The following is a 113,702-nucleotide window of genomic DNA, read 5'->3' as shown; positions in this document are numbered from 1 at the left end:
GCGCGGTTCTCCATGCTACGACGCCTGGCGCAGCGGCCAGTCAATAATGAAGGCAGCTCCGCCCAGCTCCTTAGACGTTTCGACCCGTGCGTAGCCGCGGTGCCAGTAGGCAATGCGGCGAACAATGGATAACCCCAGGCCATAACCACCACTGGCACGGGTACGGCTGTCGTCCAGCCGAAGGAAGGGAGTAAAGATGCGCTCGCGGTAGGCCTCCGGAATCCCGGGACCGTCATCTTCCACAGTCAGCCTGCAGCGGCCGTTGGCAACGCGTGTAGTCACCTTGACCCGCGAGGCCGCATGACGCAGGGCATTGCTGACCAGGTTGGTCAGTGCCCGATGCAGGTAACGCTCCTCGGCGTCCACCACATTGGCTCGGCCATGGGACAGATCCTCATGCTCCAGCTGCACGCTGGCAGCCAACGGCAACAACTCGGTCACAACCTGCTCCACCGTCGCCAGCACATCCACCGGCTGCAGTACCAGAGCCGGCGCGCCCTGTTCAAGACGGGCGTAGGTGAGAATCTCGTCGACCAGTTTGTCCAGTTCGGTCAAATCACCGTCCATGCTGTCGAGATAGCGTTTCAGATCAGCTTCACTGCTGGCTGTCTCCACCATCTCCAGACCGAAACGCAAGCGCGCCACCGGCGTGCGCAGCTCGTGCGAGACGGCTCGAATCATCTCCTGTTGAATACGCATCATGCGTTGCAGGTGGCCGGCCATATCATTGAACGCCCGTGCCAGACTGCCAACCGAGTCGCTGCCGATAGCCTCCGCCCGGGCATCCAGATTACCGCGCGCCAGATGGGTCGCTGCCGACTCCAGATTCATCAGCCGCTGCTCCAGCTGACGCACCAGCAGGTAGATCAGCAGACCACTGAGCGACAGCGCCAGCAAGCCGGTCATCAGCAGCATCTCAGGCGGATACTCCTGCATCTGATAGATCGGTCCGAGGCTGACTACCCAGTTGGTATCCGGGATTTTCATATACATCATCACCGCGTTGCCGTCCGGCCCCAGGCTCAGCACGGTATCGAACTCATCCAGACGCCGGCGTTGGTCGGCATCCAGATCGGTTTCATTAAGGCGGGTGAGATTGAGCGGAAAGCCGAAACCCTTGTCTCGCCGCAGTCGCTGCAGCCAGGTTGGCATGTCACTTTCAGGGTGCCGCACCAGCTCGTCGGCAATCAGAAACAGGGTAGCGCGACCCAGTTGCTCGGAGATCTTCTCGATATCGGCGGTCAGCACCTGCTGCTGGCTGAGGTCCACCAGACTGTATACCCGGACCTCGGATGGCGCGCTGCTGAGCACCAGCACACGCCCCTGAATCAGCCGCGACCAACTGCTCGACTCCAGCCCCAGGTCGTCCAGCTGGCGCAACTCCAGGGGCACACCGATCAGCCGCATCCACACGGCCAGCGCTTTCTGCCGCTCGGCTTCGTCCATCGGCTCCAGGTTATCTGCCATCAGGCGGAAAGTGCCTGTCGCCATGCGCTCGCGGTAATCCTCTGCGCGCACATCGTTGATCATGCGGATGCTGACCAGCGCCAGCAGGGAGACGGCGACCAGTACCAGCAACATGCCGCCGTAGATGCGCAGAAAGATCGAGTTCACGGCTGATCCGGGCCGGGGCTGACGAACAGATAGCCCTTGCTGCGTACGGTCTTGATCAGCCGCGGCAGATCGGGATCATCGCCGATCTTGGGGCGGATACGCGAAATACGCACATCGATGGAGCGGTCCTGACCGTCATACTCGATACCACGCAGAGCGATAAAGATCTCCTCACGGCTGAGAATGCGGCCAGCGTTGCTGGCCAGCAACCAGAGCAGATCAAACTCGGCACCGGTCAGCTCGATCAACTCGCCGCGCAGCCACGCCTCACGACGGTCGTTGTCAATGATCAGCTCACCAAACTCCAGACGCGTCGGCGCCTCGCTGGTTTCCGGCTCGCTGGTTCTGCGCAACAGCGCACGGATGCGCGCCAGCAGCACCTGCGGGCGGACCGGTTTGCTTACATAATCGTCAGCACCCAGCTCCAGGCCACGAATCTGGGCCTCGTCCTCGCTGCGTGCCGTCAGCATCAGGATCGGCCGCAGAAAACCTGCCGCACGGACCCGCTCGCAAATCGAGTGCCCGTCCTCGCCCGGCAGCATCAGGTCAAGCACGACCAGCGCCGGCTGGGTGTCGAGAATTCGCTGCACGGCAGCGCCGCCATTCGCCTCAACCGCAACCTGAAGCCCCTGAGCCTGCAAAAACTCGGCAATCAGACCCGCCAGCTTCTGGTCGTCCTCAACAATCAGGATGTAACCGCTGTCTGCCTCCACCCATGCCTCCCGCTCGCTGAACTACTCAAATCAGCCGGCGATTGTAGCACTCGCTTGCCTTCAGGCCACAGCCCCTGACCCAGAGCACTGGAAACAGCTTCTTCCGGCGCTGACATCAATCTGAAAACAAGAAAAAGGTAAACACTAGATATAGTATTTTTTTCTTCAAGCCTGCAAACCCGCACCAGCTCTGATCTGCGCCGAGGTCAATGCGGTTATGCGATGAAATCGACAAATAATCGCCTTGCCACACTCGAGAACACACACTATCTTGTGCCAAACGAAAGGCAGACATCTACATATTGATCAAATAGTCACCAGCAGCCGTAAGCCGCAGCTGACTGTCTGCCGCTTGAACAGCACGTCCCGAGCTGGCTGCGCCAGCTTGCGCAAATATCTACATATTGTGTTAACGACCAAAAAGGAGCATGTCATGCAGGTCACCCCTTCCGCCGCTGACACCACATCATCCGCGCGGCACGCAGACGGCGAACAAAATTCGGACCTGCAGCTGAGCGCCCCAGGACAGCTTCGCGTCATCAAACGCAACGGCACACTGGTGCCCTATACCGACGACAAGATCCGTATCGCCATGACCAAGGCGTTTCTGGCAGTAGAAGGCAGCCAGGCCGCGGCCTCTTCGCGGATTCGCGAGACCGTCAATGAACTGACCGATGTGATCAGCGCGATCTTCAAGCGTCGCCTGCCCTCCGGCGGCACCCTGCATATCGAAGAGATTCAGGATCAGGTCGAACTGGCGCTGATGCGCTCCGGCGAACAGAAGATCGCCCGTGCCTATGTACTCTATCGTGAAGAGCACGCCCGCCAGCGCCAGGCGCGCCAGAGCGTCGCAGAAGCCCACCCCAGCATCCGCATCACCCTGCCCGACGGCAGCCGCGAGCCGCTGGATCTGGGCCGTCTGCGCACCGTCATCGCCGAAGCCTGCGAAGGCCTGCCGGAAGTCGACGCCAACCACATCGAACAGGAAACCCTGAAGAACCTGTACGACGGCGTGACCCAGGTCGACGTGAACACCGCGCTGGTAATGACCTCCCGCACCCTGGTCGAGCGCGAACCGAGCTACAGTCAGGTCACCGCCCGTCTGCTGCTCGACAACCTGCGTGCCGAAGCCCTCAGTCACCTCGAGATTGCGCCCAGCGCGACCCACGGCGAGATGGCCGAGCTGTACGCCAGGACGCTGCCCGCCTACGTCAAGGCCGGTATCGACTACGAACTGCTGGACGCCAAGCTGGCCGACTACGACCTGGAGCAACTGGGCGCCGCGATTGACCACAACCGCGACCAGCTGTTCGGCTACCTCGGCCTGCAGACCCTGTACGATCGCTACTTCCTGCACCGCGACGGCACCCGTATCGAACTGCCGCAGATCTTCTTCATGCGCGTCGCCATGGGCCTGGCCATTGAAGAGCCACAGAAGAACGAACGCGCCATCGAGTTCTACAACCTGCTGTCCAGCTTCGACTACATGGCCTCCACGCCGACCCTGTTCAACGCCGGCACCCTGCGTCCGCAGCTGTCGTCGTGCTACCTCACCACCGTGCCGGACGAGCTGTCCGGCATTTACAAGGCCATCCACGACAACGCCATGCTGTCCAAGTTTGCCGGCGGCCTGGGTAACGACTGGACGCCGGTCCGCGCCATGGGCGCCTATATCAAGGGCACCAACGGCAAGAGCCAGGGCGTTGTGCCCTTCCTCAAAGTCGTCAACGATACCGCCGTTGCGGTCAACCAGGGCGGCAAACGCAAGGGCGCGGTCTGCGGCTACCTGGAAACCTGGCATCTGGATATCGAGGAATTCCTCGAACTGCGCAAGAACACCGGTGACGACCGCCGCCGCACCCACGACATGAACACCGCGAACTGGATTCCAGACCTGTTCATGAAGCGCGTGTTCGAAGACGGCCAGTGGACCCTGTTCTCGCCCTCCGACGTGCCGGACCTTCACGACCTGACCGGCAAGGCCTTCGAAGAGCGCTACGAGTACTACGAAGCGCTGACCGAGTACGGCAAGCTGAAACTGCACAAGAAAGTGCGTGCCGCCGACCTGTGGCGCAAGATGCTCAGCATGCTGTTCGAAACCGGCCACCCGTGGCTGACCTTCAAGGACGCCTGCAACCTGCGCAGCCCGCAGCAGCACGCCGGTGTAGTCCACAGCTCCAACCTGTGCACCGAGATCACCCTGAACACCAGCGCGGACGAAATCGCTGTCTGTAACCTGGGCTCGGTCAACCTGGTCAACCACATTGTTGACGGCAAGCTCGACACCGCCAAGCTGGAGCGCACCGTGCGCACTGCGGTACGCATGCTCGATAACGTCATCGATATCAACTACTACTCGGTACCGCAGGCGCGTAATTCCAACCTCAAACACCGCCCGGTTGGTCTGGGTCTGATGGGCTTCCAGGATGCCCTGTACCTGCAGCACATCGCCTACGGCTCAAACGAAGCCGTCGCCTTTGCCGACCAGTCGATGGAAGCCATCAGCTACTTCGCCATCCAGGCCTCCTGTGATCTGGCCGACGAACGCGGCAGCTACTCCAGCTTCGACGGCTCGCTGTGGTCGCAAGGCATCCTGCCCTATGACTCGCTCGACATTCTGACCGAGCAGCGCGGCGCCAAGTACATCGAAGTGGACCGCAGCGTCACCCTGGACTGGGAAGCGGTGCGCGAGCGCGTCAAGAAAGGCATCCGCAACTCCAACATCATGGCCATCGCGCCGACCGCGACCATCGCCAACATCACCGGCGTTTCGCAGTCGATCGAGCCGACGTACCAGAACCTGTACGTCAAATCGAACCTGTCCGGCGAGTTCACCGTGATCAATCCCTATCTGGTACGCGACCTCAAGGCACGCGGCATGTGGGACGCGGTCATGGTCAACGACCTCAAATACTACGACGGCTCCGTACAGCAGATCGACCGCATCCCGGACGACCTCAAGGCGCTGTACGCCACCGCGTTTGAAGTCGAAACCAAGTGGATCGTCGAAGCCGCCAGCCGCCGCCAGAAATGGATCGACCAGGCCCAGTCGCTGAACCTGTACATCTCTGGCGCCAGCGGCAAGAAGCTGGACGTGACCTACCGCATGGCCTGGTTCCGTGGCTTGAAAACCACCTACTACCTGCGTGCCCTGGCTGCCACCAGCACCGAGAAATCGACCGTCAACACCGGCAAGCTGAATGCCGTCGCCAGCGGCGCAGAGCCGGCGCTGAGCGCAGCACCTGCTGGCCCGGCGCCGGTGCCGAAGGCGTGTTCTATCGATGACCCGGACTGCGAGGCCTGCCAATAAGGCAGGCCCAGCGGCAAGCCTCAAGCTGCAAGCGACAAGCAGTCCGAGTAAGCGCCACCGTCATTGCCAGACACAGCTCCGAGCCCAAGAGCAGTCCCGCTCGGAGCGCTTAAAACACAGCGTGATTTCCATCCCTCGCGTCATTCTCGCGAAGGCGGGAATCCAGAAAGCCCCAAGCCCGACGCCTAGCGCTCACTCGCTCAGCTACGCGCTTAGGCCGCAGAGAATAGAGAACTCCCCCCCTCTCGCGTCATTCCCGCGAAGGCGGGAATCCAGAAAAACCCGATAGCCGCGCCGAGCCAGTATCAACCACCACTCGCCGCCGCCACACCAAACAACTTGCCGCTTGCAGCTTAAAGCTTGCGGCTGTCGACCAAAGGGAGACACACCATGCTCAGCTGGGACGATTTCGACAGCGAAGACACCACCACCGCACCCGCCGCCAAGGCAGCCGCCCAACCGAGCGCGCCGCTCACCGACAGCCCGGTAATGGAAAACATTGCCGAAGGTTCGGTGGAGGACGCGCGTCAGATCAGCGCGGACGACTCCGACGCCATCGCCCGCGCCAAGGCCGCGCTGGATGAGCTGGACATCCAGGAAGGTCTGGACGATCTGGAAGGCTCCGCCGCCCGCGTGCAGGTTGGCGATAAGCAGATGATCAACGCCCGCGCCGACCTCAACCAGCTGGTCCCGTTCAAGTACGAATGGGCCTGGCAGAAGTACCTCGACGGTTGTGCCAACCACTGGATGCCGCAAGAGGTCAACATGACCGCCGACATCGCCCTGTGGAAGAGCGCAGACGGCCTGACCGAAGACGAGCGCCGCATCGTCAAGCGCAACCTCGGCTTCTTCTCCACCGCCGACAGTCTGGTCGCCAACAACCTGGTGCTGGCCGTGTACCGCCTGATCACCAACCCCGAGTGCCGCCAGTACATCCTGCGTCAGGCCTTCGAAGAGGCGATCCACACCCACGCCTATCAGTACTGCATCGAGTCGCTGGGCATGGATGAAGGCGAGATCTTCAACATGTACCACGAGATCCCGAGCGTCGCGAAAAAGGCCAGTTGGGGGCTGAAATACACCCGTTCGATCTCCGACCCGACCTTCACTACCGGCACCGTCGAGACCGACAAGGAACTGCTGCGCAACCTGATCGCCTACTACTGCGTTCTGGAAGGCATCTTCTTCTACTGCGGCTTCACCCAGATCCTGTCCATGGGCCGCCGCAACAAGATGACCGGCACCGCCGAGCAGTTCCAGTACATCCTGCGCGACGAATCCATGCACCTGAACTTCGGCATCGACGTGATCAACCAGATCAAGATCGAAAACCCGCACCTGTGGGACGATGCCATGAAGGACGAAGCAACCCAGATGATCCTGCAAGGCGCGCAGCTGGAAATCGAATACGCCCGCGACACCATGCCCCGCGGCGTACTCGGCATGAACGCCGCGATGATGGAGGACTACCTCAAGTTCATCGCCAACCGCCGCCTGACCCAGATCGGTCTGAAGGAACAGTACCCCGGCACCACCAACCCCTTCCCGTGGATGAGCGAGATCATGGATCTGAAGAAGGAGAAAAACTTCTTCGAAACCCGCGTGATCGAGTATCAGACTGGCGGCGCGTTGAGCTGGGATTGATTGCCAAATTCAGACCGCTTGATCGTTCCCACGCTCCGCGTGGGAACGCTTCTCCGGATGATGCGGGCTCACCCCGTCACCTGACCCGCTTTGCGCGCCAGATGACTCCGATACTCCCCCGGCGTCATCCCTGTCCAGCTGCGAAAGGCGCGGATAAAGGAACTTTGCTCCGAATAGCCCAGCAGCAGTGCCACGTCGGTTTGCGCCAGCGCCGGGTCGGCCAGATATTGTCGTGCCAAGGTGTGGCGGGTATGCGCCAGCAGGCCTCGATAGCTGTAGCCGGCACTGCGCAGCTCCCGGTAAAAGGTACGCAGGGAGTAATTCAGTGCCGAGGCGACCGCCGCCGCGCTGACATCACCGTTTTTCATCGATTCGACTATCTGATCCTGCACCCGCTGAAACGAGGCCCCTGCCGCACTGGTGTCCAGCTGTGGCAGTTGATTCAGCAGCGCCTGGGCCTGCTTTTCTAGCAGGCCCAGCAGGTACGGGTCCTTGCCGGAAATCGGCAGGGCCAGCAGATACTCGGGAATCGCCAGCTCAATCGCCGGCCGGTCAAACTCCACCGGACAACCCAGCAGCGCCTGATAGACATCGGCATTCGCTGGCCTGGCAAAGGGCAAGCCGGCGCGCACCGGGGTAATGGCGCGCCCAATCAGTGCCTGGCACAAACTGACAAAGACCGCGATGCTGAACTCGGTAGCCAGCGGCGTCTTCGCCACGGCCTGCGTCCAGCGCATATACAGCACGCCGTCTTTCAGCTCACCACGTGAGTCCAGACCCTGCTGCAACAGGCGCTGATACCGGTAATAACGCGCCAGCGCCTGCCCCAGGGTGCCGCAATAGGACACCAGATAGCCAACCACACCAAACTGGCCGGGATGGGTAGCCAGGCCAAGGCGGATACCCAGCGCACTGACCGGCGCAGCATGCCAGACCGCATCCAGCAGCTCGCAGAACCGCTCGGACGGGACGTTCGGTGATTCCAGGCAGGCATCCAACTCGTGCAGCAAGTCCTGCGCCGGCAACGCGCGCTGACGCAGATAATCCTGCAGCGGTTGCAGAAAGCCGGATGGCAGGTAATCGGATTTGATCATGGCCGCACTATCGGCAGGCTGGCACAAAATGTCAATCAATCGCCGAATGCCAATACGCGGGGTAAAGACCCGACCTACGATAGGCCTTTTGTCGACTCTGTGCGGAGTAGAGAATGGCCTACGTAGTCACCCAAAACTGTATCGGCAACAAGCACACCAGCTGCGTTGATGTCTGCCCCGTGGAAGCCTTTCGGGAAGCGCCGCAGATGCTGTTTATCGACCCGGACGTCTGTATCGACTGCAACGCCTGTGTATCGGCCTGCCCCGAAGGGGCCATTTTCCCGAGCAGCATGGTGCCGGATGATCAGCAAAGCTTTATTACGCTGAACGCCGAGGGTGCCAAAACCCACCCGGTCATCCGCGAAAGCATCCAGTCCGGTCGTCAGGCCGGCAGCCCGCTCGCCAACCTGCCCAGCCGTTTCGCCATCGTCGGCTCCGGCCCCAGCGGCTTCTATGCCGCCGAAGCACTGATGAAGCAATTGCCCGGCGCTCAGGTGGACATGTTCGAGCGCTTGCCCACGCCCTTTGGCCTGGTGCGCTACGGCGTCGCGCCGGACCACCCACGCATCAAGTCCGTGACCAGCAGTTTTGAGCGCATTGCCGAAAACGAGCGTTTCCGGTTCTTCGGCAATGTACAGATCGGCCGCGACCTGAGCAGCGCCGAATTGCGCGAGCATTACTATGGCGTGATCTATGCTACCGGCGGCTCGCAGAGCCGCCCGCTGACGCTGCCCGGCGCGGATAGCGCCAACATCTTCGGCTCTTCCAACTTTGTTGGCTGGTACAACGGTCATCCCGATCAGGCCGCCCTCAATCCCGACCTGTCGAGTAACACCGCCGTGATCATCGGCATCGGCAACGTGGCACTGGATATCGCCCGGCTGCTGGTGCTGCCCACAGAGCAGCTGGCCAAGACCGATATTGCCGATCACGCCCTCAAGGCGCTGGCCGCCAGCGGCATCGACGAAGTCTGCCTGCTCGCCCGCCGCGGCCCGGCCCAGGCCGCCTTCACGCCCAAGGAGCTGGAACAGCTGATGGCGATCCCCGGCCTGCAGCTGCGGGTCGATGCGGCAGACCTGGAGCTGGACAACGCCACAGCGCGCCAGCTGGAGCAGCCGGAGAATGCCGAAGCGCGCCAGAATCTCAGCCTGCTGCGCGAGATCGCAGCGCGCCCCCCGGGCGAAGGCAAGCGCATTCGCTTCATGTTCTATACCAGTCCCGCCGAGTTCGAAGCTGCCGATGCCCGCGTGAGCGCGGTGCAGGTTCAGCGCAACCAACTGGTGCGCGACCAACAGGGTGCGCTGGTCGCCCGCCCCGCCGACCAGCGGGATCGTCTGCCAGCCGGCCTTGTGGTGCACGCCATTGGCTATCAGGGCTCGGCGATTGACGAGCTGCCCTTCGATAGCGGCCGCGGCGTCATGCAGCATGAGCAGGGGCGTATTCAGGGCGACGCCGAGCACCGCGATTACGTTGCCGGCTGGATCAAGCGCGGCGCCAGCGGCGTGATTGGCAGTAACCGCCAGTGCGCGACCGAAAGCGTGCAGCGCCTGATCGACGACCTGGGCAGCAGCCTGCCAACCCGCAGCGGCGATATCAGCGACCTGCTGGCCAAGCGCGAGGTCCAGAGCGTCAGCATGGCCGACTGGCTGCTGCTCGATCAGCACGAGCAGGCACGCGGCCGTATCGAGGGGCGCGTCAGAAGCAAGGTGGTGAACGTTGCCGAGATGCTCTCGGTGATCCGCGATGCCCGCGCCCGCGAAGAAGAGCAGGCACGCCTGCCGGTGAAAACCCACCACCGCGCCTGCACCCTGTGCGAAGCCATGTGCGGTGTGGTGATCGAAACCCGGGGCGAGCATATTCTGTCGATCAAGGGCGATAACAACGACCCGCACAGCGAAGGGCACATCTGCCCGAAAGGCTACGCCCTGCAGGATCTGCACAACGACCCGGACCGCCTGCGCACCCCGCTGGAGAAGGTCAACGGCGAATGGCTGCCGATTGACTGGGACAGCGCACTGGACAAGGTCGCGGCCCGGCTGGTGGATATCCAGCGTCGTCATGGCAACGATTCGATTGCCGGCTACTGGGGCAACCCCGCCTCTCACAACCTCGGTTTGATGATGGCCTCCGGCTCGCTGCGCAAGGCCATCGGCACACGCAATATCTCCTCCGCAGCCTCGCTGGATCAAATGCCGCATCAGTTGGTGTCCTACCTGATGTTCGGGCACAGCCAGCTGTTTACCATTCCGGATATCGACCGTACCCAATACATGCTGATGCTGGGCGCCAACCCGGCCGCCTCCAACGGCAGCCTGATGACCGCCGGCGATATCCTCAAGCGCCTGGAGCGCATTCGCGAGCGCGGCGGCAAGGTGGTACTGATCGATCCGCGCCGTACCGAGTCGGCACGCTACGTAGACCAGCATCTGTTCATTCGCCCCGGCACCGACGCCTTCTTCCTGCTGGGCCTTATTCGTCACGTGCTCGATCAGAATCTGGTCAAGCCCGGCCGTCTGCTTGAACTGGCCGACAACTGGAGCGCACTGGCGCCGCTGTTTGACGGCATTTCACTGGAGCAGGTCAGCGTGCGCTGCGGCATTGCCGTAGCTGACATCAAGCGTATCGCCGAAGACTTCGCCAACGCCGAGTGCGCGGTGTGCTATGGCCGCATGGGCGTCTCCACCCAGCGCTACGGAGCACTCAATCACTGGCTGATGCTGGTGCTCAACATCCTCACCGGCAACCTCGACCGTCCCGGCGGCATGATGTTCACCACGCCGGCGTTCAACAAGGCGCAAAGCCGCCCGATGGGCAGCTTCAATACCTACCAGAGCCGGGTGCGCGGCCTGCCGGAGTTCGACAGCTACTTCCCGGCGGTTACCCTTGCCGAAGAGATGCTCACCCCCGGCGAAGGTCAGGTACGCGGTTTTGTCTGCGTAGCTGGCAATCCGGTTCTGTCCACGCCCAATGGCCGGCAGATGGACGAGGCGCTGGAGCAGCTGGAATTCATGGTCTCGATCGACTTCTATCTGAACGAAACCTCACGCCACGCCGACATCATCCTGCCGCCGACAGGGCCGCTGGAGCATGAGCAGTACGACATCGTGTTCAACATGCTGGCAGTGCGCAACCTGGCGCGTTTCAGCGACCCGGTGTTTGAAGCACCGGAAGGCACCCGCTGCGACTGGGATATTGTCCAGGGCCTGACCGCGCGGATCATGGCGCTGAAGAACCTCGACGCCCCGCCAACCCGCAAGATGCCCTCCCCCGAGCAGATTCTGGATCACGGCCTGCAAACCGGCCCCTACGCCGAGGGGTTCTACGAGTACAACAGCGGCGAGCCGGTGAAGTACGACGAACCGCTGAGCCTCCAGGTACTCAAGCGTTATCCCCACGGCCTGGACCTTGGCCCGATGCGCGAATCCTTCCCGGGCTACCTGTTTACCGCCGACAGGAAGCTGCACCTCACGCCACCGGAGCTGGTGGACGATCTGGGCCGCGCGCTGGCTGAACTGCGCGGCAGCGATGACACCGGGCTGATGCTGATCGGCCGCCGTGATCTGCGCACCAACAACTCGTGGATGCACAACAGCAAACGGCTGGTCAAAGGCAGGGATCGCTGCGGCCTGCTGGTTCACCCTGCAGATGCCGAGCGGCTTGGGCTGAGCGACGGCAAGCAGGCGCGGATCACCTCCCGTGCCGGCGAGCTGCTGGTGCGGGTCGAGGTAAGCGAGGATGTGATGCCCGGTGTGGTCTGCCTGCCCCACGGCTGGGGGCACGACCGCGAGGGCGTAAGCCTGCGCGTGGCGCAGACCAACCCCGGCATCAACGTCAATGACATTACCGATGATCAGGTGGTCGACGCACTGTCCGGCAACGCCGTGCTCAACGGCATCCCGGTCTCGGTCGTCGCTGCGTAATCAGAGCCAGGATGGGCGGGCACGCCAACACCGTGCCCTGCCTTTGCTTGTCAGCCTGCCTCGCTAGCGCTTTACGCAGACAAACAGAGCATTTCCCGACGCCTGATCCCAGGGCAGAATCCGCTCGTAGTCGTGCTCCAGCACCTGCACCTCAAACCCGGTCTGCAGCAGCTCCTGCAATTCGGCGAAACAGACCGCAACCATCGGGTGCTCGTCGCTCCAAACCTGCCGACCATCGCTCCCCATGCGCTCAACCCGCAGTTTCAGCAGTTGGCTCGCCCCTTCCCCGGAGTAATACCAGCCGGAGCTGAAGCTCAGCAATTCATCGACATGCCCGGCGTTATGCGATACCCAGGCACGATTGTCGATCCGTCGCTTGTCCACCGCGTTGAAGCAGAACACTCCGCCATCGGCCAGTGCCGCATGCACGCTGTCGAGACACGCACGCAGCCGCTCGATGCTGCCGCTGTAGTGAATGGAGTACAGAAAACAGGTCACCAGATCCAGCGGCTGATCAACCTGAAAACCGCACATGTCCTGCAGCGAGAGCGTGGCCTCCGGGCAACGCTGCTGCGCGAGGTCGAGCATCGGCTGATTGATGTCCAACCCGCTGCTCTGAAAGCCCGCATCGAGAAAGTGGCGCACATGTGGGCCGGTGCCGCAGGCCAGATCCAGATGGCGTTTACCGCCATTGCCGAACAACTGATGAATACGCTGAACACACTGGCCTTGCGCCTGGTAGTCAATGTCCGCACACATCAGATCGTAGTAACCGGAAAGATCGGTATAAATGGCGTTATGGGACATGGTGACCTGAGGCGTCAGTTGCGGTGGCGCATCATATATCGAAGCGGAAAAAAAACATCTGAAAATCGACCAACGTCACTGCCGGGTGGAGCGTCATCAGGCCGCACAGATGTCTTGATGCAGCGCACTGCGTCACTGGTTACACTACGCTCCTGCCTTAATACCCGCTCAAACTGCAAGGACACCCACACCATGACCCAAGACTCGCGCTTTGCTGCAATGCCTGATGCCAACGGCTATTTCGGCCCCTACGGCGGCCAGCTGGTTCCGCCGGAGCTGAAGCAGGCGATGGACGATATCAACAAGGCATACGAAGAGATCCGTCAGCGCGACGACTTTCAGCAGGAGCTGGCCAGTCTGTTTGCCGATTACGTCGGCCGCCCCAGCCCGATCTTTCACGCCAAACGCCTGTCGGACAAACTGGGTGGCGCGCAGATTCATCTCAAGCGTGAAGACCTGAACCACACCGGCGCGCACAAGATCAATCACTGCCTGGGTGAAGCGCTGCTGGCCAAGTTCATGGGCAAGAAGAAGGTGATCGCCGAGACCGGCGCCGGTCAGCACGGCGTGGCACTGGCCACTGCATGCGCGCTGGTGGGTATTCCCTGCGAGATTCACATGGGCCAGGTGGATATCGAAAAGGAACACCCCAACGTCACCAAGATGCGCATTCTGGGATGCAAGCTGGTGCCGGTTACCCGCGGCGCAGCGACCCTGAAAGAAGCGGTCGACAGCGCCTTTGAGGAGTACCTGAACAACCCGACGGACTATATCTACGCCATTGGTTCAGTGGTTGGCCCACACCCGTTCCCGAAAATGGTGCGCGACTTCCAGTCGATCATCGGTAACGAGTCACGCGAGCAATTCCTCGCCAGGTACAACCGTCTGCCTGATCACGTTGCTGCCTGCGTTGGTGGCGGCTCCAACGCCATGGGCATGTTTACCGCCTTCCTGAACGACGAGGCCGTGCATCTGGTCGGCGTGGAGCCGGCTGGCGAAGGTCTGGACAAGGTCGGCCGCCACGCCGCCACCATGTCGGTCGGCAAGCCAGGCGAACTGCACGGCATGGCCTGCTACGTGCTTGAAGACGAACAGGGCAATCCGTCTGCCGTGCACTCGATTGCTTCCGGTCTGGACTATCCGGGCGTTGGCCCGCAGCACAGCTACCTGAAGGACATCGGTCGCGTCGACTACCAATCCGCTACCGATCAGGAATGTCTGGATGCCTTTATGACCCTGTCACGTACCGAAGGCATCATTCCGGCGCTGGAAAGCGCTCACGCAGTGGCCTGGGCCATGCGCGAAGCACCAAACCTGCCGAAAGACAGCCACATCCTGGTCAACCTGTCCGGACGCGGTGACAAGGATGCCGACTACGTCGCGCAGAAGCTGGGGCTGTAAGCGCTACCCGGTGGACACGCCTGCGGCTTTGTCCACCCTACAGCACCACACCAACCCGTAGCGCGGACTAAGCAAAGCGTGTCCGCCATCAGGCTCGCGATTCCCTCCGTGCCACATCATGCACTTTCGGAGGAAACGCCTGCGGCTTTGTCCACCCTACCCGCGACCCAATCGTAGGGCGGACTAAGCGCAGCGTGTCCGCCGTCGATCGCGCAGCCAAACGCAGCCCGATTTCAAAGCGTGCAGACCCCGCCCGGTACCGCCATGACCCAATCCCTCACCGCCTGAATGATTGGGTCATGCTTGCGGCTTTCCGGGTAGACCAGATAAAACGCCTTACCCTTGATCTCGGGCCCGAAGGGCTGCACCAGCCGGCCAGCAGCCAGTTCGTCCTCGATCAATTCACGGCTCATCAAGGCCACACCCTGTGCGCCGACCGCCGCCGACACCGCGTGGGTCTCATCCGAAAACACCAGTCCGGCACTCACATCCAGGCCCGGTACCCTCGCCAGTTTCTGCCAGCCCGCCCAATCCACCGGCCCGGAGCCAGCCGAGGAACTGCGAAAGTGGATCAGCGGATGCCTTGGCAGCTCACTCGCATCGTGCAATGCCAAAAGTGGGCTGCAAGCCGGGATGAAGGTGTTGTCGAGCAACTTCTCGGCCACCAACCCGGGCCAGCGGCCATCGCCATAACGGATGGCGATATCGGCCGTCACACCATCCAGCGCCACTGCCTCATGGGATGCGTGAATACGCAGATCAATATCGGGATGGGTTTCACGCAGCATGCAAACCCAGGACAACAGCCAGCGCGAAGCGATCACCGGCGTCGTGGTGAGGGTAATGGCCTGCCGTACCGGCGTATCCCTGAGCCGCGCCACTGCCGCGCTGATGCTGTCGAAGGCGCTGCTGAGCACGTCCTGCAGCTCACGCCCCTGGGTGGTCAACTGCAGCTGACGCGGCTTGCGCACGAACAGCGACACGCCCAGCGCCTGCTCCAGCCCGCGCACCTGATGACTGATTGCCGTGGCGGTAACCGACAGCTCCTGAGCGGCCTGTTTCGCACTCTCGTGACGGGCCGCCGCCTCAAAGGCACGCAGGGCCGAAAGGGACGGCAGTTTGCGCTGAACCATAGATGAATTCCTTTCACCTGTATCTGAAAATATTGATCGTTTTTCGCCGCTTCAGGGCGAATTTAGGCTGAGTCTGCTGCGATTTTCAGATGAATTCAACTACACGGAGACTCACCATGCCGCACATTCTGCACCTCGACGCCAGCGCCCGCCCCGGCCTTGCAGGCAAGGATCTGCACGGCTCGCACAGCCGCAATCTCAGCCAGCGTTTTGTCAGCCAGTGGCTGGCCCTGCGACCGGACGACACGGTCACCTACCGCGACATCGGCCAGAATCCGCCCGCCTTTATCAGCCACGACTGGATCGCGGCCAGCTTCACGCCTGAGGCACAACGTGAACCCTGGATGCATGACACGCTGGCTGAAAGTAATCAGCTTGCCGATGAACTGATCGCCGCCGACATCCTGGTCATCGGCGTTCCGCTTTACAACTTCGGCATGCCCGCAGCGCTGAAGGCCTGGATCGACCAGATTGTGCGTCCGGGCAAAACAGTCAATATCGATACCGGCAATCCGGAAACCCCCTATACAGCGCTACTGGCAGACCGCCCGCGCCATGCGGTGATCCTCACTGCCCGCGGCGGTATCGGCTTCGGCCGCGGCGGCGAGCTGGAAGCGCTCAATCACCTCGAGCCAGCCCTGATTACCGCCCTCAACTTTATCGGTATCAATCAGGTGCATCAGATTGCGATTGAGGGCCAGGAAATCGGCGGTGAGGTGCTGGCCAACTCGGTGGCGCTTGCGCACCGCCAGATCGACGCGCTCGTGCAGGGCCTGAGCCAAGCACCAGAACCGGAACTGATCGCTGAACCGGCCTGACAGGCAGACAGCGGTGCGTCGTTTCAGTACAGCGCAATAGCCGCGCGGGCAATCCTGTCGTACCGTGAAATTTGTCCGCTCAGCCCCCTTTTCGCACCCGGGGCTGGTGCTGTTAGACTGCCAAAATCGGCCATTGAATATCGAGCAACGGATGCAGCAAATTCCAGCCAGCCAGCGTAAACCCAAGATGGCTCAACGCAGCTTGTGGTTTGGCCTGTTGCTGTTGCTCAGCGCACCGGCGATGGCCGATCCCCCCTGCGAGAAAACCCTGCGCTGGAATGACGACCCACCGCTGAGCATGGAGCTGCCAGACGGCAGTGTCGGTGGTATTTACGTTGAACTGAACGATGCTGCAATGGAGCGGCTCGGCTGCAAAACAAGATTACGCAAGCTGCCCTGGGCGCGGGCATTGAAAGAACTCGAACTTGGCCGCCTCGATATCCTGCCCGGCGCCTTCAGACTTCCAGAGCGCGAAGCGTATGCGCACTTTTCCGGCGCCGTACTGCCACCCTCTCGTAACATCCTGTTCGCTCGCCAGGACGCCATTGAGCGCTGGCCAATAACGCGATTACCCGAGCTGTCCGACCTGCCCTTTCGCCTTGGCGCACAAATCGACGTTCAATACGGCCCGGATTATGCGCTATTGATGAGCGATCCGAGCTACGCCGATAGCGTGCTCATGGTCAACAACCGCTCAAACCTCTGGAACATGATCAGTAAGGGCCGCATCGACGGAGTTATCGCCGACGAACACACAGGCACCTGGGAAATCAGACAACTGGGGCTTAGCCGCCTGATCACGGCCACCGACGTGGTCGTCTCCACCGACGCCGCCGAAGTGGCTTTCAGCAAGCGCAGCAATGATCAGAATTTCGTCTACGCCTACGCTGCAACCATACGTGAGTTGGTCAGTGATGGCAGTTACCAGCGCATTGTCGCCCGCTACCTCACGCCCTGAAGCCAGCGCCAACGGGCCACAGAATCGGCCCCGGCAAACCCCGAACGCATCACACTCCGCACTGCACTGATTGGCCGCTGAGCGCCGCTGGCCCATGGTGCAGCGTCGCCATCAGGGAACCGTCAGCCCATGCCCCGCTACCGCCGCGCACGTGCCCCGGGCGCCAGCTACTTCTTCACCGTCACCCTGCACGACCGCAAGAGCGATCTGCTGGTGCGTGAGGTCGCCCTGTTGCGAGAGTGCGTGCGCCGCACCAAGGCCCGCCTGCCCTTTGATATCGATGCTTGAGTGGTGCTGCCCGAACACATGCATTGCGTGTGGACGCTACCACCCGGTGACGCAAACTATGCCCTGCGCTGGCAGTTGATAAAGCATGGGTTTTCCAGTCGCCTACCGAAGAATGAGCCCATAAGCAGCAGGCGGCAGCGCCGACGGGAGCGAGGCATTTGGCAGCGACGTTATTGGGAGCACCTGATTCGTGATGAGCGAGATTATGCGCGGCACATCGATTACATCCATTACAACCCGATAAAACACGGGCATGTAACCCATCTCGCAGATTGGCCCTATTCCAGCTTTCACCGCGCCGTCGCCGCCGGTATCTATCCGGCGGATTGGGGCGATGCACCAAACGAGCAAAGCACCCAATTCGGCGAGTGAAGCACCCCAGCCGTAGGGTGGTCAGCGCGCAGCGTTGGCCACCGAAGTGGCCCAGACATCGCTATCTCAGCGCAGCATTCGCTGCAGAGTGGTAGCGTGGCGCCTTGCGCGCGGACACGCCTGCGGCTTTGTCCGCCCTACGTTTTTTTACGCCAGGCGGCGGAGCGTGTGCGGGAGGGTTGCAGGAGGGGTTTGGCTGTGGCGTCGTCATTGCGGGCGACGCTGGCCGCCGCCTTGGCCCGCGCGGCGTGGAGCTTTTTGTAACTGTCGATCAGGCGCAGGTGGCGGTCCAGCCCTTCCAGCTTCATGCTGGTCGGCGTCAAGCCGTAGAAGCGCACGCTGCCGTCGACCGAGCCGATCACCGCGTCCATCCGCTCGTTGCCGAACATGCGCCGGAAGTTGGGCTCAAAATCGGCCAGTTCAAGCTCCTCGTCCAGCAGCACTTCCAACACCACGTTGACCGCCTGATAGAACAGACCGCGCTCGACGGTGTTGTCGTTGAACTGCAGAAAGGCTTCGACCTGCTCCTTGGCGTCCTCGAAGCGCTCCAGCGCCAGATAGATCAGCAGCTTCAGCTCAAGAATGGTCAATTGACCCCAGGTGGTGTTGTCGTCGAACTCGATGCCGATCAGCGTCTTGATGTCGGTGTAGTCATCCAGCTCGCTTTCTTCCAGCCGCTCGACCAGCCCCTGCAACTGCTCATCATCCAGGCTGTGCAGATTGAGAATGTCTTCGCGGAACAGCAGCGCCTTATTGGTGTTATCCCAGATCAGATCCTCGACCGGATAAATCTCGGAGTAGTCCGGCACCAGAATCCGGCAGGCGTTGGCCCCCAGATCGGTGTAGGTCGCCATATAGGCTTCCTTGCCGATGTCCTTGAGGATGCCGAACAGGGTGTCCGCTTCCTGCTGGTTGGAGTTTGCGCCCTCGCCGGAGAAGTACCACTCGACAAAGTCGTAATCGGCTTTGGCGCTGAAGAAGCGCCAGGACACCACACCGCTGGAGTCGATAAAGTGCTCGACAAAGTTGTTCGGCTCGGTCACCGCCTGGCTTTCAAAGGTCGGCTGCGGCAGGTCGTTCAGACCCTCGAAGCTGCGCCCCTGCAGCAGCTCGGTCAGACTGCGTTCCAGCGCCACTTCCAGGCTGGGATGCGCGCCAAAGGAAGCAAACACGCCGCCGGTGCGCGGATTCATCAGCGTCACGCACATGACCGGGAAACGGCCACCAAGCGAGGCGTCTTTCACCAAGACCGGGAAGCCCTGCTCTTCCAGCCCCTTGATGCCGGCAACAATGCCCGGATACTTCGCCAGCACAGAATCCGGCACATCCGGCAGCGCCAGCTCACCTTCCAGAATCTCGCGCTTGACCGCTCGTTCGAAGATCTCCGACAAACACTGCACCTGCGCCTCGGCCAGGGTATTGCCCGCGCTCATGCCGTTGCTGAGGAACAGGTTTTCGATCAGATTGGAGGGAAAGTACACCTCCTTGCCGTCAGACTGCCGCACGAACGGCAGCGCGCAGATGCCACGCTCGGCGTTGCCGGAGTTGGTGTCGATCAGGTGCGAGCCGCGCAGTTCGCCTTCCGGATTGTAGATCGCCAAACAATGGGAATCGAGCAGCCCCGTGGGCAGCGCATCATTACGTCCGACCTTGAACCAGCGCTCGTTCGGATAGTGGACGAACTCGGCATTGGCGATGTCTTCGCCCCAGAACTGGTCGTTGTAGAAGAAGTTGCAGTTCAGCCGCTCGATGAACTCGCCCAGTGCCGAGGCCAGCGCCGCTTCCTTGGTCGCACCCTTGCCGTTGGTAAAGCACAGCGGCGACTGGGCGTCACGAATATGCAGCGACCAGACGTTGGGCACGATGTTGCGCCAGGAGGCGATCTCGATCTTCATGCCCAGACCGGCGAGAATGCCGGACATGTTGGCGATGGTCTGTTCCAGCGGCAGGTCCTTGCCGAGAATCCGCGTGCCCTCGCCAACGGTCTGCACCGGCATCAGCAAAGACTGGGCGTCGGCGTCCAGATTTTCGACCTCTTCGATGACAAAGTCCGGGCCGGTCTGCACTACCTTCTTGACCGTGCAGCGTTCAATTGAACGCAGGATGCCAAGGCGGTCCTTCTCGGAGATATCAGCGGGCAGCTCAACCTGAATTTTGAAGATCTGCTTGTAGCGGTCTTCCGGGTCAACAATGTTGTTCTGCGACAGGCGGATGTTGTCCGTCGGGATATTGCGGGTGTTGCAGTAGAGTTTGACGAAATACGCCGCGCACAGCGCCGACGACGCCAGAAAGTAATCAAACGGCCCCGGCGCGGAGCCATCGCCCTTGTAGCGAATCGGCTGGTCAGCCACCACCGTGAAGTCATCGAATTTGGCTTCAAGTCGGAGGTTGTCGAGAAAGTTGACCTTGATTTCCATGCATGCACCAGCGTTTGAGGGGCGAATTGAACAGCCGGCCATTATCCGGCTTTTACCGCGAATGTCATGTCGCACTCGACGACGCAGCGGACCACTGGTCGCGCGGCCGGCTCCCAGAGCCGCTCGCAGCCGCTCGCCAGGGGGCAGACCAAAAAAAATATCGGCGCGCGGTAGCGAGCCAAGGCACTCTGCCACTATATTGAGCGGCATGAACCCAGCACCCCTGATTCCTCACGACAAGCTACTGGATTTGCTGCTGGATGTCGTTTGCGTCGTAGACAAGGAAGGACGCTTTTTATCCGTTAGCGCAGCCAGCAAACGGGTTTTCGGCTATTCGCCCGAAGAACTGATAGGCCGCACCACGTTTGAGCTGATGCATCCCGATGACCGGGAAGCTACCCGCCAGCTTGCCCGGCAGATTACCGCAGGGCAGCCCTCGGGTGACCACGAAAACCGCTACATTCACAAGCAGGGCCATATCGTCCACATCATGTGGTCGGCCCAGTGGTTCGAGGCCGAGCAGGTGCGTGTTGGCGTTGCCCGCGACATCACCAGGCGAAAACAGGCCGAGGCCAGACAAGCAGCCGTCTATGCGGTTTCGGCCGCGGTGCACTCGGCAGAAACATTGCCGATGCTCTACCAGCGCATGTACGACCTGATTAACCAGCACTTGCCGACCAGGGCGCTTACTGTTGCACTCCATGACGCCGAGGCAGATCAGCTGAGCTTCCCCTACCATGCCGGTGAAGACCTGCCGCCCCCCGCGCAGGGGCCGCTTGCAGCCCACCCGTCTCTGGCCCGAATGATGCGCCCGCAGCACCATGACACCCCGGCGAGCGCTCCAGATGCGCCCGACAACCCGCTCTGCGTGCCTCTGCTGAACGACACTACCCCTATCGGCGCCCTTATCGTCCACCACCAGCCTGCAAATAACGGCTTCGACGAACGTGATACATCCTTTCTGCAATTCGTTGCCAGCCAGCTGGCGACCGCGATCAGCCGACACCAGGCCCACACCCGGCTTTCCTTTCTGGCGCAGCACGATCAACTGACCAGGCTACCCAACCGCGCCCTGCTGATGGACCGACTGCAAACTGCCCTGCAGCGAGCGGAGCGCAACAATGGACGACTGGCCGTGCTGTATCTGGATCTGGACAGTTTCAAACAGATCAATGACACCTACGGCCATGCCGTTGGCGACCATCTGCTGCAACAGGTAGCCCACAGATTGCGCCAAAGCGTGCGCGAATCCGACAGCTGCGGCCGACTGGGCGGCGACGAGTTTGCAGTAGTACTCGACGGCATCCGACAGCAACAGGATGCCGCAACCGTCGCGGAGAAAATCCTCGGCAATCTGAGCGCACCCTTCCTGATTGAAGGCCATACCCTGACCTGCACACCGAGCGTCGGTATCGCCGTCTATCCCGAACACGGCGACAGCGAACGTCGACTGATGCACCGCGCCGACAACGCCATGTACGCAGCCAAACGCAGCGGTGGCGCGGGTTACGCCTTTTTCCTCTCGGACGACGCCGTCTGAAGATCCAAACGCGCGAAGTATCACAGCCACCCGTTTGCGCAGACGGCTGCCCGGTTCAGAAAAACTTGGCGCCCAATAAGGTCGCCAGGGTCAGCAAACCCGCGACAGCAACAGGCAGCAGAATCAGGCTCCATGCCAGAGAAGGCTTCATGCTGAGAAAAAACCGGCGAACCCGTTGCTGGATTCCATAACGGAAGCCGCTGCGAAACAACGAATGAGCCGCCATCACATAGGGATCAACAAAACGCGCTCTTGGGTTACCCGGCGTAGATACTGGATCTCTTGAGTTGGCAAAGATATACAGCAGGTTCATTACCGGAAACGCGATACCCAGCACAAGCGCAATATAGATATTGGTTCCGGAGTCCCTGATACGCTTGATAAGTGCGATGACAACAGCGTAAACCGCCACCAGCCAAATCACGATAATCACAGCGTCTCTCAATTGCTGTGGCAGCAGGATAGCCATCGCGAACGCAACCAAAAATGCCGCGGGGAGCAATAGCGTCATTCCAGTGGAAAACTCGGTTCGACTCAGGCGCCCGTCGGGACGGAACATGGAACTGAAAAACCACCCCCACCCCGTGCGCGGAGGAGCACTTGCAATGCTTCTGTGCGCTGCACCAACCAGCAGACACAGCCGCTGCATTGACTCCTCGCTCACCGGCCAGTTGATGTTCTGGTCCTGAGTCCAGTGAAAGCTGTCATCAAGAAGCACCAGAACGCCGGGCGGTAACAGCGATTGCTCCGGCGCTTCCAGCAGATCAATGACTGCCGGAAGAAGGTTGGCGCCATGACGCAACCGGATGTCCAGATTGCTCAGCTCCGGTGTACTCAGCAGCGCCTGCCAGATTGCTGGATCGGCACGGCGCTGGGGGTCGTCGAGCACTTCAATGAAAGCATCAGCCAGCGCCTGCATACGCAGGTTGAAGCGCTGCCGAGCATCGGCCTCTTCCTGCTCCTGCTCGCGCTGCACACGCAGCGCCTCCAAAAGGGCCGGATCCGGCTCGTGCACATCAGGTGACGCCGCCGCTGCCTCAAGCTGCTCAGCGGGAGCCGGGCCCGGCTCGGGCTCCCGAGGGCCTGTGCGCGCAGCTTCCCGGGCACTCATTACCGACGCCCGCTCATAGGCTTCTCGCAGCGCCATGAACTCGGCCGGCCGCTCCTCCGGATGCACATCCTTCAGCAACCGGGCGTAGGCCCGCTTGATGGTGCGCAGATCGCTGTAGGGTTCGACGCCCAGCGTCGCCCAGCAGCTCACCAGCGCCCCCGGCTGTTACGCAGCTCCGCCAGTTTCTGGCCAACGGCGTTACGGGCAGCAGCGCAGCGCTGCAAATCCTGTGAGTCCATGGCCGCCTCGAAATACTCAATCAACTCCTCAAGGTAGCGGCGCTCTTCACCAAGCGTCTCTGCCCACATCCTCTCTGCTTCACCCATCAAGGCAATGTTGGCGCTGTCCTCACGAGGGTGAAACTTGAGTTTTTCCATCTCCTTGAGCAGCCGCTCCAGCGTCTTCTCGTCCAGTTCGCTGGTGGTGTTCTGAATCACCAGCGTACTCCGAACGCCGGTACTGACGACCACCGCCTCCACTTCGAGTACACCATTGATGTCGTAGGTAAAGCGCACATCAACCGACTCCTCGCCGGCCCGGCCGCCAGGAAGCTGAACCGCCAATTCGCCAATCTTGATGTTGTTGCGCACCATCCGCTGTTCGCCCTGAAACACCGACAGGTTCACCACCCTCTGATTGTCGGCAACGGTGTAGTAGCGATCCACCCGGCTGGTCGGGATGACCGTGTTACGCGGAATGATCACGCTGAAAAAGCCATGCGCACGCTCGCCGCCAATATCCTTGGCGATCTCGATGCCCAGTGAAAACGGACACACATCCGTCAGCACCGTGTCGCGCAGACCCGCGTTACGCTCCTTCAGGGCAGCCTGCACCGCCGCCCCCATGGCAACAACAAGGTCCGGATCGATGGTGGTGGCAGGTATACGGCCGAACAGCCGACCAACATGGCTACGCACGACAGGCATGCGGGTGGCGCCGCCAACCAGGATGACCTCGTCAAAATCATCGCGGCTCATGCCGGCATCGAGCACCGCGCGCTCGATTGGCCCCCGGATCCGCTCCAGCAGCACAATACACGCCTGAACAAAGGCGTCACGCGTAAATGTGAGACTGTGTTCCTTGCCAGCCAGACTGAGCGTCATCAGCACCTCGTGCTGCTCGGCCAGGGCCTTTTTGGCTTCGTCACAAACGCGATACAGATGCGCACGTTCTTCCCTGCTCAGACTTTGGCGCTCGCAGCCGATTTGCTCACAGACGGCACCAAGCATGGCCGCAGTAAAATCCTCGCCCCCCAGAAAACTGTCACCACTGGTGGCATGCACCTCAAGCAGGTCTTCGAATTTTTCCAGAATGGAAACGTCGAGCGTACCGCCGCCCAGGTCAATGACGATAAAACGGCATTCCTCTTCGTTTTCCTGAATACCGTACGCCAGTGCCGCGGCGGTTGGCTCATTGATCAGTCGCTCTGCCTTGAGTCCGGCAAGACGAGCAGCATTCAGGGTGGCAGTACGCTGATGATTGTTGAAATAAGCGGGAACGCTGATGATTGCCTCGTCAACGGGCTCACCGAGGTATACCTCGGCATCCGCCTTGAGCTGCTTGAGTACCAGCGCAGAGAGTTCCTCGGCGCTGAACTGGCGATTGCCCAGCCTGATCCTCTCACTGGTACCCATGAGACGCTTGAACTGTGCAGCCGTTTTTTCAGGATGGGTAACCAGCCGGTCCTTCGCAGCACGACCAACCGTGACCATGCCATCATCATCGACGCTGACTACCGAGGGTGTCAGCAATTCACCCAGCGCGTTGGGAATGATGATGCTCTTGTCGTCACGCCAAACACTGATCAGGCTGTTTGTGGTGCCCAGATCTATCCCTACGACGGCCATGCCCCAATTCCTTCTGTCGGCTTTTTTGCGGCCAGTATATACAGAGCAATCACGGCAGGAACAGACCAGAAATGGCCTTTGGCCAATAGGCGATTCCAACCAGGCAGCACAACACAAAACACAAAGGCCGCCCGAGGCGGCCTTTGTGTTGCTGTGCAGACTTGAATCAGGCAGCAGCCAGATCCGATTCTGCCTCGGCCAGCATGGCAAACTCTTCGTCGGCCGACTTGGCAACCAGATGCTTGCGGCTGTAGCCGAAGTAGTACACCGCACCGATCACAAACAGGCCCATGGTGAAGAAGAACGCACGCGGATCGAAGGCGTAGACGCCGGTCAGTGCGATCAATGACAGCACCAGCGCGATACCCGAAGTCACCACACCGCCCGGGGTCTTGTACGGGCGCGGCAGGTCCGGCTGTTTGATGCGCAGCAGGATGTGACTGAGCGCCATCAGTGCGTAGGACACGGTCGCACCGACTACCGCCATCGCCAGCATCAGATCACCCTCACCGCTCAAGGAGGCGATAAAGCCGAAGATACCCGGCACAATCAGCGCACGTGCCGGCACCTTGCGCTCGGTGGTCAGCGACAGCGACTTGGGCAGATACCCGGCACGTGACAGAGCAAACACCAGGCGGCTGTAGCCGTAGATGATCGAGAAGAACGACGCCACCAGACCGGCCAGACCCAGCACGTTGACCAGTGTCGCCAGACTGGTGTTACCGGTTGCGTTCAGCGCATCCACCAGCGGTACCGCGCTGTCGCCCATAGCCTTGGCACCCGCCGCGCCCGGCACCAGCACCACCACCATCAAAGCGGTGAACAGCAGGAAGACCATGGCACCAATGATGCCCTTCGGCACGTCCTTGCCCGGGTCCTTGGCTTCTTCAGCGGCCAGTGGCACGCCTTCGACCGCCAGGAACAGCCACATGGCAAACGGCAGCGCCGCCCACACGCCGTACCAGCCCAGCGGCAGCAGCTCGCTGGCACCGTTGGCGTCGGTCATGGCGATGTCGAACAGGTTGTTGATATCAAAGTGCATCACCAGCGCCACACCGGTAGCCACGATGGCGAAGACCGCCAGACCGCTGATTACCATCATCACTTTCAACGCTTCACCCACGCCCGCCAGGTGAATGCCGACGAATACCAGATAGAAGATCGCGTAGACCCAAGGACCGCTGAAACCGAGCAGCGCTTCCACCGCCGACCCGATAAAGATGACGATGGCCGCCGGGGCCAGCGCATATTCGATCAACACCGCAAGGCCGGTCAAAAAGCCCCCGGTCGGCCCCATCGCCTGCCGGGCAAAGCTGTAACCGCCACCCGCAGCAGGAATCGCCGCCGACATTTCCGCCAGCGACAGCACCAGGGTCAGATACATCAACCCCATAAGTACCGCGGCAATCGCAAAGCCCGCCCAGCCCGCCTGCGCGATGCCGAAGTTCCAGCCGGCAAAATCGCCGGAAATAACATAAGAGACGCCGAGCCCGGCGAGCAGAATCCAGCCCGCAGTCCCGCGCTTGAGTTGCCGTTTGGCAAGGTACGCCTGATGGTCGTTAGACATGAGAGATCCTCAGTGGTGTTGCAGTTGTGAATGACGCCTCCCCGACGTCACTCGGAAACCAGAAAATTGCGACCGCTGCCGCGGTGCTCAATCACCGCGTCTTCGGTGCGATCCTTGAGGTTGACCCCCGAGAGCTTCAGCCGCTGCGCCTCGCGCAGCAGATACAGCGCCCGTTTGGCCCCCTCGACATGCGGCAACCCTGCCGGCCGCACGTTGGAAATGCAGTTGCGCGCGGCATCGGTCAGCCCCGGCTTGGGTGCCCAGGTCAGGTACAGCCCAAGGCTGTCCGGCGAACTCAAGCCCGGACGCTCACCAATCAGCAGCAACACCGCGCGGGCGTTCAGCAGCGCGCCCACGTCATCACCAACGGCAACGCGGCCCTGCTCAACGATGGTCAGCGGCGCCAGTGAGCACTCCGGCAACTCGCTGGCCAACAGCCCCATAAAACGCTGCAGAAACGGCACCGCGTTCTGTGCAATTGCGCGGGATGAGAGGCCGTCCACAATCACGATGGCCAGATCGCTCGGCTGCTCACAGCACAGCGCAACCAGTTGCTCACGCGAGGCATCGTCCAGCAGACGGCCCAGATCCGGACGCTGCAGATAGGTCATGCGATCAGTCGCCTGACTGTGCAGGCGAATCGGCTCACCCAGCGCAGCCAACTGCGGGTCAGCAGCCAGCTCACTGCAAAGGGCGTCGATATCCAGCGGCAGATGCACCGCGTCGCGGGCCTGCGCGTGGGACAGCTGGAACGCCAGCAGCTCGCTGGTCGGCAGGCTGATCCCGGCCCGGCCGAGGCCAATACGCGCATCGGTAAATTCGCGCAGGCGACGCCAGGGGTTCTCGACCACCGCACCGGGCTGGTTGCGGGTTTTGTCATTTGACGAACTCATGCTCTGCCTCCCGGCAACGCCTTCAGTGAGCGGGCAAAGGGCTCAGGCAGCGCGTCGTGCAGAATGTGACGGTCGGCATCGCGCATGATCTGCATGCGGATCAGCCACTGCTCAAACTCCGGCGATGGCCGCAGCCCCAGCGCACGGCGCGCATACAGCGCGTCATGGAATGAAGTGGTCTGGTAGTTGAGCATGATGTCGTCCGAGCCGGGGATGCCCATCACAAAGGAGCAGCCCGCCACACCCAGCAGGGTCAGCAGGTTGTCCATGTCGTTTTGATCCGCCTCGGCGTGGTTGGTGTAACAGACATCACACCCCATCGGCAGGCCGAGCAGCTTGGCGCAGAAGTGATCTTCCAGCCCGGCGCGGATGATTTCCTTGCCGTCGAACAGGTACTCCGGGCCAATAAAACCGACCACAGTGTTGACCAGCAGCGGCTTGAACTTGCGTGCCACGGCATAAGCGCGGGCCTCGCAGGTCTGCTGGTCCAGACCATGATGCGCGTTGGCAGACAGCGCACTGCCCTGCCCCGTCTCGAAATACATCACGTTGTTGCCCACCGTGCCGCGCTTCAGGCTCAACGCCGCCTGCTGCGCTTCGGCCAGGGTAGCCAGGTTGAAACCAAAGCTAGTGTTCGTTCCCTCGGTGCCACCAATCGACTGGAACACCAGATCAACCGGCGCCCCGGCCTCGATGCACTCGATGGTATTGGTCACATGGGTCAGTACGCAGGATTGGGTCGGGATCTCATACTTCTCGATCACCTCGCCCATCAGCTTCATCAGCTTGATGGCCTGCGCCACGTTGTCGGTAGCAGGGTTGATACCAATCACCGCATCACCGTTACCGTAGAGCAACCCATCGAGGATGCTGGCAGCGATGCCGTTGACATCATCAGTCGGGTGATTTGGCTGCAAGCGGGTTGACAGCCGACCGGGCAACCCGATGGTGTTGCGAAACGCGGTGTTCACATGACACTTCCTCGCGACCAGAATCAGATCCTGATTGCGCATGATCTTGCTCACCGCCGCGGCCATCTCCGGCGTCACGCCCGCGCGGATCGACTGCAATACCTCCGGGGTCGCGTGGTCGCTCAGCAGCCAGTTGCGAAAGTCCCCGACGGTCAGGTGCGATATGGGCGCAAACGCCGCCGGCTCATGCTCGTCGATAATCAAGCGGGTGATTTCGTCCGCTTCATAGGGCACCAGCGCCTCATTCAGAAAGGTCTTCAGTGGTACCTCGGCCAGAGCCATCTGCGCGACCGCGCGCTCCTCGGCAGACAGCGCAATAACACCGGCCAGTCGATCACCGGAGCGTTGTGGTGTCGCCTTGGCCATCAGCTCGGCCAGATCGCGGAAGCCGAAGGTTCGGCTGCCCAGCGTATAGCGGTAGGAATGCGTCATCGTGTTACCTCAGGCATGCAAATTGCTGCGAATGTCGCGCAAGTCACGCGAAGCAGCGGAAGATGCCTGAAACAGATGCGATACCTGTTCCAGCGGGCTATCAAGATTTGGCAAAAGTGTCCCAGGCGGCCCATTGAAGCCCTTTGAGGCATATTCCACCCGAGCATCCTGCGTTAGGATGCCGCCAACTGAACACGCGAGCGCTCGCCAATGCAGCCCACAACGGAGCACAATGCACCAGCAAGGAGCACACGTGAGGCACAGGACGCCGACGAACACGCCCACAACCTGACCAACTGGCAGCAGGAATATGACCAGTTGGGCGGCGGGCGCTTCTATGGGCGAATAGATGAAGTGGCGCTGGACGGCTGCCAACTGTTCAAGGAGCATACCAACCGCTCCCTGCGGCAGCAGTGCAACGTCTGGAAGGATGCGCTCTGGCTGGGCATCCCCGCCCGCGCGGCAGACTGCCGCATTAACGGTCTTGAGGTCGGCAGTGACCAACTGATGTGCCGCCCCGGCAGCCGCGACTTTGAATTGATGACCCCCGATGCCTTCGACATCTACGGCATCGTCATCAAGGAAGAAATGCTACTGCGCGCCGCCGAGCGCGAAGAGCGCACGCTGGATCTGCACTCACTCGAACACAGCCCGCGTCTGACCGTACCGCAGGAGCAGCTCGACCAGGTTCGCGGCCTGCTGGAGCAGGTGCTCTACCGCGGCACCCTCGGACTCGACAGCGAACACCAGCAGCAACTCGCCAGCCAGGCCCTGCTGGAACTGGTCGCCAACGCCGCCCAACCGGCCGCAGCGCCCAGCTACGCGCATCGGCGCAAGGTAGTCGAGCAAGTGAAAGCCTATCTGGCCGAACACCCGGAAGCCCCGCTGAGCATTCCCGAGCTGTGCGAGCGCGTACACGTCAGCCGTCGCACCTTGCAATACAGCTTCGAAAGCATTCTTGGCATCAGCCCGCTGCAGTTCCTGCGCAGCGCGCGCCTCAACCGCGTTCGCCGCGCCCTCAGCGACCCGCAACAAACCAGCCCTATCGCCGTCGTCGCGGCAGACAGCGGCTTCTGGCATCCGGGGCAGTTTGCGCGGGATTACAAAGCGTTGTTTGGTGAGAGTCCGTCGGAGACGGTGAGAAGGAGTCGCTAACCGAGTTGACGGTCAATGCTGCGCAGGCTCGCCTTCCAAGCGCCAATCAGTGAGCCACCAGACACAAAAAAGCATAAACATCGCCGGGGGCGACGCGGCATACAATGCCCTCAATCTCATACCAACGCCCTAATCTGCGGCCGGGAAGCGGAGTCCGGCCCGACCGCAGTCAGCAAGGCGGTATCAGGCGCGGGCTGGAAGTACCGGCTCGCAGAAGCTGAGCAGCCCTTGTTCCTGCATCTCTTTAATGAAATTCAGAACAGTCTGCTCAACAACACGACCGAACGCATCTGCCGGCGTTGTCGGTTGCATGTTGAAGGGCGCACGCTTATTGCCAATGGTCGTATGCAGCGCATGCTTGTATGAACCGGAGTGGGTATTGCCATCCGCATCCACAAGCTCGATGGTTGCTTCGTAGTAATCGGTAACCAGCGAGCCCGCAGCACCCAGCGTCAGACCGGTAGCAAAGCCCTTGGCAGCTGCGCCACTGACGTCACCCACATTGTTCACAATCACACGGATGCTGTAGTTGGCGCCTGCTGCGCCCGGTACAACCACGCCGGAGGCACGCAGGGTTCGCTCTACATGGCCGCGCAATTCTGAATCGGCACGAGCAAAGTGAGTACCGTTGCGCCGAAACTCGACACTGACGTTTGAATTGTATGGCGTTGCAACCGACTTGATGTCGCTATAAGCGGTCTTCCCATAGGTGGGGTCGACGTAGGATTTGGTCGTCATACAGCCCGACAGAAATGCAATTACAAACAGGGAAAACATCAATCTAATGGAATTCATACGGCCTCTTTCTTGTTGTATTTTTCACTTCCCTTTACGCCACACCCAATGACGTAACCTAACAGCGGCTCTGTCTGTTTCTTTCGCCAGCCCTCCCTTCACGCGTACAAGTGAATCGGCATGAGGACCACACCCATTCGAGTGGCCGCTCCTGGCGCACACGAGCGACGACAAAGCGCACTGGTGCCAGGCAAGCAAGAAAATACATGGGGATAAAGCATGTACCGGCGCCCGAGGCACGGCCGCCAAAACCACCGGGCAGCAGATGCGACCGATGATAAGAAGATGATCCGACAGCAGAACTGCCTGGAAATGATATCTGCGCCATCCTTGGGCCTTTGCGAACTGGCTTATTGCCACATCCGCAAGGTAACCGCATCACCGATACAGGTAAAGCACGATTTTCTGTCCGGTGGCGTTCATCGAGATAACAACAAAGCCTCTGCTGGCTCTGACGTTAACGATGACGAGCTTAACGCACGACCAGAGGTGACTTGGCCAACAGCAGCGACTGATTTACCGGGCTCTAGATCAGCTCGGCAACCGCGCTGTCTGCGTGAATCCGGGTAGTGTCATAAAGCGGCACCGCGGTATCAGCCTGCGTGACCAGCATGCTGATTTCGGTGCAGCCGAGAATCACCCCCTCTGCCCCGCTCGCAAACAACCCATCGATAATGCGCAGAAACTCGGCTTTTGACTCCGGAGTGATTGTGCCCAGGCACAGCTCCTCATAAATAACCGAATGCACGATTTGGCGGTCGTCCGTTGCGGGCACGATTACCTCGATGCCGAACTGCTCCTGCAACCGGCCCTTGTAAAAATCCTGCTCCATGGTAAACGCCGTGCCGAGCAGGCCGACCTTTTTCACCTGGTTGCTGACCAGCACCTCTGCGGTCGCATCGGCGATGTGCAGCAACGGGATGCCGATAGCACTCTGAATCTGCGGCGCTACCTTGTGCATGGTGTTGGTACAGATCAACAGAAAATCAGCCCCGGCCCCTTCAATCTTCCGGGCTGCTTCAGACAGCACCCGCGCCGCACCTTCCCAGTCGCCCTCACGCTGCAACCGCTCGATTGGCTCGAAATCGACACTGAACAACACGATCCGGGCGGAATGCAAGCCACCCAGCCGCTGTTTGATACCCTCGTTGATCGCCTTGTAATAGCCGGCCGTGCTTTCCCAGCTCATGCCACCCAGCAACCCGGCAGTCTTCATATCACTCTCCCCTTTGCTGCCCGACAATCCGTCGATGATGACGCTGCGCCAGAATAACCAGTAGCAGCGGCACTCCAACCACAACACACCCCAGGTACAGGATCACACCCCACGCACTCGCTGCCGCCAGCAGCGAAAAATCCCATAGTGCCACCGGCAAGCCGGCAGCATAGTGCAGCGCCCCGTTTATTCCCGTCACCACCAACACACCCACCAGTAGCTGAAAGCCAGCGTAGATAAACGTGCCGTAGCGCAGCCAGCCAAACCGCTCGGGCCACAGCAACACCCTGAACCAGCACGCAAACACGACAAGCGATGCCAGTAGCTTGATCAGCAGAAAGGCCAAGCCATATTGGTGCAGCACAACATCATGGACAGCAGAGACATGGGTCAGCAACGCGAAGGCAGCGGGCGCACGGTAAAAATCAATGACCTTGAAGAACTCTGACAGCAGCGTAACAAGGAGAATCGCCAGAATGACTGACGGGATAACGCGTTTCAATTTGGTTGATCCTGGTGGTAGCGGGTTAACGTGAAGCTGGACGGCGAGCGTCAGCGAGGCCGGTGGCCGCAGCGCTTTTTGCGGCCGGAACGCATCTGAGCGCTTTGCCATGTGCTTTAAACTGTATATGCATAAAACCCAAAACTGAGCGCCAAACATAGCACCACTGGAACCAGAATACCTCCCACCACTTTAAGAGGGATTTCGGCTACTGGATGCTTATATTTTTGCTCTTTCCAAAATACTTTTGTGTGAGTTCGTAAGCCATACGGCGCAAACAACATGAAATAAATTATTGAACCTGCCGCAATAGAAAACCCCAGCCATCCAAATGCATTTGAAGCAGAGATACTTTCAATAGAGCACATAATCGCAAAATAGATAAGCGACACAAAAAGTAATGGCAATAAAGTTCTGTTCATCGTATTTCACACATAACGCCGCCATAAAACGCGCGACGCAAGGAGCGTCGTAGGCCGCGCATTTTGCGGCCGATTTTTGATAGCCTTGTTAGCTGTATACAACGAATACTTCCTGTAGCTTAGTTTTATTTGTTGAGGAAATCTCGCACCAATAGATTCCAAATGGCAAGCCAAAGCAATATGGCTTTAACTTCAACTTGAACAAGCCTGGGGTATAAGACTTGAAAGACATTTTCAATTTTAATATGCCTTTCTTAATAAGAAGCTCATTTTCTTCATTTTTTAACACCTCTATTTTCGACAGCGGTGCATTGAGATAGAAGTTTGTGCTCATGCCAAATATTGGCGTGATTGTGTAGTAAGTCTCGCCGTTTTTCTCGTAGAGCTTTTAATTAAATGTCCCTAAAGGTATTTCCTGCATACTCTTCCTAGTAACTAACGCCAGCGCACAACGGCGCCCTTGTAATGGAGGCACAGCCGCAATGTAAATGGCGTCCGGCGGCCACCGGCCGCGAATTGATGCGTCTTGTTAAGCTGCGGACACCTCCGCAGCATGAAATTGGTGCGAGGGTGAGGACTCGAACCTCTCTACGTTTCTCCTAGCTGAGCAAATACTCGGCAACTGATAATCTCTCGTCTGGATTGGAAGTGTCCCACCATGGCCTCGCAGAAACGCCACCCCGCACCATACGCATGATTTCACGGATGAATTTTCCATAAGAACCCCCTTAACAAATTGAAATGTCGCGAAGACCCAAACTTCCAATCCAAACAAGATACTCACAGTTACTTCTATATTTACCCCTATCGCCAAGCCTTTTACCCGCTTCCGGATTCCGACGAAAGCGGCTTAACGCCCGCAGCGCGCGCTGCTTTGTAATGCAGACGAAGCCGAAACGAAAAGCCGTCGCCGTGTCTGCGATTGTTAGGCGGCACTATTCGCAACCCTCCGGCATTGGAATTCGGGCGCAATATTCAGACCGCCTCTCTTTGTACTGGCTATAACTTTTCAGAGTTTCTTCCTTGAAAGATTCACTCGTACCTGACTCCAGAACAGAAGCCAGCTGTTCACATGCAACAATCGGAGAAGCCTGAACGCTAATTAGCATCAATTCCGCCTGCTTATCCATCATCTCGAACTCTTTATCTCCGAAAACGGGAGCAGAGGCGAGATCACTCATGTCCTTATTTGCAATATCGGCCATACCAGCCTTTGTGCCCTCAGAAAAGGCAGCGAGATATGACTTCAGGGCGTCATCAATAGACAGGCTCTGCGGTTGATGTTGCTCCGCGCAAAACGCTGTGGCCTTTCCCAACACTCTGGCCTGGGCTTCAGTAAGAACCTTCACATGTGCATCGATTTGGCTGTTTGACGATAGAGAACGTGATTCGTCAGATAACGTATCGAACGACATGCCAGCGGCGGCAGCGAGTAGAACAGTTGCTATTTTAGCTTTCACGACACAGCCCCACTTTCCACATCCCGTTAATAAGATCAAAGAACGAATGCATTCGCATATTTACCCTAACGCTTGAGTTAAGCGGCGGGCGAAGCCCATCCGCTTGAAAGCCTTGTTGGGCGGCTGACTCACCAGAAACGCCACCATGGTTTTGCAGGCGCAGGTGATGGTGGTGGTGGGTTTGCAGTCACTGTTTTTCGGGGCTTTTCTTTAGCAGCCTCGATCAAGATAGATTTCGTGTTTTCAAGTAAGCGCTCGAAAGGCTCTGGAGGTTCTCCCTCGTAACTGATAATCGCACCAAAGTCTTTCGCCAAAGCACAGCTCACAACCATAACACTTGCACAGTCTTTCATGCTGCCGCGCCATACCATGCTGATGCTATAGTCGCGGCCTCCTGCGACTGAAATTAGGTGCGGATTAGCCTCTGCAACTTCAGAAGTAGTGGAATAAAACACCTCAAACCCGACATCTGGCGTGCCATCCAAAATACACGGTGAAAAGCCGGAGTCGTCGAATGGCGTGAACTCTGGATGTAGTTCGAGGTTGAAGCCCAGAGCGTGGATAGATGCCTGAAGAGCCTCCCGGTTAGGCACCTTGCAGCGATCTAGAAAAGCAATTTGGGTATTTGACATAGATGCCCCTTCGTTTGTACGCCCAACGCCGCCAACACGCGCGGCTTTGCAGTGAAGGCGAAGCCGTAACGGAAAAGCCGTCGCCGTGCTTGGCTTTGTTAGCGACAGATCCTAGTCATCAACATCCTCACCCCTATACAATTTGTCGTCCCTTATCTCTTCAAGGTCGTCTTCAGATAGCTGCCGTTCGGAAAGTGGGATAATTATATCCGCCTGCTCAATAACAGCCTCTATCGCGGACTCAAATTTTGGCTTATCAGCTTCACTTAATGGAGCGCTGAGAAAGTCAGCAGGAAGGTCACTCTTTAATCCCAGATGATCATCGTGACGTGCAAAAACTTTATCGGTATTCCCCAAATCTATCAGGGCATCGACAAGGTCTTCGACGGTCTCGTATTCTGTATCTGGATTGAATGGGCCGCCATCACCCAGTGCTTGTGCAATATCTTCCAAACTTTCAAACTTCTTCATAAATCGTCGTTTCCCATCTTGATTTAATTAGCATTCTACGCTGCTCGGCAATATCGCTAACGCTCCGCTAAACGGCGAGCGTCAGCGAGTCCGGTGGAGGCCACTTTTTTTATGGCCGGAACAAATTTGAGCGGCTTGTTAGGGCTTAGGATTCGCAACATATGAGTGAACCACACCATCTGGTACTTGCATTTTTACAGTCTGAACGTGAAGCCCATCGGGTTTGACGAGAGTAAATATACTGCCCTCTGGATATCCTGACTCTGTACGAAGCGAAACATGATACATTCCCATTCCATTGGCCCTCGTAACTAAATGATCGCTCATTAAATCTACAATTTTATTCTGCCACTGAACAGATCGATCATAATCTTCTTTTTTTATATCTCGGTTGGCTTCTACTGTTCGTATAGTTCCACGGTGAAGTACATGGCCGCATTCAGCGTAAAGCTGCTTAAACTCTTTTAGAGTTAGAGCATTGGGTTTCGAGTTTGCTTGAAAACTCCATCCTTCATCATTTTTAGAACGGGTTAGCGACTGTGGAAACGAGTGAGGATAAGATCTATGCAGCAAATTCATTATGCGTTCCGCATTCCATTCCTTTTTCGCTGACTTTTTGCTTGCCTCAGGCAAATCGCCATGAAGCTGCAAGCAGCCTAGTGCGATGAGTTCGCACATTCTTCTAAACTGGAAATACGCATATTCTCTTGCGTATGGGGCGGTCAGCCCCAATTTCCCGTCGAACGCCTGAGCTACTAAATCAATACGAATAGCGAGTTCATGCATGAGTGGCAGGTATTTTTGCACTGCCATTTCTTCAGAGAATTCTATTTTCATGAGCAGAACTCAGTCATTTCCCTAACAGCTGAGTGGATCGACAGCTCCATCATCACATATCAGTGACTTCTTCATATCACCGCTCCGAGCCCAGGCCGCCGCTTTAAAAATCCCATTAAAAACAATCCATTACACAAGTAGGTATCACATTGCTCGTATTCGCGTGCCGTCCGCATTTTGCGCATTCAATAAACCTGTATGGCATGTCGGTCTGCATACCATTGGGTAATCTGGCGGGGTTACACATTCACAATTCCTCTGCACTTGGGATAGGCGCTGCATCCCCAAAACACGTTGCCGGCGTTGGTGCCTTTGCGGGCGGTGCGTTTGATCATGCTGCTGTTGCACAGAGGGCAATGCGGTTCAGAGGTGGCTTCAGGTATTGGAGGCGTGGCAGTGGGTGTCGGGTTGATGGTTGGCTGCGCTGCCGATGGTTCAGACGGCTGTCTGTGCATCAGGCGCTTGAGGCCCGCACCGTCGATCAGCTGGATATTACGGCCATTGGCGAAGGCTTTGGCTTCTTTGGTGAATTGGCCGGAGGTAACCACATAACCGCCGACTGCGCCTTCTGCGGCCATGGCGCCGAAGAATTCGCGCACCACCGGTACGCCCACTTTCAACGAGCGCCAGTGTTTGCATTGCACCAGGTATTTTTCGTTGTGCTTGCGCAGGATCAGATCTACGCCGCCATCCGGGCCGTTAGCGCCAGTTTCGGTGATGCTATAGCCCTGCTTGCGGAAGGCTTCGCCGATCAGTTGTTCAAACTGCTGCCAGCTGAGGCCGTCGATGGTTCTGGCCGGTTGGGTGGCGTTTGCGACGCTATTGAGCAGTTGTTTGCGTTTGTAGCGCCCGGCGATGGAGCCAATGGCGCCGAAGACGCAGCAGGCTGGAATCAGATATTGGCCGAACAAGGCGAAGGTGCGCCACAGGTGCCCTGCCAGCACGCCGCCCATGTCACCTGGGCGCAGCACGGTGGAGGTGCTGGGCGGTGCGGTGGCAATGGGATGCAGGACAAGCCAGCTGACCAGGGCTAGCAGGATGCTGACCCACCACGGCAAGCGGGACAGCAGAAAAATGAAATCGTCGAATGCAGAGGATCGTCTGCGCGCCATCCGTGGGCTCCCAACTTGAAAAGTGGCTTATTGCCATATTTCAAGAAAGTAGCCTTTTGCGGTGGCAAGGTAAAGGGCAAATAGTTCTACCGGTTGCGGCGCAGCCGATACCCGGTACATGCTGGCTCAGGGCGCAGCGAAGCGGCACCGCCGAACGTTACACTCTGAACCCCTGCGCCAATGCCTGCAGCTCACCTGCCAGCTGCGCCTGGCTATCGGTGACCTGCGAAATTTCCCGCGAGCCGTTGAGGGTTTGCAGAGAGGTTTCCCGCACGGAGCTCATGCTGCGCGAGATATCCCGCGTGACCGCGACCTGCTGTTCAGCGGCAGAGGCGATTTGCGATGACATGCCGGAAATACGGTCGACGTCCTGCAGGATGCCGGCAAGGGTGTCTTCCAGGGTTTCGGCTTCATCGGCGCTGAGATTGGCCAGTTTATGGCTGTCGATTACCGCGCCGCGCACACTGTCGGTAATGTCGCGCAGGCTGCTGATCATGATTTCGATTTCAACGGTGGAATCGTGGGTCTGGCGCGCCAGATTGCGCACTTCGTCGGCGACCACAGCAAAGCCACGACCGTGCTCCCCTGCCCTGGCCGCCTCAATTGCGGCGTTGAGCGCCAGCAGGTTGGTCTGGTCCGCTACTGTTCTGATCACGTCGATGACTCGGGTGATGGATTCGCTGCTGGCCTGCAGGCGCTCCATTTGGCCGTTGACCTGCTCGATAGCACCGGCCAGATGGCGAATGCGACCAACGCTGTCCTGCACCACCCGCCGCCCGGCCTCGTTGCGTTTGGAGGCATGCTGGGCGGCTTCGGCAACCTGCTGGGTATTGCGCGAGATTTCTTCCGAGGTGCTGGACATTTCCTCTGCCGCTGCTGCGACCTGATCCACCAAAGCCTGCTGCTGCCCTACCTGATCGGAGTTCTGGCTGGCGGTGGCACGGGTCTGCTCGGAGGCCGATGCCAGCCGCACGCTGGTTTCATCAATCTGACTCAGCGCACCGGAGAAGGTCTCGATCAGGCTGTTCAGGGCCGTGCCGATCAGCCCCATCTCGTCCTTCGAGCAGACTCGGGTGCGCACCGACAGATCCTTGCGCTCCATGACCTGACGAAAATCACCCAGCAGCTGGTTTACCTGGCTGGACACTCCAATGATGATCAGCAGCGCCAGCAGCAGCACCATGCCGATCACCAGCGCACCGATGATCGCTGCCCGACGCAGATCGGCATGCGCGCCGGCCAGCACGCGCTCGGTGCCCGCAGCCATGTCGTCAGCCACCTGCTGCTTGAGCTGGTAAACACCGTCGATGGCGTGACTGGCGCTGTCGAACCACTCGATATTGGCCATCCCCAGAAAGCCGTATTCGGAACCGATCAGACGATCACGCAATGCGCTGAAGGCGATGTTTTCCGGCCGTTCGGCCAACGCCAGCAACTGCCCCTGCAGGGAGGCACCAACCAAATTGGCGGCCGCATCCAGCAGTGCCTGACTGCGCGCATCGGCTGCACTGACCTCCCTCGCCAGCGCCAGCGAAATGCCGCCCTCGCTGAGCACCGCAGCGCCCGCGGCCATCTCCCGTGCCCCCGACTCGGTCGCCTCGGTGAGCGCCAGGAAGGCTCCCATCAGACGCGTCAGGCGCGGCTCGTTAGCCTGCAGCAGAATCTCGGGAATCAGGGCAATCATCCGTTCAACCGCGGCGCTATAGGTCCGATAGGCCAACTCGGCGTCGACATCTTCATTGAGGACCCGGGCCCGCAGCGGCGCCAGCGCATCCAGCGCCTCATTGATCAGGCCCAGCTGGGCCGCGATGGCAACCCGCTCGCGACCCTGCATGGCGGCCATGGCGTTGCGCAGGGCATCGAGGCTGGCATCGGTAGCTGCCCGCTGGCCTTCAAGGCGCTCGACGACCCGGCCATCGGCGCCACCGGTGGCAATGAACAATGCGGTCAGCCCCCGCTCCTTTTGCAGGTTCTCCAGCGCCGGATCGGCGCTCAGCACCAGGTCAAACAGTGCCCGCGATGATTCGGTCTGCTGCAGATGGGTGTAACGGTTAATCACCGTGGCGCCGGAGAAATACAGCGTGCCGGCCAACGCCGGCAGCAGGAGCAGCAGCAATTTGCCGCGCATGGAGAGGTTTCGAAGCATGGACAGCATGGTGGAGCACCCTGAGAAAAACCTGACTGACTGGACAGACCTCTCAGCAAGAACGGTGCCATCACTCTGCCACGATCCGCCGGGGCTTGCGGACACCCCGTGCGAACACAGCGCACCAGTTCAGGGCCGATGCAGCGCAACGCGATCCAAAAAAGGGACTATCGTGGTCACCGAGGCGCTGCCGGAGCGATGCATCCATGCAGGCCATCGCGCGCCCGGCTGTGACTTGCGCCGGTCAGACGAGCGGCTTGTTCATGGCCGCCGCCAGCTCGGCATGGCCGCTGTGTGCCAGGGCATCAGCGGCACCCGCAACGTCCTGCGGGGTCTTGTTCTGGCTCAATTTGAACTTGCCGACCAGGCGTTCGATCTCGATTTCGATGCCGACAATAGCCGCCAGCATTCGGGCGATGTAATCCGGGCTTGAGTCAGTCATGCGCCACGGGCGCGGCTCTTGCGCGCGCGTCTCATGTTCACGGGTCAGGCGCGCCACGATGCCGCGCACAAAGCGCTCGTCGTCACGCAGGTGGATGCGCCCGTGGGCATGCACAACCTGATAATTCCAGGTCGGCACCTGTTGGTGGGTTTCGTGCTTGCTGGGGTACCAGTTTGGCGAGATATAGGCTTGCGGGCCCTGAAAGATGAGCATCACGCTCATGCCGTCCACAATCTGCTCGACCAGCGGGTTGGCCCGCGCCAGGTGCGCATGCAGCACGCCGTGCTCACCCTGCCCGGTCAGCAGCTCAAACGGAATGTGGTTGGCGTCCAGCCCGTCCGGGCCGACGGTTACCAGCGTGCCCAGCGGGTTTTCGCCAATCAGGGCATGCAGTTCAGTGGTGCGGGTTTCGGCAAAATGTGCAGGCAGATACATGACGTATTCCGTGGCAGGTCAGACGGCAAGATACTGATCCAGGGAATACAGCGCAAACGCCAACAGCAACCAGAACAGCACGCCAGCCGATGTCTCGAGCCAGGCACTGTAGGTATGCCGGCGCAGCCAGTGCGGTGGCCACAGGCAGCGCAGCAACCCGCGACCGGGAATGCGCAGGCTGAGGTCCAGAACGGCGCCCGCTTCGAGGATCAGACGGCCAAGCAGCAACAGCCCGCGCGCCAATGCTTCGAGCAATTCAAGCATCCTGGTTACTCCGCGCCGGGCGCGCGCTCGGCAAAGCACGGTAGCCCATCAGTGATATCAAACCAGTTGGCCTTGTGAGCGGTAAAAAAATGCGCCTGCAAGTGGGTCTCCAGCTCACCATCAAGGAGACCGGCACGTACGCGCAGTACGCCTGGCATCTGCTCATGGCAACTGTAGATCGGCGAGCCGCAGCGGTTGCAGAAGCAGCGCTGCTTGCCAGGCGAGGAGCTAAAGCTGCTCAACAGCTCACCACCTGCCAGCAGACGAAATTGCGCCTTGCCCACCGGAATATTGGTCGCGAATGCCGTACCCTGCGCCTTGCGGCACTGGCCGCAGTGACACACCTGAATCGGCGCGAGCGGCTGATTGATCTCAAAGCGAATACCGCCACACAGGCAGCTTCCGGTCACCATACAACCTCCTTTTGCTGTTCAGCTATCGGGCAATAGCTGCGGATTCCATACCAGGTCCCAGCGATGGCCGTGCGGGTCGGCAAAGTAACCCGCGTAGCCGCCCCAGAAGATATCGTGCGGGGTCTTAACCAGCGTGCCACCCGCCGCTACGGCCTGCACCCAATTCAAACTCGCTGCAAATCGGTCACGCTCAGCGAAGTAACACAGAGCCGTGGAATCATGGTGCCTGCCTCATCCGATGGTCTTTACCCGATAAAAATATAGCCTCTCAAAGCTAATATTGAAAAATTAGCGTATTAAGACTAACGTCAAAGCAGATTGCACAGGGACACGCTTATGACCATTGCAGCCGTATTGACCGGCGACCTGATCGATTCTCAAGGTGTTGAGGATACGCAGGATTACATCAACCAGCTACGTGATGCGTTGCAGCAGCTGCAAGCCGTCTGCCCATTCCAATACGAACTGTATCGCGGCGATGGCTTTCAACTGACCCTGGACGTTGCAGCAGATGCAGTGCGTTGCGCGGTGCTGCTGCGCGCCGCCCTGATTGCCGCCAGCCCGGAGCACGAGCGGTACGACGCCCGGATTGCTGTCGGGATTGGCCAGGCAGCCGCGGTTAACCGCTACGGCGAGGCTTTCGTGCTGTCCGGGCAGGGGCTCGACACTATGAAGAAGGACAGCCTTGGACTGTTCACCCATGATGCCAGACTGCTGGATCGCCTTGAGCTGCCGACCGCGTTCGCGGCGCGGGTGATCGAGCAGTGGACGCGAGTTGAGGCGCAGACCTGGTGGTTGCACACCACCCTTGCGGTCAGCCAGAAGGCTCTGGCCGAACACATGGACAAGGCTCAGGTAACGGTTCACAAGGCGTTGCAACGGGCCGAGGCCGCACTGATGGATCGCTATCTGGCCCGCAGCCGCGAGTGGATTCAGGAGCTCACTGATGACTGACTCTGTCTTGCTGCTGCTGATGCTGCTTTTGCACATGCTCAGCAGCTTATGGGCCAACGCGAGGCCGCTGCCGCCCGAGGCCAGCCGCATGCAGCAAAGGGCCTGGCTGATCCTCAAGGCGCTGCCGCTGGCGGTCGCCATTGGCGCGTTGCTGCTGTCCCAGAGTCTGAGCACCGCCCTGCTGGGCTTTATTCTGGTGCTGTGCAGCCAACTGCTAGTGGAGCATCAGCGGCTGATCAGACCGCAGTCGTTCCTCACCACGGCGCTGTTCAGCCAACTGCTGCCAGTGCTTATCCTCGTCGGTTTGTGGAGCGCCGCCACCGGCAATTGGCCGCAGCTCGCGGATGCGCTGGCGCGCCTGTTGCAGCCAGACGCATTGATCCTGGCACTGGCAACGCTGTTTTTGCTGCACCCGACCTCAACCCTGATTGCGCAGATACTGACGCCCTGGCTCAATCACAGCGACCTGCAGGACGAGCAATCACTGAAACAGGCCGGACGGCTGATCGGCTTTCTTGAGCGCCTGCTGATCTTCGCCTTTGTGGTGATGGGCCAGTGGTCGGCCATCGGATTTCTGCTGGCTGCCAAAAGCATCATGCGCTTCAACGATACCCGCTCGGCCAAGCGGCCGGTGTCCGAGTACGTACTGTTGGGCACCCTGCTGAGTTTCGGCTTCAGCATCGCTGCCGGATTGGTCGCCAGAGCTCTGCTGGGCGCTTAGCCGGCCAGCGCTAATCTGGAAAAATTAGCCCTTCAAGGGTAAAGTCCCAGTCCCTTCGTCGGCGCTCTGGCCGTCGCGCCCCTTCCCGTTTCATCAGGAGTACCCATGCGTCTGTGTGTTTTCTGCGGTTCCAGCCCCGGTAACAAACCCGAATACCTCGCCGCTGCGCAGCAGCTCGGCACGGCACTGGCCAAGGCCGGCATCGGTCTGGTCTACGGCGGTGCGCAGGTTGGCCTGATGGGCGCAGTGGCCGACGCGGCGCTGGCCGCCGGCGGTGACGTGATTGGCGTGATTCCGCGTCATCTGGTTGAACGCGAATTGGCCCACGAAGGGCTGACCACCCTGCATGAAGTCGGCTCCATGCACGAACGCAAGGCAATGATGGCGGATCTGTCCGACGGCTTTATCGCCCTGCCCGGTGGCGTCGGTACCTTTGAGGAACTGTTCGAAGTCTGGACCTGGGGCCAACTGGGGCACCATCAGAAGCCGTGTGCGCTGTTCAACGCCGCCGGCTACTACGATCAACTGATTGCCTTCCTGGACCACGCCCTGACCGAAGGCTTTATGCGCCAGCCCTACCGCGACATGCTGATTGTCGATAACAAGGTCGACAGCCTGCTCCACAGGGTTCGCCACTACTCACCGCCCGCCGTGTCCAAGTGGGTTAAAGCGCAGGAGCGCTAGCCCCTCGGCTACCGTGATCAGGATGCGCCGCGGGTAATCTGCTGCATGCGCGCGTAACCCGTGCGCGTCAGCAGTACCAGATTGACTGTGGTGGCGTAGATCTGGCCTGACGCCTTGAGATCGTTGATCAGCGCCTTGTGTTCATCCGCCGGCAGGTAGAAAAAATCCCGCCCTTCCTCAAGATGCTGCTCGCAGCGGCGAAAAAGACGGAATGAGGTGCCCTTCGGCAAGGCATTGAGCTCATCGAGCTGACGCAGGCTCAGGGTGTCGGTGTTGGCATGGACAATCGGTTGCATGACGGCTGGTAGCGGCTGGTGAATGGGGCAGGCGGCCGTCTGACCGCCAGGTCGTAGCCTACCGTCTTGCGCAGCAAACGTCTGCTTCCGTTGCCATCTGCCATGCCCGATATCGCGGTCAGCGGCCGGGACAGAGGCTGTGATGTGGGCGGTACGGGAGCATCGGTGGACATGCCTGCGGCTTAGTCCCCCCTACGCAGTGGCGCTGTGCCGTGGGGCGCCATGTAATCCGGCATGCCACGATGAACCTGAAGAAACCCGATAAAAGCGCGTATGACGGCAGCAACAAGCCCGCTATACTCGCCGCCTTTCAGGTTCACCCGCCGAGCGCACCATGACCGATCACCAAGACCCAACCTCGACCGATGCGACAACCGACGCCTCTCCTGCCAGCAAGACAAGCGGTCTTGGCGCCCTGTTCGCTGCGGCCAGCAAGCAGGCAGACAAGGCCAACGCTCCCAAGCAGGGCAAGGCCGGCTTCGATCCGCACACCAAGCGCGTACACATGCCGCCGCGTGGCACCCGCCGTTCGATGGGCAAGCGCTAGGCGGGCCTAAAGCGGCAGCGTGAAGTAGAACTGCGCGCCCGCACCCGGGCGCGACTGCACGCCGATGTTGCCGCCATGCAATTGCACCACCTCCTTGCACAGCGCCAGACCCAGCCCGGCGCCACCCTTCTTGCTGCCGACCTGCACAAAGGGTTCGAATACCCGCACCTGCTGGCTGTAGGCAATGCCTTCGCCATTGTCCTCGACGCTGAACCATACCCGCTCACCCTGCCGGCGCAGGCGCACGGCAACCTGGCCGCCCTGCTGACAGTGACGCAGGGCGTTGCCGATCAGGTTGTCCAGCACCCGCTCAATCTGCAGCCGGTCCAGCCGCGCCCGCGGCGCATCCTCGCTGACGTCCAACTGCAGTGAAATACCGCATTCATCGGCCTGCGCCTGGAAACGGGCCACCGCTGCAGAAGCCAGCTCGACCGGATCACAGGGCGCCAGTTCCAGCTTCTGCAGTCCATTCTGGTAGCGCGAAAAATTGAGCAGGTCGTTAATCAGATCGACCAGCCTGCGCATTTCCTCGTCTACCGTTTCCAGCAGATCCCGCTCACGGCAGCCCTCGGCGAACTGCAAACGCTCCTGCAGCAGGGAGAATGCCATGTGCATGCCGGTCACCGGCGTGCGCAGCTCATGGGACGCCCTAAGCACAAATTCACGTCGCACCCGCTCAAATGCTCGCTGCTCGGTCACGTCGCGCAGCACCATGACCGCCCCTTGGACCCAGCTGTCAGTTCGCACTACCGGTGTCAGGCTGTAATCCAGCAGCCGGGTTTCCCCTGCGACCTCGACCGCCAGATCTTCCTGCTCTCTGCCAAAGGTATTGCCGGCCAGCACCTCCCGGACCTGCTCGTCCAGCTCGGGGTGCCCCATGGCCTGGCCCAGCGTCTGACCCAGCTCGCGCGAATCCCAGTCGAGCTGACGCCGCGCCACCGGATTGAAGTGATCAACATCGCCCTGCTGATCAAGGATCAGCAGGCCATCGTCGATACTGTCGAGCACCGCCTGCAGGCGCCGTTGTTCGGACTGCAAGGCCTCCAGATCGCTGTTCTTGAACTCGCGCAGGGCTTCGGCCATAACGCCAAATCGACGACTCAGGGCGCTGATCTCATTGACCGGGGACAGCGGCAGAGTGACGTTGAAGTCACCCTGGCCAATCTTGTCCGCCGCCTTGGCCAGCGCCTCGATCGGCCGACCAAAACGCTGGGCGATGCTGTGTGCGGTCAACAGCCCCAGCAGCAGCACGGCCAGGCCGATCAGCCCCAGTAGCCCGGTAATCAGCCAGGCGCGCTGATGCGCTGTGCTTTCGGCCGCCTCGACATAGGCCAGATAGCGGTACTGCACCTCGTTAATGCGATCACGCATGGCGGCCACGCTGAGGCTGAAGGTGTCATCCGAAAGCAGATCCCGGCGCAGGGTGCGCGGCCGGTAGAGCACATCGTCGTAGACCGCATAGGCCCGCCCGATTTCAGCCACAGCCTGACGGTCCTCATCGGTTCGGGCCTGCTCACCGGCCTTGGCCAGCCACTCCTTGAAGCGCTCGTCCGATGTACTCAGCGCTTCGCGATCCAGTTGCTCTGACAGCAGCAGGGTCACCTGTCGACCGATTTCCTGACGCATGCCGAGAGAAGCCTTGAGAATGCCGATGTTGCTGCCGACGCTGTAGGTCTGCGACTGGGTCAGACTGAGTACTCCGAACAGGCCGACCAGCAAGCCCACCAGCGCCACGGTCAGCAGTGCGCTGCTGCTCAGAAACAGTTGAGTTCGCAGCTTCATAGGCCAAGCTGCTTGCGTTTGCGATACAGGGTAGAGGCATCGATACCGAGCGTGCGGGCCGCCTGATCCAGCGTGGCGCTGGAGGCCAGAACGGCGGCAATGTGTGCACGTTCGAGCTCGCTCAGGCTGAGATTGGAGCCGACTCGCGGCGCGGTGTTGCCGTGATCCGGTTCGCCCAGGCCGAGATGACTGGCAGCAACCTGCTCCTCGGCACAGATGATACTGACGCGCTCGATCACATTACGCAGTTCGCGGATATTGCCGGGCCAGTGGTAATTCAGCAGCGCCTGCCTGGCATCCTCGCTAAAGCTCCTGGCCGGACGGGCGTATTCCTTGACGAAGCGCGCCAGAAAGCGCTCGGCCAGATCAAGAACGTCATCAGGGCGCTCCCGCAGCGGCGGCAGCGTCAGGGTAATCACGTTCAGCCGGTAGAGCAGGTCTTCGCGAAACAGCCCCTGCTTGACCATCTCGGCCAGATCCAGATTGGTCGCCGCCAGAATCCGCACATCCGCCTGCCGAGTCACCGGATCACCAACCCGCTCGTAGACCTTGTCCTGAATAAAGCGCAGCAGCTTGGGCTGCAGGGTCAAGGGGAAATCGCCTATCTCGTCGAGAAATAAAGTGCCGCCGTCGGCCTGACTGACCCGGCCCAGAGTACTCTCGCTCGCGCCGGTAAAGGCGCCCTTGCTGTGACCAAACAGTTCACTTTCCATCAGCTCGGCAGTTAGCGACGGGCAGTTGATGGTCACGCAGTCACGCTGGCTGCGCCCGCTCCAGCCATGAATCAATCGGGCCAGCTCACCCTTGCCGGTACCCGACTCGCCAAGAATCAGAATATTGGCGTCAGTGCCGGCGACCTGCCGGGCCGTCTCCAGCACCGCCATCATCGCGGGGCTGCGCGACTCGGGCGCGACCCGCGTCTGTTCTACGGCCTGCTCCAGACTCTCCAGCCGCGCTTCCATCTGACGCACTTCAAGCTGCTTGGCCGCAGCCATGCGCAATTGATCAGGGCTGCAGGGCTTGACCAGATAATCCGCCGCGCCTGCCTGCATGGCATCAACCGCGGTATCGACCGCCGAGTGCGCAGTCACGATCACGACCCGCATCCACGGCGCCTGCGCCCGCATACGCGCCATTACATCCAGACCACTTTCCTCGCCAAGCCTGAGATCAAGAAAGCACAGATCAAACACCTGCCCCTGCAATACCGCCTCGGCCTGTGCCCCGCTGCTGGCCGTTGCTACCTGATAGCCCTCATCCTCGAGACAGTAACGAAAGGTCCGCAGGATCGCCGATTCGTCGTCGACCAGCAGAATACGTCCGTTGCCTTGATTCGCTTCCATTGATTCACGACTCCTGTCATGCCGTCGCGCTACTGTCACCGTGCAATCTGCACGACCCTTCGGGAAAGATCATGCAATTCGCACTGAACACGACACCACCTTTAATTTATAACTTACTGATTTACATAGCATTAATCAGAAACCCGGGAGCGGCACAGTGCTTGCTCTATCACCCTTGCGTGTTCGGCTTCTCGCCACAAGCGAAGCTCGACAACACCCATAACCGGAGATAGATGACATGCACAGCGCCCTACCCACCGCCTTGCTTGCCCTGTCCACCGGCCTGCTTTCAAGCATGGCCTGCGGCGCATCAACGCCAAGCAGCAGCTACTTCATGGAGCAAAATCCCGCCGTGATAGTTCAATCAGTCGACGACGCCAGCATCGCAAAGGCTTTGCGCGCGCGACTGGCATGGCAGGGTAACACGCAAGGCATCCGCATTGCCGTCAGCTGCCGCAATGGCATTGTGAGCCTGCGCGGAACCGTACTGACCACCAGCGACTATCGCGTTGCGGTCGCCACGGCGCGTCATACGCCGGGCGTTCAGCAGGTTGATACCCGCGGCCTGCAGATCGGCACTACCCGCCCGGTCAGCAATACAGAACCCGCCCCAGGCAGATTTTCCACAGCCGGCAAGCTGAGCCTCTAATCTCAGCTGCCAACCGAAAAGGGACTTCACCATGAGCACAGATCCCAAAGCGACAATTCGTTTTCATATAATGGAAACGACTCAGGCAGGCGCGCTGGACGCCAGACCGTTTAACACTCTCTGTACCGCAGTACCAAGGAGATCCCCCATGTTCAACTGGGCCATCGCCTTCAGCATCATCGCGCTATCATCAGCCGTGTTCGCCTTTGGTGGCTTTGACGATCAATACGCCAGCGCCGCAAGGCTGCTGACACCCGTGTTTCTTGCCCTGGCTGGGGGGTGCGCCCTGCTGGGCCGCAGTCGAGGACGCAACGAGTAGACATGCCTGACCCATCTGCCGCATCCGCGCCATCAGCAGCTACCGCATTCATGCGCCTGAGCGACGAACAGCGGCCGCTGGCCAACAAGTTCTACCGCCAATACCACAGCGGCATGAAAGCCCGCGGTCACCATCAAGTCTGGGTGGCACGCACCCACGAGCTTCAAGCCTGTCTCTGCCTGCAGACCGTCGATCAGTGCTGGTGGCTGACCGGATTGCTGGTTGCCCCTGCACAGCGCAGTCAGGGCCTGGCGAGCAGCCTGTTAGAACATGTACGTCAGCAGCATCGCGGAGACATTTGGCTGTTCTGCGCTCCCAACCTGGTGCCGTTCTACCGCGCCAATGGCTATGAGCCCGGCGAGGACGCTCCCATCTCACTGCGCGACAAACTGCTGCGCTATCAACGCAGTAAAGCCCTGCTGGCCATGGTCAACCGCACGCAGGCGACGCTCCCACGCTAGCGCTTGCACCTACTGCCACACAATGCAACACGGCGGCCATTTTCCCGCACCAATTACGGGCACAGGCTCTGTTACGTTCGGGTTACGGCTGTGCAATTTCCCTTCAAAACATACGTATATATCTGATTTAAATATAAAAAAAATTGTTGGCAAGCAAAATGCTACAGGACCTGTGCCAACGCACTTAAATCAAAACCTACGGGGTAATACGTGATGATGAAGAAACTTGCAGTTGCCGTTGCTACCGCCAGCACACTGTCTTTTGCCAACATGGCTCACGCTGAAGAGTTCGATACCGCCATTGGCAAAATTGACTCCAGCATGACTGTGACGCTGGCTACCGATTACATCTGGCGTGGTCAGTCTCAAACTGACGGCGCCGGCGCTATCCAGGGCAGCCTGGACTTCGCACACGAAAGCGGCCTGTATGTCGGCGCCTGGGCGTCCAACATCGACTCCGAAGACTTCGGCGGCTCCAGCGTAGAAATCGACTACTACGCGGGTTACGGCGGAAGCATCACCGACGACATCAGCTACGATCTGCAGTGGGCTACCTACACCTATCCGAAAAACAGCTCCATCGACGTTGAAGAAGCTCTGGCCAGCCTGAGCCTGTACGGCTTCACCGTTGGCGCCAAGTACGCTTACGACCCCTCCAGCTCTCTGTACACCTACATCGGCTACGACTTTGCCCTGCCCTACGATATCGGTCTGGGCCTGCACTACGGTCTGACTGACACCAAAGACCCGCTGGACGGCGTCAGCGGTGACGAGAAATACGGTGACTGGGCCGTTACCCTGGGCAAAACCATGCTGGGCCTCGACTGGGCTGTCATGTACAGCGACACCGATCTGGGTGACGACTGCGCCTACTCCGATCAAGACTCTTGCGACGCCAACGTCACCCTGTCGGTCTCCAAGAGCCTGTAAGTACCGAGTCTGAAAACGGGCGCCCTGCTCCGAGGGTTCCCGTCAGCTAAAGCGGCATCTTGCGCCGGTCTCGCAACCTGTACCACGGCAGGCTTGCAGACCGGCTTCTTTTTGCCTGTCAGCTTACGACTGAAACTCAGGCACAAAAAAACCGGCACGCAGCCGGTTTTTCATTACTCAGGCATCACGCCCGCGGCAGGGTTACGCCGCGCTGGCCCTGATACTTGCCGCCGCGGTCGCGGTAGGACACTTCGCAGGGCTCGTCCGACTCAAAGAACAGCATCTGTGCCACGCCTTCGTTGGCGTAAATCTTCGCCGGCAGGTTGGTGGTGTTGGAGAATTCGAGGGTCACGTGACCTTCCCATTCCGGTTCAAGCGGGGTCACGTTGACGATAATGCCGCAGCGCGCATAGGTACTCTTGCCAAGGCAGATCGTCAGTACATTGCGCGGAATGCGGAAGTACTCAACGGTGCGCGCCAGCGCGAAGGAGTTTGGCGGAATAATGCACACGTCGCTCTGGATGTCGACGAAACTCTTCTCGTCAAAGTTCTTCGGATCGACCACCGCCGAGTGGATGTTGGTAAACACCTTGAACTCGTCAGCGCAGCGCACGTCGTAGCCGTAGCTCGACACACCATAGGAAATCACCCGATCACCTTCCGCACCGCGAATCTGGCGCTCGACAAAGGGCTCGATCATCCCGTGCTCCTGGGACTGGGTACGGATCCAACGGTCGGATTTGATGCTCATGGCGTGTCCTGAAATAGGCGGTGCGAAAAAAAGACTCTGCATGTTACCGGGTTATACCCGTCGACAAAAGTCCGGAGATCAGTCGTCGCTGATACTGATTTCCGGCATTTGTGCGGCATTCGCCAATTCAACGATACGCGCTGCCGCGTGACGCGCCATATCCTGATAGACCATGCTGATCTGGCACTCCGGCTCGGCAATAACAGTCGGCTTGCCGCCGTCGGCCTGCTCGCGAATCATCATCGACAGCGGCATGGAACCGAGCAGCTCGACGCCATAGTCCGCCGCCAGGCGCTCGCCACCACCTTCACCGAACAGATGCTCGGCGTGACCGCAGTTCGAGCAGATGTGAATGGCCATGTTCTCGACCACCCCCAGCACCGGAATATTGACCTTCTCGAACATGCCAATGCCCTTGCGCGCATCCAGCAGCGCCAGGTCCTGCGGCGTGGTGACGATCACCGCACCGGTCACCGGCACCTTCTGCGCCAGAGTCAGCTGAATGTCACCAGTGCCCGGCGGCATGTCGACCACCAGATAGTCCAGCTCATCCCAGGCCGTCTGGGTCAGCAGCTGCATCAGCGCGCCCGAGACCATCGGCCCGCGCCAGACCACCGGCGTGTTGTCATCAACCAGAAACGCCATCGACATGACCTGCAGGCCATGCGCGCGTGGCGGGACAAACCACTTGCCATCACTGACCTGCGGACGCGTGCCTTCCGGCAGACCCAGCATCAGCCCCATGCTCGGGCCATAGATGTCGGCATCCAGCACCCCGACTTTGGCCCCTTCACGGGCCAGCGCCAGAGCCAGATTGGCTGCTGTGGTGGACTTGCCCACCCCGCCCTTGCCCGAGGCAACGGCAATAATGTTCTTCACCTTCTCCAGTGCCGGCACCTGCCCCTGCACGTTACCGGCCTGAATCTCGCAGCGCACGCTGACCTTTGCCGCAGTCACGCCGTCAACATTCTCGACCGCCATCTGTATCATCTGGGCGATGCCACCGACCAGGCTGCCAGCGGCATAGCCCAGCACCAGCTCGGCCTCGACGCGCCCGCCGTCGATATCCAGCCTGCGCAAACAGCCGGCACTGAGCAGGTCGGTACGAAGGTAAGGATCCTGATATTGAGCAAGGGCCTGCTCAACGGCGGCACGATCAAGCGTAGTCATGGCGATATCCCGTAAGGACTGGCGGAAACAGGCCGCTATGCTACTGGCTCATCTGCGATGATGAAAGAGCGCAGGACAAACGCAAGACGGCCCGCCAAGTTGCACCGGGCGGGCCGTCAGCCTTACGGGATGAATCAGGCAGCGTCTTTCAACGGCTCCTGCGCCGTTTCGGACTCGGTCTGGGCCGACTCGTCTGCCGGCTCGGCAGCAGATGCCGCCTCAACCTGCTCGATCAGGGTGTTCATCAGACGGGTGCCGCGCTCACCCACCATCTCGGCAAACACATCACGCACAGGCAGACTGCGCTCACGGAACACCTCGCGTTCCTCCGGCGTCAGGTACACCAGCTCGATGTCGCTGTTTTCAGTGATGATGTCCAGGCGCTCGGTATTGAGGCGAGTCTGCACGTCGTGGATCCAAGGCACCAGCTCGACTACGGCATCATCAATGATTGCCTTGCGCTCGTCAGTGAGGCCGTCATACCAGTCGCTGTTGGCCATAAAGGTAGCGATGAACTGCGCCTGATTGGCGAAGATCAGATAGTCCTGAACCTTGTAGAAGTCCATCTCCTGATGGGCGAATACGGGCTGAATATTACCGTCCAGCTGGCCCAGCTGCATGCCACTGAACAGCTCGCCGTATTCCATGGTGGTGGGATCGGCGCCGTAGGCGCTGTACGTCTCGCGCAGCAGACGGTTGTCCATGGTACGAATCGCCATGCCGTCAAAGTCAGCCGGTGAGCGGATCGCCTTGTTGGCACTCCAGACCTGCCAGCCCTCGGGCACGATGGCCAGCGGCTGCAGACCACGGTCGCGGTAGGAGGCAACCAGGTCGTCGTTCTTGCGGAATTCAGGGGCGTTGAGAATTTCCGTATTGGTCTTTTCGTCGTCGGTCAGCACGAAGTTCAGGCTGAAGAGCTGCGACTCGGGAACCGTGCCGCCGAGAAAGCCGGAGCCAAAGGCAAACTGGATCGCGCCGGACTGCACCTGATCGTAGATATCCGTCAGACCACCCAGCTGGCCATAGGGGTAGAGTTTGACCTCCACAGCGCCGTCGGTCTTTTCCTTGATCAGCTCGGCAAACCTGGCACCGTATTCGTACTGCACGCTGCCTTCGATCTCTTCAAGGGCGAAACCCCAGGTTTCGGTTTCCACTGCATCGGCCTGGGCCACAGCGCTTTGCTCGGGCGCCTCCGAACTACCACCGGAGGCGACAGGTTCTTCCTCGGATCCGCACGCAGCCAGCATTACCGCAGCCGCAAGAAGGCAACCATTACGCAAATTCATGGAACACTCCTTTTCAATTGTTCTGGTTTCCTGCCAAACCCTAACACAGCATTCCCGCATGTTCACGTCGTGCAAAGACGATTGATATCGGTTAAGGTCAAAAAAGGAGTACAAATTCACCCTCTGAGCTGAATGTGACTACTACGTCCATCTACAGACAGAAGTCGGCGCCTAACTCCCTGAGTTAGCCTTTTCGGTCACGATACGACCGTTAGCGCCGCGAAAAGGAACAAACCGATGCCCCGACCTGCCGACAGCTCGGCAAACCGTCGCCCCGCTTCACCGGTGCTGCGCCTGCTTGAAGGCGTGGACCGCCTCACCGAATGGCTGGAAAAGAGCGTCCTCGGTGCCAGCGTGCTGTTCCTGGCCGCCCTGCTGATCATTCACGTATTGGGCCGACAGCTGTTCGGCAACGGCGTCACCGGCCAGGTCGAACTGACCCAAATGAGCCTCGTCATCATGACCTTTGCCGGCCTCGGTTACGCTGTCCGCCGGGCCCGTCATATCAGCATGTCAGCTTTTTTTGATCAGCTCAGCGGCCGGCCGCGCAAGATCCTGCTGATCATCATCAGTTTGGGAACCGGCGCGCTGATGTTCTACCTGGCCTGGTATGCAGGCGAGTACGTCGCCACCATGGCCGAGCGCGGACGCACGTCTTCGGCGCTGCAAATCCCGCTATGGATACCCTACCTGGCGGCACCGATCGGCCTGCTTCTGGCCGGTATCCAGTTCTGGCTGACCGCCGTGCGCAACCTCACCTCACGCGACACCTACCGGTCCTTCAGCGAGAAGGACGAGTATCTCGCTGCCCCCGACGACAGCACTCCCTGATTGCTCTGACACGGACCACCGATGCTGACCCTGACCCTGACAACCATGATCGTACTGCTGGCCCTGGGCTTCCCGATGATGGTGCCACTGCTGGTAGCGGCGCTGATGCTGCTGTTTCTGGTCATCGGGCTGGGCAACGTCGAACTGCTGATGGGGCAGATGATCAGCGGTGTGCAATCCTGGGCCCTCGCTGCCGTTCCGCTGTTCATCTTTGCAGCAGACCTGATGACACGCGGGCATACCGCCAACCGCTTGCTGGATCTGGTGCAAAGCTTTGTCGGCCACCTTCGCGGCGGCCTGCCGATCACCACGGCAGCCAGTTGCACGCTGTTTGGCGCGGTCTCCGGTTCGACCCAGGCTACCGTTGTCGCCATGGGCGGGCCGATGCGGCCCAAGCTGCTTGAGAAAGGCTACCCGGACTCCTTTGCGCTGGCGCTGATCATCAATGCCAGCGACATTGCCCTGCTGATCCCGCCGAGTATCGGCATGATCATCTACGGCGTTATTTCCGGCTCTTCAATCGGCGATCTGTTTATCGCCGGCATCATTCCGGGCCTGCTGATTCTGCTGCTGTTTTCCATCTACTGCTGGATCGCCTCCATTCGCATGGGTATCACTCCGGAGCCACGCAGCAACTGGGCCACCCGATTGACCGCATTGAAAAAGGCGTTACTGCCGCTGGGCTTTCCGCTGGTGGTGGTGGGCGGCATCTACGGCGGCATCTTCAGCCCGACGGAGGCAGCGGCCATCGCTGTGCTGTATGCCCTGGTGCTGGAGGTCGTGGTGTTGCGTGCGGTCAAGCTCAGCGAGCTATGGGACGTCGCGCTTTCAACCGGGCTGATTACTGCTGTGGTGTTCATTCTGGTCGCAGCCGGCAACGCCTTCACCTACGCCATTTCCTTCGCCGGCATTCCCCAGGCGATTCTGGAACCCGTTATCAGCAGCATCGGTCACAGCCCTACCCTGGTGCTGGGTCTGATCGCTGTTTCCTTCTTTATAGGATGCATGTTCGTCGACCCGATCGTCGTCATTCTGATTCTGACCCCGCTGTTCAAACCCGCCGTGGAGGCCGCCGGCCTTGACCCCGTTCATGTGGGCGTGATCGTGACACTCCAGGCCGCCATCGGCTCGGCCACACCGCCCTTCGGCTGCGATATCTTCACCGCGATGGCGATCTTCCGTCGCCCCTACTTCGATGTCATACGTGGCACCCCGCCGTTCATCCTGATCCTGCTGCTGGCAACCGTACTGCTTGTGCTGTTCCCGCAACTCTCGCTCTGGCTACCCTCACTGGCCACCTAGACGGCAAAGCAAATATGCCTCCAACTATGGCGTTTTTGCCCTATCGAAAATGAGAAGTAATGCCGATATGCTGGCGTGAGGAACCCCGAAGCATGCCGCAAACGCCCGATCCAGAGGCGCAACGCGATGCTATAACGATAATAAGAAAGCCAGGCAGCCCCGGAGGCCGCATGATTTCCCAACACCAAAGCAACGCCCTTGCCGACAATCCAACCAGCCCATCCAGCAAGGAACGCCTGACGCTCAGCGGCCTGCTCGCCTGCGAAGCCTTCCTGTTCGCAGCGGTCATCTCAAGCGCCTCCGGCGTGCTGTTCTGGGCGGCGTTGGCCATGATCCCGCCGACGCTAGCCTTCACCTGGATGAGCCGCACCGGAGCACGCCAGGGACGCGGGCTGGGCACCCTGTTCAAACGCATCAACAGCAAGCAGATTGACCTGCGCGTCAACGCAGCCGACCTTGAGCAGGACGAGGCAAGTCAGGCGTTCGTCAGCCTCAACGAGCGCCTGCGCGGCATCATCATGGAGCTGCAGCTCAACAGCCTTGGCACAGCGCTGGCATCGGCCAACAGCCGCCTGCTGTCCGAGCAGGCAGCGCGGGACGCCAAGGTGCAACAGCAGCTGTCCGAACTGATCTTTCAGGCCAGCGAACAGACCACCAGTGCCCTGCATGACATTTCCAGCCGCGCCACCGGCGTTACCGAGGTCAATTCCCGCAATCTCGACATTGCCCGCCAGTCTCGGCTGCAGATGAACGATGCGCGCAGCCAGATGCAACAGATCAGCAGCGCCATGACCGGCTTCAAGGACAACGTCAACGCACTGAACAACAGCTCGACCCGCATCCGCGAGATTCTCACCACGGTTCAGGACTTCTCTGCCCAAACCAACATGCTGGCCCTCAACGCGGCCATCGAGGCAGCGCGCGCCGGCGAGCAGGGGCGCGGGTTTGCCGTGGTCGCCGATGAGGTGCGCAACCTGTCTGCCAAGGTCGGTAACGCCGCCGACCAGATCAGTCAGCTGATGGAGCAGATGACCTCCGCGATGGCTGGCGCCGATCACCAGACCCAGAACATGCTCGAGCAAACCGCATCAACCGGCATGGCAGTCAGCACCGCAGCAGATCAGTTCGACGCGATGGTTGATGACTTCCAGCGAGCCAATGACGACCTGCTCATGGTCAGCAGCGCGCTGGAGCAGCTGACTGCCAGCAATGCCGAGACCCTCAAGCATGGCAGCGAAATTCGAGATCTGAGCCTGACTATCAGTCAGCACATGGAGTCCAGCTTCCGTCAGGCCGACTCGCTGCGCGACAACACCAACCTCGCGCTGCGCGCCCTAGCCGGGTTCCGTCTTGGCGAAGGCCATATGGAGGCAGTGACCGAACTGCTGATGGCCCGTCGTCACGAAATCGAATCCCGCCTGGACGAAATCGCGGATCGGGGCGTCGATCTGTTCGAGCAAAATTACACAGCCATCCCCAACACCAACCCGCCGAAGCATGATGTGCGCTGGGCTGACGCCTTTATCGAGCGCATTCGCCCCCTGCTGGATGAGTGGGATCAGGGCGGCAAGGATGGCATCGTGTACATGGCGGCGGTGAACGAAAAAGGCTACCTGCCAACCAGTCGCAGCGCCTCCTCACAGCCGCCAACCGGAGACCCGCGCATCGATGCAGCCCGCAGCAATTACAAGCGCTTTGCGGTCGCCAGCGAGAGCGACCTGCGCGTGATGAGCAGCTGCACCTACCTGAACATGGGTACCTTCGTACTACCTGGCACCAGCACCGTGATCTTCGTACTGTATGTACCACTGTTCGTCAAAGGCCGCCGCTGGGGCACCATGTCTGCCGCGGTGATGCCGGCAGCACTCGGCGTCTGAACCGGATCGGGCGCAGGGCGCGGGTCAGGTCAGCCCGCCACCTGCCGCCCGGCTCGCCTCACTGGCCCGTCATGAACGCGGCCGCCGCATCGGCCGCCTGCTCGATCAGATCATGCTGCGTCAGACCGCTGGACTTCAGCGGTCTGAAATCATGCTCGCCACCATCCAGCCAAAGCAGTCCCAGCGCCGGGTCCAGGTCATACCCTGCGACCTCGTCGGGCTTGCCAAACGGATCACGGGTCCCCTGAACGATAAGGCCGGGGCATTGCAGCACGCCAAGGTGCTCGGTGCGCATACGTTCGGGCTTGCCCGGTGGATGGAACGGATAACCGAAGCAGACAAACCCCGCCGCCCCTACCTCTGCCGCAAGCATGCTGGCAACACGCCCCCCCATCGACTTGCCACCGACAAAGAATCGCCCCTGCAGCTGCGCCGCCTGGAGCCGAAACGCCTGCTTCAGCACGCTCATCGGGTTGGGCGGGCGCTTGCCGCCGGTACGTCGGCGCTCCGCCATGTAAGGGAACTCGAAGCGCAACACGCGCACTCCGCGCGCTGCCAGCGCAGCGGCCAGCAGATTCATGAATGGACTGTCCATGGGCGCACCCGCACCATGAGCGAGCATCAACTGCGCCAGTGGCGCTGTTGATGGTTCATTAACCAGAAAAGCTGGAAGCGTCTTATCTTCCTTCATTTATTCACCTGTCTGAACGGTTGCACCGAAAGCGTGCGACACCATGTCACACACCTGCAAGCGCTGCCAGCTTCACATCTGACACCAGTCTGACTAGGCTCAATTGGAAGGCGCTGCGCCGGACGCACGACAGGACGACGCAGCACGTTGGACAGCTGTTCCGAACCCATCCGAGGTCGGTCGAAAATACTCGGCACGGTACACGGACGTCGATCGGGAGGCCAGTCCAGAGGCCCTGCAAGGCGCCGTAGCACTGACCTATGTCATTGCAATGAGCGCGGGCTTTCCTCATACTTGCCAGCGCTTTAATACCCATAAACCAACTGCTATCCGTGGAATCTCGCATGAGCACAGCTACCACTCCGACAGCCTATAACTATAAGGTGGTACGCCAGTTCGCCGTCATGACGGTGGTCTGGGGTATCGTGGGCATGGCCATGGGCGTCTTCATTGCGTCCCAACTGGTCTGGCCCGAACTGAATTTTGGCTTGCCGTGGACTACCTTCGGACGCCTGCGTCCGTTGCACACTAACGCGGTCATCTTCGCCTTTGGCGGATGTGCCCTGTTTGCCACTTCCTACTACGTGGTACAACGTACCTCGCAGGCCCGCCTGGTCTCTGACGGCCTTGCAGCCTTCACGTTCTGGGGCTGGCAGGCAGTCATCGTGCTCGCCGCCATCACCCTGCCGATGGGCCTGACCTCCACCAAGGAATACGCTGAGCTGGAGTGGCCGATCGACATCCTGATTGCTGTCGTCTGGGTCAGCTATGCTCTGGTGTTCTTCGGCACCATCATGAAGCGCAAGATGAAGCATATCTATGTGGGCAACTGGTTCTTCGGTGGCTTCATCCTCACCGTTGCCGTCCTGCACATCGTCAACAGCATGGCGGTTCCGGTCAGCCTGACCAAATCGTACTCCATGTACTCCGGTGCAACGGACGCGATGATCCAGTGGTGGTACGGTCACAACGCGGTTGGTTTCTTCCTGACTGCCGGCTTCCTGGGCATGATGTACTACTTCGTTCCGAAGCAGGCCGAGCGTCCGATCTACTCGTACCGCCTGTCCATCGTGCACTTCTGGGCGCTGATCTCCATCTACATCTGGGCCGGCCCACACCACCTGCACTACACCGCTCTGCCTGACTGGGCTCAGTCCCTGGGCATGGTCATGTCCCTGATTCTGCTGGCACCTTCCTGGGGCGGCATGATCAACGGCATGATGACCCTGTCCGGTGCATGGCACAAACTGCGCACCGACCCGATCCTGCGCTTCCTGGTTGTGGCTCTGGCGTTCTACGGCATGTCCACCTTCGAAGGCCCGATGATGGCGATCAAGACCGTCAACGCGCTGTCCCACTACACCGACTGGACCATTGGTCACGTACACGCCGGTGCTCTGGGCTGGGTTGCCATGATCTCCATCGGTTCGCTGTATCACCTGATTCCGAAGGTATTCGGTCGTGAAGCGATGTACAGCACCGCGCTGATCAACACGCACTTCTGGCTGGCGACTATCGGCACCGTGCTGTACATCGTCTCCATGTGGGTCAACGGCATCACCCAGGGCCTGATGTGGCGCGCAGTGAACGTCGACGGCACACCGACCTACTCCTTCGTTGAAGCACTGGAAGCAAGCCACTACGGCTTCGTCGTCCGCATGATCGGCGGTGCCTTCTTCCTGATCGGTATGCTGCTGATGGCTTACAACGTATGGCGTACCGTGCGCCACAGCAAAGCGGCCAACCTCGAAGCCGCCGCACAGACTGCCTGAGGGACGCGTTAAATGAAACTGCATGAAACAGTAGAGAAAAACCTTGGCCTGATGGTCGTTCTGATTGTCATCGCCATCAGCTTCGGCGGTCTGGTTCAGATCGTCCCGCTGTTCTTCCAGCCGGAAACCACCGAGCCGGTAGAGGGCCTGCGTCCGTACACTGCGGTCGAGCTGGAAGGCCGTGACATCTACATCCGCGAAGGCTGCGTAGGCTGTCACTCGCAGATGATCCGTCCGTTCCGTGCCGAAACCGAACGTTACGGCCATTACTCGGTCGCCGGTGAAAGCGTCTGGGAGCATCCCTTCCTGTGGGGCTCCAAGCGTACCGGCCCGGACCTGGCCCGTGTCGGCGGTCGTTACTCCGACGACTGGCACCGCGCTCACCTGATCAGACCTCAGGACGTAGTGCCGGAATCCAAGATGCCGCCCTTCCCGTGGCTTCAGGACGCTGTACTTGATGGCAAGTACACCGCCAAGAAGATGGAAGTGCTGCGTGGCTTGGGTGTTCCCTATACCGACGAAGACATCGCCGGTGCCAAGGAAGCCGTTCAGGGCGTATCCGAAATGGATGCTCTGATCGCCTACCTGCAGCACCTGGGCACTGTCCTGTCGGATCGGTAAGCCACCATGGATAACAGCACTCTCCAGGGTCTCGGTACCGTCTTCGCCATGGCCGCCTTTATCGGCGTCGTGATCTGGGCCTACAGCTCACACAAGAAGAAGGACTTCGACGAAGCCGCTCAGCTGCCGTTTGCCGACGAAGACGAGCACGAGACCTCGGACGAGCAGCACAAAGATGCTAGGAGTAACAAGCAATGACTAATTTCTGGAGCGGGTACATTGTCATTCTGACTCTGACCTGCCTTGGCCTGATCCTCTGGCTGCTGCTGGCCACCCGCAAAACCCAGCGCCCTGGTCCGACCAACGAGACCATGGGCCACAGCTTTGACGGCATTGAGGAATACGACAACCCCCTGCCCCGCTGGTGGTTTGTCCTGTTCATTCTGACCATGGTGTTTTCTGCGGTCTATCTGTTCCTGTTCCCGGGTCTGGGCAAGTGGCCGGGTTACCTGAACTGGACCCAGGAAAGCCAGTACGAAGCGGAAGTGGCGCGCGCTGAAGAGCGTTTCGCCCCCATCTTCGCCAAGTACACGGCCATGCCGGTTGAGGACGTTGCCAAGGTGCCTGAAGCGGTTGCCATCGGCCAGCGTCTGTTCGCCACCAACTGCTCGGTTTGCCACGGTTCTGACGCCCGCGGTGCATTCGGCTTCCCGAATCTGACCGACAACGATTGGCTGTACGGCGGTGATCCGGAAACCATCAAGACCACCCTGCGCGGTGGCCGTCAGGCCGCAATGCCTGCTTGGCTGGCGGTTATCGGCGAAGACGGTGTTCGCAACGTTTCCGGTTATGTTCGCAGCCTGTCCGGTCTGGAGACCGAAGGTGTCGACCTGGCTGCCGGCAAGACCACCTACACCAACACCTGTGCGGTGTGTCACGGTGGTGATGGCAAGGGCAACCAGCAACTGGGTGCACCGAACCTGACCGACGACATCTGGCTCTACGGCTCCAGCTTCCTGCAGGTGCAGCAGACCATTCGTTACGGTCGTAACGGTCACATGCCCAGCCAGGCCCACCTGGGCGAGGACAAGATCCACATGCTTGCCTCCTACGTTTACAGCCTGTCTCACAAAGACGCGCAGTAAACCGCAGGGTGGTCTGACAGCAAACGGGGAGACAATGTCTCCCCGTTTTGCTTTATGACCCAGATCAACATACCCTGCGCGCGACTACCGGTCGCATTGTTCTGATAGCCCAAGCAGTCTATGTTCTGTACTGAAGGCAAAGTCTGTCCCTACGCGAGGCCAGTCTGCCGAACCATCCTACCTGCCTGATAGGGTTAGCCTGACCATGAGCAAGATCCCTCTCGAAGATGTAACTCCCAAGGTCGAAACCATTGACCTATACGCCAAACGCGACCAGATCCAGACCCGCTCCTACAAGGGCCTGTTCAAGAACATTCGTTTGATTGGTGTGGGCTTCCTGTTCCTTATGTACTTTGGCACGGTCTGGCTGCCCTGGGGTGATCGTCAGGCGGTGCTTTGGGACCTGCCAGCTCGCCAGTTCCATATCTTTGGCGCTACCTTCCAGCCCGAGGATTTCTTCCTGCTCTCGTTTTTGCTGATTATCTGCGCCTTCGGCCTGTTCTTCATTACCGTGTTCGCGGGCCGCGTCTGGTGCGGTTATACCTGCCCGCAAACCGTTTGGACCTGGATTTTCATGTGGGCCGAGCGCGTTACCGAAGGTGAGCGCAATGCCCGCATCAAGCTCAACAAGGAGCCGATGAGCGCCAACAAGCTGATGCGCAAGGCCGCAAAACACAGTATCTGGCTGGCGGTATCACTGATCACCGCGATTACCTTTGTTGGCTATTTCACCCCTATCCGCGGCCTGTTTGCCGATATTTTCACCCTGCAGATTGCCGGCTGGGCGCTGTTCTGGGTGTTTTTCTTTACCGCCGCGACCTACCTCAACGCCGGCTGGATGCGCGAGCAGGTGTGCATCTACATGTGCCCCTATGCACGCTTTCAGAGTGTCATGTTTGATGCCGACACCCTGATCGTGTCCTACGATGCCAAACGCGGCGAACCGCGTGGCTCGCGCAAGAAAGGCGTTGACCCGGCCGAGGTCGGCAAGGGTGACTGTATCGACTGCAACGTCTGCGTACAGGTCTGCCCGACCGGTATCGACATCCGCGATGGCCTGCAGTACGAGTGCATCGGCTGCGCAGCCTGCGTCGATGCCTGTGACGAGATCATGGACAAGATGGAATACCCGCGCGGACTGATTCGCTATACCACCGAGCACGCGCTGGAAGGCAAGAGCACCCATTGGCTGCGCCCTCGCCTGATCGGCTACGGTGCCGCCCTGGTGGCCATGATCAGCCTGTTCATCATTACCGTGGGCAACCTCAGCCAGGTATCGCTGGACATTGAGCGCGACCGCAATGTTCTGTATCGAGAAACCAGTGCCGGTGCTATCGAGAACGTGTACATTGTCAAAATTTTCAACAAGGCACAGACCGAGCGAACCTATCGGGTCGAAGTTCAGGGGCATCCGGGCCTGCAGCTTGAACTCCCGGACAACCGTCTGACCGTCGCGCCCAGCCGAAAACTGGAATTGCCCTTGAATGTGCAGATGGATCCGGTCGAGCTTGCCGGCGCGACCAACATCCCGATCACCTTCACCGTGACGGCAACCGATGACGAAGATGTGCAGGCCGAAGCCGAAAGCCGGTTTATGGCTCCACAGGTTCGCTGACAGACACAGGATCAAGCATGACGCAGCACGACACCTCAGCCTCACCCTGGTACAAGCAGTTCTGGGCGTGGTTCATCATCGCCATTCTCGGTTTTGCCGTACTGATCGGTCTCGGGCTGTTGATGATTGCCGGGCTTAACCCCGACAGTCTGGTCCGCGACAACTATTACAGCGAAGGCAAGGCCATCAACCTGTACCTGGACCAGGACCGCAACGCCAGTGCCATTGGCGTTGCGGCCGAGTTCAGCATTGACGACGTGACCGGCGACATCAGCCTGCAGCTCAGCGGTGAGCTGCAGGCGCTGCCTTCAGGCCTCAAGCTTGACCTGATTTCACCGACACACGCCTCCCGTGATCGCACGGTCATGCTGCGCCAGATTCAGGGCACTACCTACACCGGCCAGCTCGAGAACCGTATCGAGGGGCGCCGCTATGTCGAACTCAGCGATCCAGCCAACGCAGGCGATGATGGCTGGCGCCTGACCGGCGAAGTGCACCTGGCCAAGGGCAAGCAATACCAGCTGACTGCAAAGTAAGGCATGTCCCACCCTACCCCCTGTTACCACTGCGGCGAGCCGGTTCCCACCGGCGCGCCCTGGCATGTCACCATTCTTGGTGAGCAGCGCCACATGTGCTGCCCCGGCTGTCAGGCTGTTGCGCAGGCTATCTGCAGCGCCGGCCTGGAGTCCTACTACCGCCACCGCACCGAAACCTCGGCCAACCCGGAGGCCATGCCGCGCGCGCTCCAGGACGAGCTGGAGCTGTATGATCGCGAGGACGTGCAGCAGCGCTTCGCCCAGCGCGATGGTGAAGAGCACCAAGCCATTCTGCTGGTGGAAGGCATCAGCTGCGCTGCCTGTGGCTGGCTGATTGAGCGCCATCTGCGCGCTCAGCCCGGCGTCACCGATGTCGCGCTGAACATGGGCAACCAGCGCCTTAGCCTGCGCTGGAAGGATAACCAAACCCGTCTCTCCGGCCTGCTCAAGAGCCTGCGCAAAATCGGCTACGCCGCTCACCCCTACGAGCCGGACAAGGCCTCAGAACAGATTGCCGCGGAAAACCGCCGTTACCTGCGTCGCCTTGGCCTGGCAGGGCTGCTGTTCATGCAGGTAATGATGGCGACCATGGCGCTGTCCGAGGAGTTTAATCAGGACGTTACCGAGCGCATGGCCGACCTGCTGCGCTGGGCCAGTCTGCTGATGACAACCCCCGTGGTGTTCTACAGCTGCGCACCGTTCTTCCAGGGCGCCTGGCGCGACCTGCGCAACCGCCGCCTGAGCATGGACGTTTCCGTCTCGCTGGCCATTGGCGGCGCCTACCTGGCCGGCATCTACGCCACCCTGATCGGCAGCGGCGAGGTGTATTTTGACTCGGTCACCATGTTTGCCCTGTTTCTGCTGGCCGGCCGCTATCTGGAGCGGCGCGCGCGCCAGCGCACGGTCGAAAGTACCGCAAAACTGGTCAACCTGCTGCCGCCCAGCGCGTTGCGAGTCGAGGCCGATGGCAGCACACAACGGATCATGCTTGAAGAGCTGCGTTGCGGTGACGTGGTTGAGGTAAAGCCCGGCGAGAGCATCCCGGCCGACGGCACCATCATCAGCGGTCAGAGCAGTGTCGACGAATCGGCCCTGTCCGGTGAATACCTGCCGATTGCCAAGGCTGCCGGTGATCAGGTGACCGCCGGCACGCTGAATGTCGAAGGGCCGCTGCGCCTGCGCATCGATGCACTGGGAGAGCAGACTCGATTGTCCGCCATCGTTCGCCTGCTCGAACGTGCCCAGTCCGACAAACCGAGACTCGGCCGTCTTGCCGACGATGTGGCCCAGTACTTCCTGCTCACCGTGCTGCTGGCCGCGGTTGTAGTCGGTGGCGCGTGGTGGTGGGCTGCCGACCTGCACACGGCCTTCTGGATCGTGCTGGCGATGCTGGTCGCGACATGTCCGTGCGCCCTGTCGCTGGCTACGCCTACTGCGCTGACTACCGCCACAGGCAGCCTGCACAAGCTCGGCCTGCTGATCACCCGCGGGCACGTGCTTGAAGGCCTGCCGCAGATTCAGACAGTCATCCTGGATAAGACCGGCACCCTCACCGAGGGCCGCATGACACTTGAACAGATACTGCCCTTCCCCGGTGTCGACGCTGACCAGGCGCTGCGCTGGGCACAAATGCTGGAAAGCCATTCGGAACACCCGATTGCCCGCGCCTTTGGCCGCAGCAGCGAGCAGGCCGAGCGCTGCAGCAACGAACCCGGACAGGGGCTCGACGGGCGCTGCGACGGCCAGCCGCTGCGCATCGGCAAACCGGCATTTGCGATGGCGCTGACCGGTCTGCCTGAGCCCGAGCGTCCTGCCGGCGACGGCCAGTGGCTGCTGCTGGCCGGAGCCGATGGCCCACTGTGCTGGTTCGCTCTCAATGATCGCCTGCGCAGCGATGCGCACGAACTTATCGACGGTCTCAAGGCCCGTGGCCTGGAAATCGTGCTGCTTTCCGGCGACCACCAGCGGGTGGTCGACCGGGTCGCCCGGGAGCTGGGTATTGATCAGGCCATTGGCAACGCCACCCCGGATGACAAGCTGGCGTTCGTACAGGCGCGGCAGTCAGCCGGCGAGAAGGTGCTGATGCTCGGCGACGGTGTCAACGATGTGCCGGTGCTGGCCAGCGCCGACATCTCCATTGCCATGGGTAACGCCTCCGATCTGGCCAAGACCAACGCCGATGCGGTGCTGCTCGGCAGCCATCTCAGCGCGCTGCTGCAGGCCATGGCTATCGCTCGCAAGACCCGCGCCATCATGATCGAGAACTTGGGCTGGGCTACGCTGTACAATCTCGCAGTGCTGCCGCTGGCCGCGTTCGGTTTTGTAACGCCGGCCCTCGCCGCTCTTGGCATGTCCCTCAGCTCGCTGCTGGTGGTGCTCAATGCCCTGCGACTCACGCGCATCCGCCCGCCAGTCGCAGCGCAGCACCACAGCGCCCAACCGGAGCCCAGTGCATGACCGTTCTCTACATCCTCGTACCGATCGCCATCGCCCTGGTGATTACCGCGATCTGGATCTTCAACTGGGCAGTCAATAACGGCCAGTACGATGACCTGGACAGCCCTGCCCACAGCATCCTGTTTGATGACGACGATCCAGCCCACCTCGCTGCCCAGAAGCGCGAAGGCGACGCCGAGCGCGACGACAGCGATCAAGACAGATGAGTGAGCTGCTTGTCGCCCAGCTACTGACTGCACTGGCTCTGGGGCTGCTCGGCGGTGGCCACTGCATCGGCATGTGTGGCGGCCTGATGGGCGCGCTCACCATGGCCATCCCGCCGGCGCAACGACGCGGCTGGCCGCTCTGGCGCCTGTTGCTGGCCTACAACGCCGGGCGCATCGCCAGCTATACCCTGGCCGGTGCCATCATTGGCAGCCTCGGCTGGGCCTTGCATGGTCTGGGCCTGGACCTGGTCCTGCGGGGTGTCGCCGGCCTGCTGATGATTGCCATGGGGCTGTATCTGGCCAACTGGTGGTCGGGCCTGACCCGCATCGAAGGGATCGGCCGCGGCCTCTGGCGGCAAATCGAACCCCACGCCAGACGTCTGCTGCCTGTGCAGCGCCCCGGCCAGGCCCTGCTGCTCGGCGGCCTGTGGGGCTGGCTTCCCTGCGGCCTGGTCTACAGCACCCTGATCTGGAGCAGCAGCCACGGTGATGCAGCCACCTCGGCACTGCTGATGCTTGCCTTTGGCCTTGGTACCCTGCCGACGTTACTCGCAACCGGCGCTGCTGCTGAACGCCTGACTGCCCTGCTCAGACGTCGCAGTCTGCGGATTGGCGCCGCCCTGATGGTGATTCTGTTCGGCGTCTGGACCCTGCCCGGGCCGCATCAGAAATGGCTGATAGAGCAGCTCAGTCTGCCCACTGCGGCGCAGCACGCCCACGGCTGAACACCTGTTGCAACAAACCCGGGCGTGGCAGCCTTGCCGCGCATGTTGTACGCTTTGTCCATCGACAAACAGAGCCACGACCGTCATGACCGATGCAATCAAACTAAAAGCGCTACCCGAAGCGCACTGCAAGGACTGCAGCCTCGCCGCCATGTGCCTGCCACTGGCGCTGCAGGATCAGGAGCTGGACAGCCTGGACAGCATCGTCAAGCGTGGCCGACCGCTGCGCAAGGGTGAGGTGCTTTTCCGACAGGGTGATTCATTTGACTCCCTGTATGCACTGCGCTCCGGCACCATCAAGACCTTCACCGTTGATGATGCAGGTGTCGAACAGATTACCGGCTTCCATCTGGCCAGTGAGCTGATTGGGCTTTCCGGTATGGACGGTGAGCGCCAGCCGGTTACCGCGGTAGCACTGGAAACCACATCCGTATGTGAAATCCCGTTCGAGCGCCTGGATGATCTGACTGCCAGCATGCCAACCCTGCGCCGCCAGGTAATGCGCCTGATGAGTCGCGAAATCCGTGATGACCAGCAGATGATGATGCTGCTGTCGAAGAAGACTGCGGACGAGCGCATTGCTACGCTGCTGATCAACCTGTCGGCGCGTTTCCGTGCCCGAGGATACTCGGCCCGCTCTTTCCGGCTGGCCATGTCGCGTAACGATATCGGCAACTATCTGGGTCTGGCGGTGGAAACCGTATCCCGTGTATTTACCCGCTTCCAGCAACAGGGACTAATCGCCGCCGAGGGCAAGGAAGTAGAGATTCTCAACCACGGCGAGCTGTGTGCGCTGGCTGGCGGCCAGCTCGACTGATTTTCAGGACCCATCGATGATCTTTGACGAATATGCGATCAAATCGCTGATCCGGCCGGTGCCCGGCTTTCCCAAGGAAGGCGTGACCTTCCGCGACATTACGCCCCTGTTTCAGTCGCCAAAGGGCCTGCGCATGGTGGCCGACAGCCTGATCCAGCGCTATATCGACAGCCCGGTAACCCATATCGGCGCCATCGACGCGCGCGGCTTTCTGATCGGCTCGATCCTGGCCTATGAACTCAATCGTCCTCTGGTACTGCTGCGCAAGGCCGGCAAGCTGCCAGCCGATACCATCGGCGCCAGCTATGCCACCGAATACGGTGAAGCCACCATGCAGATGCACCGCGACGCCCTCGCCGGCGGTGAACAGGTACTGCTGCTGGATGATCTGATTGCCACCGGCGGCACCTTCCTTGCCGCGGCCAGCCTGGTTCGCCAATGCGGCGCCAGCGTCTATGAAGCCGCCGCCATCATCGATCTGCCTGACCTTGGTGGATCTCAGCTGATGCAGGACGCGGGCATTCCCACCTACACACTCTGCGCCTTTGCAGAAAACGAGCACTGACATCAAGGGCCCGCCCTGCGGGCCATTATCTCCTCTCCCGAAGACCACCATGAACACAACCCTGGAACTCAACGCGCCCTGGCGCGAGCGTCTGGCCGCCTGGCTGGAACGCCCTCGCTTTCAATACCTCATCACCACCCTGATTCTGATCAACGCAGTGATTCTCGGACTGGAAACCGCACCGTCCCTGATGCAACGCTGGGGTCATGTGCTGCGTCTTCTGGATCAGCTGATACTCGGCTGCTTCGTAATCGAGATCGGTCTGCGCTTTATCGCCCACGGCTGGCGACTGCTGCGTGACCCGTGGGGCCTGTTCGACACGCTGGTGATCGCCATTGCGCTGGTACCGGCAAGCGGCCCGCTAGCCGTTCTGCGCGCTCTTCGGGTGCTGCGGGTGCTGCGCCTGATTTCCATCGTCCCCAGCATGAAAATCGTAGTGCAGTCACTGCTGTCTTCCCTGCCGGGCATGGGCAGCATCGTTGCCCTGCTCGGCCTGATCTTCTATGTCGCGGCCGTGATCGCGACTCAGCTGTTCGGCAGCCACTTTCCAGAGTGGTTCGGCACGCTGGGCGCCAGCTTGTATACCCTGTTCCAGGTGATGACCCTGGAGAGCTGGTCGATGGGCATAGTTCGACCGGTGATGGAGGAGTTTCCCTACGCCTGGCTGTATTTTGTGCCATTCATTCTGATCGCTACCTTCATGATGCTGAACCTGTTTATTGCGGTCATTGTGGACGCCATCCAGCATCAGCGGGAAGCCAACAGCAGCGCCGAGCCAGAGGTCGAACAACCCTCGACACAGGCTCTGTTGAGCGAACTTCAAGCCCTGCGCAGCGAGCTTCAGGAACTGCGCAAACAGCTGCCACCACGCGACTGAGATCCCACCCCGATATGATCGGGGTGGTGCTCACTGCGGGCTTTGCATATCATCAGGCGGCAAACAATAACAAACGCCGCGACGCCTGCTTGGTGATCTGCGGCACCTGAGTCGAGGACGTGCCATGAGCAGCCTGCCACCGGACACCCGGTTATTGCTGATTGATGACCATCAGATTTACCTGGATGGCCTGAGCCTGACACTCGGCTCGCTGTGTGAGGGGGTCAGGCTTGATCACGCCCGCAATGCTGCCGAAGCCCTGCAACAAGTCAGGGAAACCCCCTATGACCTTATTCTCCTGGACCTGCAGCTGCCGGACAGCAGCGGCCTGTCGCTGATGCAGAAGCTGCGGGCCGCGGACGCCATGGTGCCTATCGCCATCCTCAGCGCCAGCAACAGTCCCAGCGATCTGGAAGCTGCCCTGCAGCTGGGCGCGGCCGGCTTCATCAGCAAGACAACCGACGGCAAGACCCTGCTGGACGCTGTAACCCAACTGTTGTACGGCGCCCAAGTGGTGATCGGCGACACCGCACTGAAGATTGACCGCCAGACCAGTGCCCGAGAAGTCGGCATTACCCCACGCCAGCTTGAGATACTGGACCTGCTCGCCGAGGGGCTGCCGAACAAGGTGATATGCCAGCGTCTTTCACTGTCGGAAGATACCGTCAAGACCCACCTCAAGGCGCTGTTCTCCTCACTGGACTGCCACAACCGAACCGAGTGTGTCACTCAGGCTCGCAAGCTCGGCCTGGTGAGTTTCTAGCACCGGAACGGGCATCCGCAGCGGACCGGCCAGCATGCTCCAGCATCTCGTGAACCAGCCGGCGCAGGCGCGCCGGCAGCACCGGCTTGTTGAGCAAATGCAGGTCGGCCAGGCGCGCTGACTCCACCAGATCATCCGACGTATCGGCCGTTACCAGCGCTGCCGGACCGCCAAAGATGCCCCGTTCACGCAGCTGCCGGATCAACTCAAGACCATTCAGCTCGCCTTCGAGTCGATAGTCACTGAGCACCACGTCCACACCTGCTGTACCGAGTTCGGCCAGCGCCTCATCAGCGCTGGCAAACGCCCAGACCACACAGCCCCAGCTCGACAGCAGCGACTGCATCGCCTCCCGGCTGACCCGGTCATTCTCAATCAGTGCCACCTGCCCATGCAGATTGGGCACAACAGCCTGCATGGGCTCCTCGGGCTGAGCCTGCCACTCGCCGACGGGCACCTCGACCCAGAAGCAGGCACCCTCCCCTGGGCGCGAATTCACCCCGGAGGGGTACTGCAGCAGGTGCAATATCTGACGACAGATACTGAGCCCAAGGCCAACGCCCTTGTCGAGCGTTCGAGCCGGGTTGCGCAACTGGGTGAACTCCTCGAAGATCCGCTCCTGGTCGGCCTCCTCCAGGCCGCAGCCGTTATCGATTACCGCGATCCGCAGATGATCCTCATTGCGGCTCACCTCAACGCGTACCACTGTGGCATCGGCGTGCAGCAGCGCATTGTTCAGATAGTTGCGCAGCAGCCGCTCAAGCAGCAACGTGTCACTGCGCACCGCGAGATAAGGTGCACAGTGCAACTCGAGTTGAATTCCCCGCCGCAGGGCAACACTGTCCAGACTGGCAATCAGCCGCTGCAGCCAGGGCGCCAGGTTGAAGGAGCGTATCTGGGGGCGCACCATACCGACACTCAGCCGCGAGATGTCCAGCAGCGAGTTGAGCATGGCCTGCAGCAACTGGGTCGAGTCGCTCAGGCGCCCGACAGTGCGCTGTGCCTCGCCATTAAGCGGCTGCTCCTGCAAATGCTGAATGAACAGAAGCATGGCATGCAGCGGCTGACGCAGGTCATGGCTGGCGGTCGCCAGAAAGTGCGTTTTGCTCTGACTCTCGCGTTCGGCGCGGCGGCGGGCGGCTTCCAGCAACTGCTCGTTGAGATAGGCACGACGCTGCATATACTCGTAAAGATAGGTGCCGAGCGAGCCCATGACCGCGAAATTGGACAGGAAAATGCCATCGGAAATCAGCATCCTTGCCGGCGCACTCATCATCATCTCGGCAAACAGATAACTCAGCACGATAGTCCAGGAACCCAGCACGGCATGCCGCATCGGCAGGGCCAGCAGAAACATCCCGGACAGCAGAACCAGATACAGGCCGTCGTGGGTGACCCGAATGGAAACCTCAGCGGCACGGGCCATGGTAATCACCATGGCCACCATGATACCGACACAGATGTACCCGACCGTCGCCATCGCAAAGGCATAGCGAGGAGGCACCCTTCCGGGTCGGTTGGAATACCAGATGGCAAAACAGATCACGCCCAGGCCAACAGCGCGAATACTCAGCGTGTACGTTGCAAGCTCCGGGGGCAGATAGACGTAATCCAGCCACATGAAAAGCAACATGAACACGATGGACGAGGTCGCCACGACCACGACCCGACTCGCCATCTTGGCATGCAGATAATGCTGAAATGCGTCTTCAATCGTCTTGCTGAAGCGCAGCCGCCTCAAGCCCCGCTGCTCGGCCAGAAAGGCCGGCTCATCAATCGGAGCAGAACTGCTCCGGGAGGTCGATTCCTGCATGGCTCAAAGCCCATTGTTGTTATGAATACAGCCGTTATGACGACCCGTTATATGCGACGAGCCGCAGCATTCAAAATAATTTAAAAACAACGTATTACCGGAAAAAACTGCCGCTATGCTTTAAAACATGACGGTAACCTACAGGACGTAAACCGATGTCCGCCATTGCAGCACCGCATACACATGAGCAGCCCGTACAGGGTGCAGCCTTCAACCTCTTTCAACTCGGTGATACGGCCACTCTGCAGCAAAACATCCTGCAGCCAACCCTCGACTACCTCGGCATCAGCTGCCAGCACACCGGCCAGCTGCTGCTGGGCACCCTGCTCTGCACTGCTCGCCTGCCCGAGGCCAAGCGCGTCGAGCTGGCTATCGGCCCCTATGGTATCAGCCCCCGACTGCACACCCGCCTGTGGGACGAGTATCTGGCCCGGCAACCCGATCTGGCCAGCCGCATCAGAGGCCTCGCCAGCCAGCACTGCTTTCTGCGCGACCCGCATGCGGAGCTCGGCTACAACCTGGCTTACGCCACCGCGATAGCCTGGCTGGTGTACCAGCATCAGCAGCTGCGACTGCCCGAGCACTGCGACCCCGCTAGCCTAGCGCGAATCTGGGAGACCTCCTACCCCCATCGGGGTGGGCAGGCGAGCGACTTCCTGCAGGCCTGGCGGCAGGCATTTCGACAGCGTTGCAAAGCGCGAAACTGAGCCATCTATAGCGCACTATCAACCAGGCCGGGGTCAGCTTGACCGCGGCCTGTACACAGGGGCATTGTGCCGGACACGGTCGTCTGCGGACGACACCGGCATCCACCTGGTCAAAGGAAAACAACAATGCCCCAGACAGCAAACGTCAATCGCCAGATCCTTCTTGCCTCCCGCCCCGTCGGCGCACCAACGGCGGCCAACTTCCAGATGGTTGAATCCCCAGTGCCCACGCCTGGCCCGGGGCAGATGCTGCTGCGCAACCGCTGGATGTCGCTTGACCCCTACATGCGCGGACGCATGAGCGACGCCAAGTCCTACGCCGACCCGGTGCCGGTTGGCGGCGTGATGACCTGCGGCACGGTCAGCGAGGTCATCGCCTCGGAACTCGACGGTTATAAGGTCGGCGATCTGGTGATGTGCTTTGCCTCCGGCTGGCAGGACTACACCCTGTCCGACGGCAGCATGGTGTTCCGCCTTGATCCGAACATGGCTGAACCGTCGCTGGCACTCGGCGTGCTGGGCATGCCCGGTTTTACCGGCTATATGGGCCTGACCGACATCGGCCAGCCCAAGCCGGGTGAAACCGTCGTAGTTGGCGCGGCCACCGGCCCGGTCGGCACCGTGGTCGGCCAGGTTGCCAAGCTGATGGGCTGCCGTGCAGTTGGCGTGGCCGGTGGCGCGGAGAAGTGTGACTACGCAGTGAAGGAACTGGGCTTTGACGCCTGCATCGACCACAAGGATCCGGCACTGGCCGAGAAACTGGCGGCCGCCTGCCCGGATGGCATTGACGTGTATTTCGAGAACGTTGGAGGCAAGGTGTTCGACGCGGTGATGCCGCTGCTCAACGCCCACGCCCGCATCCCGCTGTGCGGTCTGATCGCCCAGTACAACATGACCTCGCTGCCAGACGGCCCGGACCGCATGCCGCAACTGATGCGCCTGATGCTGAGCCAGCGTATCCGCATGCAGGGTTTCATCATTTTCGACAACTACGGCCACTGCTACCCGGACTTCCTCAAGGCGATGACGCCCTGGGTGGCCGAAGGCAAGGTGCGCGTCAAGGAAGACCGCGTGGACGGTCTGGAGAACGCCCCCGAAGCATTCATGGGCCTGCTCGAAGGCAAGAACTTTGGCAAGCTGGTGGTCAAGATCGCCGACTGATCAACCCCTCTGCCCGTCTCAGGACGGGCAGACGTCCCGTTCGGCCGTGTTGAGCTCCTCTAGATAGGCGCTCAGTCGTGCCTGCTGGTCCGCACTGAGGTGCAAGCCCAGTTTGCTGCGCCGCCAGAGCAGCGTTTCGGCATCCAGCGCCCACTCGTGCTCACGCAGGTATTTCACCTCGCGCTCGGTCAGCCCGGCGCCAAACTCCTCGCCCATGTCCGGGGCACAGCGCATACCCCGCAAAAAGACCCGACACAGGGTGCCGTAGCTGCGCACGTAACGGGCAATCTGCGCCTCATCCAGCCAGCGATACTCGGCGCGCAGTTCGGCGTGCAGGCTGGTCTGCGATTCGAAGTCTCCGCCAATCAGCGCGTGCTCAGCCGTCCAGGCCTTGCCGGCCTGCGGGAACCAGCGGGCCAACTGGTCCACCGCGTTCTCTGCCAACCGCCGGTAGGTTGTCAGCTTGCCGCCAAACACGGCGAGCAGCGGTGCCTGATCGATCCCTCCGTCCAGCGTCAGACTGTAGTCTCGGCTGACCTCCGAGGGCTTGGCGGTGTCGGTGCTGATCAGCGGCCGGACCCCGGCAAAGCTGTGCACCACATCCCCGGCACGCAACTGACGCTTGAAGTGGGCATTGACCACGCTGATCAGGTAGTCGACCTCAGACGCATCCGGCTTGACCTCCGATGGATCACCCTGAAAGTCGACGTCGGTCGTGCCGATCAGCGAAAACGCGCCCTCGTAGGGCAGAACAAACACAATGCGCTTGTCCTCGTTCTGCAGAATATAGGCTTCTTTGCCGCGATGGATCTGCGGCACCACGATATGACTGCCCTTGACCAGCCGCACACCATGCGGCGAGCGCTGGTCGATCACCCGCTCCATCACCCGCGCAGCCCAGGGGCCGGAGGCATTGACCAGCGCCCGAGCGGTCACCCGCTCAAGCTTGCCGTCAGGGCCCAGCAGGTCGATTTCCCAGAGATCGTTACGACGCCTCGCCGACTCGCAGCGGGTATGCAGGCGAATGTCAGCACCCAGACTGGCTGCCTGCACCGCATTCAACGCAACCAGCCGCGAATCGTCAGCCCAGCAGTCGGAATACTCGAAGGCGTGACTGATCACCGGATTGAGAATGCCCTGCCCGTTCAGCTCCAGCGCTTTGGAGCGCGGCAGAGTGATCCCCCGATGCAGATGGTCGTAGAGAAACAACCCCGCACGCAGCATCCAGCGCGGACGCAAATGGGGTCGGTGCGGCAGCACAAAGCGCAGCGGCCAGATCAGGTGCGGTGCCTTGGCCATCAGCACCTCGCGCTCGCCCAGCGCCTCGCGCACCAAACGAAAATCGAACTGTTCGAGGTAGCGCAGCCCCCCGTGCACCAGCTTGCTGCTGGCCGACGAGGTATGGGCGGCAAGGTCGTGCTGCTCGCACAACAGCACCGAAAGCCCCCTGCCTGCCGCATCCACCGCGATGCCACTGCCATTGATACCGCCACCAATGACGACCAGATCCACTAGTTTGGAGGATCTTGTTTGCGCAGCTTGGCGCTCATCCGGATGGGGTGGCAGCATGGGGGCTCCTTTGTTATTCGTTTTCAACCGCACGCAGCAGTGTGCAACGAGGACTGTGTCAGCGACAAGACACCCGCTGTGACGGTGCACTCAGTATGCACCCGCCCCTTGGCCGTTTCCCGCGCGCGGTTTACCCTTGGGAAGCACTGTTTTCTCAAAGTACCGCGGACGCGACATGACTCCTGCCACCAAACTGCTCGACAAGGCCAAGGTTGCCTATCAGTTACATCGCTACACCCACGATCCTCAGGCAGAGTCTTACGGCACCGAAGCCGCCGACAAGCTAGGGCTGGAGCACGGGCGCGTATTCAAGACCCTGCTGGCCGCCACCGAAACCGGCGAACTGCTGGTCGCCGTAGTGCCGGTCTCCGACAAACTGAACCTCAAGGCGCTCGCCACTGCCGCCGGGGCCAAGAAAACCGCGATGGCGGATCCCGCCGCCGCCCAGCGCAGCACCGGCTATCTGGTCGGCGGCATCAGTCCGCTCGGGCAGAAAAAACGCCTGCGCACCTTTATCGACGCCAGCGCTGCCAACTGGCCCAGCATGTACATCAGTGGCGGCCGCCGTGGGCTCGAAATCGAACTTGCGGCAGCCGATTTGCAACAACAGACCAGCGCCCTGCTCTGCGAGCTGTGCCGCGACTGACCACTTCCAGACAAAACCAATAACAGGACACCTCCATGGCCAAGCCGATCCTCGCCATCGACCAGGGCACCACCAGCAGCCGCGCCATTTTGTTCAGCGCAAGCGGCCGCCCAGAGCACGTTGCCCAGCAGGAATTCGCCCAGCACTTTCCGAACGACGGCTGGGTGGAACACGATGGCGAAGAGATCTGGAGTTCAACGCTCGCGGTCTGCCGCGAGGTGCTGGAAAAAGCCGGCATCAGCGCCAGCGAGGTAGCCGGGATCGGCATCACCAACCAGCGCGAAACCACCCTGGTGTGGGACGCCGCCAGCGGCGAGCTGCTCTATCGCGCCATTGTCTGGCAGGATCGCCGCACCGCCAGCTACTGTGCCGAACTCAAGGCCGCCGGCCATGAGGCGATGATCAGCGAGCGCACCGGATTGCTGATCGACCCGTATTTTTCCGCCACCAAGCTGCGCTGGATTCTGGATAACGTGCCGGGCGCACGCGCGCGTGCCGAGCGCAATGAACTGCGTTTCGGCACCGTAGACTGCTTCCTGCTCTGGCGCCTGACCGGCGGCAAGGTCCACCGCACCGACGCCACCAACGCCTCACGCACCATGCTGTTCAATATCCACACGCAGCAGTGGGATGAAGACCTGCTGCAATTGCTCGATATCCCCGCCAGCCTGCTGCCCGAGGTCATGGACAGCGCCGCCGACTTTGGTAAGACCGCGCCCGATGTACTTGGCGCCAGCATTCCGGTCTGCGGCATCGCCGGCGACCAGCAGGCTGCCCTGATTGGCCAGGCCTGCTTCCAGCCGGGTATGGTCAAGAGCACCTACGGCACCGGCTGCTTCATGGTAATGAACACCGGCAACACGCCGATTCGCTCGCAGAATCGCCTGCTGACCACGGTCGGTTATCGTCTTAACGGTCAGACCAGTTACGCGCTGGAGGGCAGCATTTTCGTCGCCGGCGCAGCCATCCAGTGGCTGCGCGACGGTCTCAAGCTGATCCAGCACGCGGGCGAAACCGAAGCCCTCGCCCGCCAGGCTGGTGAGCACACCGGTGTCTATCTGGTGCCCGCCTTTACCGGCCTTGGCGCACCCTACTGGGACCCGACCGCCCGCGGCGCCATCTTCGGCCTGACTCGCGATACCGGCATCGCCCAGATCGTCGCGGCTGGCCTGCAATCGGTCTGTTTCCAGACCCGCGACCTGCTCGAAGCCATGCAGGCCGATGGCGCACAGAGCACAGCCGCCCTGCGTGTGGACGGCGGAATGGTGATCAACAACTGGGTGGTACAGGAGCTGGCCAATATCCTGGGCGTCACCGTCGACCGCCCGCAGGTCACCGAAACCACGGCGCTCGGTGCGGCCTATCTGGCCGGCCTGCAGCTCGGCATATTCAAAGACCTCGACGATATCGCCAGCCACTGGGCCTGCGAGCGCACCTTCGCGCCCGAGATGGCGGAAACCCAGCGCGATGCCTTGTATGAAGGCTGGCTGGATGCGATTCGGCGGGTGCGGGAGTAATAACGCCGCATACCACGCCCCCCGCAACGATCGGCGCAAGGTACATCCGCTCGGGCACGGCACGCCGTGCCCGGGGGTTAGTTCAGCCCCAATAACCCACGCAGGGTCGACAGCTCTTCCGCCAGCACCGTCACCGGCCCGACCAGCGCACGGCGATCACGTTCGCTGACCTTGTCGTAGGACGCATACCCACTGCTGGCATCACCCTCAATCAGGTAGTAATGCGCCAGGGTGTGTTCGATGGCGGTGAAGTTTTCTTCGATACGTGCAACAAACGCCGGATCTTCCTGCGCCGCCAGCGGTTTGACCAGTTCGAAGATCTTCTTCGAGCCATCCAGATTGCCCTGGAAGTCCCACAGGTCGGTGTGGCTGTAGCGATCTTCTTCACCGGAGACCTTGGTCGCGGCGACCTCTTCCATCAACGCGGCAGCGCCACCCACCACTTTCTCCGGCGGGAAGGTCAGGTCCTGCACACTCTGCTCCAGAGTCTCGACATCACTCATCAGGCGCTCGGCATAGTCGCCCAGGCCAGCAGTGCTGTGCTCGTGAAACAGCCCGTACTCCAAACGGTGAAAACCGGTGAAGGTCGGGTCCTGCACGCCATGCTCGTAGTCGTCGTCACGGGCGTCGATGCTGGCATCCAGATCGGCAAACAGTTCGGCAATTGGTTCGATGCGCTCGTAGTAAACGCGGGTCGGTGCGTACAGCTGCTGGGCACGCTGCAGGTCGCCGGCCTTGATGGCATCGGTGAACTCACGGGTGTGGCTGCTGAACTGCTCCAGGTTGTCGAGCACGTAAAGCTTGTAGTCGGTAATCGGATTGACCAGATCCTGCGGTGCCACAGTAGCCTGTGCCTGCATGGCAACCAGCCCGAAGGCAGCGGCGGTAATGACGGTGCGAAGGTTAGACATTGTCCTGCTCCTGAATAGACGTATTAAGGCCAATCACGAATGGCGCTGGCTGGCAGCCAGCATGCTGCTACCGAGGTAGTCCCCGGCTTGTACGCCCGGCAGCGTGAAGAAGTAGCCGCCGCCCACGGGCTTGATGTATTCCTCCAGCGGTTCACCATCCAGGCGCTTCTGCACGGTAATGAAACCGGCCTCCAGGTCCGCCTGATAGGCGATGAACAGCAAGCCCATATCCAGCTGACCGTTGGCTTCGACGCCGTTGGAGTAGTTGAACGGCCGGCGCAGAATCAGGTTGCGCTCACTGCCACGGGTGCGCGGGTTGGCCAGACGGATATGCGAGTCCAGTGGCGTCACCTTGCCGTCGGGGTCGTTGTCGTAGACCGGCAGATCGTGTTCGATGCCACCGTGCATGGGCGCGCCGCTATCGCGACGACGACCAAAGATGGCTTCCTGCTCCTGCAGCGGTGTGCGGTCCCAGCGTTCGACGAAGTTGCGGATGATGCGCACGGCCTGATAGCTGCCGTTGCGTGCCCATTCGGGCTCCTGGTTGCTGTGATCGACCCACACCACTTTCTGCATCAGGCCGCTGTTGTCTGCCGGCGGGTTGGCAGTGCCATCGCGGAAACCAAGGTAGTTGCGCGCACTCTCGGTCGAGCCGTCGGAGCGCGGCGCCATGACCGGCACCGTGCCTTCCTGTTTCCAGCGCAGCATCAGCATGCCGGGGGTGTTCTTGATGATGTCGCGCAGGGCGTGAATGGTGGTGCCCTCGGTATTGGCGCAGAACTGCAGGGAAATATCACCGTGGCAACGATCCGCATCCAGCGCATCGTTGGAGAACGCGACCATGCGCTGCAGGTGACGGGGTTTGACCGCGTCCAGCCCGAAGCGGTCATCGAACAGCGAAGCGCCGACCGACAGCGTGATGGTTAGCCCGTCGGGGTCGATGCTGGGGCCGAGGATGCCGGAATCCACCGGAGGGTAGCGCGGGTCGCGCTGCTCATAGGTGCCGCCCTGTGTCAGAAAAGCAATGCGCTCGGTCAGCGTGCGCAGCAGGCGCTCCAGCCCGGCTTGATCTGTCGCCAGCACATCAAAGCTGGCCAACATGCCAACCGCCGGGCGCGGGGTGGTAATGCCCTGCTGCTGGACGCCATAAAACGGGTGGGATTGATGGGTTGCCGAGCTGGACGGCGCATCGGTTACGTCCGCTGTACGCGGCTGCTGACTGGCCAACGCACCGCCACTCAGGGCCGTCGCAGCAGCACCGATACCCGCAGCGCCCAGACCTTGCAGAAAGCGGCGACGATTAAGGCCCGAGAACGGGCAGCCCGGTGAAAGGTCATCATGATCACTCATAAATACTCCCGATGCGGAATGTCAGTAGGCGCTGGCCAGCAACGCGTTAACGCTGGCCAACTGGTCGGCCAACTGCTGGCTGGCCTGCAATAGGATTTGGGTGTCAGCGGCGGGCACCTGCTCGGCCAGCGACGCATTGGCCGCCTGCAGGGCCTCAGACTCCAGCGGGTGCGCCTGCCGGAGAACCGGAAGCAGCAGCGATACGACCTTGTCGATGCCTGCCTGCAAGCCCTGCAGATCACTGCGCGCCCTGCTGCTGAGCTGCTCGCTGTTCTGCTGCTGGTCGTGCCAGGCCTGCAATACCCGACCGGCGCCATTGGCCAGTTGGGAGGCCGGCACACCCTGGGCACTCAAACGTGACCGCAGAGCGCCCACATCGGCGCTCAGTTGCTTGACCACAGGCAGCAACCCGGCAGTGCTTTGCTGCTCGAACAGGCCATAAGCCAGGCGTTCAAAGCCGCGAAAATCGGCATCCTGTTCGCGCTCGGCGAAGTACTCGGCGCGGGCATTCAGGCGCTGATCCAGATCGCTGAACAGCCCCACCGCCAGCGCCATGTGCTGATCGATTGCTCGGGCCTGCAGCCAGGCTTGCTGCGCCGCGTCCAGGTTGTCGTCGGCAATTTGCTGCTGCAGGTCACCCACCGCACGCGCCAGCGCACGGCCTTCCAGCGTCAGATAGACGCGGTACTCAGCCAACGGGCCGATCAGTGCGCGTGCGGACAGATCGGCGGCAACGGTCTGCCCGGCGACCGCCGTCACCGTCAGCGTCCCGCGCGGATTACTGAGCAGGCCACAGGTCATCTGGTATTCACCGGGCAGCAACCTGGCTGTCAGTTGCTGATGCAGGCCGGGAGCGATGTTCTCCCGTTCCTCCAGCACCATCACGCCATCGAGAATTTCCCACTCGATCCCACGCTCACTCTCGTTGATCACGGTAAAGCGTTGAGCACCGGCAGGCACGGTAAGCGTGTTCGGCGTACAACCACTGGCGTCAATGGTGATCTGGTGGGTATCAGCCGTGTCGGTTGACGACTTCGAACCCAGCGACAAATAGAAAATACCCAGCGCGCCGAGCATCAGCACGGCAGCACCAGCCATGCCAGCCCGCAACGCAAGCGGCGACGGAGCAGAAGCAGAAGCAGAAGGATCAGACATCAGGACACTCGCAGGCTGTGTTGGACAGGTGTAAAACTCAACCACCAACCCGCGCTGCGGCAGGTCTAGCGAGCTGCGCAGTACCGGGTCGGAAGAAGAAGAACAGGGTGATCAGCAAGAAGCCGAGATAGGCGACGACTTCACTGACACTGGGCGCAGGCTGATAGCCGAAAATACCGGCAAACAGGCTGCCCAGCGGGGTATCCAGCGGCAGCCATTCGCTCAGATCGAAGACAATGCGTTGGCCGTGATTCCACAGGCCCGCCTCGTGCAATGCACGTACCGCTCCCGAGAACAAACCAGCAGCCACCAGCAGAATGAACAGGCCGGTGCCACGGAAAAAGTGTTTCAGGTTCAAGCGCAGGCTGCCACGATAGAACGCCCAACCGCCCAGCACCGAGCATAGAACGCCAAGCAGTGCCCCCAGCGGCGCGCCGGTGCCCCGCCCCTGCTGAAACACGGCCAGCAAGAAGAACACCGACTCAAGCCCCTCACGGGCAACCGCCAGAAAGACCATGCCGATCAACGCCCAGGTTTGCCCCTGGCCGGCCTGAAACGCTTGGTCCAGCGCGCCAGTCAGCTCACTGCGCAGCCCCTGCGACGCGCGCCGCATCCAGAACACCATCCAGGTCAGCACGCCGACGGCAATCAAACCGACAGCCGCTTCAAACATCTCCTGCTGACGCTGGGGAAACTCGGCGCTGACGAACTGCAGGACCGCGCCACCGAGCAGCGCTAATGTGACAGCGAGGAAAATGCCGGTCCAGATAACCGGCATCCAGGCGGCACGCCCGGTCTGACGGAGGTAGCTGGCGATGATGCCAACGATCAGCGCAGCCTCGAGGCCTTCGCGCAGCATGATCAGGAAAGGTACAAGCATGGAAATCAGTCGCATTTGAGAATGAATTTGAATACGACCAGATCATACATGTAACAAAATATGTAAAAAACCACTTCAGCGTATCCAGATCAGAAACGCTGATTTTCATCTGAAGCATCAAGGAATAGCCCGGTATCAGCCGCAGAGGGCCGCCGAACGGGCAACGGCACGGGCCACGCTGGAGTGTGGTCTTTCAGCGCCGGGAAGTTCGGCTCCCGCTCGATAGGCAGACCTGTGTGCCAAACCATGGCCGAGCAGGAGCTCGGCCTTCCCGAAAATCGCAGTCTCCGGGAGGGTCGAGCTCCCGCTCGACTGGCAGACCTGTGTGCCAAACCATGGCCGAGCAGGAACTCGGCCTTCCCGGAAAACGCAGACTACGGAAGGGCCGGCTTCCGCTCGACCGGCGGACCTGTGCGCCAACCCATGGCCGAGCAGGAGCTCGGCCTTCCCGGAAAATGCAGACTACGGGAGGGTCGGCTTCCGCTCTACTGGCAGCCCCGTGCGCCAACCCATGGCCGAGCAGGAGCTCGGCCTTCCCGGAAAACGCAGACTACGGGAGGGTCGAGCTCCCGCTCGACCGGCGGACCTGTGCGCCACCCCATGGCCGAGTAGGAGCTCGGCCTTTCCGGAAAATGCAGACTACGGGAGGGTCGAACTCCCGCTCGACCGGCGGACCTGTGCGCCAACCCACGGCCGAGCAGGAGCTCGGTCTTTCCAGACAGCATCTTGTCTTCCACTCAGCCAAGCAGGCCCGAGAATGGCAGAAACGCGACCAGATCACCGGGGCTGAAGGTTTGCCCGGCTGGCACCCGTAACAGGCCACTGGCGCGACTGGCGCTGCTGAGCACACCGGAGCTTTGATTGCCCGACAGCATTACGCGGCCGTCTTCGACATGCGCACGCAGGTACTCCTCACGACTGCCAGCGCGGCTCCAGGGGAACCCGGAAGGCAAGGTATAGGCGGGCGCGGCCACCTCCGCTGCGCCAAGGCGAGTCAACAGATAGGGGCGCACCAGCAGCAAAAACGTGACCAGCGTTGCCGCCGGATTTCCGGGCAGACCGAGCACGGGTACACCGGCGTAATGCCCCAGCGTAAACGGCTTGCCCGGTTTGATCGCCAGCTTCCACAGAGCGACCTCACCGGCCTCGCGCAACGCCTGCCCGAGGCAATCCGCCTCACCGACCGACACCCCGCCGGAGGAAATGATCACGTCGGCCTGCTCTGCCAATTGCTGCAACCGGCTGCGGGTGGCATCGAGATCGTCCGGCAGTATGCCGGCGTCGATCACCGTCTGCTCCAGCCCCTGCAGCAGACCGATCAGGGTGAAGCGATTGCTGTTGTAGATCTGCCCGGGGCTCAGCGGCTGTCCCGGTTCGACCAGCTCATCCCCGGTCGATACCACTGCTACTCGCAGCGGCTTGCGCACCCTGACCTGATCTATCCCAACCGAGGCAATCACCCCCAGATCCTGCGGCCGCAGCCGGGTTCCGGCGGCCAGCAACGGCTGACCGGCAACAACGTCCTGCGCTTGGCGTCTGACGTTGTCGCCTGCAGCCACCGGTTCCAGCAGGCGCACCCGGCCATCCGCCAGCGGCTCGGCATTCTCCTGCATCTGCACAGCATTGGCGCCAGCAGGCAAGGGTGCACCGGTAAAGATGCGTACGCAGGTGCCAGGTTGCAGCGCCGCCGGCGCAACCCCGGCGGTGATGCGTTGACTGACCGGCAGGCCATCAGCCATCGCCTGCGCCAGATCAGCCTCGGCCAGCGCGTAACCGTCCATCGCACTGTTGTCCCAGGGCGGTACGTCGATGGCAGAACAGACCGGCTCGGCCAGAACCTGGCCCAGCGCATCGGTCAGCGACAACACCCGCACGGGCTGCTGATGGGCGGCCGCGCTGGCGAGCAGTCGCTGCAGGGCCTCGGCAACCGGCATCAGGCTCATGCGCGGCGACCGTCCTGGTCCGGATTGCCCAGATGCTGCACGAAATTGCACGGGCGGGTGCGGCTGTCCAGCTGGGTTTCGAGAATCCGCGTCCACGCGGTACGGCAGGCATTGGATGAGCCCGGCATGCAGACCACCAGCGTGCGGTTGGCCAAGCCAGCCAGCGCGCGGGACTGCAGCGTGGACGTGCCGATATCTTCATAGGACACCTGACGGAACAGCTCACCAAAGCCATCGACCTGCTTGTCCAGCAGCGGCGCGATGGCCTCAGGGGTGCTGTCACGGCCGGTAAAGCCGGTGCCACCGGTGATCAACACCACCTCAACTGCCGGGTCTGCGATCCAGGCCGACACCAGTGCGCGCATCTGATAACGGTCGTCGGGCAGCAGTTGGCGATCGGCCAAACGATGGCCGGCAGCGGTCAGACTGTCCACCAGCAGTTGGCCAGAGGTATCCGTTTCCAGGGTACGGGTGTCGCTGACGGTCAGCACGGCGATGCCAAGGGCAGCAAAGGGAGTATCAGGTGAGCAGCTCATGGATGGGGTTCCTTGCGTTCGGATAAAGCCGGACGGCAATCAGCAGAGGCGCTGCTTTCGTCCGCTACAGGCCCGGTGTTATAACACAGACCACACCAGCCAGAGCATTGAACATGTCAGCGTCACCCCGTATCAGCGCCCTGCTACTGGCCGGCGGCCAGGGCCGTCGCGTCGGCGGTGCAGACAAGGGCCTGCTCGCCTACCGCGGCGGCCCTGTCAGCGCTCATTTGAGCGCGCTGTTGCGCAGCGTGGCCGATGAGCTGCTGATCAGCTGCAATCGCAATGCTGAGCAATACCGGCAATGGGCTGACCGACTCGTGACCGACAGCAGCACCGACTATCCTGGCCCGTTGGCCGGCATTCTGAGCGGCCTGCGTGAGGCGCACGGCGATCAGCTTCTGGTGCTGCCCTGTGACATGCCGCTGATCGATCAAGCCTTGCTTGAGCAACTGCTTGGCCAAACCGATCCTGACCGACCGGTGTTTTTTCGCACCGGTGAACAGCCCCAGCCGCTGCCCTGCCTGATCCCGTGCAAGTTGCTGCCGGTGCTGGAAGACGCCTGGCTGCAAGGGGCGCGCAGCCCGCTGCGATGGTTGCGGGCAGTGGGCGCAATCTGCATCGATCTGGCCGCTGACGAACCACGCCTGACCAGCGCCAATACCCCTGCCCTGTGGCAGGCGTTGCAGTAACCCTGTGAAAAACAGTCGATTTTTTTTTGTTTGCCTCTTGTGCGATGACAAACTTTAGGTAAAATGCCGCCCACAACGGAGCGTAGCGCAGCCTGGTAGCGCGTCTCGTTCGGGACGAGAAGGTCGCTGGTTCGATTCCAGTCGCTCCGACCAACAGCAAAACCCCTGACTCATTGAGTCAGGGGTTTTTCTTTTTCTGCCATCTGAGGTCTGTTGCCGCTTCGCCTTGCCTGGCCGAAGAAGGGTCTCCGGCAGGCAGGTGAACGCAACGACGACAGGCTCTAATCAAGCATCTCGCGCAACACGTGATGCAGAATGCCGCCCGCCTTGAAGTAGGCGATCTCGTTGACGGTATCGATTCGGCAGAGCATCTCGAAGCTCACGCTATTACCATCGTCGCCGGTCGCCTCCACCGTCAACCGCTGCCCCGGCTTGAGCTCGTCGCTGATGCCCGTGATCTCGATCTGCTCGTGTCCGGTCAAGCCCAGCTCGGCCACGCTTTGACCATCGACAAACTGCAGCGGCAACACCCCCATACCGACCAGGTTGGAACGGTGGATGCGCTCGAAGCTCTCGGCCAGAACGGCCTTCACACCGAGCAGATTGGTGCCCTTGGCCGCCCAATCCCGGCTTGAACCGGTGCCGTACTCCTTGCCGGCCAGCACCACCAGCGGCGTGCCATCCTGCTGATAGCGCATGGCTGCATCATAGATCGACATCCGCTCACCGGAAGGCACATGAATGGTCTCACCGCCCTCCTCGCCACCGAGCATCCGATTGCGGATACGGATGTTGGCGAAGGTGCCGCGCATCATCACTTCGTGGTTACCACGTCGCGAACCGTAAGAGTTGAAGTCGGCCGGTTCGACGCCCAGCGACTGCAGATACTCACCTGCCGGCGAGCTTGCCTTGATGTTACCGGCCGGCGAAATGTGGTCGGTGGTAATCGAATCGCCGAATACCGCCAGCACCCGCGCGCCGGTAACCGGCTGCAGGGGTTCAAGTGGCTCGTCGATAGCATCAAAGTACGGCGGATTTTTCACGTAGGTCGAGGCATCATCCCAGGCATAGGTCTTGCCCTCGCTGACGCTGATTGAGCGCCAGTGATCATCTCCGGTAAACACGTCGGCATAGCGAGTGCGGAACATCTCGTCTTCGACCAGCGCCACTGCCTCGGCGATCTCGGCGTTGGTCGGCCAGATGTCCTTGAGAAACACCGGGCGGTTGTCCTGATCCAGGCCGAGCGGCTCCTCACGCAGGTTGATTCGGGTGTTGCCGGCCAGCGCGTAGGCCACCACCAGCGGCGGCGACGCCAACCAGTTGGCCTTGACCTGCGGATGCACCCGCCCTTCGAAGTTACGGTTGCCGGACAGCACCGCCGACACGGCCAGATCGTGTTCACTGACAACCCGCGCCACCTCGTCGGGCAGCGGCCCGGAGTTGCCGATACAGGTGGTGCAGCCATAGCCCACCAGATTGAATCCGAGCGCGTCAAGACTCTCGGTCAGACCGGCTTTGTTCAGATAGTCGGTCACCACCTTGGAGCCTGGCGCAAGCGATGACTTGACCCAGGGCTTGCGCTGCAGGCCCCGCTCTACAGCCTTTTTGGCCAGCAAACCGGCGGCCATCATCACACTCGGATTGGAGGTATTGGTGCAGGAGGTAATCGCGGCGATCACCACGGCGCCGTGGTCCAGCGGGTATTCCTTGCCATCCAGCTGCACCGTGGCATGGGCATTCGGGCCGCCGACGGCGGTACCGGCACCGCCTTCACTTTCCAGCCGAGCCTGCTCGGTATCAGCCGGTGCGAGCTGCAGCGCCAGCAGTGCATCGAAGGCTTCGGGCACATCCGGCAGGGCCACCCGATCCTGAGGTCGACGCGGACCGGCCAGGCTGGCCTCCACGGTACTCATGTCCAGGTGCAGGCTGTCGGTAAACGCCGGCTCATCGCCCGCCTCGCGCCATAGTCCCTGCGCCTTGCAATAGGCTTCTACCCGCTGCACCACCGCATCAGGGCGGCCGCTGAGGCGCAAATAGCGCAGAGTCTCGTCATCCACCGGGAAGAAACCACAGGTCGCACCGTACTCCGGCGCCATGTTGGCAATGGTCGCCCGATCCGCCAGCGGCAGGTCGGCCAGACCATCACCATAGAATTCAACAAACTTGCCGACCACGCCCTTGCTGCGCAGCATCTGAGTAACGGTCAGCACCAGATCGGTAGCCGTGATGCCCTCGCGCAGGCGGCCGGTCAGTTTGAAACCGATCACTTCCGGGATCAGCATCGAAACCGGCTGCCCGAGCATGGCCGCCTCGGCCTCGATACCGCCGACGCCCCAGCCCAGCACACCCAGCCCATTGATCATGGTGGTGTGCGAGTCGGTACCGACCAGGGTGTCAGGCCAGGCCCACTGCTCACCGTCCACTTCGGCGGCCCAAACGGTCTGGGCCAGGTACTCCAGATTGACCTGGTGACAAATGCCTGTGCCCGGCGGCACCACGCGAAAGTTCTGAAAGGCCTTCTGCCCCCAGCGCAGGAATGCGTAACGCTCACCGTTACGCTGCATCTCGATCTCAACGTTGTCATGAAAGGCCGAGTCGCTGGCAAAGCGATCAACCATCACCGAGTGGTCGATGACCAGATCGACCGGCGACAGTGGATTAATCTGCTCCGGATCGCCACCAGCCCGCGCAACCGCATCACGCATGGCGGCCAAATCTACTACCGCCGGCACCCCGGTAAAATCCTGCATCAACACCCGCGCCGGCCGGTACTGAATTTCACGGTCGGATCGACGCTGCTCCAGCCACTGGCTTACGGCGCGAATATCATCCAGCGTGACCGTCTCGCCATCCTCATTACGCAGCAGATTCTCCAGCAGCACCTTGAGCGACTTGGGCAGTTGCTCTATGCCGCTCAAGCTGGCGGCCGCGCGCTTCAGCGAGTGGTACTGGTAGTGCTCGCCGGACACATCCAGCGTATCGAGCGTACTCAGGCTATTGGCTTGGGTCATGCGATAAACCTCCTTGCACCGGCACGCTGCCGGTATGGATTGCTATACTCTGCTGCACGGTTCGGCGAGGCCTCTGGCAGAGGCCCGCGACGATGGCACGTGATCTTCCAAAGCTAGCAGACAAAACGCCGCATAACATTTGAAATGCCGCCCTACAGCCATCGAACTCACTGCCGATATACCAGCTTAGACAACAGTCAGTCCGCTACTGCTCCCGGACAGACACTCAAGGACATTCGCCGATGCGTAACAATCAACCCGTAACCCAGCGTGAACGAAGCTTTGCGGCGGACCAGCGTCTGATCTCGACCACTAATCTCAAGGGCGTCATCACCTATTGCAACGACGTTTTCGTCGAGATCAGTGGTTTTACCCGCGAAGAGCTGGTCGGCACATCTCACAACCTCGTGCGCCATCCTGACGTTCCGCCAGCGGTCTTCGCTCATATGTGGGCCGACCTGAAAGCCGGCAAGGCGTGGATGGGCATCGTCAAGAATCGCTGCAAGAACGGCGACCATTACTGGGTCAATGCCTTCGTCACACCGATCTGGGAAAACGGCCAGATTACCGGCTATGAATCGGTGAGGGTCAAACCCACTGCCGGTCAGATCGAACGCGCTGCCGCGCTTTACCAGCGCCTGGCTCGGGGCGGCAATGCAGTTCAGGGCGACTTTGCGGGTATGGCCCTTCAGGTCCTGCCATCGGTCCTGGCCATGGCAGCCAGCGGTGCCGCTGGCACCCTGTTCGGCTGGCCGGGCGTAGCCGTCGCTGCCCTTGCCGGCCTGCCGGCAGGCTATGCGATGAAATCGGCACTGGAACACCGCCTGCAGCGCATCGTCAAAATGGCAGGCAACAGCATCAGCGATCCCCTGCTGGCGCAAATGTATACCCCGTTTCGCGGCGCAATGGGCCAGTTGGAGATGGCCATTCACAGCCAGCAGGCTCGCCTGCAGACCTGTCTTACCCGGGTTGGTGACAGCGCGGCACGCCTCAAAGAACAGGCGCAGGAGGCCAGCGAGATTGCCCGTCGCAGCAGCGAAGGTCTGGCCCAGCAGCGCGCCGAAACCGACCAGGTCGCAACCGCTATCAACCAGATGGCAGCCGCGACTCTGCAGGTCTCCGGCAACGTGCAAAGCGCTGCTGATGCAACCCGCGACGCGGCCGATCTGGCGGTACAGGGCAAGCGGCTCGCCAGCAATGCACGCATCGCCATCGAGAACCTCTCCGGCGCAGTTGATTCAGCCAGTACTGTCACCAATAAGCTGGCTTCCGATGCTCGCGAGATCGGCACCGTGGTGGACGTCATCAAGGGCATCGCCGAGCAGACCAATCTGCTGGCTCTTAACGCCGCCATCGAAGCGGCGCGCGCTGGTGAGCAGGGGCGCGGTTTCGCCGTGGTTGCCGACGAGGTTCGTGCCCTGGCCAGCCGTACCGCTGAATCGACAGAGCAGATTCACAGCCTGATCGCCAATCTGCAGCAGGCAGCCCAGAGCACCGTCGACACCATGCAGGCCGGCAACGAGCAGGCCGAGCGCGGTGTCGCTCAGGTCGCTGAAGCCGACGAAGCACTGGAGGGGATTCGCCAGGCTATCGAGCGCATCAATGAGATGGCCGGTCAAATCGCCAGCGCAGCCGAGGAACAGAGCAGCGTTGCCGAAGAGATCAACCGTAACGTCACCAATATCGCTACCCTGGCAGACAGCACCGAGAAGCAGGCCAGCCGCAGCGCCGAACTCAGTGGCGAGCTGGCCAATACCGCGCAACGCCAGGTTAATCTGGTCGATCGTTTCAACCGACGCTAATCAGCCAGCCCAGCCAGCGCCGGCCGAGCCAAGCTCGGCCGGCCGACCTCACTGCCCCCATACCCCAGCTTTCCGACCACCTTATGCTGCCGTCACTCCGACGTTACCCACCCGTCTGGCGACGGTGCTAAACTGCCTGCCTTTGCCTGTGAAACAAGGATATATCCATGTGCGGAATCGTCGGTGCCACCGCCCAGCGTGACATCACTCCCATCCTGCTTGAGGGTCTGCGGCGTCTTGAGTACCGCGGCTACGACTCGGCTGGCGTCGCAGTCGTAGACAGTGCCGGCAGCATTCAGCGCATACGTGCCGTTGGCAAGGTTATCGAGCTGGAAAACGCACTGCAGGCCAAGCCGGTAAGCGGCCACCTCGGTATCGCCCACACACGCTGGGCCACTCACGGCAAACCGGCAGAACACAACGCACACCCTCACCTGTCCAGCGGACTGGCCATCGTCCACAACGGCATCATCGAGAACCACGCGCCGCTGCGCAAACGGCTGCAGGATCTGGGCTACAGCTTTACGTCCGAGACCGATACCGAGGTCGTCGCTCACCTGCTGGCGCACCATTTTGCCGAAACCGGTGACATGCTCAGCGCGTTCCGCAGCACCCTGAGCGAGATTCACGGCGCCTACGCACTCGCCGTGATTCACGACTCCGAACCCGGGACTCTTTACTGCTCTCGCATGGGCAGCCCGCTGGTGATCGGTGAAGGCAGCGGCGAACATTATCTTGCCTCCGACCCGCTGGCACTGCTGCAGGTTACCGATCGCTTCCGCTATCTGGAGGAAGGCGACTACGCCCGCATCACGCTGACCAACTGCGAGATATGGGACCGCGCCGGCAACTCAGCCGATCGACCGGTCGTTCGCTATGAACACGCAGCCCACAGCCTGGACAAGGGCGAATACCGCCACTTCATGCTCAAGGAAATCTTCGAGCAGCCACAGGCCATCAGCGACACCCTGGCCGGCACACTGGGCGACGATCACGTACTGACCGCGATCCTCGGCCCTGAGGCGGAAACCCGTCTGGCAGACATCGCCAACATCCATATCGTTGCCTGCGGCACCAGCTACCATGCCGGTCTGGTCGCCCGCTACTGGATCGAAGAACAGGCCGGTATTCCCTGCCAGGTCGAAGTTGCCAGCGAATTCCGCTACCGCAGTGTCGTGGTTCCGGCCAATACCCTGCTGATAACGATTTCCCAGTCTGGCGAGACCGCAGACACCCTGGCCGCGCTGCGTTACGCCAAGGATCAGGGCTACCTGGCCACCCTCGCAATCTGCAACGTCGCCGGCAGCTCGCTGGTGCGCGAAGCCGACTGGCGCTTGCTGACCCATGCCGGCCCGGAAATTGGCGTCGCCTCAACCAAGGCCTTTACTACCCAGCTGGTTTCGCTGCTGTGGTTGACCACCGCTCTGGCACAGGCGCGCGGCCAGAGCCAGTTCGTCGCCCGTAACGTCGATGCCCTGCGCAAGCTGCCGGCACTGACAGAACAGGTGCTTGCGCTGGAGCCGGCCATCATTGCGCTGGCCGAACAGTTTGCCAACAAGCACCACGCTCTGTTTCTGGGCCGTGGCCCGCACTACCCCATTGCGATGGAAGGTGCGCTCAAGCTCAAGGAAATTTCCTATATTCACGCCGAGGCCTACGCCGCCGGCGAGCTGAAGCACGGCCCGCTGGCACTGGTGGATGAAGATATGCCGGTAGTCTCCGTTGCGCCGAGCGACAGCCTGCTGGAAAAGCTCAAGTCAAACCTGGAAGAAGTACGTGCCCGCGGTGGCCAGCTGATCAACTTTGCCTGCGAAACCATTGAGCAGAGCGCTGACCCGGAAGTCAGCAATATCCGGCTACCCTGGGTGGAAGATTGCATCTCGCCGATCATCTACACCCTGCCACTGCAGTTGCTGAGTTACCACGTCGCGCTGGTCAAGGGGACCGACGTCGACAAGCCGCGCAATCTGGCCAAATCCGTTACCGTCGAGTAATGGCGGTTGAGACTGCGGCGCATGTCTGACCACATGCGCCGCTACCGGAGACAAGCATGAAAACCGACACAGACACCATTCTGGTCACCGGCGGCGCCGGCTATATCGGCTCGCATACCTGCCTGCGCCTGCTCGAAAGCGACTACCAGGTCATCGTGCTGGACAACTTCAGCAACAGCTCGCCCGAGGCCCTGAAACGCGTGCAGGCTCTCACCGGCAAGACGCTCGACATCGTCACCGGCGATGTCAACGACAGCGATCTGCTGGACCGTCTGCTCGCAACAACGCAGATTGACGCCGTGATTCACTTTGCGGGGCTCAAGGCGGTGGGCGAGTCGGTTGCAGAGCCGCTGACGTACTACCACAACAACGTAAGCGGTGCGGTCACCCTGTTGCAGGCCATGCAGAAAGCCGGGGTGCATGACCTGGTGTTCAGTTCATCGGCCACTGTCTATGGCGACCCGGTCAGCCTGCCAATCACCGAAGATTTCCCCACCAGCGCCACCAATCCCTACGGCCGTTCCAAACTGATGATCGAGGAGATGCTGCGTGATCTCTACCGCAGTGACGCCAGCTGGAATCTGGCACTGCTGCGCTATTTCAACCCCGTCGGGGCACACCCAAGCGGGCAGATCGGTGAAGACCCGGCAGGGATTCCCAATAACCTGCTGCCTTACATCGCCCAGGTTGCCGTCGGCCGCCGCGATCATCTGAGCGTCTTTGGCGGCGACTACGACACCCCCGATGGCACCGGCGTGCGCGACTATATCCACGTCATGGACCTGGCAGAGGGGCACGTCAAGGCGCTGCAATGGCTTGCACGCCGGCAGGGTCTGGCTGCCTTCAACCTGGGCACCGGCAACGGATACTCCGTACTCGACATGCTGCATGCCTTCGAACGAGCCTGCGGCAAGACGCTGGCCTACCAGATTGTCGACCGGCGTCCCGGCGACGTAGGCAGCTGCTATGCCGACCCTGCCCTCGCTGCTCGTGAACTCGGCTGGCGCGCGGAGCGCGATGTCGACGCCATGTGTGTTGACGCCTGGCGCTGGCAACAGCAGAACCCCAACGGCTACCGGTGAACTGCCTAGGGCATATCGGGTCACAACAATCTCACGCAGACCAATAGTGTGATGAGTTCGAAGGCATGATGCTGCGCGCCCGGCTATCCTCACCAGGAAGCACTGCATGCGGAGCGCTTGCCGACTCGATTCTTTATCGCACCAATAATATCGGGCTATTTCCGGGTCTGGATAACCGACAGATTGATGTGCCGACAGGCAATGGGCAATGGGCAATGGGCAATGCACAAAATTGACCTCAAACTGTATCGGATAATAGCCATTTAGCATCACGTATACTCGCACCTGTTTTGTTACATTGGAGAGCAAGATGCTCAAGGAAAGACTGATTGGATTGAGTTACGCCCAGAAGCGCTCTATCCAGATTGTTGCGGACCTGCTTCTGATCTGGGCTGCCCTGTGGCTGGCACTGTTCCTGCGCCTGGGTGGCGAAACCAACTGGGTATTCCCCACGAGCGAACAACGTCTGCTGTTTGTCCTCGCGCCGGCACTCGCACTGCCTATCTACATTCGCATGGGCATGTACCGCGCGGTAATGCGCTACTTCGGCAGTCAGGCGCTGCTGTGTATTTTCAAGGCGGTAACGCTGTCGTTCCTGGCCCTGGTAATGGTGGTACTGGCAGCGCGCGACAGCGGCTGGGATATCCTGTTTCCGCGCTCGGCCATGGTTTCATACTGGTGGCTATCGCTGCTGTTGATCGGCGGCTTGCGCCTTGCTGCCCGTGAGTACTTCATGGGCGACTGGCTTATGGGCGCGGGTCCTCGACCGCAGCAGACCGCTGTCGATCAGGAGGCCGGCGTGCCGGTAGCGATTTTCGGTGCCGGGGCGGCAGGCAATCAGTTGCTGGCGTCGCTGCGTCTGGGGCGAATGTATAAACCCAAGGCCTTCATTGACGACGATCCCAGTCTGGTCGGGCGGGTGATAGGCGGGTTGCCGGTGTACTCCTCCGAGCACATTGCAAAATTGATCGCCGAGGCGGATATCAAGGAAGTCCTGCTGGCCATTCCGTCCGCGACGCGAGCAACCCGGCAACAGATCCTGTATCGCCTGGCCGGATTTCAGGTTCACGTGCGCAGTATCCCGGGGATCATGGATATTGCCAGCGGCAAGGTGAAGGTTGACGACCTGCAGGAAGTGGACATTGCCGATCTGCTGGGGCGTGACCCTGTCGAACCGGTCGAGCAACTGATGGACTTCTGCATTCGGGACAAGGTCGTGCTGGTAACGGGCGCCGGTGGCTCCATCGGCAGTGAGCTGTGCCGCCAGATCGTCAATGCCGGTCCGACCAAGCTTGTCCTGTTTGAGCACAACGAGTTCGGTCTGTATGCCATTCATACCGAGCTGCAGGGCTGGATCAACGCCCAGCAGCTGCCAATAGAACTGATCCCGATTCTGGGCTCGGTGCGCAACAGTGGCCGCCTGGTCGACGCCATGGCTGCCTGGAAGGTGAACACGGTCTACCATGCCGCCGCCTACAAGCATGTTCCCATGGTCGAGCACAATGTGGCCGAAGGGATCATGAACAACGTGTTCGGCACTCTGAAAGTCGCTCAGGCGGCGATTCGCTGCGGCGTGCAGAACTGTGTACTGATCTCTACCGACAAGGCCGTTCGTCCAACCAATGTGATGGGTGCGACCAAACGCCTGGCGGAAATGGTATTGCAGGCGCTCAGCGCCGAGTCTGCACCGAATCTGTGGGGCGACGATAGCGGCGTGCCGGTGCTCAACCGCACCCGCTTTACCATGGTGCGTTTTGGTAATGTGCTGGGCTCGTCTGGGTCGGTGATCCCGCTGTTTCGCTCACAGATCAAGCGCGGCGGACCGATTACCGTCACCCATCCCGATATTACCCGCTACTTCATGACCATTCCCGAGGCTGCGCAGCTTGTTGTTCAGGCAGGCTCCATGGGAGAAGGCGGCGACGTGTTTGTGCTGGACATGGGCGAGCCAGTGCGCATTATCGAACTGGCACACAAGATGATCATGCTGTCGGGTCTGACCGTACGGGACGAGGTAGACCCCAACGGCGATATCGCCATTACCTTCACTGGCCTGCGCCCCGGGGAAAAGCTCTACGAAGAGCTGCTGATCGGCGACAACCCAGAACCGACCGCGCACCCCAAGATCCATCGGGCAAACGAGGAGTTCATCGACTGGCCAACCCTGCGTGACGTACTGAACCGTATGAGTCAGGCGGTGAAAGCAGATGCCTATGATGATGTCCGGGCCTTGCTGCTGGATACCGTCAACGGTTACCAGCCCAGCAACGGCATTGTCGATCTGATCCACGAACAGCGGCAACATTCACTCGGAGCTCTGAGCCAGCCCCAGCGATAATCCCTGCGGAGCAGGCGTGCTGGTTTCACGCCCCTCCCCACCACTGCCACTGATTTGATCAGGCAGGAAAAACAAAAACGCCCGAGGCTTGAAGCGCCCGGGCGTTTTACTGCAGTAGTGGAAGACCTTCAGGCTGCCGGCTGGGCAGCCTTGATCATTTCCTGCAGCTCACCGGATTCGTGCAGTTCCAGAATAATGTCACTGCCACCAACCAGTTCACCGTTGATCCACAGCTGCGGAAACGTCGGCCAATTAGCGTAAGCCGGCAGGTTGGCGCGAATTTCCGGGTTTTGCAGGATATCCACATAGGCAAACTTCTCGCCACAGGCCATCAGCGCCTGCACGGCACGAGCAGAGAAGCCGCACTGCGGAGCATTCGGCGCGCCTTTCATGTAGATCAGCACCGGGTTGTTGGCGATCTGTTCTTTGATGGTATCGATGATATCCATGGTATTCCTCGTAACGTAAAGGGCGTTCGAACGCGTTGCTGACCGGGCATTCTACAGCAAAGCGCTCGCTTATGCTGCCACCACCTCAACCCGCAGACCGTTCAACGCGGCGTTGCCCGTGACCGGGTCAAGGAAGCGCTCATCGGTCAGGTCGTTGACGCTGACACCGGCATGCTGCTCGGCAACATCCATCTGAATGCCGGGACGGTTGTGCCCCCAACCGTGGGGCAGACTGACCACGCCCGGTGCCATTTCATCGCTGGCGCAGACCGCCACCTGCACCTCACCCACCCGCGAGCGCACGGTCACCTGCTGCCCATCCTGCAGATTGCGCGCGGTCAGGTCGTCCGGATGCATCAGCAACTGATCACGCGGCTTACCCTTCACCAGACGCCGATAGTTATGCATCCAGGAGTTATTGCTGCGCACATGGCGACGGCCGATCAGGCGCAACTCACCAGCGGCCGGTGCCAGTTCTGTCAGCTCGGCGGCAACCCGCTGCAGATCCTGCAGCATGGCGGGCTGCGCCAGTTCAATGCGCCGGCTCTCGGTCTGAATTCGACGCAACAGGTTGGGCTGCAGCGGGCCAAGATCGATACCGTGCGGGTTTTCCTTGAGTACGTCCAGCGACAGGCGGTCGCCATAGGGGCCGGCACGCACCGCCATATCGACCAGTTCATGCGGTGGCTGCGTTGGCCGCGCCGGCTGCCCGGTCGCAGCAGCAAACGCCTTGCCAAGACCAACAAAAATCTCCCAGTCGTGCAGCGCGCCCTCGGGCTTGCTCAACACCGGCTGGTTATAGCGGGTGACGTTGCGCACAGCGAAGTTATTGAAGGTGATGTCGTAGTGATCGTGTTCCAGCGATGCGGTGGGCGGCAGAATCACGTCGGCGTGACGGGTGGTCTCGTTGATATAGAGGTCCACACTGACCATGAACTCCAGACTCTCCAGCGCTGCATCAAGCTGACGACCGTTGGGCGTGGACAGCACAGGATTGCCCGCCGAGGTGACCAGTGCGAGGATCTGCCCCTCGCCCGGGGTAAGAATCTCCTCGGCCAGCGCAGCAACCGGCAGCTCCCCGTTAAACTCCGGAAGCCCGGAGACCCGCGAGCGCCACTTGTCGAAATGGCCGGGGCGCCGGGCCGATGCCACCTCAAACGCAGGCTCTGGAAACAGCGAACCGCCGGGCACATCCACATTGCCGGTGACCAGATTGATGACCTGAATCAGCCACTGGCAGAGGGTGCCGTAACGCTGGACCGACACGCCCATGCGCCCGTAGCAGACCGCGCGCTCGGCGCCGGCAAAGTCTCGTGCCAATTGGCGGATCTGTTCGGCTGGAATGCCGCACGCAGGAGCCATCCGCTCAGCGGTGAACTCGGCAACCGCATCGCGCACCTCTGCCAGCCCGGCAGTGCTGTCCAGCACCGGGCTCTGGCGGGTCAACTGCTCGCTGAACAGGGTATTGAGCAAGCCAAGCAGCAATGCAACGTCGGTACCCGGCTGAATGAACAGGTGCTCACTGGCAATGGCAGCCGTTTCGCTGCGTCGCGGATCGACCACCACCAGCTTGCCACCCCGCCCCTGCAGTGCCTTGATGCGCTTGGTCACGTCCGGCACGGTCATGATGCTGCCATTGGAGGCCAGCGGGTTCGCGCCGAGCATCAGGAAGTAATCGGTGTGGTCAATATCAGGGATCGGGATCATCAGCATGTGGCCATAGAGCCAGAGCGACACCAGATGGTGCGGCAGTTGATCAACCGAGGTGGCCGAGTAGCGCTGGCGGGTGTGCAGTTGCCCCAGGAAGTAGTTGCCATGGGTCATGGAGCCGTAGTTATGCACATTCGGGTTGCCCATGTAGACGCCCACGGCGTTATTGCCATGCTTTTGCTGGATCTCCGCCAGACGCTCTGTCACCAGTGCAAACGCCTCGTCCCAGCTGATCTCTTCCCAGCGCTCGTCAACCCGCTTCACCGGCCGGCGCAGGCGCTGCGGATCATCCTGGATATCCTGCAGGGCAATCGCCTTGGGACAGATGTGGCCGCGGCTGAAGGGGTCTTTCGGGTCGCCCTTGATTGAGAGAATGCGGTCACCTTCGGTCTCAATCGCCAGGCCACAGATGGCCTCGCACAGGTGGCAGGCGCGGTAGTGGGTCACAGACATGTCATTCACCAGGCAGATATTATTATGATCAACCATTCTAGGGGCTGTTGCGGCTGGCTCGCCACCGCGCCGCGCGCGGCAGAATACGGGTCTATTCAGCCACTGAATCTGCCGGCCAGACCGCTTTATTTGCCTTTGCCCGGAATTTCCCTATAAGATCCCGGCTTCTCTTTATTTGCTGTGGCTGATACCAGGCCGTCAGGTCGTGGTACGGGTCACTGTTTCCGGTCGCCGGGCGACCGAGGTAACTCAGGTAGTACACATATGACTACACGGCACTTTCTATCGCTGATGGACTGCTCCGAAGCAGAACTCATTGGCCTGATCAAACGCGGCATCGAACTGAAGTCACTGCATCGTCAGGGCGTGGTGTACGAGCCGCTGAAAAACCGCGTACTGGGGATGATCTTCGAAAAGGCCTCGACCCGTACCCGCGTATCCTTTGAAGCCGGCATGATTCATCTGGGTGGCCAGGCTATCTTCCTGTCCCCGCGTGACACCCAACTGGGCCGCGGCGAACCGATCGAAGACAGCGCCCGTGTACTGTCCAGCATGTGCGATGCGATCATGATCCGCACCTTCGCCCACAGCACGCTGGAAACCTTTGCCCAGTACTCCAAGGTGCCGATCATCAATGGCCTGAGCGACGACCTGCACCCCTGCCAGCTGCTGGCCGACATGCAGACCTATCTGGAGCACCGCGGCCCGATCAAGGGCAAGACGGTGGCCTGGATTGGCGATGGCAACAACATGTGCAATACCTTTATTCAGGCTGCCATCCAGTTTGATTTCCAGCTTCGCGTCGCCTGCCCGGAAGGCTACGAGCCCTCGGCGCAGTTCCTTGAACAGGCTGGTGACCGTGTCACCGTAATGCGCGATCCGATGGAAGCCGTTGCCGGTGCCCATCTGGTCAATACCGATGTCTGGGCGTCCATGGGCCAGGAAGACGAAGCGGAAGCACGCCTGAAGCAGTTCGCGCCCTATCAGGTCACGCCTGCGATGCTCGATGCGGCCGACGAGTCCGTGCTGTTTATGCACTGCCTTCCGGCCCACCGCGGCGAGGAAGTCAGCGACGAACTGATGGACGATCCGCGCAGCGTTGTCTGGGATCAGGCCGAAAACCGCCTGCACGCTCAAAAGGCGCTGGTCGAATTTTTGCTGGTTGAGTGAGGCAGCATGTCCAGCCCGGTATTAGAGCTGAACAACCTCAAATGCGGCTATGGCCGGCAGTTGATCGTCAACGACCTGAGCATTCGCCTGCGAGAAGGCGACATAGGCTGTCTGCTGGGGCCGTCCGGCTGTGGCAAAACCACGACTCTGCGCGCCATCGCCGGGTTTGAACCCATCAGCGGCGGCGAAATCCTGCTGGATGGCAAGGCCCTGAGCACCCCAACCCTGCGAGTTGCCCCCGAGCAGCGGCAAATTGGCATGGTGTTTCAAGACTATGCGCTATTCCCGCACCTGACCGTCGCCGAAAATGTCGGCTTCGGCATTCACAAGAGTCCGGATCGCAAACGCATCGTCGAAGAGCTTCTGGCTCTGGTAAAGCTGGACAAGCTGGGCTCACGCTATCCGCATGAGCTATCCGGCGGTCAACAGCAGCGCGTTGCGCTGGCCCGGGCCATGGCCCCCAACCCACGGCTGTTGCTGCTGGATGAGCCCTTCTCCAATCTCGATGGTGAACTGCGCCGCCGGCTCTCGGCTGAAGTGCGCGACATTCTCAAGTCCCGCGGTATCAGCGCCATGCTGGTGACCCATGATCAGGCCGAGGCCTTTGCCGTGTGCGATCACGTCGGCGTGCTGAAAGACGGCCAACTGCAGCAATGGGACACCCCGTACAACCTCTACCACGAACCGGCGACGCCCTTTGTTGCCAGCTTCATCGGTCAGGGTTATTTCATTCGCGGCCAGCTGCTCTCCAGCGACACGGTACAGACCGAGCTGGGAGTCATTCACGGCAACCGGGCTTACCAGTTACCGGTAGGTGGTGCGGTCGATGTCCTGTTGCGGCCGGACGACCTGGTGGGAGATGCTCACAGCGAATTGCGGGCGCGAATTATTGATCGCACCTTCCAGGGCGCAACCATCCTCTACCGCATGCAACTGCAGACCGGCACCCAGCTGGAAGCCCTGTTTCCCAGCCACGCCGATCATCAGCCCGGCGACGAGGTCGGGCTGCGGGTCGCGGCGGAGCATTTGGTCGTGTTCCCAGCCCAGGGCAGCGTCAACCTGCACGCCCAGCTGCCGCTGGAGCAGGTCCTCAACGCCAACTAGTCAGCCTGACGTCACCCGCAGCGCCCATTCCACGTAGCGTGTACTAAGCCAACGGCGTGTACACCAATCAACCTGCACAAGACTGCAACCCGTGTGTCGGCACCCGCGGATACGCTGCGCTTAATCCGCCCTACCGGCGCGCTGAACCGTAGGGTGTACTAAGCCAAAGGCGTGTACACCAAACAGTCTGGACCTCCGCCAGACGGTGGACAAGCCTACGGCGTGTCCACCCTACACGGGAACCTCACTGCCCCGCAGCCGGCCCATACAGCGCACGACTCGCCTTGCCGTGAATCATCCGTGACAGACGATAGTCGGTATTCTGCATCATGCCGATCACAATCGCCTGATTGGCCGGATCAATCCAGCACCAGGCTCCTTGAATTCCCCACCACCAATAAGTGCCTTCGGGCAAATAACCCGCAGCGGGCGAGTCGTTGACCACCGCCACGTTCAGGCCAAACTGGTTACCGGGAAAGAACGGGCCGATATTCTCCACGCCCTCCGGCAGCTGGTTCTGACGCATCAACTCGACCGTTTCTGGCTTGAGAATCCGCACCCCGTCCAGCTCGCCGCCAGCCAGCAACATGCGCGCAAACCGCAGATAGTCGTCCATTGACGAGATCAGCCCGCCACCGCCATTGAGAAACCGCGGCTTGCTGAGAAATGGTGTATTGGGCAACGGCGCCAGCGAACCGTCTTCCTGTGGCTTGTAGGACAGCGCCAGTCGCTCGGCCTTGCCTGCCGGCGCATAGAAGTCGGTATCGACCATCTTCAGCGGATCGAACAGGTGCTCCTGCAGATAGACATCAAACGATTTGCCCGACAGCACCTCAACCAGATAGGCCTGGATATCAACCGAGATGCTGTAGTTCCATACGGTGCCCGGCTGATAGAGCAGCGGAATGTGCTGCAGCTTGGCCATCATGTCGGCGAAGGTGGAATCAGGGTTCTGAATATCCGCCTTGACATACAGCTGATCGACCTGGGTATTGCCGAAGCGACCATAGGTGAAGCCGCCGGTATGGGTCATCAGCTCACGAATGGTCACCGGGTGCGCTGACGGCTCCGTCTCGGGCATACCGTCCGGGCCATCGGCGATGGCAACCTGAAGATCTTGCAGCTCGGGAATGTATTTACCGACCGGATCATCCAGCTCGAAACGACCCTCGTCGTAAAGCGTCAGCAGCGCAGTGCCCGTCACCAGCTTGGTCAGCGAGAAAATCTTGTAGAGGCTGTCGGGCGTCAGTGGTTTGCCCTGCTCGCGATCCGCAAACCCGTATTGGCCACGCTGTACCACCTCACCGTTTTGGTAAACCAGCGTTGCAATGCCCGCGATTCGCCCCTGCTGGACTTCCTCGGCCATCGTCGCACCAAAGGCATCCAGACGCTGCTGCGAGAACGCCTCGGGCGCGCTGTCAGCCCAACTGCCAGAGACGAGGCCGCCGGCGAGCAACATCCCGCCCAACAGGGTACGTATCCGTAATCCGATCATTGTTGTTCTACTCTGTTATGGGATTGGGATGGCTAATTTACCTATCATGGGACACACCGCCAAGCTGTCTCAGGCACAATCATTCCGAATGATCATTCAGACTCGATGTAACAAATGCCCCTGAAAGACGTCTGATAATTGAACTCACAGCACAGGAACGACCATGAAACGCCGCACCCTGCTTTCCGGCCTGCTGGCCGCACCGGCATTGCCCCTGTTGACCGCCAACGCCCAGGCTGCCGACGCCTTCCATGAATCGACAGTACAAGCTCTGGATCTCAGCCCGGATTACTGGCGTGACAAGATCTCGGAAGCCGCCTGGAAAGTGCTCTTCGAGGAAGATACCGAGCGCCCACGCAGCAGCCCGCTGGACAAGCTGTACGACGACGGCACCTATGTGTGCGCCGCCTGCCAACTGCCGCTGTTCTTATCCGAGCACAAGTTTGACAGCGGTACCGGCTGGCCCAGCTTTACCCAGCCGATAGCTGGCCACATGGGCACCAAACAGGATTACGCGCTGATCTGGCCGCGCACCGAGTACCACTGCGGTCGCTGTGGCGGGCATCAGGGGCACGTATTCAATGATGGGCCACCGCCGCGCGGTGAGCGCTGGTGCAACAACGGCGTGGCCCTCAAGTTCATTGCCGCCGGCGAGCCACTGCCGGCCCTGCGAGGTGACGCATGATCCGCTCTATACTGCTTGGTCTGCTGTTGATTGCGCCGGCCAGCTTTGCCAATGAGGCGATTACCGAAGGGCCTGCCGGCACGGAAATGGCGGTGTTTGCCGGAGGCTGTTTCTGGTGCACCGAGTCAGATTTCGACAAGATGCCCGGCATCGTCGAGACCATTTCGGGCTACACCGGCGGCGAAGCCAGCACCGCTGATTACCAGCAAGTGTCTGCTGGTGGCACCGGCCATATCGAATCGGTGGCCGTGTTCTTCGACCCGAGCAAGACCAGCTACGCCAAACTGGTCGACGCCTTCTGGAAGACCATCGACCCGATCACACCCAATGCCCAGTTCTGTGATCATGGCAGTCAGTACAGCAGTGCGCTCTACTACGCCAACGACGAACAAAAGGCGTTACTGGATGCCTCGCGCGAGGCCCTGGCGCGTTCTGGCCGATTCGAGCAGCCGATCGCCACGCTGATTCTGCCGCGTCAGCCATTTTACCCGGCCGAGGAGTACCACCAGGACTACTACCAGAAAAATCCGCTGCGCTATAACTTCTACCGCACCACCTGCGGCCGTGATGCACGCCTGGAGGAACTCTGGGGCAACTGAAGCGCGGATGGAAATATACTGCTCGAGTCTGGATAATGACGGCCTTTGATCACTCAACCCAAGCGAATTGAACCATGCAGATTGCCGAGAAAACCGTTGTCCAGTTTCACTACGACCTGTCCGATGCCGATGGCCCGATCGAATCCTCTCGCGAGCATGAGCCGGTGCTGTATCTGCATGGTCAGACAGGTCTGATTGATGGTCTGGTGGAAGCCATGGAGGGTCGCAGCGCAGGCGAATCCTTCAGCGTCACCATCCCGCCTGAGAAGGCCTATGGCCAGCCGCGTGAAGACGCACTGCAGAAAGTGCAGGCCAAGTACCTGCAAGGCGCCAAAAAGTGGAAGCCGGGCATGATCGCCGTGCTGCAGACCGAGCAAGGCCCGCGTCAGGTTGTGGTGGTCAAGCCCGGGCTGTCCCAGATTCTGGTTGATACCAACCACCCGCTGGCCGGCCGCGAGCTGACCTTCAACGTCGAGATCCTTGACGTGCGCGCAGCTACCGAAGAAGAGCTGGCCCACGGCCACGCCCATGGCGTCGGTGGCCACAACCACTGATCGCCGGCGCGCCTATCTGCTGCTGTAGGGACGCGACATGTCGCGTCCGTCGCCCAGCGTCATGGTGAGTTTCCAACCAAGTGCGGCAGTCAAGCCGGAGGCAGCATGCTGCGTCCCTACGCAGGGTTGTGGTCAAGTGTTGTTGCGTACCACCGAGCTCAACGCCGTGCCCCGCGCAACGCCAATACCTGCTGATGCAGGCGCTCGGGCAATGCATCTTCGGGAGCAACAGGCTCGCCCGCAACCAGCCCAACCCTCGACCAGAAGCGGCGGAAGAAGCCCTTTTTCGGGTCACGGCTGAAGAAGCTGCCCCACAACCCCTGCAATGCCATTGGGATGACCGGTACCGGGTCGCCTTCCAGAATCCGCGTGATGCCGGCACGAAACGCATCCATCTCGCCATCGGCGGTCAGCTTGCCCTCCGGGAAGATACACACCACCTCCCCCGCCCGCAGGTACTCGGAAATACGCTTGAAGGCAGCCTCATACACTGCCTCATCTTCCTGACGGCCAGCAATCGGGACCGTACCGGCGGTGCGGAAAACAAAGTTGAGCACCGGCAGCTGGTAAATCTTGTAATACATGACAAAACGCACGGGGCGGCGCACTGCGCCGCCAATCAGCAATGCGTCCACAAACGACACGTGGTTGCAGACCAGCACACAGGCTCCCTCATCCGGAATCGCTTCCAGATTACGGTGCTCAACCCGGTACATGGAGTGGCCCAGCAGCCAGATGAGAAAGCGCATGCTGAACTCGGGCACCACCTTGAAGATGTAGCCGTTGACCAGCAGGTTAAGCAGCGAAATGGTCAGGAACAGGGTCGGGATCGACAGCTCCAGCACACTGAGCATGACGATCGCGAGAATCGCCGAGCACACCATCAGCAAGGCATTGAGGATGTTATTGGCGGCAATGACGCGCGCGCGCTCATCCTCATGGCTGCGTGATTGAATCAGTGCATACAGCGGCACGATGTAAAAGCCGCCAAACACGCCCAACCCGAGAATACTGCCCATCACACCCCAGGCGCCCGGCTGCTTGAGCAATTCTATCCAGTCATAGGGCGAAGCCCCGACGGCAATGCTGCCTGAAAGACTCCAGATCAGCAGGCCAAACACGCTCAACCCAAGGGAGCCGAAGGGTACCAGGCCAATCTCGACCTTGTGCCCGGACAACCGCTCGCACAGCACCGAGCCCAGCGCTATACCTACCGAAAAGACGGTCAGAATCAGCGTCACCACGCTTTCATCCCCGTGCAGGTAATCCTTGGCAAAACCGGGGATCTGGGTCAGATAGGTTGCGCCGAGGAACCAGAACCAGGAGTTGCCGAGAATCGAGCGCGACACCGACGGCACCTGCTCTTTCAGGCCCAATCGCAGAATCACCCAAGACTGACGGAAAATATTCCAGTCGATGGCCAGGTTCGGCAGGCCGGCGCTAGCCGCAGGAATTCGGCACGCCGCCAGATAGCCACCGATGGCGACCAGCACCACCGAGCCACCCACCAGCGCAGCCCAGCCGCCCGAGGCCATGAGAATACCTGCGCAGAGTGTGCCACCCAGAATCGCCAGAAAGGTGCCCATCTCGACCAGCGCGTTACCGCCGACCAGCTCGTCCTCTGCCAGCGCCTGCGGCAGGATCGAATACTTGACCGGGCCAAACAGCGCCGATTGCGTGCCCATCGCAAACAGCACCACCAGCAACAGCGGCAGGCTGCCAAGCCAGAGCCCGAGCGCTCCCAGCAACATGATACCGACCTCGCCGAGCTTGATGCGGCGGATCAGCATATCCTTGTCAAACTTCTCGCCAAACTGTCCACCCAGCGCCGAAAACAGGAAGAAAGGCAGAATAAACAGCAATGCGCTGAGGTTGATCAGCAGATCGCGGTCGGCGTTGAAACTGAGCTTGAACAGGATCGCCAGAATCAGCGCCTGTTTGAAGAGATTGTCATTAAAGGCGCCAAGCAGCTGGCTGAGGAAAAAAGGGAGAAACCGTTTGCTGCCCAGCAAACGAAACTGCGAGTGTTCCGACATGATCCTGCGCGTCCTTCAGGTCAGATGTGCGACTCGGGTGGCATACCGGCACCACCCGCTTCCTGTTCAGGACATCAGCATACCCAATGTCGGCACATCCGCGCGCGGAATGTGCCGACAAAATCGCCAACAGACCGCTCAGCGAGAGACAGCCGTCACGCTCAGCCGTGCCTCACGGCGCACAACCCAGCCGTGAATGCGCTCCTGCCGCGCGGCGGTGAGCGGGTAGCGCCAGGCGATGAAGAACGCCGTCATGTAGAGCAGAACCGGCCCGAGGATGTACAGCACGCGCAGCGATAACAACTGATGGGCACTGTGCTCAACAGCCTTGGCGTCAAAGCCCACCAGCGACAGCAGGCCTAGCGACAAGCCCAGGCCCAGCGCCATCGCCGCTTTCTGCGCCATGCCGCTGATGGCGAAGAACAGGCCGGTGCGATGCTCCCGGCTACGGGCGGTATCCAGGTCGACAATATCGGCCAGCATCGACAGCGGCAGGAACTGGAACGCGGCAAAGCAAAAGCCCTTGATCGCAAACAGCACGGCAAAGGGCAACAGCTGCCCAGCCCCAAGGAAAAACATGCCGAGGATACTGGTGCTGGAGATGGCCAGCGCGGCACAGAACGCACGATGCTTGCCGATGCGTTTGCCCACATGCAGCCAGAACGGAATGCCGACAATGCCGATGCCAAAGTACAGCAGATACATCAGACCGATCTGGCCCTGAATCTGAATGACGTGCTGCATGAAAAATACCGACAGCGCATTGCGGAACGCTTCGCCGGTAACCACAACCAGCAGCATCAGAATCATTCGCTTGAACGGGCCGTTGTTCTTCATGACCCGCAGGCCCTTCTTCCAATCGGTCCGCTGCGCCGATTGTGGGGGCGCTTCCTTGACCGCACCCACGACCCAGAACACGGTTAACGGCAGCAGAATCAGAAGCATCCAGGCCATGACGGCGAGAATCGGACCGTAGCCAATACCCAGTTCACCATCCTTGCCAAACAGCAGTACCGCCGTTTCCATCAGCCAGCCGTCAGTCTGGCCTGCCTGATAACGCGCGCCCAACGCCTGCACCAGCGCCGGTGCCAGCGCCGCCAGAAACAGCCCGATCAGCACAAACCCCTCACGGGAGGCCACCACCCGACTGCGCTGGTGATACTGATTGGACAGCTCCGCACCCCAGGCGCCATATGGCAGGGTCACCATGGTCCAGCCCAGGTACATCAACACCGTCCAGAGCAATAGATGACCAATTCCTGCACCGTCCGGGGGCATGAATATCATCACCGTTCCTACCAGCATCAACGGCACCCCCATCACCAGCCAGGGCTTGCGCCGGCCAAAGCGGGTACGCCAGCGATCACTCAGGGTACCGATCAGCGGATCGGTGACCACATCAGACAGGCGAGCGATGACCAGCACCAGCGCCATCAGCGCCATGTTCAGACCCACTTCCTGGGCGTAGAACGGGGGAAGGTAGACCACCAGGGGGTAGCCGATAATGGCCAGCGGCATGCCGATGGACCCGTGGAGCAGAATCGTTGAGCGTTTCAGAACGCCATTTGCATCGGTGTTCGACTGGGACATGCCACTCTCCAGAGAATCGTGCGAGCATCGCCCGCTTTCTTATATTTGTCTTCTCACCCACACCGACATGGGGAGTGCCGGTGTACGTTTGTATACTCTATATCGCAGAGTGTGTCTGTCGCACCCCTTGCCAGCACAGCGGCCCAACCCAACTTCATGCAATTTGTTTCAGCCGCTGCTATGCTGCCGCCGCGTCGTAAAGCGCAAAACCCAGAACACATGCGGCCTGCAGCAGCAAGAACCCCACTTCAGCCTCATCATCAGTCAAGCGTATATCGGCTATTCGCAGTGTTGATGGCGCAGCCAGCTTCTGCTGAAGAGCCAGATGCCGCCCCCTCCAAACATGAATCGGGAGCTGTCCGATGCCGACTCGCGCACCATCCATCCTCCAGGCAGTGGCCGCCGCTGCAATACTGCTGCTGGTGGTACATGGCCTCGGCCGATTTATCTTCACCCCCTTGCTCCCACTGCTTGTGGGAGACGGTCAGTTCACCACCAGCCAGGGGGCATCACTGGCTACCTGGAACTACATTGGCTACCTGATTGGTGCGCTGATCGCCATTCGCTGGCACCAGCCGGCGCAGATTGCCCGCACGGTGCCTGTGGCTTTGGCTTTGCACTGCCTTACCCTGCTTGGTCTGGCACTGACCGACCGAACAACCGGCATCTCTGTGCTGCGGCTCGGCAACGGCGTGAGCAACGGTTTGATTTTTGTCATGGTCCCCGCACTGGTCATGGAGTGGTTGGCGGCGCGCCAGCGCATCAACCTCAGCGGCCTGATATACCTTGGGGTCGGTGCAGGGCTGCTGGTTTCCGGCGTACTCGCCAACCCGCCCGGGTTCGCTCAGACCGCGGCAGCACGCTGGTGGCCTGCAGCCCTGCTCAGTCTTCCGCTGGCACTCTGGGGCGGCTGGATCATCGTGCGTCTGCGGGTTGGCGCCCAGCCAGCACCATCTGTTGCGCCAACGGCCAGCGGCCGCTCCCCGCTACTGGACAAGCAAACGCGGCCGCTGTTCTTCGCCTATGCCGGTGCCGGTCTGGGCTACATTTTGCCGATGACCTTTCTGCCGATGATCGCCAGCATTCAGCTTGGCGAGGCTCATCCAATGGTGCACCAGAGCTGGTTGATCGTCGCCTGCACGACCTTGCCCGCAGCCTGGCTGTGGAATCATCTGGGACAGCGCCTTGGTGACCAGCCAGCCCTGATGATCAATTACGCAACACAGCTTGCCAGCGTCGTTTTTGCCTTGCTGCTGCCGGGCGTATGGGGCATCGCACTTTGCTCACTGCTCATGGGCAGCAGCTTTCTCGGCGCAGTGCTGCTGACCCAGCGGCTGGGCCGCAGCCTGCAACCGCATCAGGGCCCCAGACTGTCAGCCGCCCTGATTGCGCTCTACAGTGTTACTCAGTTGATCGGCCCGTGGCTGGCCCACGAATGGCTGGGTCGCGGCGGCGCGCTGCCGGAAACCCTGTGGCTTGGTGCCGGCGCGCTGCTCTGGAGTCTGATCTGGACATCAAAGACCCCGCAAGCGGGTAAATAGCCGGGAACCGCCACGCCAGTTTGGCGCTCCAAAGCTCATGACAACAGACTTGAGGAAAGGTCTATGCACCCTAAGATAACGCCGATGCTGATTGCCGGCCTGCTCGCCGCGGTCATCGCAACTCCCACCCAGGCCAGACAGGAGGAGCGCGGCAACGACAACAATGGTCACTCTCCGCACCAGAGCCAGTTCCGCGATGATCGCGACCGAGATCGGGATCGACACCATGACCGTGATCATTATGAAGACCGGGACCGGGACCGTTACAGTCGGCCCTACGACCGTATTGAAGAAGACGTCATTCGTCGCATCTTCCGGGATAACCGCGATCTGGTGACACGCGGCAGCAGTCTGCCACCGGGCATTCGCAAGAACCTGGCACGCGGCAAACCCCTGCCTCCGGGCATAGCGAGGCAACTGGACCCGCGCTTGGCCGATAGACTGCCCCACTACGACGGCTATGAGTGGCGACAGATCGACCGCGATGTTGTTCTCGCCGATGTAACCACCGGCGTTATTGAATCGATCATCTACGACGTTCTCGACTGATCTGCCCTGCAGGCGGGCCTTGGGGCCCGCCATGCCGCTACCGCGCTGGCACAATCGCGCGACATCCAGCACGCTCAATCAGCCAGATAGATGGATGCTATTTCCTTTGACAATCATTCTCATTCGAATTAGCATGCACTTATTGTCAGCCATGGCTGTTCAGGAGTGATTGCATGTACGTATGTCTCTGCAAGGGTGTAACCGACAACCAGATCAAGGACGCTATCGCTGGCGGCGCCTGCTCGATGCGCGATCTGCGCAATGATCTTGATGTGGGCACGCAGTGCGGCAAATGCGCGCGCGACTGCAAATCGCTGCTGAACGAAAGCCTTACTGCCCAAGCCTGCGCAGGCATGGCCGCTGGTCAATTCGTCGCCGTCTGATGGCGACTCTCATTATCGCCTGATAATCATTTTTAACGCCTTTCTTTTCAAGCACTTAGATTTGACAACCTGCTAGCGCCGGCCCACACTGCAAGACTGAACAGTCCAGAGGGCAGCGCTATGAAAGGCGACAAAAAAGTCATCCAGCACCTGAACACCGTCCTCGGTTTCGAACTGATTGCTATCAACCAGTACTTTCTGCACGCCCGCATGCTGCAGGACTGGGGTCTGGAAAAGCTCGGTGACAAGGAATACCACGAGTCAATTCACGTCATGAAGCACGCGGATCGGCTGATCAAGCGCATCCTCTTCCTGGAAGGCCTGCCCAACCTGCAAGACCTTGGCAAGCTGAAGATCGGCGAAAACACCAGGGAAATCCTCGACTGCGATCTGAAACTGCAGATGCAGGCTCTGCCAGCGCTGAAGGAAGCGATTGCGCTCTGCGAGACCGCGGGCGACTACGGCAGCCGTGAAGTCTGCGAAGACATTCTCGAAGCAGAAGAAGAGCACGTCGACTGGCTGGAAACCCAACTGAGCCTGATTGAGGCTGTCGGCCTGGAAAATTATCAGCAGTCGCAGATCGGCTGAGTGAAGCCCTCCCCCTGCAGCACCGTCGAGAGGTGCTGCTTGCCTTGAATTGATCCCGGTCAAACTCTCACGCGCGCAATCGACTATGCTCGTATTTCCACCTCACTGCCTGGTCAAGGAGGAATTATGAGCACCATGCGCGCCGCCGTGTTCGTCGAACCCGGCAAGATCGAACTCCAGCAACGCCCCATTCCTGACATCGGGCCTACCGACGCCCTGCTCCGCGTCACCACCACGACGATCTGCGGCACCGATGTCCATATTCTAAAGGGTGAGTATCCGGTGCGACCGGGCCTGATTGTTGGTCACGAACCCGTAGGCATTATCGAAAAGCTGGGCAGCGCCGTCACCGTTTACGAGATCGGGCAGCGCGTCATTGCCGGCGCCATCACCCCCTGCGGCCAATGTCATCCGTGTCTTGACGGGCATTCCAGCCAATGTGGCGGGCAAGCCATGGGTGGCTGGCAACTGGGCAACAGTATCGACGGCTGCCAGGCCGAGTATGTGCGCATCCCCAATGCCCAGGCCAACCTCACACCCGTACCCGACGGACTGAGCGACGAACAGGTGCTGATGTGCCCGGACATCATGAGTACCGGCTTTGGCGGAGCGGAGAGTGGTCATATCCGCATTGGCGATACAGTGGCGATTTTTGCCCAGGGACCAATCGGCCTGTGCGCAACCGCTGGCGCAAAACTGATGGGCGCAACCCGCATCATCGTCGTTGATGGCGTGCCCGAGCGGCTCGCGGTCGCCCGCCAGCTCGGTGCCGACATCACCATAAACTTCCGGGAACAAGACCCGCTTCAGCGAATCCAGGAGATTACCGGTGGCGCGGGCGTAGACGTTGCCATTGAAGCACTGGGCACCCAGCAGACGTTCGAATCCTGTCTGCGCGCACTGAAACCCGGTGGTACCCTTTCCAGCCTGGGAGTCTACTCGGGGAAACTGTCCCTGCCGCTCGATGCATTTGCCGCCGGCCTGGGAGATCACAAGATCATTACCACGCTCTGCCCCGGAGGCAAGGAGCGCATGCGCCGCTTGATGGCGGTGGTCGCCTCCGGCCGAGTAGACCTGACACCCATGGTCACCCATCGTTTTGCACTGGATGACATCGTCGAGGCCTACGACCTGTTCAGCCACCAACGGGACGGCGTACTTAAAGTCGCAATAACGCCCTGAAACGACAAAGGCCGAAATAATCCGGCCTTTGTTGTCCAACCCCCGCCACTCAGAGCGTGGCCAAAATCGCCTCAAGTGCGGCACCCGGCTCATCGGCACGGGTAATCGGTCTCCCGATGACCAGATAGCTGCTGCCATTTTCCAGCGCCTGAGCGGGCGTCACAATGCGCTTCTGATCGTCAGCTGCACTATCAGCCGGGCGGATGCCCGGCGTTACCAGCAGGAAGTCCTCACCCAGTGCACCGCGCAGCGCGCGCGCCTCACGAGCTGAACAGACCACACCGTCAAGACCACAGTCCTGGGTCAGGCGTGCCAGACGCTGTACCTGGACCATCGGCTCAATATCGACTCCGACTTCCTGCAGGTCTTCCTGCTCCAGGCTGGTCAGAATGGTCACCGCTGTCAGCAATGGCCGCTGGCCACCGCGGCGCTCCAGAATATCGCGGCAGGCTTCCATCATCCTTCGACCGCCGCTGGCATGAACATTGACCATCCAAACCCCCAGCTCGGCGGCAGCGCGAACGGCGCTGGCGGTCGTGTTGGGGATATCATGAAACTTGAGGTCCAGAAAAACCTCAAACCCCTGATCCTGCAGCGACTCGACAACGGCCGGACCGGCACTGGTGAACAGCTCCTTGCCCACCTTCACGCGACATTTTCCCGGGTCCAGCGCCTTAGCCATCTCCAGGGCTGCATTCGCCTCAGGAAAATCAAGGGCAACGATAATAGGGCTGGTAGTCGGCATAACATATTTCCTGTTGGTAATAACATTTTTCGGCAGACATCAGGTCAGCTCATGACCTTTCAGCGGCTTGACCGTAGACCATTGCTGGCAGCCTGGACATTGCCAGTGCAACTTGATACCGGAAAAACCGCAGTGCTCACAGCGGTATTGCGGCCGAGCGCGCTGAAGCGTTTCCAGCAAACGTCGAGAGGCTGACACACCGGTCTCGGCCTCACCCTCATCCCCCAGTCTCAATAATCCCAGCACACCGCCCAGCGAGGGCTGTCGCTCAAGGTGTTGAAGCAGGAATCCCTCTGCCGCTTCCCGGCCCTCAGCTCGTCGCATGTGCTGCGCACGGGCCAGGAGTATTCTGATCGGCGGCGAGTCCGCCCGGTCGAGCGCCTGATCCAGATACTCGGTCAAATTCAGCGCGCCATTATCCGCACAGCGCTCCGCCAATGCCAGCACCTCCGGCACAAACTCGGGAGAATCCAGAGCAATTCGACGCAGCAACCCGGGTAGCGCCTTGAGATTACCCAAACGCTCCTCCAGCTCTGCCAGCAGGATAAGCGCCCGAACGCATCCGGCATCTACCTTTAAGGCAGCCTGCAACCAGCTGCGTGCTTGCTCGAATTCTCTGGAGGCGAGGGCCACAACCGCCATCTCGCAGTGATATTGCGCCAGTGTCACGGCAAAGCAGGGCTGCTCACGCAGCAATCTGCGCCCGATAGCAATAGCCTGCTGCCATTCATGCTGCTGCTCGTAGACCGTAACCAGATCACCCAACGCCTCGGCGCGCAGCGATGACTTGGAATCGGCCAACCCCTCAAGCAGGCGTTCAGCACGCTGGTGCATGCCAACGGCCAGATAGTCCCTTGCCAACTCAAGCTGGACACGGTCCGCCTGCAGATCGGTGAGATTGGGCCGCGCCAGCAGATTCTGATGCACCTTGATCGCCCGCTCCACATCACCACGCTGGCAAAACAGCTTGCCAATAGCGATATGTGTCTCGACAGTTTCCGGGTTGACCTCCAGGGCGCGAATAAAGGTCTCTATCGCCTCGTCCGGCTGCTCATTCAGGAGATAATTAAGGCCGATAAAGTACTGCCGATCGACAGCGCTCCCGTGAGGCTTGAGCATAAAGCCCACCTTGATTGCCTCCCTGCGGCCCAGAAACCAGCCTATGGCAAGGGCCAGCACAAACAGGCCCAGGAACATCAGTTCCTGCATGGGATCAGCCTTTGACAGCCTGAGTGCGCAGCTTGTCTATTTCCTTGCGGTAGCGATTGAGCTCATTGCTTTGCACCATCAGCTTCAAACGCAGACGCGTGGTGATCAGCCAGCCAACGAAGATGCCCAGCACACTGCCGAGAATGAACGAAAGTACAACATAGAGGGAAAGAGGAAGAGCAGGAGACTGCATTTCGAGAAACTGCAGCGAAATGCTTTGCTGATTTTCCAGCATGAAATCCATGGTTGCCAGTGCGACCAGCAGGAAAACCAGGATCAGCAACACGCGCTTTAACCACAGCATGTGAGACGACTCCGCATCCGTTGAGTGTTTGCGAAGTATAACCCAGGGTGTCGGCGGCGAGGTATGGGATCAGGCGTTTTCGAGCGACTCGTTAACCCGGTCACGTAACTCCTTGCCCGGCTTGAAGTGCGGAACGAACTTGCCGTCCAACTCGACAGAGTCCCCGGTTTTCGGATTACGACCGACCCGAGGCGCACGGTAATGCAGTGAGAAGCTGCCAAACCCGCGAATCTCGATACGTTCCCCGGTAGCCAGCGCCTGGGACATATGCTCCAGCATGGTTTTTATTGCCAACTCGACATCCTTCGCCGACAGCTGCCCCTGCTGCTCGACAATGCGCTCGATCAACTCCGACTTGGTCATGGTTTTCCCTTTCTTATCAAGCGAGTAGACTCGTTTTACAAGGTTGTACCATGCTTGACTAGGTTTGAACAGCCTGTTAAGCGAAGCGCTTGTGCGCTTCGCAG

The 113,702-nt window shown here is 60.6% G+C and carries 102 protein-coding genes, 1 tRNA gene and 2 pseudogenes; 55 read left to right on the top strand and 50 right to left on the bottom strand.

Going from position 1 to position 113,702, the window contains the following annotated elements; all coding sequences use genetic code 11:
- Window positions 1–15: 15 nt before the first annotated feature.
- Together B7O88_RS03925 and B7O88_RS03920 are read right to left on the bottom strand one after the other, a co-directional pair.
- Window positions 16–1,614 carry an ATP-binding protein gene (locus tag B7O88_RS03925; protein WP_088273864.1) on the bottom strand — a complete coding sequence of 533 codons (1,599 nt, stop codon included), beginning with the start codon at window positions 1,612–1,614 and terminating at the stop codon, window positions 16–18.
- Window positions 1,611–2,327, bottom strand: a complete 717-nt coding sequence (locus B7O88_RS03920) for a response regulator (protein WP_088273863.1) — start codon at window positions 2,325–2,327, stop codon at window positions 1,611–1,613. Before B7O88_RS03920 ends, B7O88_RS03925 begins: the two co-directional genes overlap by 4 nt.
- Window positions 2,328–2,760: 433 nt before the next feature.
- Here B7O88_RS03920 and B7O88_RS03915 point away from each other — a divergent pair, with 433 nt between their 5' ends.
- Window positions 2,761–5,637, top strand: a complete 2,877-nt coding sequence (locus B7O88_RS03915; RefSeq protein WP_088273862.1) for a ribonucleoside-diphosphate reductase subunit alpha — start codon at window positions 2,761–2,763, stop codon at window positions 5,635–5,637.
- A 390-nt stretch (window positions 5,638–6,027) separates the two neighbouring features.
- Complete coding sequence (locus B7O88_RS03910) at window positions 6,028–7,281, top strand: ribonucleotide-diphosphate reductase subunit beta (RefSeq protein ID WP_088273861.1); 1,254 nt, start codon at window positions 6,028–6,030, stop codon at window positions 7,279–7,281.
- A 68-nt stretch (window positions 7,282–7,349) separates the two neighbouring features.
- Here the strand turns inward: B7O88_RS03910 and B7O88_RS03905 are convergent, their stop codons facing one another.
- Window positions 7,350–8,375: an AraC family transcriptional regulator gene (locus tag B7O88_RS03905; protein WP_088273860.1), complete on the bottom strand. Its 1,026-nt coding sequence runs from the start codon at window positions 8,373–8,375 to the stop codon at window positions 7,350–7,352.
- 113 nt (window positions 8,376–8,488) lie between these two features.
- Between B7O88_RS03905 and B7O88_RS18260 the strand changes: the two are divergent.
- A pseudogene (locus B7O88_RS18260) lies at window positions 8,489–9,250 on the top strand (4Fe-4S dicluster domain-containing protein); the annotation flags it as partial.
- A 900-nt stretch (window positions 9,251–10,150) separates the two neighbouring features.
- Complete coding sequence (locus tag B7O88_RS18110; protein ID WP_268806955.1) at window positions 10,151–12,295, top strand: molybdopterin oxidoreductase family protein; 2,145 nt, start codon at window positions 10,151–10,153, stop codon at window positions 12,293–12,295.
- Window positions 12,296–12,358: 63 nt separating this feature from the next.
- Here B7O88_RS18110 and B7O88_RS03895 read toward each other — a convergent pair whose 3' ends face one another.
- A complete protein-coding gene (locus B7O88_RS03895; protein WP_088273859.1) occupies window positions 12,359–13,102 on the bottom strand; it encodes a class I SAM-dependent DNA methyltransferase in 744 nt (247 codons plus the stop codon).
- Window positions 13,103–13,294: 192 nt separating this feature from the next.
- Here B7O88_RS03895 and trpB point away from each other — a divergent pair, with 192 nt between their 5' ends.
- Window positions 13,295–14,503 (top strand): tryptophan synthase subunit beta, encoded by a 1,209-nt coding sequence (gene trpB / locus B7O88_RS03890; protein ID WP_088273858.1) that lies wholly within the window; start codon window positions 13,295–13,297, stop codon window positions 14,501–14,503.
- Between the two features lie 233 nt (window positions 14,504–14,736).
- Here the strand turns inward: trpB and B7O88_RS03885 are convergent, their stop codons facing one another.
- A complete protein-coding gene (locus tag B7O88_RS03885) occupies window positions 14,737–15,636 on the bottom strand; it encodes a LysR substrate-binding domain-containing protein (RefSeq protein ID WP_088273857.1) in 900 nt (299 codons plus the stop codon).
- A gap of 116 nt (window positions 15,637–15,752) precedes the next feature.
- Between B7O88_RS03885 and B7O88_RS03880 the strand changes: the two genes are divergently transcribed.
- The 3 genes and pseudogenes from B7O88_RS03880 (at window position 15,753) to B7O88_RS03870 (ending at window position 18,072) form a co-directional block, all read left to right on the top strand.
- On the top strand, window positions 15,753–16,454 hold the full coding sequence (locus B7O88_RS03880; RefSeq protein WP_088273856.1) for an FMN-dependent NADH-azoreductase: 702 nt from the start codon (window positions 15,753–15,755) through the stop codon (window positions 16,452–16,454).
- 151 nt (window positions 16,455–16,605) lie between these two features.
- Window positions 16,606–17,412 (top strand): substrate-binding periplasmic protein, encoded by an 807-nt coding sequence (locus B7O88_RS03875; RefSeq protein ID WP_088273855.1) that lies wholly within the window; start codon window positions 16,606–16,608, stop codon window positions 17,410–17,412.
- Window positions 17,413–17,541: 129 nt separating this feature from the next.
- Window positions 17,542–18,072, top strand: a pseudogene (locus tag B7O88_RS03870) (REP-associated tyrosine transposase).
- 137 nt (window positions 18,073–18,209) lie between these two features.
- Here B7O88_RS03870 and B7O88_RS03865 read toward each other — a convergent pair.
- Window positions 18,210–20,489, bottom strand: coding sequence for an OsmC domain/YcaO domain-containing protein (locus tag B7O88_RS03865; RefSeq protein WP_088273854.1), 2,280 nt, complete (start codon window positions 20,487–20,489; stop codon window positions 18,210–18,212).
- A gap of 208 nt (window positions 20,490–20,697) precedes the next feature.
- Between B7O88_RS03865 and B7O88_RS03860 the strand changes: the two genes are divergently transcribed.
- Complete coding sequence (locus B7O88_RS03860) at window positions 20,698–22,029, top strand: sensor domain-containing protein (RefSeq protein WP_088273853.1); 1,332 nt, start codon at window positions 20,698–20,700, stop codon at window positions 22,027–22,029.
- A gap of 55 nt (window positions 22,030–22,084) precedes the next feature.
- Here the strand turns inward: B7O88_RS03860 and B7O88_RS03855 are convergent, their stop codons facing one another.
- The 5 genes from B7O88_RS03855 to B7O88_RS03835 form a co-directional block, all read right to left on the bottom strand.
- A complete protein-coding gene (locus B7O88_RS03855) occupies window positions 22,085–23,140 on the bottom strand; it encodes a DUF805 domain-containing protein (RefSeq protein ID WP_146063684.1) in 1,056 nt (351 codons plus the stop codon).
- A gap of 146 nt (window positions 23,141–23,286) precedes the next feature.
- Entirely contained in the window at window positions 23,287–24,987 is a 1,701-nt protein-coding gene (locus B7O88_RS03850; protein ID WP_088273851.1) for a molecular chaperone HscC, read from the bottom strand.
- A gap of 166 nt (window positions 24,988–25,153) precedes the next feature.
- Complete coding sequence (eat, locus tag B7O88_RS03845) at window positions 25,154–26,554, bottom strand: ethanolamine permease (protein WP_088273850.1); 1,401 nt, start codon at window positions 26,552–26,554, stop codon at window positions 25,154–25,156.
- 47 nt (window positions 26,555–26,601) lie between these two features.
- Window positions 26,602–27,447: an ethanolamine ammonia-lyase subunit EutC gene (gene eutC, locus B7O88_RS03840; protein ID WP_088273849.1), complete on the bottom strand. Its 846-nt coding sequence runs from the start codon at window positions 27,445–27,447 to the stop codon at window positions 26,602–26,604.
- The gene (locus B7O88_RS03835; RefSeq protein WP_088273848.1) at window positions 27,444–28,850 is read right to left on the bottom strand and encodes an ethanolamine ammonia-lyase subunit EutB; all 1,407 of its coding nucleotides are present in this window, start codon (window positions 28,848–28,850) and stop codon (window positions 27,444–27,446) included. The genes eutC and B7O88_RS03835 overlap by 4 nt, the downstream gene beginning before the upstream one ends.
- Window positions 28,851–29,060: 210 nt before the next feature.
- Between B7O88_RS03835 and B7O88_RS03830 the strand changes: the two genes are divergently transcribed.
- Entirely contained in the window at window positions 29,061–30,005 is a 945-nt protein-coding gene (locus B7O88_RS03830) for a helix-turn-helix domain-containing protein (RefSeq protein ID WP_088273847.1), read from the top strand.
- A gap of 183 nt (window positions 30,006–30,188) precedes the next feature.
- Here the strand turns inward: B7O88_RS03830 and B7O88_RS03825 are convergent, their stop codons facing one another.
- The 14 genes from B7O88_RS03825 to B7O88_RS03775 all read right to left on the bottom strand — a co-directional run bounded on the left by B7O88_RS03825 (window position 30,189) and on the right by B7O88_RS03775 (window position 41,311).
- Window positions 30,189–30,782: an LPS-assembly lipoprotein LptE gene (locus B7O88_RS03825; RefSeq protein ID WP_088273846.1), complete on the bottom strand. Its 594-nt coding sequence runs from the start codon at window positions 30,780–30,782 to the stop codon at window positions 30,189–30,191.
- A gap of 544 nt (window positions 30,783–31,326) precedes the next feature.
- Window positions 31,327–32,016 (bottom strand): aspartate/glutamate racemase family protein, encoded by a 690-nt coding sequence (locus B7O88_RS03820; protein WP_088273845.1) that lies wholly within the window; start codon window positions 32,014–32,016, stop codon window positions 31,327–31,329.
- A gap of 1 nt (window position 32,017) precedes the next feature.
- Complete coding sequence (locus B7O88_RS03815) at window positions 32,018–32,629, bottom strand: hypothetical protein (RefSeq protein ID WP_140418561.1); 612 nt, start codon at window positions 32,627–32,629, stop codon at window positions 32,018–32,020.
- 5 nt (window positions 32,630–32,634) lie between these two features.
- Complete coding sequence (locus B7O88_RS17755; protein WP_140418560.1) at window positions 32,635–32,940, bottom strand: hypothetical protein; 306 nt, start codon at window positions 32,938–32,940, stop codon at window positions 32,635–32,637.
- A gap of 935 nt (window positions 32,941–33,875) precedes the next feature.
- Window positions 33,876–34,400, bottom strand: coding sequence for a hypothetical protein (locus tag B7O88_RS03810; protein ID WP_140418559.1), 525 nt, complete (start codon window positions 34,398–34,400; stop codon window positions 33,876–33,878).
- Between the two features lie 128 nt (window positions 34,401–34,528).
- Entirely contained in the window at window positions 34,529–35,032 is a 504-nt protein-coding gene (locus tag B7O88_RS17750) for a hypothetical protein (RefSeq protein WP_140418558.1), read from the bottom strand.
- A gap of 111 nt (window positions 35,033–35,143) precedes the next feature.
- Complete coding sequence (locus B7O88_RS03805) at window positions 35,144–35,503, bottom strand: hypothetical protein (protein WP_088273842.1); 360 nt, start codon at window positions 35,501–35,503, stop codon at window positions 35,144–35,146.
- Window positions 35,504–35,641: 138 nt separating this feature from the next.
- Window positions 35,642–36,340, bottom strand: coding sequence for a hypothetical protein (locus B7O88_RS17740; protein ID WP_140418557.1), 699 nt, complete (start codon window positions 36,338–36,340; stop codon window positions 35,642–35,644).
- 239 nt (window positions 36,341–36,579) lie between these two features.
- Complete coding sequence (locus tag B7O88_RS03800) at window positions 36,580–37,452, bottom strand: restriction endonuclease (protein WP_088273841.1); 873 nt, start codon at window positions 37,450–37,452, stop codon at window positions 36,580–36,582.
- A 157-nt stretch (window positions 37,453–37,609) separates the two neighbouring features.
- Entirely contained in the window at window positions 37,610–39,607 is a 1,998-nt protein-coding gene (locus B7O88_RS03795) for a methyl-accepting chemotaxis protein (protein WP_088273840.1), read from the bottom strand.
- Between the two features lie 235 nt (window positions 39,608–39,842).
- Entirely contained in the window at window positions 39,843–40,475 is a 633-nt protein-coding gene (locus tag B7O88_RS03790) for an FMN-binding negative transcriptional regulator (protein ID WP_088273839.1), read from the bottom strand.
- Window positions 40,476–40,493: 18 nt separating this feature from the next.
- Window positions 40,494–40,739 carry a hypothetical protein gene (locus tag B7O88_RS03785; RefSeq protein ID WP_088273838.1) on the bottom strand — a complete coding sequence of 82 codons (246 nt, stop codon included), beginning with the start codon at window positions 40,737–40,739 and terminating at the stop codon, window positions 40,494–40,496.
- 5 nt (window positions 40,740–40,744) lie between these two features.
- Window positions 40,745–41,152 carry a GFA family protein gene (locus B7O88_RS03780; RefSeq protein WP_088273837.1) on the bottom strand — a complete coding sequence of 136 codons (408 nt, stop codon included), beginning with the start codon at window positions 41,150–41,152 and terminating at the stop codon, window positions 40,745–40,747.
- 18 nt (window positions 41,153–41,170) lie between these two features.
- Complete coding sequence (locus B7O88_RS03775) at window positions 41,171–41,311, bottom strand: VOC family protein (RefSeq protein WP_235005712.1); 141 nt, start codon at window positions 41,309–41,311, stop codon at window positions 41,171–41,173.
- A 177-nt stretch (window positions 41,312–41,488) separates the two neighbouring features.
- Here B7O88_RS03775 and B7O88_RS03770 point away from each other — a divergent pair, with 177 nt between their 5' ends.
- The 3 genes from B7O88_RS03770 to B7O88_RS03760 all read left to right on the top strand — a co-directional run bounded on the left by B7O88_RS03770 (window position 41,489) and on the right by B7O88_RS03760 (window position 43,511).
- Entirely contained in the window at window positions 41,489–42,106 is a 618-nt protein-coding gene (locus B7O88_RS03770) for a hypothetical protein (RefSeq protein ID WP_088273836.1), read from the top strand.
- Window positions 42,099–42,827, top strand: coding sequence for a hypothetical protein (locus B7O88_RS03765; protein ID WP_088273835.1), 729 nt, complete (start codon window positions 42,099–42,101; stop codon window positions 42,825–42,827). The genes B7O88_RS03770 and B7O88_RS03765 overlap by 8 nt, the downstream gene beginning before the upstream one ends.
- A 105-nt stretch (window positions 42,828–42,932) precedes the next feature.
- Entirely contained in the window at window positions 42,933–43,511 is a 579-nt protein-coding gene (locus tag B7O88_RS03760; RefSeq protein ID WP_088273834.1) for an LOG family protein, read from the top strand.
- 17 nt (window positions 43,512–43,528) lie between these two features.
- Here the strand turns inward: B7O88_RS03760 and B7O88_RS03755 are convergent, their stop codons facing one another.
- Entirely contained in the window at window positions 43,529–43,807 is a 279-nt protein-coding gene (locus tag B7O88_RS03755; protein WP_088273833.1) for an ORF6N domain-containing protein, read from the bottom strand.
- Window positions 43,808–44,141: 334 nt separating this feature from the next.
- On the opposite strand from B7O88_RS03755, the gene B7O88_RS03750 reads away from it, so the two are divergent.
- Complete coding sequence (locus tag B7O88_RS03750) at window positions 44,142–44,354, top strand: hypothetical protein (RefSeq protein ID WP_088273832.1); 213 nt, start codon at window positions 44,142–44,144, stop codon at window positions 44,352–44,354.
- Window positions 44,355–44,360: 6 nt separating this feature from the next.
- On the opposite strand, the gene B7O88_RS03745 is transcribed toward B7O88_RS03750, so the two are convergent.
- Together B7O88_RS03745 and algB are read right to left on the bottom strand one after the other, a co-directional pair.
- Window positions 44,361–46,136 (bottom strand): ATP-binding protein, encoded by a 1,776-nt coding sequence (locus B7O88_RS03745; protein WP_088273831.1) that lies wholly within the window; start codon window positions 46,134–46,136, stop codon window positions 44,361–44,363.
- Window positions 46,133–47,479, bottom strand: a complete 1,347-nt coding sequence (gene algB / locus B7O88_RS03740; protein WP_088273830.1) for a sigma-54-dependent response regulator transcription factor AlgB — start codon at window positions 47,477–47,479, stop codon at window positions 46,133–46,135. The genes B7O88_RS03745 and algB overlap by 4 nt, the downstream gene beginning before the upstream one ends.
- A 238-nt stretch (window positions 47,480–47,717) precedes the next feature.
- Between algB and B7O88_RS03735 the strand changes: the two genes are divergently transcribed.
- The 4 genes from B7O88_RS03735 (at window position 47,718) to B7O88_RS03720 (ending at window position 49,838) form a co-directional block, all read left to right on the top strand.
- Window positions 47,718–48,128, top strand: a complete 411-nt coding sequence (locus B7O88_RS03735) for a BON domain-containing protein (protein ID WP_088273829.1) — start codon at window positions 47,718–47,720, stop codon at window positions 48,126–48,128.
- 148 nt (window positions 48,129–48,276) lie between these two features.
- Complete coding sequence (locus B7O88_RS03730; protein ID WP_088273828.1) at window positions 48,277–48,447, top strand: DUF1328 domain-containing protein; 171 nt, start codon at window positions 48,277–48,279, stop codon at window positions 48,445–48,447.
- A 2-nt stretch (window positions 48,448–48,449) separates the two neighbouring features.
- A complete protein-coding gene (locus tag B7O88_RS03725) occupies window positions 48,450–48,908 on the top strand; it encodes a GNAT family N-acetyltransferase (protein ID WP_088273827.1) in 459 nt (152 codons plus the stop codon).
- A 213-nt stretch (window positions 48,909–49,121) separates the two neighbouring features.
- Window positions 49,122–49,838, top strand: a complete 717-nt coding sequence (locus B7O88_RS03720) for a TorF family putative porin (protein WP_088273826.1) — start codon at window positions 49,122–49,124, stop codon at window positions 49,836–49,838.
- Between the two features lie 184 nt (window positions 49,839–50,022).
- On the opposite strand, the gene dcd is transcribed toward B7O88_RS03720, so the two are convergent.
- The 3 genes from dcd to B7O88_RS03705 form a co-directional block, all read right to left on the bottom strand.
- A complete protein-coding gene (gene dcd / locus B7O88_RS03715; protein ID WP_088273825.1) occupies window positions 50,023–50,589 on the bottom strand; it encodes a dCTP deaminase in 567 nt (188 codons plus the stop codon).
- Window positions 50,590–50,667: 78 nt separating this feature from the next.
- Window positions 50,668–51,759, bottom strand: coding sequence for an iron-sulfur cluster carrier protein ApbC (gene apbC, locus B7O88_RS03710; RefSeq protein ID WP_088273824.1), 1,092 nt, complete (start codon window positions 51,757–51,759; stop codon window positions 50,668–50,670).
- Window positions 51,760–51,893: 134 nt separating this feature from the next.
- Complete coding sequence (locus B7O88_RS03705) at window positions 51,894–53,045, bottom strand: TRAP transporter substrate-binding protein (protein WP_200818397.1); 1,152 nt, start codon at window positions 53,043–53,045, stop codon at window positions 51,894–51,896.
- 237 nt (window positions 53,046–53,282) lie between these two features.
- On the opposite strand from B7O88_RS03705, the gene B7O88_RS03700 reads away from it, so the two are divergent.
- From B7O88_RS03700 to B7O88_RS03690, 3 genes are all read left to right on the top strand, one after another.
- Window positions 53,283–53,876 (top strand): TRAP transporter small permease, encoded by a 594-nt coding sequence (locus B7O88_RS03700; protein WP_088273823.1) that lies wholly within the window; start codon window positions 53,283–53,285, stop codon window positions 53,874–53,876.
- A gap of 21 nt (window positions 53,877–53,897) precedes the next feature.
- A complete protein-coding gene (locus tag B7O88_RS03695) occupies window positions 53,898–55,178 on the top strand; it encodes a TRAP transporter large permease (RefSeq protein WP_088273822.1) in 1,281 nt (426 codons plus the stop codon).
- A gap of 170 nt (window positions 55,179–55,348) precedes the next feature.
- A complete protein-coding gene (locus B7O88_RS03690; protein ID WP_160003137.1) occupies window positions 55,349–57,055 on the top strand; it encodes a methyl-accepting chemotaxis protein in 1,707 nt (568 codons plus the stop codon).
- 58 nt (window positions 57,056–57,113) lie between these two features.
- Here B7O88_RS03690 and B7O88_RS03685 read toward each other — a convergent pair whose 3' ends face one another.
- Window positions 57,114–57,746, bottom strand: a complete 633-nt coding sequence (locus B7O88_RS03685) for an alpha/beta family hydrolase (protein WP_088273820.1) — start codon at window positions 57,744–57,746, stop codon at window positions 57,114–57,116.
- Window positions 57,747–58,090: 344 nt separating this feature from the next.
- Here B7O88_RS03685 and ccoN point away from each other — a divergent pair, with 344 nt between their 5' ends.
- The 13 genes from ccoN (at window position 58,091) to B7O88_RS03620 (ending at window position 69,785) form a co-directional block, all read left to right on the top strand.
- Window positions 58,091–59,518: a cytochrome-c oxidase, cbb3-type subunit I gene (ccoN, locus tag B7O88_RS03680; protein WP_088273819.1), complete on the top strand. Its 1,428-nt coding sequence runs from the start codon at window positions 58,091–58,093 to the stop codon at window positions 59,516–59,518.
- A gap of 12 nt (window positions 59,519–59,530) precedes the next feature.
- Window positions 59,531–60,139, top strand: coding sequence for a cytochrome-c oxidase, cbb3-type subunit II (gene ccoO / locus B7O88_RS03675; protein ID WP_088273818.1), 609 nt, complete (start codon window positions 59,531–59,533; stop codon window positions 60,137–60,139).
- A 6-nt stretch (window positions 60,140–60,145) separates the two neighbouring features.
- Window positions 60,146–60,337, top strand: a complete 192-nt coding sequence (locus tag B7O88_RS03670; protein ID WP_088273817.1) for a cbb3-type cytochrome oxidase subunit 3 — start codon at window positions 60,146–60,148, stop codon at window positions 60,335–60,337.
- On the top strand, window positions 60,334–61,224 hold the full coding sequence (gene ccoP, locus B7O88_RS03665) for a cytochrome-c oxidase, cbb3-type subunit III (RefSeq protein ID WP_088273816.1): 891 nt from the start codon (window positions 60,334–60,336) through the stop codon (window positions 61,222–61,224). The genes B7O88_RS03670 and ccoP overlap by 4 nt, the downstream gene beginning before the upstream one ends.
- Before the next feature lie 205 nt (window positions 61,225–61,429).
- Window positions 61,430–62,839: a cytochrome c oxidase accessory protein CcoG gene (gene ccoG / locus B7O88_RS03660; protein WP_088273815.1), complete on the top strand. Its 1,410-nt coding sequence runs from the start codon at window positions 61,430–61,432 to the stop codon at window positions 62,837–62,839.
- Window positions 62,840–62,856: 17 nt separating this feature from the next.
- A complete protein-coding gene (locus tag B7O88_RS03655) occupies window positions 62,857–63,375 on the top strand; it encodes a FixH family protein (protein ID WP_088273814.1) in 519 nt (172 codons plus the stop codon).
- A 3-nt stretch (window positions 63,376–63,378) separates the two neighbouring features.
- Entirely contained in the window at window positions 63,379–65,832 is a 2,454-nt protein-coding gene (locus B7O88_RS03650) for a heavy metal translocating P-type ATPase (RefSeq protein WP_088273813.1), read from the top strand.
- Window positions 65,829–66,038: a cbb3-type cytochrome oxidase assembly protein CcoS gene (ccoS, locus tag B7O88_RS03645; protein ID WP_088273812.1), complete on the top strand. Its 210-nt coding sequence runs from the start codon at window positions 65,829–65,831 to the stop codon at window positions 66,036–66,038. Before B7O88_RS03650 ends, ccoS begins: the two co-directional genes overlap by 4 nt.
- Window positions 66,035–66,763: a sulfite exporter TauE/SafE family protein gene (locus B7O88_RS03640; RefSeq protein ID WP_088273811.1), complete on the top strand. Its 729-nt coding sequence runs from the start codon at window positions 66,035–66,037 to the stop codon at window positions 66,761–66,763. The genes ccoS and B7O88_RS03640 overlap by 4 nt, the downstream gene beginning before the upstream one ends.
- A gap of 85 nt (window positions 66,764–66,848) precedes the next feature.
- The gene (gene fnr, locus B7O88_RS03635; protein WP_088273810.1) at window positions 66,849–67,580 is read left to right on the top strand and encodes a fumarate/nitrate reduction transcriptional regulator Fnr; all 732 of its coding nucleotides are present in this window, start codon (window positions 66,849–66,851) and stop codon (window positions 67,578–67,580) included.
- 16 nt (window positions 67,581–67,596) lie between these two features.
- Window positions 67,597–68,145 carry an adenine phosphoribosyltransferase gene (locus B7O88_RS03630; protein ID WP_088273943.1) on the top strand — a complete coding sequence of 183 codons (549 nt, stop codon included), beginning with the start codon at window positions 67,597–67,599 and terminating at the stop codon, window positions 68,143–68,145.
- A 49-nt stretch (window positions 68,146–68,194) separates the two neighbouring features.
- Complete coding sequence (locus B7O88_RS03625; RefSeq protein ID WP_088273809.1) at window positions 68,195–69,022, top strand: ion transporter; 828 nt, start codon at window positions 68,195–68,197, stop codon at window positions 69,020–69,022.
- A 124-nt stretch (window positions 69,023–69,146) separates the two neighbouring features.
- On the top strand, window positions 69,147–69,785 hold the full coding sequence (locus B7O88_RS03620; protein WP_088273808.1) for a response regulator: 639 nt from the start codon (window positions 69,147–69,149) through the stop codon (window positions 69,783–69,785).
- On the opposite strand, the gene B7O88_RS03615 is transcribed toward B7O88_RS03620, so the two are convergent.
- A complete protein-coding gene (locus B7O88_RS03615) occupies window positions 69,748–71,598 on the bottom strand; it encodes an ATP-binding response regulator (protein WP_088273807.1) in 1,851 nt (616 codons plus the stop codon). The genes B7O88_RS03620 and B7O88_RS03615 overlap by 38 nt on opposite strands.
- Before the next feature lie 155 nt (window positions 71,599–71,753).
- Between B7O88_RS03615 and B7O88_RS03610 the strand changes: the two genes are divergently transcribed.
- Window positions 71,754–72,305, top strand: coding sequence for a hypothetical protein (locus B7O88_RS03610; RefSeq protein WP_088273806.1), 552 nt, complete (start codon window positions 71,754–71,756; stop codon window positions 72,303–72,305).
- 126 nt (window positions 72,306–72,431) lie between these two features.
- Window positions 72,432–73,466, top strand: coding sequence for an NADP-dependent oxidoreductase (locus tag B7O88_RS03605; RefSeq protein WP_088273805.1), 1,035 nt, complete (start codon window positions 72,432–72,434; stop codon window positions 73,464–73,466).
- An 18-nt stretch (window positions 73,467–73,484) separates the two neighbouring features.
- Here the strand turns inward: B7O88_RS03605 and glpD are convergent, their stop codons facing one another.
- Complete coding sequence (gene glpD, locus B7O88_RS03600) at window positions 73,485–75,035, bottom strand: glycerol-3-phosphate dehydrogenase (protein ID WP_088273804.1); 1,551 nt, start codon at window positions 75,033–75,035, stop codon at window positions 73,485–73,487.
- 175 nt (window positions 75,036–75,210) lie between these two features.
- Here glpD and ybaK point away from each other — a divergent pair, with 175 nt between their 5' ends.
- Together ybaK and glpK are read left to right on the top strand one after the other, a co-directional pair.
- Window positions 75,211–75,681, top strand: a complete 471-nt coding sequence (ybaK, locus tag B7O88_RS03595) for a Cys-tRNA(Pro) deacylase (RefSeq protein ID WP_088273803.1) — start codon at window positions 75,211–75,213, stop codon at window positions 75,679–75,681.
- A gap of 35 nt (window positions 75,682–75,716) precedes the next feature.
- On the top strand, window positions 75,717–77,198 hold the full coding sequence (glpK, locus tag B7O88_RS03590) for a glycerol kinase GlpK (RefSeq protein WP_088273802.1): 1,482 nt from the start codon (window positions 75,717–75,719) through the stop codon (window positions 77,196–77,198).
- Window positions 77,199–77,275: 77 nt separating this feature from the next.
- Here glpK and efeO read toward each other — a convergent pair whose 3' ends face one another.
- The 6 genes from efeO to moaB form a co-directional block, all read right to left on the bottom strand.
- Window positions 77,276–78,109 carry an iron uptake system protein EfeO gene (gene efeO / locus B7O88_RS03585; RefSeq protein ID WP_088273801.1) on the bottom strand — a complete coding sequence of 278 codons (834 nt, stop codon included), beginning with the start codon at window positions 78,107–78,109 and terminating at the stop codon, window positions 77,276–77,278.
- Window positions 78,110–78,142: 33 nt separating this feature from the next.
- Window positions 78,143–79,459, bottom strand: a complete 1,317-nt coding sequence (efeB, locus tag B7O88_RS03580; protein ID WP_088273800.1) for an iron uptake transporter deferrochelatase/peroxidase subunit — start codon at window positions 79,457–79,459, stop codon at window positions 78,143–78,145.
- A gap of 21 nt (window positions 79,460–79,480) precedes the next feature.
- Window positions 79,481–80,614 (bottom strand): cupredoxin domain-containing protein, encoded by a 1,134-nt coding sequence (locus tag B7O88_RS03575; RefSeq protein WP_140418556.1) that lies wholly within the window; start codon window positions 80,612–80,614, stop codon window positions 79,481–79,483.
- Between the two features lie 37 nt (window positions 80,615–80,651).
- The gene (gene efeU / locus B7O88_RS03570; protein ID WP_088273942.1) at window positions 80,652–81,494 is read right to left on the bottom strand and encodes an iron uptake transporter permease EfeU; all 843 of its coding nucleotides are present in this window, start codon (window positions 81,492–81,494) and stop codon (window positions 80,652–80,654) included.
- Window positions 81,495–82,231: 737 nt separating this feature from the next.
- Window positions 82,232–83,437, bottom strand: a complete 1,206-nt coding sequence (locus B7O88_RS03565; protein WP_235005711.1) for a molybdopterin molybdotransferase MoeA — start codon at window positions 83,435–83,437, stop codon at window positions 82,232–82,234.
- The gene (gene moaB, locus B7O88_RS03560; RefSeq protein ID WP_088273798.1) at window positions 83,434–83,973 is read right to left on the bottom strand and encodes a molybdenum cofactor biosynthesis protein B; all 540 of its coding nucleotides are present in this window, start codon (window positions 83,971–83,973) and stop codon (window positions 83,434–83,436) included. The genes B7O88_RS03565 and moaB overlap by 4 nt, the downstream gene beginning before the upstream one ends.
- A 113-nt stretch (window positions 83,974–84,086) precedes the next feature.
- On the opposite strand from moaB, the gene mobA reads away from it, so the two are divergent.
- Complete coding sequence (mobA, locus tag B7O88_RS03555; protein WP_412779053.1) at window positions 84,087–84,662, top strand: molybdenum cofactor guanylyltransferase MobA; 576 nt, start codon at window positions 84,087–84,089, stop codon at window positions 84,660–84,662.
- Window positions 84,663–84,738: 76 nt separating this feature from the next.
- Window positions 84,739–84,815: transfer RNA gene (locus B7O88_RS03550), tRNA-Pro, on the top strand.
- Between the two features lie 128 nt (window positions 84,816–84,943).
- Here the strand turns inward: B7O88_RS03550 and acnA are convergent.
- Entirely contained in the window at window positions 84,944–87,673 is a 2,730-nt protein-coding gene (gene acnA, locus B7O88_RS03545; protein ID WP_088273796.1) for an aconitate hydratase AcnA, read from the bottom strand.
- A gap of 242 nt (window positions 87,674–87,915) precedes the next feature.
- Here acnA and B7O88_RS03540 point away from each other — a divergent pair, with 242 nt between their 5' ends.
- The 5 genes from B7O88_RS03540 to B7O88_RS03525 all read left to right on the top strand — a co-directional run bounded on the left by B7O88_RS03540 (window position 87,916) and on the right by B7O88_RS03525 (window position 94,889).
- The gene (locus tag B7O88_RS03540; RefSeq protein WP_088273795.1) at window positions 87,916–89,475 is read left to right on the top strand and encodes a methyl-accepting chemotaxis protein; all 1,560 of its coding nucleotides are present in this window, start codon (window positions 87,916–87,918) and stop codon (window positions 89,473–89,475) included.
- 167 nt (window positions 89,476–89,642) lie between these two features.
- The gene (gene glmS / locus B7O88_RS03535; protein ID WP_088273794.1) at window positions 89,643–91,469 is read left to right on the top strand and encodes a glutamine--fructose-6-phosphate transaminase (isomerizing); all 1,827 of its coding nucleotides are present in this window, start codon (window positions 89,643–89,645) and stop codon (window positions 91,467–91,469) included.
- 56 nt (window positions 91,470–91,525) lie between these two features.
- Window positions 91,526–92,551 (top strand): UDP-glucose 4-epimerase GalE, encoded by a 1,026-nt coding sequence (gene galE / locus B7O88_RS03530; protein ID WP_088273793.1) that lies wholly within the window; start codon window positions 91,526–91,528, stop codon window positions 92,549–92,551.
- Window positions 92,552–92,616: 65 nt separating this feature from the next.
- Window positions 92,617–92,787 carry a hypothetical protein gene (locus tag B7O88_RS17915; protein ID WP_160003136.1) on the top strand — a complete coding sequence of 57 codons (171 nt, stop codon included), beginning with the start codon at window positions 92,617–92,619 and terminating at the stop codon, window positions 92,785–92,787.
- 74 nt (window positions 92,788–92,861) lie between these two features.
- Window positions 92,862–94,889, top strand: coding sequence for a polysaccharide biosynthesis protein (locus B7O88_RS03525; protein WP_088273792.1), 2,028 nt, complete (start codon window positions 92,862–92,864; stop codon window positions 94,887–94,889).
- A gap of 128 nt (window positions 94,890–95,017) precedes the next feature.
- On the opposite strand, the gene grxD is transcribed toward B7O88_RS03525, so the two are convergent.
- Together grxD and B7O88_RS03515 are read right to left on the bottom strand one after the other, a co-directional pair.
- Window positions 95,018–95,338, bottom strand: coding sequence for a Grx4 family monothiol glutaredoxin (grxD, locus tag B7O88_RS03520; protein ID WP_088273791.1), 321 nt, complete (start codon window positions 95,336–95,338; stop codon window positions 95,018–95,020).
- A gap of 69 nt (window positions 95,339–95,407) precedes the next feature.
- Complete coding sequence (locus B7O88_RS03515) at window positions 95,408–97,501, bottom strand: molybdopterin oxidoreductase family protein (RefSeq protein WP_088273940.1); 2,094 nt, start codon at window positions 97,499–97,501, stop codon at window positions 95,408–95,410.
- A 264-nt stretch (window positions 97,502–97,765) separates the two neighbouring features.
- On the opposite strand from B7O88_RS03515, the gene argF reads away from it, so the two are divergent.
- Both argF and B7O88_RS03505 read left to right on the top strand, forming a co-directional pair.
- Window positions 97,766–98,671, top strand: coding sequence for an ornithine carbamoyltransferase (argF, locus tag B7O88_RS03510; protein ID WP_088273790.1), 906 nt, complete (start codon window positions 97,766–97,768; stop codon window positions 98,669–98,671).
- 6 nt (window positions 98,672–98,677) lie between these two features.
- Entirely contained in the window at window positions 98,678–99,775 is a 1,098-nt protein-coding gene (locus B7O88_RS03505; RefSeq protein ID WP_088273789.1) for an ABC transporter ATP-binding protein, read from the top strand.
- Window positions 99,776–100,019: 244 nt separating this feature from the next.
- Here B7O88_RS03505 and B7O88_RS03500 read toward each other — a convergent pair whose 3' ends face one another.
- On the bottom strand, window positions 100,020–101,270 hold the full coding sequence (locus B7O88_RS03500; RefSeq protein WP_088273788.1) for a serine hydrolase domain-containing protein: 1,251 nt from the start codon (window positions 101,268–101,270) through the stop codon (window positions 100,020–100,022).
- A gap of 163 nt (window positions 101,271–101,433) precedes the next feature.
- On the opposite strand from B7O88_RS03500, the gene msrB reads away from it, so the two are divergent.
- The 3 genes from msrB (at window position 101,434) to B7O88_RS03485 (ending at window position 103,108) form a co-directional block, all read left to right on the top strand.
- On the top strand, window positions 101,434–101,955 hold the full coding sequence (gene msrB, locus B7O88_RS03495) for a peptide-methionine (R)-S-oxide reductase MsrB (protein WP_088273787.1): 522 nt from the start codon (window positions 101,434–101,436) through the stop codon (window positions 101,953–101,955).
- Complete coding sequence (gene msrA, locus B7O88_RS03490; protein WP_088273786.1) at window positions 101,952–102,554, top strand: peptide-methionine (S)-S-oxide reductase MsrA; 603 nt, start codon at window positions 101,952–101,954, stop codon at window positions 102,552–102,554. The genes msrB and msrA overlap by 4 nt, the downstream gene beginning before the upstream one ends.
- A 74-nt stretch (window positions 102,555–102,628) precedes the next feature.
- Complete coding sequence (locus B7O88_RS03485; protein ID WP_088273785.1) at window positions 102,629–103,108, top strand: FKBP-type peptidyl-prolyl cis-trans isomerase; 480 nt, start codon at window positions 102,629–102,631, stop codon at window positions 103,106–103,108.
- Window positions 103,109–103,266: 158 nt separating this feature from the next.
- On the opposite strand, the gene B7O88_RS03480 is transcribed toward B7O88_RS03485, so the two are convergent.
- Together B7O88_RS03480 and B7O88_RS03475 are read right to left on the bottom strand one after the other, a co-directional pair.
- The gene (locus B7O88_RS03480) at window positions 103,267–105,144 is read right to left on the bottom strand and encodes an MFS transporter (protein ID WP_088273784.1); all 1,878 of its coding nucleotides are present in this window, start codon (window positions 105,142–105,144) and stop codon (window positions 103,267–103,269) included.
- A 138-nt stretch (window positions 105,145–105,282) separates the two neighbouring features.
- The gene (locus tag B7O88_RS03475; RefSeq protein ID WP_088273783.1) at window positions 105,283–106,734 is read right to left on the bottom strand and encodes an MFS transporter; all 1,452 of its coding nucleotides are present in this window, start codon (window positions 106,732–106,734) and stop codon (window positions 105,283–105,285) included.
- A 362-nt stretch (window positions 106,735–107,096) separates the two neighbouring features.
- On the opposite strand from B7O88_RS03475, the gene B7O88_RS03465 reads away from it, so the two are divergent.
- The 5 genes from B7O88_RS03465 to B7O88_RS03445 all read left to right on the top strand — a co-directional run bounded on the left by B7O88_RS03465 (window position 107,097) and on the right by B7O88_RS03445 (window position 110,977).
- Entirely contained in the window at window positions 107,097–108,275 is a 1,179-nt protein-coding gene (locus B7O88_RS03465; RefSeq protein ID WP_088273781.1) for a YbfB/YjiJ family MFS transporter, read from the top strand.
- Between the two features lie 63 nt (window positions 108,276–108,338).
- A complete protein-coding gene (locus tag B7O88_RS03460; protein WP_235005710.1) occupies window positions 108,339–108,824 on the top strand; it encodes an anti-virulence regulator CigR family protein in 486 nt (161 codons plus the stop codon).
- A 173-nt stretch (window positions 108,825–108,997) separates the two neighbouring features.
- Window positions 108,998–109,207, top strand: a complete 210-nt coding sequence (locus B7O88_RS03455) for a bacterioferritin-associated ferredoxin (protein ID WP_088273779.1) — start codon at window positions 108,998–109,000, stop codon at window positions 109,205–109,207.
- A gap of 120 nt (window positions 109,208–109,327) precedes the next feature.
- Window positions 109,328–109,795 carry a bacterioferritin gene (gene bfr, locus B7O88_RS03450; RefSeq protein WP_088273778.1) on the top strand — a complete coding sequence of 156 codons (468 nt, stop codon included), beginning with the start codon at window positions 109,328–109,330 and terminating at the stop codon, window positions 109,793–109,795.
- A 126-nt stretch (window positions 109,796–109,921) separates the two neighbouring features.
- Window positions 109,922–110,977, top strand: a complete 1,056-nt coding sequence (locus tag B7O88_RS03445) for an NAD(P)-dependent alcohol dehydrogenase (RefSeq protein WP_088273777.1) — start codon at window positions 109,922–109,924, stop codon at window positions 110,975–110,977.
- A 49-nt stretch (window positions 110,978–111,026) separates the two neighbouring features.
- Here the strand turns inward: B7O88_RS03445 and pyrF are convergent, their stop codons facing one another.
- The 4 genes from pyrF to ihfB all read right to left on the bottom strand — a co-directional run bounded on the left by pyrF (window position 111,027) and on the right by ihfB (window position 113,670).
- Window positions 111,027–111,722 (bottom strand): orotidine-5'-phosphate decarboxylase, encoded by a 696-nt coding sequence (gene pyrF, locus B7O88_RS03440; RefSeq protein WP_088273776.1) that lies wholly within the window; start codon window positions 111,720–111,722, stop codon window positions 111,027–111,029.
- Window positions 111,723–111,761: 39 nt separating this feature from the next.
- Entirely contained in the window at window positions 111,762–112,931 is a 1,170-nt protein-coding gene (lapB, locus tag B7O88_RS03435; protein ID WP_088273775.1) for a lipopolysaccharide assembly protein LapB, read from the bottom strand.
- A 4-nt stretch (window positions 112,932–112,935) separates the two neighbouring features.
- A complete protein-coding gene (locus B7O88_RS03430; RefSeq protein WP_088273774.1) occupies window positions 112,936–113,235 on the bottom strand; it encodes a lipopolysaccharide assembly protein LapA domain-containing protein in 300 nt (99 codons plus the stop codon).
- A gap of 69 nt (window positions 113,236–113,304) precedes the next feature.
- Entirely contained in the window at window positions 113,305–113,670 is a 366-nt protein-coding gene (ihfB, locus tag B7O88_RS03425; protein ID WP_266101788.1) for an integration host factor subunit beta, read from the bottom strand.
- Window positions 113,671–113,702: the final 32 nt, after the last annotated feature.

The organism is Halopseudomonas aestusnigri, assembly GCF_002197985.1.
Lineage (GTDB): Bacteria > Pseudomonadota > Gammaproteobacteria > Pseudomonadales > Pseudomonadaceae > Halopseudomonas > Halopseudomonas aestusnigri.
This window is presented reverse-complemented; position numbering and strand designations above follow the sequence as displayed.

What these genes read in the sequence shown, in the direction of transcription:
- B7O88_RS03915 (WP_088273862.1), top strand. Translation starts at nt 2,761, where the DNA reads ATGCAGGTCACCCCTTCCGCCGCTGACACCACATCATCCGCGCGGCAC.
- B7O88_RS03910 (WP_088273861.1), top strand. Translation starts at nt 6,028, where the DNA reads ATGCTCAGCTGGGACGATTTCGACAGCGAAGACACCACCACCGCACCC.
- B7O88_RS03905 (WP_088273860.1), bottom strand. Translation starts at nt 8,375, where the DNA reads ATGATCAAATCCGATTACCTGCCATCCGGCTTTCTGCAACCGCTGCAG.
- B7O88_RS03895 (WP_088273859.1), bottom strand. Translation starts at nt 13,102, where the DNA reads ATGTCCCATAACGCCATTTATACCGATCTTTCCGGTTACTACGATCTG.
- trpB (WP_088273858.1), top strand. Translation starts at nt 13,295, where the DNA reads ATGACCCAAGACTCGCGCTTTGCTGCAATGCCTGATGCCAACGGCTAT.
- B7O88_RS03885 (WP_088273857.1), bottom strand. Translation starts at nt 15,636, where the DNA reads ATGGTTCAGCGCAAACTGCCGTCCCTTTCGGCCCTGCGTGCCTTTGAG.
- B7O88_RS03880 (WP_088273856.1), top strand. Translation starts at nt 15,753, where the DNA reads ATGCCGCACATTCTGCACCTCGACGCCAGCGCCCGCCCCGGCCTTGCA.
- B7O88_RS03875 (WP_088273855.1), top strand. Translation starts at nt 16,606, where the DNA reads ATGCAGCAAATTCCAGCCAGCCAGCGTAAACCCAAGATGGCTCAACGC.
- B7O88_RS03865 (WP_088273854.1), bottom strand. Translation starts at nt 20,489, where the DNA reads ATGGAAATCAAGGTCAACTTTCTCGACAACCTCCGACTTGAAGCCAAA.
- B7O88_RS03860 (WP_088273853.1), top strand. Translation starts at nt 20,698, where the DNA reads ATGAACCCAGCACCCCTGATTCCTCACGACAAGCTACTGGATTTGCTG.
- B7O88_RS03855 (WP_146063684.1), bottom strand. Translation starts at nt 23,140, where the DNA reads ATGAGTGCCCGGGAAGCTGCGCGCACAGGCCCTCGGGAGCCCGAGCCG.
- B7O88_RS03850 (WP_088273851.1), bottom strand. Translation starts at nt 24,987, where the DNA reads ATGGCCGTCGTAGGGATAGATCTGGGCACCACAAACAGCCTGATCAGT.
- eat (WP_088273850.1), bottom strand. Translation starts at nt 26,554, where the DNA reads ATGTCTAACGACCATCAGGCGTACCTTGCCAAACGGCAACTCAAGCGC.
- eutC (WP_088273849.1), bottom strand. Translation starts at nt 27,447, where the DNA reads ATGAGTTCGTCAAATGACAAAACCCGCAACCAGCCCGGTGCGGTGGTC.
- B7O88_RS03835 (WP_088273848.1), bottom strand. Translation starts at nt 28,850, where the DNA reads ATGACGCATTCCTACCGCTATACGCTGGGCAGCCGAACCTTCGGCTTC.
- B7O88_RS03830 (WP_088273847.1), top strand. Translation starts at nt 29,061, where the DNA reads ATGCAGCCCACAACGGAGCACAATGCACCAGCAAGGAGCACACGTGAG.
- B7O88_RS03825 (WP_088273846.1), bottom strand. Translation starts at nt 30,782, where the DNA reads ATGTTTTCCCTGTTTGTAATTGCATTTCTGTCGGGCTGTATGACGACC.
- B7O88_RS03820 (WP_088273845.1), bottom strand. Translation starts at nt 32,016, where the DNA reads ATGAAGACTGCCGGGTTGCTGGGTGGCATGAGCTGGGAAAGCACGGCC.
- B7O88_RS03815 (WP_140418561.1), bottom strand. Translation starts at nt 32,629, where the DNA reads ATGGCAAAGCGCTCAGATGCGTTCCGGCCGCAAAAAGCGCTGCGGCCA.
- B7O88_RS17755 (WP_140418560.1), bottom strand. Translation starts at nt 32,940, where the DNA reads ATGAACAGAACTTTATTGCCATTACTTTTTGTGTCGCTTATCTATTTT.
- B7O88_RS17750 (WP_140418558.1), bottom strand. Translation starts at nt 35,032, where the DNA reads ATGTCAAATACCCAAATTGCTTTTCTAGATCGCTGCAAGGTGCCTAAC.
- B7O88_RS03805 (WP_088273842.1), bottom strand. Translation starts at nt 35,503, where the DNA reads ATGAAGAAGTTTGAAAGTTTGGAAGATATTGCACAAGCACTGGGTGAT.
- B7O88_RS17740 (WP_140418557.1), bottom strand. Translation starts at nt 36,340, where the DNA reads ATGAAAATAGAATTCTCTGAAGAAATGGCAGTGCAAAAATACCTGCCA.
- B7O88_RS03800 (WP_088273841.1), bottom strand. Translation starts at nt 37,452, where the DNA reads ATGGCGCGCAGACGATCCTCTGCATTCGACGATTTCATTTTTCTGCTG.
- B7O88_RS03795 (WP_088273840.1), bottom strand. Translation starts at nt 39,607, where the DNA reads ATGCTGTCCATGCTTCGAAACCTCTCCATGCGCGGCAAATTGCTGCTG.
- B7O88_RS03790 (WP_088273839.1), bottom strand. Translation starts at nt 40,475, where the DNA reads ATGTATCTGCCTGCACATTTTGCCGAAACCCGCACCACTGAACTGCAT.
- B7O88_RS03785 (WP_088273838.1), bottom strand. Translation starts at nt 40,739, where the DNA reads ATGCTTGAATTGCTCGAAGCATTGGCGCGCGGGCTGTTGCTGCTTGGC.
- B7O88_RS03780 (WP_088273837.1), bottom strand. Translation starts at nt 41,152, where the DNA reads ATGGTGACCGGAAGCTGCCTGTGTGGCGGTATTCGCTTTGAGATCAAT.
- B7O88_RS03770 (WP_088273836.1), top strand. Translation starts at nt 41,489, where the DNA reads ATGACCATTGCAGCCGTATTGACCGGCGACCTGATCGATTCTCAAGGT.
- B7O88_RS03765 (WP_088273835.1), top strand. Translation starts at nt 42,099, where the DNA reads ATGACTGACTCTGTCTTGCTGCTGCTGATGCTGCTTTTGCACATGCTC.
- B7O88_RS03760 (WP_088273834.1), top strand. Translation starts at nt 42,933, where the DNA reads ATGCGTCTGTGTGTTTTCTGCGGTTCCAGCCCCGGTAACAAACCCGAA.
- B7O88_RS03755 (WP_088273833.1), bottom strand. Translation starts at nt 43,807, where the DNA reads ATGCAACCGATTGTCCATGCCAACACCGACACCCTGAGCCTGCGTCAG.
- B7O88_RS03750 (WP_088273832.1), top strand. Translation starts at nt 44,142, where the DNA reads ATGACCGATCACCAAGACCCAACCTCGACCGATGCGACAACCGACGCC.
- B7O88_RS03745 (WP_088273831.1), bottom strand. Translation starts at nt 46,136, where the DNA reads ATGAAGCTGCGAACTCAACTGTTTCTGAGCAGCAGCGCACTGCTGACC.
- algB (WP_088273830.1), bottom strand. Translation starts at nt 47,479, where the DNA reads ATGGAAGCGAATCAAGGCAACGGACGTATTCTGCTGGTCGACGACGAA.
- B7O88_RS03735 (WP_088273829.1), top strand. Translation starts at nt 47,718, where the DNA reads ATGCACAGCGCCCTACCCACCGCCTTGCTTGCCCTGTCCACCGGCCTG.
- B7O88_RS03730 (WP_088273828.1), top strand. Translation starts at nt 48,277, where the DNA reads ATGTTCAACTGGGCCATCGCCTTCAGCATCATCGCGCTATCATCAGCC.
- B7O88_RS03725 (WP_088273827.1), top strand. Translation starts at nt 48,450, where the DNA reads ATGCCTGACCCATCTGCCGCATCCGCGCCATCAGCAGCTACCGCATTC.
- B7O88_RS03720 (WP_088273826.1), top strand. Translation starts at nt 49,122, where the DNA reads ATGATGAAGAAACTTGCAGTTGCCGTTGCTACCGCCAGCACACTGTCT.
- dcd (WP_088273825.1), bottom strand. Translation starts at nt 50,589, where the DNA reads ATGAGCATCAAATCCGACCGTTGGATCCGTACCCAGTCCCAGGAGCAC.
- apbC (WP_088273824.1), bottom strand. Translation starts at nt 51,759, where the DNA reads ATGACTACGCTTGATCGTGCCGCCGTTGAGCAGGCCCTTGCTCAATAT.
- B7O88_RS03705 (WP_200818397.1), bottom strand. Translation starts at nt 53,045, where the DNA reads ATGAATTTGCGTAATGGTTGCCTTCTTGCGGCTGCGGTAATGCTGGCT.
- B7O88_RS03700 (WP_088273823.1), top strand. Translation starts at nt 53,283, where the DNA reads ATGCCCCGACCTGCCGACAGCTCGGCAAACCGTCGCCCCGCTTCACCG.
- B7O88_RS03695 (WP_088273822.1), top strand. Translation starts at nt 53,898, where the DNA reads ATGCTGACCCTGACCCTGACAACCATGATCGTACTGCTGGCCCTGGGC.
- B7O88_RS03690 (WP_160003137.1), top strand. Translation starts at nt 55,349, where the DNA reads ATGATTTCCCAACACCAAAGCAACGCCCTTGCCGACAATCCAACCAGC.
- B7O88_RS03685 (WP_088273820.1), bottom strand. Translation starts at nt 57,746, where the DNA reads ATGAAGGAAGATAAGACGCTTCCAGCTTTTCTGGTTAATGAACCATCA.
- ccoN (WP_088273819.1), top strand. Translation starts at nt 58,091, where the DNA reads ATGAGCACAGCTACCACTCCGACAGCCTATAACTATAAGGTGGTACGC.
- ccoO (WP_088273818.1), top strand. Translation starts at nt 59,531, where the DNA reads ATGAAACTGCATGAAACAGTAGAGAAAAACCTTGGCCTGATGGTCGTT.
- B7O88_RS03670 (WP_088273817.1), top strand. Translation starts at nt 60,146, where the DNA reads ATGGATAACAGCACTCTCCAGGGTCTCGGTACCGTCTTCGCCATGGCC.
- ccoP (WP_088273816.1), top strand. Translation starts at nt 60,334, where the DNA reads ATGACTAATTTCTGGAGCGGGTACATTGTCATTCTGACTCTGACCTGC.
- ccoG (WP_088273815.1), top strand. Translation starts at nt 61,430, where the DNA reads ATGAGCAAGATCCCTCTCGAAGATGTAACTCCCAAGGTCGAAACCATT.
- B7O88_RS03655 (WP_088273814.1), top strand. Translation starts at nt 62,857, where the DNA reads ATGACGCAGCACGACACCTCAGCCTCACCCTGGTACAAGCAGTTCTGG.
- B7O88_RS03650 (WP_088273813.1), top strand. Translation starts at nt 63,379, where the DNA reads ATGTCCCACCCTACCCCCTGTTACCACTGCGGCGAGCCGGTTCCCACC.
- ccoS (WP_088273812.1), top strand. Translation starts at nt 65,829, where the DNA reads ATGACCGTTCTCTACATCCTCGTACCGATCGCCATCGCCCTGGTGATT.
- B7O88_RS03640 (WP_088273811.1), top strand. Translation starts at nt 66,035, where the DNA reads ATGAGTGAGCTGCTTGTCGCCCAGCTACTGACTGCACTGGCTCTGGGG.
- fnr (WP_088273810.1), top strand. Translation starts at nt 66,849, where the DNA reads ATGACCGATGCAATCAAACTAAAAGCGCTACCCGAAGCGCACTGCAAG.
- B7O88_RS03630 (WP_088273943.1), top strand. Translation starts at nt 67,597, where the DNA reads ATGATCTTTGACGAATATGCGATCAAATCGCTGATCCGGCCGGTGCCC.
- B7O88_RS03625 (WP_088273809.1), top strand. Translation starts at nt 68,195, where the DNA reads ATGAACACAACCCTGGAACTCAACGCGCCCTGGCGCGAGCGTCTGGCC.
- B7O88_RS03620 (WP_088273808.1), top strand. Translation starts at nt 69,147, where the DNA reads ATGAGCAGCCTGCCACCGGACACCCGGTTATTGCTGATTGATGACCAT.
- B7O88_RS03615 (WP_088273807.1), bottom strand. Translation starts at nt 71,598, where the DNA reads ATGCAGGAATCGACCTCCCGGAGCAGTTCTGCTCCGATTGATGAGCCG.
- B7O88_RS03610 (WP_088273806.1), top strand. Translation starts at nt 71,754, where the DNA reads ATGTCCGCCATTGCAGCACCGCATACACATGAGCAGCCCGTACAGGGT.
- B7O88_RS03605 (WP_088273805.1), top strand. Translation starts at nt 72,432, where the DNA reads ATGCCCCAGACAGCAAACGTCAATCGCCAGATCCTTCTTGCCTCCCGC.
- glpD (WP_088273804.1), bottom strand. Translation starts at nt 75,035, where the DNA reads ATGCTGCCACCCCATCCGGATGAGCGCCAAGCTGCGCAAACAAGATCC.
- ybaK (WP_088273803.1), top strand. Translation starts at nt 75,211, where the DNA reads ATGACTCCTGCCACCAAACTGCTCGACAAGGCCAAGGTTGCCTATCAG.
- glpK (WP_088273802.1), top strand. Translation starts at nt 75,717, where the DNA reads ATGGCCAAGCCGATCCTCGCCATCGACCAGGGCACCACCAGCAGCCGC.
- efeO (WP_088273801.1), bottom strand. Translation starts at nt 78,109, where the DNA reads ATGTCTAACCTTCGCACCGTCATTACCGCCGCTGCCTTCGGGCTGGTT.
- efeB (WP_088273800.1), bottom strand. Translation starts at nt 79,459, where the DNA reads ATGAGTGATCATGATGACCTTTCACCGGGCTGCCCGTTCTCGGGCCTT.
- B7O88_RS03575 (WP_140418556.1), bottom strand. Translation starts at nt 80,614, where the DNA reads ATGTCTGATCCTTCTGCTTCTGCTTCTGCTCCGTCGCCGCTTGCGTTG.
- efeU (WP_088273942.1), bottom strand. Translation starts at nt 81,494, where the DNA reads ATGCTTGTACCTTTCCTGATCATGCTGCGCGAAGGCCTCGAGGCTGCG.
- B7O88_RS03565 (WP_235005711.1), bottom strand. Translation starts at nt 83,437, where the DNA reads ATGAGCCTGATGCCGGTTGCCGAGGCCCTGCAGCGACTGCTCGCCAGC.
- moaB (WP_088273798.1), bottom strand. Translation starts at nt 83,973, where the DNA reads ATGAGCTGCTCACCTGATACTCCCTTTGCTGCCCTTGGCATCGCCGTG.
- mobA (WP_412779053.1), top strand. Translation starts at nt 84,087, where the DNA reads ATGTCAGCGTCACCCCGTATCAGCGCCCTGCTACTGGCCGGCGGCCAG.
- acnA (WP_088273796.1), bottom strand. Translation starts at nt 87,673, where the DNA reads ATGACCCAAGCCAATAGCCTGAGTACGCTCGATACGCTGGATGTGTCC.
- B7O88_RS03540 (WP_088273795.1), top strand. Translation starts at nt 87,916, where the DNA reads ATGCGTAACAATCAACCCGTAACCCAGCGTGAACGAAGCTTTGCGGCG.
- glmS (WP_088273794.1), top strand. Translation starts at nt 89,643, where the DNA reads ATGTGCGGAATCGTCGGTGCCACCGCCCAGCGTGACATCACTCCCATC.
- galE (WP_088273793.1), top strand. Translation starts at nt 91,526, where the DNA reads ATGAAAACCGACACAGACACCATTCTGGTCACCGGCGGCGCCGGCTAT.
- B7O88_RS17915 (WP_160003136.1), top strand. Translation starts at nt 92,617, where the DNA reads ATGATGCTGCGCGCCCGGCTATCCTCACCAGGAAGCACTGCATGCGGA.
- B7O88_RS03525 (WP_088273792.1), top strand. Translation starts at nt 92,862, where the DNA reads ATGCTCAAGGAAAGACTGATTGGATTGAGTTACGCCCAGAAGCGCTCT.
- grxD (WP_088273791.1), bottom strand. Translation starts at nt 95,338, where the DNA reads ATGGATATCATCGATACCATCAAAGAACAGATCGCCAACAACCCGGTG.
- B7O88_RS03515 (WP_088273940.1), bottom strand. Translation starts at nt 97,501, where the DNA reads ATGTCTGTGACCCACTACCGCGCCTGCCACCTGTGCGAGGCCATCTGT.
- argF (WP_088273790.1), top strand. Translation starts at nt 97,766, where the DNA reads ATGACTACACGGCACTTTCTATCGCTGATGGACTGCTCCGAAGCAGAA.
- B7O88_RS03505 (WP_088273789.1), top strand. Translation starts at nt 98,678, where the DNA reads ATGTCCAGCCCGGTATTAGAGCTGAACAACCTCAAATGCGGCTATGGC.
- B7O88_RS03500 (WP_088273788.1), bottom strand. Translation starts at nt 101,270, where the DNA reads ATGATCGGATTACGGATACGTACCCTGTTGGGCGGGATGTTGCTCGCC.
- msrB (WP_088273787.1), top strand. Translation starts at nt 101,434, where the DNA reads ATGAAACGCCGCACCCTGCTTTCCGGCCTGCTGGCCGCACCGGCATTG.
- msrA (WP_088273786.1), top strand. Translation starts at nt 101,952, where the DNA reads ATGATCCGCTCTATACTGCTTGGTCTGCTGTTGATTGCGCCGGCCAGC.
- B7O88_RS03485 (WP_088273785.1), top strand. Translation starts at nt 102,629, where the DNA reads ATGCAGATTGCCGAGAAAACCGTTGTCCAGTTTCACTACGACCTGTCC.
- B7O88_RS03480 (WP_088273784.1), bottom strand. Translation starts at nt 105,144, where the DNA reads ATGTCGGAACACTCGCAGTTTCGTTTGCTGGGCAGCAAACGGTTTCTC.
- B7O88_RS03475 (WP_088273783.1), bottom strand. Translation starts at nt 106,734, where the DNA reads ATGTCCCAGTCGAACACCGATGCAAATGGCGTTCTGAAACGCTCAACG.
- B7O88_RS03465 (WP_088273781.1), top strand. Translation starts at nt 107,097, where the DNA reads ATGCCGACTCGCGCACCATCCATCCTCCAGGCAGTGGCCGCCGCTGCA.
- B7O88_RS03460 (WP_235005710.1), top strand. Translation starts at nt 108,339, where the DNA reads ATGCACCCTAAGATAACGCCGATGCTGATTGCCGGCCTGCTCGCCGCG.
- B7O88_RS03455 (WP_088273779.1), top strand. Translation starts at nt 108,998, where the DNA reads ATGTACGTATGTCTCTGCAAGGGTGTAACCGACAACCAGATCAAGGAC.
- bfr (WP_088273778.1), top strand. Translation starts at nt 109,328, where the DNA reads ATGAAAGGCGACAAAAAAGTCATCCAGCACCTGAACACCGTCCTCGGT.
- B7O88_RS03445 (WP_088273777.1), top strand. Translation starts at nt 109,922, where the DNA reads ATGAGCACCATGCGCGCCGCCGTGTTCGTCGAACCCGGCAAGATCGAA.
- pyrF (WP_088273776.1), bottom strand. Translation starts at nt 111,722, where the DNA reads ATGCCGACTACCAGCCCTATTATCGTTGCCCTTGATTTTCCTGAGGCG.
- lapB (WP_088273775.1), bottom strand. Translation starts at nt 112,931, where the DNA reads ATGCAGGAACTGATGTTCCTGGGCCTGTTTGTGCTGGCCCTTGCCATA.
- B7O88_RS03430 (WP_088273774.1), bottom strand. Translation starts at nt 113,235, where the DNA reads ATGCTGTGGTTAAAGCGCGTGTTGCTGATCCTGGTTTTCCTGCTGGTC.